The organism is Thermoplasmata archaeon (genome assembly GCA_035532555.1).
Lineage (GTDB): Archaea > Thermoplasmatota > Thermoplasmata > Lutacidiplasmatales > UBA184 > Lutacidiplasma.
The window spans coordinates 1-94,679 of the sequence record DATKQS010000017.1 but is presented as its reverse complement, the minus strand read 5'-3'; the positions used below and the strand labels follow the sequence as shown (position 1 = coordinate 94,679).

Genomic DNA, 94,679 nt, shown 5'->3' with positions numbered 1-94,679 from the left:
GCGCGGGGGAGCTCGGGGTGGGGGAGGAGGGAGAGGAATGTGCTGACGGTAGCGGAGGGCCTGAGCGCGGGCTCGGGCCCACTGGAGCTGGTCAGGAGTCGGGGCGAGGACAGGGGCTGGAACTAATTTCCGTACTCCAGATATCCTCAAAGGGGTGTTTTCGGGAGAGGACCGGTTCCGGGTCGACCCCTTCCTCGTCGGGATCGGGGCCGACGGCGGGGCGAGGAGTGCGGTGTGATAATCGCTTTCCACCGAGCGCGCTCCATCGGACGGCCGTCGAGTCTGCGATGCGAGCTCGGGAGTACATCTACCTCGTCGTGCTCAGCGCCATCTGGGGGCTCTCCTACGTCTTCATTCAGGTCGCCTCCCCCCTCCTCGGGCCGGCGTTGCTCATCGACCTTCGGGTCCTCGTCGCCGCCGGCGTGGTACTGGCCTACATCGCAGCGTCCGGCCAGCTGCGCACGCGGTTTCCCGATCTTCGAAGCCGCTGGAGGGCCTACTTCATCCTTGGAGCGCTGAACGCGGCGCTCCCGTTCACGCTGATCGCGATCAGCGAGCTCGAGCTGCCCGCGTCGTACGCCGCGCTGCTCAACTCCACCGCTCCGATCTTCTCGACCGTTCTCGCGGTCTCCTTCCTGAGCGCGGCGCTCTCTCGCCGCACCTCCCTCGGTCTTCTCCTGGGAATCGTCGGTGTGGGGATCGCGGTGGGCGTCGCTCCGTTCCCGCTGACGACCGGGATCCTGATCTCGGTCGCCCTCTCGCTCCTGGCGGCCGGCTCCTACGGGGTCGCGGCTCTCTATCTCCACCGCGAGTTCCGCAACGTTCCGCCGATCACCATCTCGATGGGCCAGCAGCTCGCGGCGGGAGCGATGCTCCTTCCCTTCGCCCTGGTCGAGGTCCCGAGCGCGCGGTTCACGCCGCTCGCGGTCGAAGCGATGCTCGGCCTCGCCCTGCTCTCGACGGTGCTGGCGTATCTGCTGTACTTCCACATCCTCCAGGTGGCCGGGCCGACCCAGGCGCTCAGCGTCACCTTCTTGATGCCGATCTTCGGGGTATTGTGGGGTCACCTGTTGCTCGGAGAGCCCATCGGCCTAGTGGGTCGTAACTGAAATGCGTATCGTTATATCCGGCCTCGCTATCCCTTCTTCATGCGAGTTGCGCCACCCATAGTGCTCGCTCCCGAGGAACGCCGAGAACTCGAACACTGGTCTCGGGGGAGATCCACCGAGCAACGCTTGGTCCTCCGCTCCCAGATCGTTCTTCGAGCTGCCGAAGGGAAGACCAACAAGGCCATCGTCGAGGAGTTAGGCACCAATCCCGTTACCGTAGGACTTTGGCGGTCGCGATTTGCGCTCCTCCGAGTCGAAGGGATCCGCCAAGATGCCCCCCGACCGGGCGCCCCGGCGCTTTCGGAGACGCTGGTGAACAAGATCGTGGAGACCACGCTCCACGAGACACCTTCCGGGGAGACTCACTGGTCGACTCGAACTCTGGCCGATCACCTGGGCGTCAGTCACATGACGGTCCACCGAGTTTGGAGGGCGCGTCACCTCCAACCCCACCGCGTCCAGTCGTTCGAGTTGAGTCCCGATCCCAAGTTCGAGGAGAAATTGGTCGACGTGGTCGGGCTCTACCTCAATCCACCCGAGAAGGCAATCGTCTTCAGCGTGGACGAGAAGCCCCAGATGCAGGCACTGGAACGGATCCAAACCGTCCTACCCATGGGCAAGGAATTCCCGGAGGGGCGTCCCCACGAATACAAGCGGAACGGCACCATCGATCTGTTCGCGGCTCTCGAGACCCTTACCGGCAGTGTGGTGGTGGAGTTCCACCGTCGGCATCGCCACCAGGAGTTCATCTCCTTCTTGGCCACCCTCGACCGAGAGGCGCCGAAGGGATACGAGGTCCACGCGATTGCAGACAACCACAGCGCGCACCTGACCGAGGAAGTACGACGATGGTTGCACAGCCATCCTCGGTTCCATCTCCACTTCACGCCGACCCACTCGTCGTGGCTGAACGCCGTGGAGGGATGGTTCTCCAAGCTGATGGCCAAGCGACTTCGTCGGGGGAGCTTCCGTAGCGTACCGGACCTCCGGCAGGCGGTTCGAGACTACGTGGGAGTCCACAATCAAACCGCGATGCCCTTCGTGTGGACCAAGAGTAGCAGCGAGATTCTGCGGAAGGTCCGCAAAATACAACGTCTGTCAGTTACAGCCCACTAGGGACCATCGCGGGCCTCGCCCTGATCTTGGTCGGAGTGCAGCTCGTGGTCGGGCTCGGTAGAAAGAGCCCCGGACCGCCGGGAGAGGCCCAGCTCGTCGCGGAAGCCGCGTCCGAGCCCGGGCGCATTGAGCCGACGGTTCGGCAGTGATCCGAGGGCCGCCCCCGGGTCCGCGCGATGCCGGCTCAGCGAGGAGCGGCGGAGGGGACGACCCACGGGAGGCGCGACTCGGCCGGACGGACGACCTTCGCCGTGGCGTGGCTCTCGGTCGCGACGGAGCGCTCGAGGTGCAGCGAGATCTCCCGGACGAACCGATCCATCCCGGCGCGGTCCTCCGGGGCGACGGCCCGAGGGGCCTCCCAGATCAGGGCGGCCCCGCCGCTCGTCGGATACAGTCGGAACATGAGGTCGCTCGCCGACGGCGGGATCGAAGGATTCTGCTTGTTCAGGTGGGCGGTGAGGTGGCTCTCCATCGGCTCGGTGGTCTCGGTGCGCTCGACCGTGTAGCCGAGGCTGCCCAGGTACTCGACGACGTATCCGGCGAAGCGTTCTCGGCCAATGCCGCGGGCCCGGAGCCAATCTACGTTCTCGGACATGCTACTTTCGGGGAAGCGACCGCTCAACCCCCTTGACGAACCCGAGCATCATGCGGAACTCCGCCTCGGTGGGGGTGGCTCGGCCGAAGACACGACGGAAGAGGAGGATTAAACCCCGTCGCTTGTGCCCGGGATAGCCCGTCCGCTCCATGAGCTCCCCGAGCCGCCGAAGGAGAAGCTCCTTCTCGGGGCCGTTGATCTCGAGCTCCTCGGGGGCGGGCGTGCTCTCGGAGGCCTGCCCGCGGCGCGCACGATGCATCGCGTAGAGCACGATCGCGGCCGCGTGGGAGAGGTTGAGGGTAGGGAACTCGCGGCCTGCGGGGATGTGGACGAGCAGATCGCATCTCAAGAGCTCGGTCCGGGAGAGGCCGTTGTCCTCGGGCCCGAAGACGATCGCGACGCGCCCCACGAGGGACTCGAGAACCTCCCCCAACCGCTCGGGACTCACCGAGCGGCGCAGGTAGCCGGTCGACCGACCGGTGGACAGGTCCGTCGTTCCGACCACGAGGTCCGCGCTGGCCACGGCCTTGTCGAGCGTGGAGTAGGTGTGCGCGGCTTTCAGGAGCGGGAGACCGGCCATCGACCGGCGACGGGCCTCGACTCCGAGCTTGGCGCGTGGGGCGACGAAGATGAGACGCTCCGCGCCGAAGTTCTTGGCGACCCGAGCCACCGCGCCGACGTTGCCGTCCTCTTTGGGTCGGACGAGGACCACATCGATCCGGGCCGTCACCCGGCTCCCTCCTCGGAGAACAGGCGCCGGACGAGCCAATCCGGGTCGAACGCGGCGAGGTCCGAGTAGCTCTGACCGACGCCCACGAACACGATCGGCTTGTGGACGACGTAGGCGACGCTGAGGGCCGCCCCGCCGCGGACATCGGCGTCCAGCTTGGTCAGGACGATCCCATCGATGCCGAGCGCCTCCTTGAACAGCTGGGCTTGCGTGGCCACATCGTTACCGCTGAGGGCGTCCCCGACGAACAGGGTGAGGTTCGGGTTCGCGATCCGGCGGATCTTCTTCGCCTCTTGGATCAGGTTGTCGTTGGTGTTCTGGCGACCGGCGGTATCGATGAGGACGACATCGACCTTCTTCGCGCGGGCATGCGCGATGGCGTCGAACGCGACCGCCGCCGGGTCGCTGCCCTCCTGCTGACGCACCACTCGGATGCCGAGGTTTTCGCCGTGGATGAGCAGCTGGTCGATCGCCCCGGCCCGGAAGGTGTCCCCGGCCGCGATCACGCTCGTGAGCCCGCGCTCGCGCAGCCAGCCCGCGATCTTCGCGACCGTGGTCGTCTTCCCGGTCCCGTTCACGCCCAAGAAGAGAATGACGTACGGCTTCGGGTCCTGAGCGCGGGCCGCGGCCGCCACGTCGATCACCGGCTGAGCAAGGATCGCCCGCGCGGAGCGTTCGAGACAACCCCGGACGGCCATCTCGGCGTCCACTCCCCAGCGCAGCTTGCGCCCGGTGAGCTCCTTGCGCAGATCGGCCTCCATGCGCTCGATCACGGGCAGCGCGACGTCCGCCTGCAATAGAACGAGCTCGAGGTCCTGGAAGATCTCGTCCAGCGTCGCCTCGCGCAGTCTCCGGCCGAGCATTCCCTCCGAGAACATCTCCTCCGCCGGAGGCGCCGAGGACGGAGTCGCTCCCGCGGGGGCCGGTGTGCCGGGGCCGATCGGAACAGCCAACGAGCCCGAGGGTTCGGGACCGGCGGGAGTCTCGGAGGTCGCAGGCTCGGACGAGGGGTCCGGGCCGGCGGAGCGTCGCAGGCGCGCCTTAAGCGCCGCCCACATCGGAGGCTCCCGCCCCACCCGCGGGGGGCGGTGCGCGAGAGAGCGAGTCCAGGCGTTGGGAGATCAGTTCGACGCGCTCCTCGAGCGTATGGATCTGCTCGCCCATCTCCTGGGCGGCCTGATCGATCCGGGTGAGTCGCTGGGCCAGGATCTCGACGACTTTAGGCCGTTCCATCTCGACGACCACCCCGCTACCGATGCCGAGGAGGACCTGGGTGCCACGTGCGGCGCTACCGCGCACGTAGGCATCCCCGCCGAGTGGAATGACGATCTCGCTGTCCGTGCTCAGCCGGTCGAGGGCCTCGAGCGTCTCACGGGCGCGGTCGTGCTCGATCCGCGAAGAGCCCAGCAGCTGGTGTTGCTGCAGGAGCGCGTTGAGCTGGTTGCGGTACGCCTCGAGGCGCATCAGCTCCTCTTGGACCTGCTCCTCGGTCACGACCTCGCGCGACCCGGCGCTCATTCCGGCAGTACCTCGGCGATCGTATCGATGCGGATGTTCCGCCGCTGGATCCCATGGCAGCCTCCGATCTCGCTGAGCGCCCACTCCCGTGCCTGGTCCGGTGTGGGGGCGTCGTGCTGCTTGTGGAACACTTGCCAGTCGTCCCGGCGCGCATAGAACCGGCCTGAAACGGTGTACATCGGCATGGAATGGGGGTGTCGAATCGACGACCCCCGGTGCCTATTAGGCTAGCCCATCGTGTTGCGGGAGTCCGAGGCGCACGCTCAGTCAACCTCGGGCGCCTCGGTTCGGGGCGGAAGATGGGCCGCTTCGAAACGCGCTCGCTCGATGGCCCATTGACGGCGGCGCTCCTCGAGCGCCGCGTCATCCACACCAGGAACCATCGACCCGGTGCTCCCGGGAGCGCTCGGGGCGGGAAGCGCTCCCTCCGCCGGAGGGGATTCCGTCGAGGGCGGATCCTTCGGCGGCGACCCGTCCAGACGATGCTGGCTCACGCGAGGAGTGCCGTGATCCGCTCCCATCGATCCGTCACCTCCCCTTCCGTCAATCCGACGGTCGGCGAGAACAGGACGCGCTCGCCCCAGCGCTCGCGGGCCAGGACGTACCCGGCGACATCGATCGGCAACACCACCCCATCGGCGTTCGATTCCTCAGCGAGCCGGGCGAGTGCCGGCTCCCAGGACTCCGGATCGGCGGCGGAGCGCTCGACGCGCAGGTGCGGATCGAAGACCCGGAGCACGCGCTCGACCGTTTCCGCGCCCGACGGGGTCTCCACGATCGCCGCTCGGCAGCCCCGCTTCATCAGAAGGTACGCTCCGAGCGCGCCTCGGGGACCGTCGACGAGCGCGACGATGTGGCCGGCAACGCCCAAGGGAAGTCCGCCCGGTCCGGATTCCCGTCCAAGGTACAGATAGGTCCGAGGTCCGCGCACCTCCACGAACAGCTCGAGTTCGGGGTGATCCAGGTTCACCTTGAGACCTCGGTCGCCGAACCGATCGATGATGTCGGCGCCCAGGTCCCGAGCGAGCTCCTGACTGGTGAACGGATGAGTTCCCGTCCGTCGCGCCCGCACGGCGAAGGAGATGCCCGGGGTCAGGAGCGGGTCGGCGAGCTCGAGGAGGCGGTCCCGGACGGCGGTGCGCTCGGTCGGTACCTCGTGTACCACGCTCGCGCTGGTGACTCCGAACACGCGACGGAGCACCCGGAGCGCACGCACCGGATCGTCGACCTCCACGTAGAGGTGCCCCCGGTCGGAGCGCAATCGCCCCGTGATCCCCTCCGCCACGAACTGGTCGAGCACGTTGCGGCGCAGCTGGCGCTCGAACTGGCGGCGTACCGGCGGAGATTTGAGGCCGAGCTCGCCGTACCGAACGAGCAGAAGCCCCGCCATGGAGAATCGTTAAAGCGGGCCTTCCGCTAAAGCGTTCTCCCCACGAGTGCGAAGCAATGTCACCGCCGACGAACGAACTCTCGCCCGACCCCTGGTCGGCGCTGCTCGACCGTATCGTGGACGGGCTCGTCCAAGGTTGCCGTGACGCTGGGGCCACTACCACTCCCGAGGCACTTCGGGCCATGCTCGATCTGGACGGGGGTGCGGAAGGCGACATCGCGCTTCCGACCCATCGCTTCGCGAAGACCCTCCGGCAGGCTCCCGAGCAGTTCGCGGGATCGCTCGTCGGGCACCTTTCTCCGATCCCGGGGGTCGCCTCGGTGTCCTCTACCGGCGCCTTCGTGAACCTCCGGGTGGACCCCGCGCTCCTGGCGACCGAGACGCTCTCCCGGGTGTTCGCGCGCGCCGAGCGTTACGGCCACGGAGAGCCGACCTCTACCATCACGTGCGTAGAGCACACGAGCGCGAATCCCACCGGCCCGCTGCACATTGGCCGCGTGCGCAACGGCATCGTCGGAGACACGCTCGCTCGGGTCTTGCGCGCCTCGGGCGCTCCGCTGACGACCCAGTACTACGTGGATGATCTCGGACGGCAGGCCGCGATGATCACGTGGATCTGGTCGAAGCCGCCGTCGGAGTGGCCGGTCGAGATCGCCGTCGGAGCCGCCGCGTCCCCCCCCGAGGGCATGAGCGAGGACGCGCGGTTGGGACGCCCGTATCCGTTCGTGAACGCGTACCTCAAGGAACATCCCGACGCCCAAACCGAGGTCGCGGCCCTCGTCCAGCAGATCGAATCCGGAGACCCGCCGCCGCTCCACCGCGAGCTGATCGAGAAGATCCTCGCTGGAATGCTGGCGGCGCTGGACCGGATCGGGATCCGGTTCGATGAGTTCGTCTGGGAGTCATCCTTCCTGCACGATCACTCGGTCGACGGGGTGATCGAGCGATTGGACCGAGCGCCCCACGCCGCACGCCAGCCGAACGGAGCCGGAGCGATCGATGTCTCGGCGTACGGGCTCCCGAAGGAGTCGTCGACCGTCGTGTACACCCGCGCCAACGGCACCAGCCTCTACGTCACCCGGGACATCGCCTACCACCTGTCCAAGTTTGCCCGCTTCGAGCGCGTGATCGACGTCCTCGGGCAGGATCACCAGCTCCACTCCAAGACCCTCGACGCGCTCCTCGCCGAGATCGGCGAGTCGCGACGCCCGACGTTCGTGATCTACCAGGACCTCACCGTGCCCGGAGGGGGTCGAATGTCGACCCGGGGCGGGACTGCGGTCTGGTTGCACGAGCTCATCGAGGAGGCCGTTCAGCGGGCTCGCGCCGAGGTCATCGCCCGCCGACCCGACCTCGGAAGGGCCGACCTCGAACGGATCGCGGAAGCGGTCGCCACGGGTGCCATTCGCTACCACATCGTCCGGGTCGCCCCGGAGAAACCCGTCATCTTCCAGTGGGAGGACGCGCTGTCCTTCGAGGGCCGGTCCGGCCCGTTCATCCAGTACGCGTTCGCGCGGGCGACGAGCATCCTCGAACGCTCGGAGGAGCAGCACCCCGGGAGCACCTACTCGGTCGAGCGGCTCCTCGGGGTCGAGGAGCAGGCGCTCATCCGGATCTTGGCCCGCTTCCCGCGGGTCGTCCGCGACGTCGCGCGCACCGGTCACGTCCACTCCATCGCGGGATACGCCCACGAGCTCGCCGATCAGTTCAACCGGTTCTACCACGCCGTGCCCGTGCTCACGTCGGGAGAGGATCGCCCGAGCCGGCTCGCGCTGGTCGCCGCCACCCGGCAGACGCTCGGGAACGCGCTCGAGCTCCTCGGCATCGCACGGCTCGACTCGATGTGATCGCGCCCGACGTCACAACCAAGGGTCTATAATCCGGCCCTCGGGTCCGGCGGAGGGGACGGCCCTTCCGAAGAATCCGATGGGGGTGTGGGCCGACTTCAAGAAATTCGCCAGCAACCCCTCGTTCGCCAACATGGCCGTGGGGATCGTCGTCGGCATCGCGGTCACGACCGTGGTGGGCGGGGTCACCGGCAGCGTGATCAGCCCCGCCGTGGGACTCGTCTTCCACGGGAATCTCAACAACGTCGGGAACGTCACGGTCGGCGGGAGCACCTTCACGTTCGGGGTTCTCTTCCAGGACCTGATCAACTTCCTGATCGTGCTCGGCGTGGTCTTCGTGATCATCGTCTATCCGATGTTGCGGGTGGAGCGTAGGCGGACCGCCCGGACCCCCGCGGCGAAGCCCACGACCCGGGAGTGCCCCGAGTGCTACTCCACGATCAACCGCAGAGCGAAGCGTTGCGCGTTCTGCGGATCCGAGGTCACGCCGCTCGACCCGTAGGGACGGTCGGGTCGCGCACCCCAGCCTCCCGGAACCCAAGGGCGCGCAGTCGGCAGGAGTCGCAGACCCCGCAGGGTTCCGCCCCGCCGGCGTAGCAGCTCCATGTGAGTCGCCACGGGACTCCGAGCCGTTCCCCCCAGCGAACGATGTCGGCCTTGGACTTTCGGAGCAGCGGCGCACGGATGTGGATCGACCGGTGCTCCTCCACGCCCACCCGGGTGGCGAGCCGGGCGAGACGCTCGAACGCGCGAAGGTACTCCGGCCGGCAGTCCGGGTAGCCCGAGTAGTCGATCGCGTTCACCCCGAGGTAGATCCGCGCGAGCCGGTGGCTCTCCGCATAACCGAGCGCCGCCGCGAGCAGCAACGTGTTCCGAGCGGGGACGTACGTCGAGGGGATGGCACTTCGGCCTCTCTTCCCGGCCCGGGGGAGCGGCCGGCGGCGATCGGTCAAGGAGGAGTCGAGGAGCGGCCCGATCGGGATGTCGAGCACGGAGTGCTTTTCGATCCCGTAGTGCCGGGCGAGAGCCCGAGCGCAGCGGATCTCGCGCATGTGGCGCTGACCGTAGACGACCGTGAGGGCGTGCACCGGAGGGGATTCCCGGGACGCCAGCGCGAGGCACGTCGCAGAGTCCATGCCCCCCGAGAGCAGGACGACGCTTCCGCGAAGAGGCCGCCGAGCACGCGTCAGAGGTGCCCTCCCGCGGCGACCAGGATGCCGCCGCCGATCAGCACGCTCGAGACCATCCCGAGTAGGTTCGTCGACCCCTTCGTGAGGTAGCCCCGGTTCTCGAGGGTCTCGCCGAGGACGGAATCAATCTGGCAGCCGACGAACCCGGCGAGCGCGGTACCGATCACGAACAGCGCCACCGGCGGCGTGGGAGCGGAAAAGAGGGAGAAGAGGAGGAACCCGATCGCGGCGGTGGTGGCGGCGCCCACGAGCGCCCAGGCCTCGCCGCGTGCCGAGACGCCTCCGTTCGTACCAGGAGTCACCGGGCGCAGCGAGAGGATGCTTCGGGCGTGGCCGGCCAGCACTCCGAACTCGCTCGCGAAGGTGTCGGCGGCACCGAAGGCGAGCGCCGCGGTGTACAGGAACGCGAGGGCCGAGGCGGGAAGCGCGCTCGGCGACAGTCCGTAGATCCCCACCAGGATCGTGGGGATGACGATGTGCGCGAGGACGTTGGAGATCCCTCGCTCGCCATGCTGCCCTTCCTGGAGGTGGTCCCGGGTCTTCTCTGCGATATGGTACCGAGTCGCGAGGGATCCGGCGAGGACGAAGAGGATCAGGAGCGCGAGGAAGGCAAACCCGCCGACGACGACGATGAAGGAGCCGAAGACGGCCGCGACCGCGCCGGCCGCCGGCGTCAGCGATCGGAGGAGCACCGCCGCGCACGATAGAGCGACCGTGGCGAGGATGCCGATGATTGCGGTAAGAGTGCCGAGCAACGCGACCGCCCGGGGCCTCGACGGGGCAGGGACCTTAACGGCTTCGCGATAGGGGTCGGAGCTCTCGAAGGAGGCGCTGGACCCGGGAGCCGTACTGGATCGCTCGCTTCGGGCGCGATGCGATCTCCGGAGCGAGCCCACGGGCGATCGCCCAGTCCCTCAGCCACTGCTTGGGAACGTCGCCCGGCATGCGCTCCGCGAGCGGGGTTTCGAGGGCCGCGCGCACCACGTCCGGCTCCAAGAACGGCGCGGCGAGGAGGTGGCCCGCGCGCTCCGCGATGCGCTGCGCCCGGGGCCATTCCGAGTCGACGAGGCGCCGCAGGTCTGCTTCCGCCCGTCGGGCCGCTTGCTCCTCGGTGAGATTGCGAAAATGCGCGTACCCCAGAAATAGCTCGTCGGCCCCCTGTCCGGCTAGCACGCGGGTCGTCGGGGCCCGATCCAGCGCCAGCGCGAATGCGACCGCCACGTCGAGCGGAGGGCCCTCGGCGCCCTGTAGTTCCACCGCGAAGCGCTCGAGCGCCGCCTCGACGTCGGCCCCGGTCAGCGTCGCGTGTTGCCAGGCCAATCCCATCACCTCAGCCGCCGAGCGGGCCGCTTCGAGGTCGGGACTCCCTTCCTGGCCCACGGACCACAGTACGGTCTCCTCGCGCTCGCGCAGCTCCCACGCGATGAGCGAGGAGTCGAGCCCGCCCGAGAACAGGACGGTGATCGGACCGTCCTCCGCGAGCTGCGCGACGGCTCGGGGGAACGCGGAGTCGAATCCGGTCGCGGCCGTTCGATCCACGAATGCGGCCGGCATGGGCGATGCCCGGCATCGCCACGACGGGATGAACCCTTATGGGCGGTCGAATTCCGCTCCCCGATGACGGTCCCGACGGTGGCGCAGCGCCCGGTCGAGCATCGACGGGCCCGGGCCCTCTTCGTCGATCGGGACGGCACGCTCGTTCCCGACTTTCACTATCTTGCGGACCCGGCGCGTCTCGAGGTGTACCGGGGGGTCGGGGAGGCGCTGCGGCTCGCCCGCGATCATGGCTACCAGATCCTGTGCGTCACCAACCAATCCGGGATCGAGCGGGGCCTGTACACGCGCGAGATCGTGGAGGCGATCCACCACCGGCTCAACGAGCTGCTCGCCCCATCGGGCGCGCGGATCGATGCATTCTACTACTGTCCCCACGCGCCCGAGACCGGGTGCCAGTGTCGGAAGCCGAGAACGGAGCTCTTCGAACGCGCTCGATCGGAGCGTAGCATCGATCTCGCCGCGAGCGCGATCGTTGGGGACCGCTGGCTGGACATCGAGGCGGGACGGCGGCTCGGGCTCTTGACCGCGCTGGTGCCGCCGATCGGACACGAGGCGGAAGTTCTTACCGAGATGGCGGAGCATCACCTCGAACCGGACATCCGCGCTTCCTCGTTCCTGGATGCGGTCATGCGGGTCCTCGCCCGCGGGTAGGGCGAGGGTGCGGGCGCCTACAGCGGGCGGTTGAGCACGTGTTCCACGGCGTGTACGCCGGAGGAGATCGAGCCCGCGACGTCGACTCCGAGATGGTCGAGCGCGAGCAACAGGCCAATGACCGCCAGAATGGCGAGCAGCCACGCCGTGAAGGTCGTCATGGTCCGTTCCGCCTCGAATCAACGGCCGGAACCGATACATAACGCAACGGCTCGATGGGCACGCCCCGCCCGCGGAATCTGGCCGGGCACGCGTTCGAGGCGCCGACGGTGGTAAGGTTCATAGCATGGTGCGAGTACGCCTCCTTGCTGCCCTGGTAGTCTAGTGGTCTAGGATCTAGGTCTGTCGAGCCTGGGACTCGGGTTCGAAGGCTCCGCGGGTGCGCCCCCGGTGCCGAAACTCCCGACCAGGGCGCTCCCCCCCGCGTCGGCGCTCCCAGCACCGTTATTCCTCGTGTCCCCTCCACCTAGCGTGACCGCGCCCGATCCCCCGACTTCGAAGTCCCTCTCCGGCCTCTTCGGGGAGGCCCTGCGAGAGGCGACCGAGCGGCGGCTCTTGGAGCTCATTCGGAAGAGCCCGGTCCCACGACATCTTGCGATCATCATGGATGGGAACCGCCGCTTCGCCTCCGCGCACGGGATGCTCACCGCCGAAGGTCACGTGAAGGGGAAGGACAAGATCGAAGAGCTGCTCGATTGGTGCCTCGAGGTGGGAATCCGGGTCCTCACGGTCTTCGCGCTCTCCACGGAGAACCTCTCCCGCTCCCCGGAAGAGGTCGACGACCTCATGGACCTGTTCGAGAGGAGCTTCCGCGACATCGCGGTGGACGAGCGCGTGCACCGCTACCGCATCCGGGTCCGATCGATCGGAGACCGGGAGATTCTACCTCGCCGGGTCCAAGCCGCGATTGAGGTGGCCGAGCGGGCGACCAAGGACTACGACAGCTACCGGTACAACGTGGCGATCGCCTACGGGGGCCGCGACGAGATCGTGGAGGCGATCCGGGTCCTGGCCCGGGAGGTTCGGGCCGGACGCCTGGATCCGGAAACCATCGATGCGAAGATGGTCTCCGATCATCTCTATACTTCGGACCTGCCCGATCCGGATCTCGTTCTGCGTACGAGCGGGGAGGAACGAATCTCCAACTTCCTGCTGTGGCAGTCCGCCTACAGCGAGCTGTACTTCTCCGACGTCATGTGGCCGGGCCTCACACGTCTCGATTTCCTCCGGGCGATCCGAACGTTCCAGACCCGTCAGCGACGCTACGGACACTGAGATCGGGTTCGTTCGAGCGAGAGCCCGGCCTTCCGCCGGTCGAGAGCGCGTTCCTCCTCGGCCCGAGGGCTGCTCGCTCGCCCAAGCTTCTCGGCGGGGAGCCCTCGAGCGAACGCCATCCAAACAAACGTTTAAGCCTCGGGAAGGATATGCCATTCGTCTGACAAAGGGAGCAATGGTGTCTGACGAACATGACCGATACGTCAGAACGGGTGACCGTCCGCATTCCTCAGGATCTCGTCGAGAAGCTCAAGCAGATCCAGAAGACGACCGGCACGGCCACGATCTCCGATACGATCCGCGAAGGTCTCGAGCGGTACGTAGAGATGCATCTCCCGCCACCGAACGTGCGCAAGGTGGTCGTTGAACTATCCCGCCAAGACAACCGCGAGCTCGAAGAGTTCGTGCGCGATGGGAACTCGGTGTCGGTCGACGACGCGGTGCGCTCCGCGGTCCGCGAGTACATCCGTCAGCGGCTCGAGCACCCTTCCGTTCCCGCGCGCGTCCCCCGCTCCGAAGCGCGCGCGACGGCCGGCGGAAGTTCGTCGACCTAGGCGCGAAGGCCCATGCTCGATAGCTCCCCGGACGCCTGGGCCGCCCTCCATGCCGACCCTTCCTTCGCGATCGTCGGGCTCGGAGGTGCCGGCGGCGACGCCGTCCGCGACCTCCTCAGCCTGGGACTGCCCGGAGTCCGATCGTTCGCGATCAACACCGACGCCCGCCACCTCGATGGGATGGACATCCCGCAACGGATCCTGATCGGGGCGCGCGAGCTCAAGGGCCGTGGCTCGGGAGGCAACCGGCTCGCGGCGAGGCGTGCGGTGGAGGACAATACGCCCGAGATCCTTCGGCGCGTCTCCGAGTTTGAGATCGTCTTTCTCCTCGCCGGGCTCGGCGGCGGCACCGGCAGCGCGCTGCTGCCCTACCTCGCCCAGGAACTGCGCAAGACCGGAGCGATGCCCGTCCCGGTCGCTTTCCTCCCCTTCCACCACGAGCTCGCGAGCCCGGGCCGGCGGGAGAACGTGGAGGAGAGCCTCGCGGAGCTCGAGGCGATGGGCGGGTTCCTCCTCGCGCTCTCCAACGAGAAGCTGCTGAGATTCCGCGGCCTACCGTTCCCGCGCGTGCTCCACCTGCGCAACGCCTACGTTCACGGCCTCGTCTCGAGCCTGGTGGACATGGTCGAGTACCCTTCCCAGATGAACGTCGACGTCGCCAGCATCAAGACCCACCTCGGAGCCGCCGGACTATCCACGCTCGTCTGGGGAGAACGCCACTACTCCGAGCCGGAGCGCCTGGTCGAGCAAGCGATGCGCGAGACCCTGCTCGATTACGAGCTGACGGATCGGCCCTCGGCGCTGATCCACATGGATGGGGGTTCCAACATGACCCTCGACACGTTCGAGCGGCTGCTGGAGAGCTTCCGACTGAGGCTCGGCAATCCGCGGGACATCGTCGTGGGCACCCGGACGCACGAGGAGCCTCGCGAAGTGATTCGGCTGACCGCGGTGGTCGGGGGCCTCAAACCGCAATCCGTCCGGGATGCCCTCGGCCGACCGCCCTCGGCCTCGAAGGCGCTTCCCGCGCACTAGGTCGGGGGCTCCCTGGCCGCTTCCCTCAGATCGAGCTCATTGTGGACAATATCCATCACCTGGGAGGACCGGAGCGAGCGCGGTCCGACGGAGACCGGAACCGCTCCGCTCGTGGCGAGCACTTCCCGCTCTCCGTCGGTCGGGTCGTACGGGTCGCAGAGCACCGCCGAGAATTCCGCGGGGTTCCCCTTCCACTCCCGCAGCGGTCCCCCTCCTTCGATGAGCCAGACCACGTTCGGGAGATCGAGGAAGCGTCGGAGCTCTTCGACCGGATCCGCCGCCGCAACGATCAGTCCCGGGGAGGACTCGAAGTCCGAAGGGAACGCGATCGATCGGACGAGCGCGTTCTTGAGCAGGGCGGCGGTGGATCGCTCGTCCGGATTGAGGTGGCGCAGGCGCGAGCCCACGAGCCGGATGCGCCGCGCCTCAGTAGGGGAGGCCGCCGGGAACACGATCGTCAGCTCCGTGTCCCTACGCAGGTCGTTCGACAGGGTGAATGCGGTAGACACCACGCGAGCGATCTCGTCGATCCGACCTCCTCCTCCGGCGAGGTCGTTGAGCGTGAACTCCCCGTGCACGGGAACGCGGTGGGTGAGGAGGAGGAAGCGTCGCATCACCGACCGGGACGCGACCCGGCGATTAACGATTGGCCGGGCCCGGGAGACGAAGACTCAGTCGGCGGCGAGGACCTTCTTGGAGCGACGTCGGGTGGGCGGGACCTCGACCTCCACCTCGGGGGCGACGGCCGGGCTCTGCCGGCGCTCCATCCAGATGTCGTCCGTGAGCTCGTGATAGACCGCATGGGCCGCGAGCCCGGTGCCCGTCTCCCCGTGGGGCAGCCGGAAGGCCATCGCGCGGTTCAGGTTCGTCGAATAGATCACGTCCTGCTCGCCCGCGGCGACCATGGCTTCGGTCTCCTCGCGGGCGAGGCCGAAGATCCGCTCCTTGCGGAACATCCAGTAATGGATGCGCCATTCCCGTCCGTCGTAGAGCGTGGTCTCGTCCCGCTCGGTCTCTAGGATCCCGCTGTCCTCGAGCATGTAGAACGTGTCGCGGTCGTCCGGCTCTAGGACGTTGTCGATGATGCGGGCGTTGAACCCGAAGAAGTTCAGCACGTGCGAAGCGATGGTCCGGGCGTCTTCCGGCCGCATCCCGTCGTGACCGATCGATCGGCGGATCGCCTTCGCGAGGGAATCGTGGTCGACCGGGCCGAAGAACGCGTCCATGACCGAGTTGAGCGCATCGTCCGTGGCCGTGGGTCCCGCGGCCCGAGGCGGGGCGACCGACCCGGTGGTCCGGGCGACCTTCGGGGTACGTGCCGCGCGCGTCGGCTTGGGATGAGGGGTGGAGTGGGCGCCCCCGCTGGATTTGGGACCCCTCGCAGAGCGAGCGGAGCGGCGGTGGCCGCGGTTGGACCGGCTCATCTATGATTACATCCCGTCGGACTCTATTAATACCTTCCAAGAAGGGTCGGCCGTGCCCGTCTCGGCTTCACCGGGCGCGCCCGACCTTTTGGAGGGCGGCGACCCCCGGTCGCCACTCTTCCTCCTCGATCCGGCGCTCCAGTTCCGCCAGCTGCGCGAGGCCGCGGGGGAGCGGAGCAACGGCCTTCACCACGTAGATGTGGGCTCGGCCGCCCCCGAGGGGACCGGCCCAGGGCACCCCCTTGCTTCGGGAGGCACATGCGTCATGATACTCGTCCTCGGGCATGAGGAACAGGATGCGGTCGTCCGTGCCCCGACCGAGCTGGGGACCGCGGACCCCGATCTCGATCTCGAGATGGCGCAGGAGGCTCGCGGGGACCGAGAACAGGAACTTCTCTCCCGGTCGGGTGGAGGCGACGAACCGATCGCGAACGACCTCGATCGCGAGGGCCTCTCGAAAGGACGCGGTCGCTAGGATCCGGGCGATGCCGGGGCCACGAGCGAGGAAGGAGATCGAGTGACCGGTGCCCTTACCGGGGCCGCCCGAGTCGAGGCCGATCATCTCCGCCACCTCCTGCGGCAGCTGCATCGTCAGCCGGGTCGGATGGACGGATCGCAGGAGGACGTAGGCCATGCGACCGGGAGTCGACCCCGGTGATATATCAACCCTCACGAGGGCGGGGAGCAGGTTTCACCCGCGGCCCAAGCCCGAGGATGCCCTCGGCAACGGGGCGGAAGTCCCGCACGTGGAACACGAGGTCCGCGGCGGCATCCACCACGGGGTAGGAGGAGTTGACCGCGACGCCTGCCCCGATGAGCGGGAAGAGCTCCGCATCCGACCATCCGTCCCCTACGTGAACGGTCTCCAACGGGGACACCCCGAACCGGGCGATGAGGCGCTCTAGCCCTCCCTTCTTGTCGGCATGGACGGGCCCGGGGAGAGGGATGGGACCGCCCGGGGCAGGCTCGGGCACGGGGGTACCCTCCAGGTCGTCGAATCCGAACTTCTGGGCGTACCAGCGGGCCACGTACGGTGGGTTGTGCGTGAGCAGGGCCACCCGGGAACCTGCTCGATGCAACTCATCGATCCCCTCTCCGATCCCCTCGAGCCGGGGCGTCGCCTCTAGCACCGACACGACCTCGGCGATCGTGTGTCCATGGGCGAGCCCCAATAGGTCCGTCAGATGAGGGTCCTCGCCGATCTCCTTGCGTTGGAAACGGGCGTTCGAGCTCCGATACTCCGACTCCCGGCCGAACCGCTCGGCGATCCTCCTCCAGCCATGGATGAGGGTCAGCGTGCCGTCGATATCGACCGTGACGAGACGCCAGGGGTTTCCGAACATGGTCCGGATCAAGGCGCGTTCGCGCGGCCGAGCAGGATCCCGCCGAGCCAGATCGCCAGGATGCCAGCGGCGGCGAGCGGGAGGGCGGTCGAGAGGGCCGAGGGGCCCGTCGGAAGGAGCGATACCAGGAACACGAGCCCGAGGAAGGTGAGCAGGAGGCCGATCCCGACCCGCGCGTTTTTGCTCAGTCGACGACGGGGCGTTCGACGGGCGGTCGGCGCGGACTCCATCGGGGCACCCACCAGCGGGCCGGAGAGATAACCGCGACGAGGAGGGGGCCAAATAGGCCCGACGACGTTGTACCCATCGATGGCTCGGGACGCATGGCCCCCTGCGCGCGCACCTCCTCCGCGCGATGACCGGGAGGACATGGCCGAGCGCCGAGCACGGGCCTTCGAAGAACCCCTGGACATCCGGCGGCACCCGGGCTCGTACTACCCCATGCTGGACGTCCGCAACCCGATGCACGACACCCACTACCTCGTGCTGCTACCGGAGTACCCCGATCGGTCGAGCGCGATGTGCACCTGCGCCGATTTTGCACGGCGCGGTCTCGGCACGTGCAAGCATGTCGAGGCGGGGCTCCGTTGGCTCCACTTCCATCCGAAGGAGGCGGTCCGGGGGCCCGAAGGGTCGCAGCGCTCCGACCCGCTCTGGCGCGAGATCGATCGCCGCCTACGCGCGGAGGCCACCGATCCGGCCCCGATCGCGCTCCGGCTGCGGGTGCCGGGAGCCGTGCTGTTCGAGCGGGGGCCCCCCGAGGATCTCCCCGCCGCTGGAAAATAGAGAAGGAAGAAGGGGTTGGACCGGTGAGCGCCGGGCGCCGACCTACGTCGACGACATCCCCGGGGCGCTCTTCAGCGCCCGGATCTTGTAGTACTCGGGGTCGACGATGACCTCGCCGTTGACTCCCATCGTCTCGATGGTCTTCAGCGTGGCACCCGACTGGGTCTTCGCGCGCTGCCAGTCTGGGATGGAGATCGAGAACTTCTTCTCGACCTCCGTCCGGTAGATCGGACCGGAGTTGTACGAGCAGAACGGAATGATCCGTCCATCGGGGACCGAGTAGTGGATATCGCAGCGCATCAGGCGCTGGATATCGTAGTCGTAGGCGTCCTGGAAGTGCATGTTCCCGATGTAGAGGGTCCGCCAGGTGAACTTCGCGACGGCCTCCTTGTTCCCCTCGGTGAAGATCGAGGCGATGACCTTCACGCAGTTCTTCTCGCTGAGGCCCTCCGGGGCCCGCGAGAAGTCGAAGAACTTCGCGACATCGTGGAGCAGGCGAGCGCCGGCGACGGCCGTGCGCACCCGCGAGAAGCGGGCGTCCCGGTACTTATCGATCATGCCCTCGACGCTCTCGAAGAAGCCGTCGACGTCCATGAAGCGCGGGAGCGGTGTGATCTTCTGACCGTCCTGCGAGATGAACGCGAACGTCGCGCACCCGCATCCGGGGTGCGTGGTCAGCGTCATCTTCTCCTCTCCATGGATGATCGAGACCAGTTCCGAGATTGGGGCGACCGACGGAACGGGGAAGAAGTCCGACTTCTCGAACGGCCCGTCCGTGCACAGGATCCGCACCAAGTCCGACTGCGTGAACCGCATCTGGAAGCGGTCCTTGTCGGGAATCCGCGCGGTGAGGGCCACCGGCTGGAAGTTGACTCCCCGGACGACGTCCAGGTTGTCGATCGCGAACTTGACGGTCGGCCAGATCTCCTTCTCGTTGAACCCGCCGACCAGCGTCGGGACGAGCACGACGGAGATGGGCTTGTCCGGCTTGCCCTGGGCCAGCTCCGCGGGGGAGGTGTGCGTCTCGCGCGCCGCCTGGATGACCTTCTGCTTGACCTTAAACAGCGGAACGCCGCGCACCTTCCGGTAGATCTCGTCGTCCAGGCCATCGAACTGGAGGTACAGAGTGTGGAGTCCCGCGTCGCGCGACGCCTGGGCGAACCCGGGCTCGTTCGCGTAGCGGATCCCATTCGTGGCGACCTGGATCTGCTTGAACCCGGCATCCCGGGCCATGGAAACGGCATCCAGGAACAGCGGGCTGAGCGTCGGCTCTCCACCACTGAACTGCACGGCGACCGCTCCCACGGGCTTCTGCTCCCGGAGGGTCTTCAGCATGAAGTGGATCTGCTCGCGGGTCGGTTCGTAGACGTACCCCGCGGCGTTCGCGTTCGCGAAACAGACCGGGCACTTCAGATTGCAGCGGTTGGTCAGGTCCATCAGGGCGAGACCGGTGTGGGACTTGTGGTGGCTGCACATACCGCAGGTGGTGGGGCAGCCCCGGAACTTGTCGTAGTAGGGGTTCTCGTAGCCGACCCCGTCGTGCGCATAGACTTCCATGCGCAGGTAGAAGTCGACGTCGTTGGAGATGATGTCCCAGAAGTACCCGTGCGAGCGGCACGTCTTCTCCATGATCACGCGGCCATCCTTCTCACGGACGACCGCCGGAATAACCTTGATACATTCCGGGCAGACCGACGCGGTCTTCCGGGGCAGACCTCGGGGCGCCTGGAACTCCTTCATCACACGTGCTGGCATGTTCGTTACCTCTTCCTTCGGTCCTAGGGTTTCCCCGCCGACCTAGGATGGGATGAAACCCCACCCTACTTAATCCAGTTGTCGTCAAAGTCGCTACAATAGTGGGCTCCCGTGACGTAGTTTCGCATGGCCTTCATCGCTACATTCCTCAATGTCAGGCTAGCCAGCCCGCCTCGGATGCCCCGGTCCCTTCCCAGGATCCCCCTACCTTTTACGTACCCCTGGCGGTTAGTGCCTTCCGGGGGGCAGCATCGAGTATGGTAGGGAAACGAAGGGCAAAGCCGGGACGCAAGGGGCCGAGGATCCCGCCCAAGAGCGCGCCTACCCGCACCCGAGCTCCTGCGAGCCCCAGGTTCGTGGGTCGCGACGCCTCCCTAGTTCTAGATAAGTACCCGGCCAAGGACCCCGCCACGCTCGTGAAAGGACCCCCGAGCAATGCGGCGATCCCGGCAGCCCCACCGGGCACCCCGCCCGCCAGCGCTCCATCGAAGCCGGGCGCGCCCGAAACTTCCGCCCCGATCTCCCTGATCAGTCTAGAGCGCCCCTTCGATGTCGACGAGTTCGCCCAGATGTTGGGGGAGACGTCGCTCCGGGTCACCGTGCCCCGGGAGGACCTCGTCGAGGTCCTGAGACGGATCGTCGAGTTCATGAGTTTCGGCATCTACATCTACCGCGTCTCGTTCTGGCCCGCGCGTTCCGACCTCCTCAAGGAGTTCGTGGTCGAGCTCCAACGGGTCGACTACTCCCCTGGGGCCGGGGACTGGATCGCGTTCGAGGAGCGCGGGCGCAGCGAGAGCCCGTTCGGCCCGGACGGCACACGATAGTCCGGCTTCCTACGCGGCCGCTATGTAGCGGTACGGAATCGCGCTCCCCGGAGCCACCGAAATGACAAGCCCCGCTTCCGACCCCGCGCGCTGGGAGGCCGAACTTCATGCCCTCCGACAGGAGCTCAACGATCTGCGGACGGAGCAGCGCGCGATGGCGCGGTCCGTGGCGGAGCTCGCGCAGACGTTCAAACAGCTAGCGACCCATCTCGGGATCGCGTCGGAGCCGTACGCCAAACGGGCCGCCGCGGCCGAGCGCGACCGGGACCTCCCCGGGTTCGGCTGAACCCCGTCCCCCGCGGCCGGTATCCTGAGGGAGCGAGCATGCAGATCCACTATAGCGTCCGACCCGACCCTTCGGGCGAGCACCGGGGAGAGTTTACCCTCGAACTGAGCGACGCAGCTGAGCCCCTCGTCGACCTCGTCTTTCCCTCTTGGGTCCCCGGATCCTACTGGATCGCCGAATACCAACGCTCGATCGGCCGCTTCACGGCCCACGCGGGGGACCCCGAGCTCCGACCGTTGCGCGTCGAGCGGGTCGACAAGGGGCGGTGGCGGATCCACACGGAAGGTGCTCGCACGGTCGTAGCGACCTACTCCGTCTACGGGTACCAGATGGTCGACGAGGCGCTCGACGTGACCGACGACCACCTCTTCTTGAACGCGGCCCTATGCCTCCCCTACATTGACGGGCACGCCGAAGTCTCCTCGGAACTCACCGTCCACGTCCCTCCCGACTGGCAGGTCATCTCCGAGCTCGAGCAGCTCGCCCGCGAGCCCGCGCGCTTCCGCGCCGCGAACTACGACGAGCTGGTCGACAGCCCGATCGATGCGGGCCACCCCCTCGTCCTTACCATCCGGCCGGGCGGGATCCCTCACCGGATCGTGCTGTGCGGCCGAGGCGGCAATTTCGAGGCCCACCGTCTCGAGGAGGACATCGGCAAGATCGTTCAGGCCACGATCGCCCTCGTCGGGGGATCGCCCCTCGAGCGGTATACGTTCTTCATCCATCTCACCGACACCCCGGACGGCGGTCTCGAGCACGCCACCTCGACCTCGTGCGTGGTCGCGCGAACGGCCTTCCGGCCCGCCGAGAGCTACCGGCGCTTCCTCTCCCTGATCGCGCATGAGTACTTTCACTTGTACAACGTCAAACGGATCCGGCCGCGGGTCCTCCAGAGGTTCGACTACACGCGGGAGAACTACACTCGGCTGCTCTGGTGGATGGAGGGAACGACGAGCTACTTCGACCGGCTGCTGCTCCGTCGGGCCGGCCTCGCCACCCCCGCTCAATTCCTGGAGAGCTTCACCCGGTGGATCGGTCCGTACCTGCAGACCCCGGGACGGCGCTGGCAGAGCCTAGAGGAGTCCTCCTTCGCGACCTGGATCGACCACTACAAACCGTTCGAAGAGAGCGCGAACCAGTCGATCGACTACTACGTCAAGGGGGGCCTCGTCTCCCTCTGCCTCGATCTCCACATCCGCCATGCGACCGAGAATCGGGCGTCGCTCGAGTCCGCCTTCCGTCGGATCTGGGCGGAGCACGGCAGCCCCGACCGGGGGATCGGCGAAGAGGAACTCCAGCCGATCCTACAACGCGCGACGGGCCTCGAGCTCGGCTCCTTCTTCGACCGGTACGTGCGCGGGACCGAGGAGATCGACTTCTCCGAGTTCGCTCGCTACGCGGGCCTCTCGTTGGGCCCCGCCCCTCGGCCCCCCGACGAGGAGGAGGAAGGAGGCTACCTCGGCATCCAGACGGTGAACTCCTCCGGGCTCGTGAAGGTCCGCACGGTGCTCGCGGGAGGTCCGGCGGGTCGCGCGGGATTGAGTCCCGGCGACGAGATCGTCGCGATCGATGGCGCAAAGGTCCTCTTCGAGGGATTCGACAAGATCATGAAGCGGTATCCTCCGGGCTCGAAGATCGAGCTCTCCGTCTTCCAGCGCGGTCTCCTGAACCAGCGCACGCTCGAGACCGGTCGCGCTCCTCCGGAGAAGTACGAGCTCCGTCCGGTCGATTCGCCCACGGATCTCGAGCGGGCGGTGTACCTCGCCTGGGTCGGAGCCCCCTGGGAAGCCGCCGCGCCGGCCCAGGAGACGAAGAAGCGCTAACGCCCCGTGGGGGCCATGGGCACCGCCTTACGGCCATAACGCCACTCGCCCTCCATGGCGTAGAGGCGCCGGAGCCGGGTCTCCACCCGATCGCCGATGTGGACGGTCCCCGGGAGCGCATCGGCGACCTGGAGCGTCACCCGGACCATCGGGGCGAGTTCCACGAGGACGACCCCGTACGGGCCGCTTTCGTCGACCTGGTGGTCGAACTCGGTCGGCTGTCCGCCTCGGGCAACGACCGTGCTGGCGAGCACCGTTCCCCCGTGGAGTGGGAGCTCGATCCGTTCGAGCAGGTCCGCTCGATGGCAGGCCCGGCAGCTCCCCCGGACCGGGAAGGTGATGCTCTGGCAGTGACCGCATCGCTCGGCGACGAAGCGCCATCGGCTGGGCAGGTTCTCCACGTATCGCGGCCGTGGAACGTAGGCGCCTTCGGACACCGCGAATAGGCGATCCATCCCGGTCGCCGCGCGTCGTGTGGCGTCGTACGGGAAGGAGGGTTCCGGTCCGCCCGCCCAGTCACCCGCCCATTCGATCGGCCCGGTTGCCCGGAACTCGATGCCGTCGAAGCGGACGGCCCCCGCGGCGCCCGGGTGGGCTTCCGTGGCCCGGGCGCCTGCGAACCTGGAGTGAAGCGCAAAGGCGGGTCCGGTCCGTTGGGGGACGCCGACGCCTCGCACCGAAGGGATCTCCGGTGCCAGGGAGGAGGACGCCGGTGACCCCGCGATCTCGATCCCGGTTCCGCTCCCGACCAAGAGCCCGACGGCGACCGCACCGGAGGGGGCGCCCGGTCCGCTCGCCGGGGTATCGACCGCGAGGATCGCGTGGGCGCCGAGGTGCTCGCCCAGGGCTGCCCGTACGGCCGCGACGAGCCCTTCGGGCTGGTCGTCGTGCCGAACGATCGTTACCGGGTGGCCCAGGAGCTCCGGGATCCACGGATCCACCGAAGCCGGGAAGCGACCGACGAGGTGAGCGGTCTCGACCGCACGGGCGGGGTCGGACCGCTCGAGGAGCCGTTCGAGCGCGGCGACGCCGATGGTGAACTCGTCCTCATCGGAAGCGAACCCGCGGAGCCCTTCCGACTCGGAGTGAGGGATGACGCACGATGCGCGCAGGATCGCCGGGATGGTCTCACCCCACCGAGAACAGCGTGACGGCGGCGCTCGCTCCGGAGCCCCCCACGTTGTGCGTGAGGGCGCGCTCGGCCCCGGGCACCTGGCGCGCGCCGGCCTGGCGGCGGAGCTGGACGAACACCTCGTAGGCCTGGCTCACTCCGGTGGCGCCGATCGGGTGGCCCTTGGCCTTCAAGCCTCCGTCCGGATTCACGGGAAGTCGACCGGTCCGGCGGGTCGCGCCCGACAGGGTCAGCGCCGCGGCCTCCCCGTCTCCGGCAAAGCCCAGGTCTTCGAGGGCGAGGAGCTCGGCGATCGTGAAGCAATCATGGACCTCGAGCAGCGAGATCCCCTTCCGCTCGGCCCGAGCCTCACGGAACGCCTCTTTGGCCGCCCGACGGGTCGCGTCGAGACGGGTGAATCGTTCGCGCTCTTGGACGGCAAGATAGTCGGATCCGGCGCCGGTACCGTCGACATAGACCGGCGTGTCCGTGAACCGAGAGGCGATGTCGCCCCTCGCGATCAACAGGGCCGCGGCACCGTCCGAAACGGGGCAGCAATCGTAGAGCCCGAGCGGCTCCGCGACGCGTGGGGCGCCCAGTACGTCCTCGCGGCGGAGGGCCTTGCGGAATTGAGCATTGGGATTGAGCCGCCCGTTCTCGTGGTTCTTGACCGCCACCTCCGCGAGGGCCTCGGGGCCGAGGTGGTGATCCGCGAGGTAGCGCGAGGCGAGTAACCCGTAGACTCCGGCGAAGGTGAGCCCCGCCAGTCGCTCCCATTCCGTATCCCCCGAGACGCCGAGCCAATATCGACGGCGGGCGTTCGGCACGTCCGTCATCTTCTCGAGACCCGCGACCAGGACCACCTCGCGGTCTCCCCGCTCCACCGCTCGGACCGCGGCGCGAATGGCGAACCCGCCCGAGGCGCATGCGTTCTCGATCCGGGTGACGGGGATCCCGACGAGCCCCGCCTCTTCCGCGAGGACCGTGGAGGCGTTCCCGATCTGCCATCCGCCGAACCCGAGGGTCGCGAGATACGCCTCCTCGACCTGGTTCCGCTCGAGATTGCGGTCGACGGAGGCGAAGGACTCGGCGACGGCCGTCGCGAGGAGCGCGCGCGGACCGGCCTCAAGGACGCCGAAACGGGTGTGTCCCGCCCCGATGATCGCCGCCCGATGCATGCCCGTCCACCTCCGAATCGTCTTATCGCCCGAGTCGTTCAAGAAGCTAGCCCCATAGGGGGGACCACCTCACGTGAACTCGGACGCACCCCTTGTCGTTGGCATCTCTGGCTCGAGCGGCGCACCGATCGCCGTCGCCGCGCTCCAGGCGCTGCACGCCGCGAAGGTCTCGGTCCTCCTGGTCGTCTCTCGGGGAGGGGAGGCGGTCCTGAAGGAGGAAGCCGGGCTTCGCGTCTCCGATCTCGCCCCGTACGTGACCGCCACGTACGACGAGTCGGACATCGCCGCTCCGATCGCGAGCGGCTCGCGACCGACACGCGGGATGGCGATCGTCCCCTGCTCGTCGAACACCGTGGCCCACATCGCCCTCGGCCTCGGCGACAATCTCCTGACCCGGGCGGCGCACGTGCACCTGAAGGAGCGACGTAAACTGGTCATCGTTCCACGGGAGACCCCGCTGTCCACGCTCGATCTGCGCCACCTGACGACCCTGAGCGAGCTTGGGGTGGTCATCCTGGACGCGGCGCCCCCGTACTACCTCGGCATCGAGCGGCTCAGCGAGGCCGCCGAGTATCTCGCGGGAAAGCTGCTGGATCAGTTCGGCGTGCCCCATCATTTGTATCGCGGCTGGAAGGAAGGCACGTGACGACCGCACGGGGCGCCCGGCGCTACTTCCCCATCCCGCTCGTCGGGGTCGCGGCAATCCTGCTCGTCCTGATCGTGCTCACTCCCGTCCTCATCGGCTCTGGGGTGCCGGCGGCGGGTACGATCTTCACTCAGGCGGAGGTGATCGTCGACTACCCGGGGCTCAACACGACCTCGTACCTCTACCTCCACGCGATCGGCAACATACGCTACGCGAGCCTGAGCATCGGCATCGCCGAGAACTACAACTGGAACGCTCCACTGCCGGTCGGATCGCTCGTCTGGGGGAACTGGACGAACGGGACGGATCTCGTCGCAATCAGTACCTCGTACTCCGGCAATCCGGTCGCGATCAACGTTTCCGCGTACTACACGACCGCGAAGGTGGGCAGCGCGTGGTACGTGGCGATCATCGCGTTCGAGGTCTCCGGTAACACCTTGTTCTTCCGTTCCTACACGGCCGGCGTGGACGTGCCCCGTTCCATCCAGCTCACCGGTTCCCAGCAACCCGTCGCCATCCTCCTCTCGGACGTCGGAGCCACGCGATGAAGGCGTCGCGCTGGGTGCTCATCTTCTGGGTCGGCGTGGTCGCGGTCCTGCTCGGCGTCGAGCTCGCGGAGATCACCCAGCTGTTCACGCTGCCGATCCAGTCGATCATCGCGAACCCGATCTCCTTGATCTCCGCGCTCGTCTTCACGACGATCCTCGCGCTCGTCGGAGCGATCTTCATCGGCCTGTACATCTCGGAGCGTTGGCTCGGCACCGGGCAGTTCTCCTCGTTCGAGGAGGAGATGCTCCAGATGCGGGGCGACGTGCGCGACCTCAAGGCGTCGGTGGAACGGCTCCACGAGCAGCTTCGACCGCCTCCCCCGCCTCCCGGGGATCCGGAGGATCGGCCGTGAGGATCCCGGTCATCGACAACGGCGGCCAGTGGACCCACCGGGAGTGGCGGGTGCTGCGCGAGCTCGGGGCGGAGAGCGAGATCGTCTCGAACACGACGTCGTTCGAGGAGTTGCGCGCGGATGGGATCGTGCTCTCGGGCGGAGCGCTGAGCCTGGAAGGAACGGACACGCCGCTCGGGAAGGTCGCCGAGTGGATCGACGGGGCGAACGTGCCGATCCTCGGGATCTGCGTCGGCCATCAGTTCCTCGGCCGTCACTTCGGAGGGCGTGTCGTGCGCGGGGCTCCGGAGTTCGGGCGGGTGGAGATCGAGGTCGACCGACCGGATCATCCGCTCCTCGCCGGCCTGCCTCCGAAGTTCCAGGCCTGGTCGAGCCACAACGACCACGTGGTGGAGGCCCCGCCGGGCTGGATCGCGATCGCCCACTCCTCGAGCTGCCCCATCCAGGCGATGGCCCACCCGAGCCGGACCATCTGGGGCGTACAGTTCCACCCCGAGGTCGAGCACACCGAGGGCGGTCGGGAGATCTTCCGCCACTTCCTGGATGCGTGCCGACGGTAAGTTAGGAGCCGGGGATAAGTAACCGGCCTCGCTCCGTAGGGCGGTGTTCCGGTGCGGATGCGTTACGGCTCGGGGGTACGCAAGGACGATCTGCTCGAGCGGGCGCGCAAGCTGCGGGAGTCGGTCGATCCGCTCCTCCCTCGGCTCGGCCCGGACTGCCCGACCGATCGCTTCGACCGGATGCGGGAGGACCTCGAGAAGGTGCGCGAGGCCCGGGACGAGGAGTCCCGCCTCGAGCGGATGTCCCACTGGGGCGATCCCCTGCCTCGCGCCTATGCCGGGCTTTTGAAGTTCTCCCACGATCCCCAGATGCCGGCGGTCGTGGCGTTCCCGGTCCCGGGGGGCGAGCAGGTCTCCTTCGCTCCGCTGAGCCGGGCGACCCGGGAGGCCGAGGTCGCCATCCAGCACTTCGAGGACCCCGAGCGGCTCCTCCTTGCCTACCAGGACTGGGCCCGCAAGGGATTCCACTTCTTCGCCGGCCCCACCCGGCTGTGGTGCATGGGCCGTTCGCCCGAGCCCCCGGCGGACTTCCGGACCGCGAAGCTCGCCGCGCTTCCGTACCGGTTCATCGCCGACGCGCAGAGCGGCCGGTACGACTGCACCCATCTCAACGCCGGCGAACCCCGCCCGTACCTGGAGGTCGGATGGCCGGGCGCGCATGCCACCTTCCGTCTGTGCCGACGCTGCGCGAAGGGCGAGCGGCAACTCTTCGCGACCCTCACGCAGGGGATTGTGACGCCCGATCTGGAGGGAGAGTTCCCCGTCGGGGCCGCCCTGAACGTCACATGCCACGGAGGGGAGGCGTGCGTTCATGCCGAGCTTCCCGGGCTCTCTCGGGGCGCTCGACGCGCGTACGAGACGGGGCGGCTCTCGGACGCGCAACTCATCGCCGCCTACCTCAGCGAGATCCGGCCCCGGATCGAGGCGACCCGGACCCCGACGTTCGTGGCCGGCGGGGTCTGCTACGGCTCCGATCGCGAGGCGTTCCTGAGCGCGCTCCACGCGACGCCGGTCGAGCGCCACGCCATCGAAGAGGCGCTCGGAGCGTCGAGCGGTCTGTTCGAGATCGAGGAGGCGACCGCGAGCAAAGCACTCGAGCACCTGTGGGCCGAGCACGCCGACACGATCGTCCATTCGATCGTCTCCGACCCCAAGGAAGCCCAGAAGTACCTGGAGGAGGGGCAGCGCGCCCCGGGCCGCATCGCGGAACTGTTGAAGCGGGCCCAGCGCCGCTCGGAGGAGCGGGAGGTGCTCGGAGCGCTTCCTCGATATTCGCGCCTCACCCGCGAGGCCGCCTACGTCGACTCGGTGGCGAGGGCCTTCCGCAGCCAGGGGGTTCCCTCGGCCGAGCGGGCGGCGGTCCAGTCCCTTCCCCACGAGGGCAAAGAGCGCGGCCTCGCCTACGGCATCCTGCTTGCGCTAGGGCGCGCGGCCGCGCACTCCTGGCAGTTCTCGAACACCGAGAAGGAGTTCGGCGCCTCGCTCGAGGCCCAGGCGCGCGACGTCCTCCACGCTTCGCCCGAAGATTACCACGCCGCGCTCGACCGCCTCTTCTCCACGGCGGGCGTCGCTCACTGGGGCGAGCGCGAAGCGGCGTGACCGGGCCCGGAGCTCCTACGAGCTAGCCGCGGCCGGGCGCCGGAACCGGGCGAGGGCCTCGTTCTCGGCGAAGTGGAGCTCGGGCGCCAGGATCACGAGGGCGTGCAGCGGTGGCCCGAACTCGGTCCGGGCCAACTCGAGCGCCGGCCCGACCCACGCGTCGGCCGTCTCGCTTCCCATTCTCGCGACGACCGCGATCTCTCGATCCGCAGCGATTCCCACGTGCTCGGGGTCGCGCTCGAGGAGGATGCGGATCGCTTCGCCCGCCGCGAGGAACCGTCCCTCCGATGGATGCAGATCCAGCAGCACCAGCGTGTGCGCGCCGATCGAGCGATTCTTGCCGATCTCGACCACCGGCGAGGTCGGCGCGAACCCCGGGGCCGGGAACGGCAGGGAGACCGTCCGGCCGAACCGGTAGGCCATGAGGCCGAGGAATCCCGAGGCCGCGGTGAAGATGGAGGCGTTGGGCACGTAGCGCCAGGTGTGGCCGGCGCGCTCCGCGGCGAGGCGCAGCGCGACGTGCGTCGTGGCGGCGAACGGATCGCCGGCCGTCACGAACCCGACCCGCTCGGAGCGGTCGAGGGCGTCCAGGATCGTGCGCTCGGATTCGACGTCCGTCCGCCCGAGGCGCTCGATCCGGCGGCCGATCTCCTTCGCGAGGCGATCGAGGGCTCCGGCTTCGAGGACCGCTGTGTACTCCTCCGCGAAGATGCGCTCGCACCGGCGCAGCGCTTCCTCGCCGCGACGCGAGAGGTCCCGCTCGTCCCCGAGGCCGAGGCCGACGAACCACAGCTCCGCCATCGCCGGGGACCCAGGAGGCTAGCCGCGGATGGCCACCACGGGGCACGGCGCCGACCGGAACAGCTCTTCCAGGAACGGTCGGGTCAGGAACGGGGCGTGGCTCACGCTGTGGGAATCCTCCCCCACGAGCAATAGGCCGTAGCGCTCTCGTGCGGCGCCCTGGAGGATCAGCTCGGCGGTGTGCTTGCGGCGTCCGAGGAGGGCCTCGCTGACGGTGGAGTGGCGGTGGAGGATCGGGACCCCTCGGGCCGTGTGGTCGCTCTCGCTCTCGTCGGATCGCGAGGACGAGCCGATGTCGAGCGTGACGATGGGCACGCCTCCGTTGTGGATCGAGATCTCCTCGGCGAGGCGCATCGCCTTGGGCGGAGTGCGCCCGACGAGCGTGGGTACGAGGATCCTCGGGAACTTGGGCGCGGCGAGGGCGAGCCGGTTGATCACGAGGATGTCGGCGGAGGCGTAGTGCAGGATCGCGCTCGCGGTGTGCCCCACAAACGGGTTGCGGCTGCGCCGGTCCCCGCCGAGGCTGAGCAGGATCGCGTCGGCGGAGTGCGCCTCGGCGCTCTCGAGGATCTCCGCCGGCACATCCACGCTCGCGCGGATCTCGGGCTCGACCCGGACGTCGAGCGAGGCCGCCGTCTCGTGGGCCGGGATGACGAGGTTGACCGAGGCCCGCCACTCCCGGGTCACCTGCGGCATCGTGGTCGTCGGGATGACGTGCAGCATGCGAATCTCTCCGTCCGCATCCAACAGCGAGGCCGCGAAGCGGATCATCGGCTCGACCTCGGGCGGGGAACGGACGGGGACGAGGATGTGCCGGTACATCGTTAGGGTCCCACGCCCGTCCAGGCGACGAGGGCGTAGTCGAGGTTCACGACGTTGACGTAGGCCGGACCGATGAATCCGAACAGCGGCTGGGTGATGTAGGAGTTGACGAACGCGGTCACGCTCGCGATCGACTCGCCGGTCGCGTTGGCGACGCGGGGGACCTGAACCAGGACCGCCTCGGGGGTCAGGTACGGGTCGACGCCCGAGTACGACGGGCTGACGAGCACGAGGGGGATCGACGCGTTCACGGTGAAGTTACCATACTTCTCCATGTAAGCAATAGTTTCGTTCAGCAAGGCGCGGAGCGCCGGGTCGGTCGGCCCGGGCGGGGTCTCGTACCCCAGGGTCGTAATGTAATCGTTCGTCGAAGGCCGGTCCCAGAACAGGTACGGGCGGCTGAAGTTCTGGCCGACGAGCGAGGAGCCGACGACGGTCCCGTTCGTGGCGTGCAGGAGCGATCCGCCCGCGGTCCCGGGGGAGATGAGGTCCGCGACCCCCGTCAACAGCGCCGGGTAGCCGAGGCCCACGACCACGACGGCGAGGACGACGATCACCACCGCCGCTCGAACGTGCGAGCGCATCCGCTGGGGAGCATCGGCCGGGGACGCATTCGCCCCGCGGCTCGGGGAGGCGGGTCCGCTCGGTCGTGCGGGCGGCGCGAGAGCTCCGGACATGATCTACAGACCTCCGAGTGGCAGGATGTGGGAGAGCGCGGCGCCGATCCCGCTGACGAGCGGGGTGGCGGCGGCCCAGATGAAGAGCTGGTAGACGAGCCAGATCCCCGCGAACGCGCTCACGAGGCCTCCGAGGCCGTAGATGAGCAGGTTCCGGCGCAGGAGATCGATGGCCGGGCGCGGCCGGAATCCCACGCCGAACAGCGCGAGCGGGATCAGCAAGGGGATCACGATCGCGTTGAAGAACAACGTCGCGATCACGGCGATGCCCGGGTTGGTGAGGCCGAGCACGTTGAGCGACGCCACTCCGGCGATCGCGGCGCCCGACGCGGTCACGAAGATCGCGGGCAGGATCGCGAAGTACTTCGCGACGTCGTTGGTGATCGTGAAGGTCGTCAGGGCGCCGCGGGTAATCAGGAGCTGTTTGCCGATCGACACGATCTCGATGAGCTTGGTCGGGTCGTTGTCGAGGTCGACCATGTTGCCGGCTTCCTTGGCCGCGCTCGTCCCGCTGTTCATCGCGAGGCCCACGTCGGCCCGCGCGAGCGCCGGAGCATCGTTCGAGCCGTCCCCACTCATCGCCACGAGGCGACCCTGGGCCTTCTCCCGCTCGATGATCTGCAGCTTCGTTTCGGGCTTCGCCTCGGCGATGAACTCATCGACCCCGCTCTCTCGGGCGATCGCCGCGGCGGTGATCCGGTTGTCTCCCGTGCACATGATCGTGCGGATCCCCATCGTCTTCAGCTCGTGGATGCGGTCCTTGATGCCGGGCTTGACGACGTCCTTGAGCGCGACGATCCCGAGCGGGCGACGGTTCTCGGAGATGACGAGCGGGGTCATCCCCAAGCGCGACTGCTCCCGGGCCGCCTCGCGCAGCTCCGGCGGCATCACCGCGCCGTAGGCCTCCATCGAATCGATCGAGCCCTTGAAGATCTCCTGGCCTCCCTTCAGGGTGAGCCCGCTCATGCGGCGTTCCGCCGTAAAGACCAATACCTGGTAGCTTCCGGGCTCGAGGCGAGGGGCCGTCGCCCCGCGCCGCGCGGCGAGGCGAACGATCGAGCGACCCTCCGGGGTGTCGTCGAGGCTCGAGGAGAGGAGCGCCGCGGAAGCCAGTTCGCTCGGGTCGACCCCGGGGGCGGGGATGAACTGGACCGCGAGTCGGTTTCCGACGGTGATCGTCCCGGTCTTGTCCAGGATCAGGACGTCGAGATCGCCGGCGGCCTCGATGGCCGTGCCCGACTTTGCGATCACGTTCGCCTTCGCGACCCGGTTGATCCCCGAGATCCCGATGGCTGGTAGGAGCGCTCCGATGGTCGTGGGCATCAGCGCGACGAACAGCGCGAGGATCGTCGCGACGCTGATCGTCACGACCCCGGACGACCCGGACAGGTCCGCGAACGTCACGATGACCACGAGCAGGACCGCGGTGAGCGAGGCGAGGAGGACGCCGAGCGCGAGTTCGTTCGGGGTCGGTTCGCGACCGGCGTTCTCGACCAGCCCGATCAAGCGGTCGAGGAACGAGTGCCCGACGCTGGCCGAGATGCGGACGGTCACCGTGCCCTGGATGATGCGGGTCCCCCCGAGCACGCTCGTCCGGTCGCCTCCGCTCTCTCGGATCGCGGGCGCCGATTCGCCCGTCATCATCGATTCGTCGATGAGCGCGGCGCCGTGGACGACGTCGCCGTCCAGGGGGACGACCTCGGAGGCCTCGATGACGACCAAGTCCCCGATGTGGAGCGCATCGGAGGGCACCCAGCGGGTCGTTTGGTCCGGGAGGAGCTGGCGCGCCCGCATCCCGCTGCGGATCTGGCGCAGGCTCTCCGCCTGGGCGCGGCCCCGCGCCTCGGCGATCGCCTCGGCGAGATGACCGAACCAGAGCGTGAGGAACAGGATGACGGTCAGGGCGAAGTAGTAGCCCGCGCTGTAGGTCGCCGCCACGTCCGGGAACGCTCGCGGGAAGGCCGTGAGGATCGCGAGGAAGACGAAGAATACCCAGACGACGAACATGACCGGGTGGCGGATCTCGCGTCGGGGATCGAAGTAACGGAACGAATCGCTCAGTACGCGGCGCCAGGAGGTATGAGGCGCTTTCCGGGCCACTGGGGCGGCCGTCGCGGCGGAGCTCGCCGCGATCTCCTCCAGCGTGGGCTCGATCATCCTAGCCTCCTATCTGGGAGAGAGGTCCGAGCGCGAGCACCGGCAGGAAGAGCAATCCGGCAATGATGATCAGCAGCAGCGTGAGGTACAGGGTGAACGTGAAGCTGTTCGTCTGGAGCGTCCCCGCCGAAGCGGGGATCGGCTCCTCGCGGGAGAACAGCGAACCGATCGCGAGCATCGCGATCATGGGGAAGAACCGGCCGACGAGCATGACCGCCGAGCCGGCGAGATTGAAGAAGACCGTGTTGTCGATGATCGGGCCCATCGCGCTACCGTTGTTCGAGCCCTCGCTCGTGAACTCGTAGAGCAGGACCGAGAACTGGTGGGCGTTCACCTGCAGATTGGGCCGGACCGCTCCCAGCGCCGGGATCGAGAGCCCGGCTAAGAACACGACGACGACGGGCACGAGGATCGCCGCCGGGTGACTGATGAGGAGGAACGCCGACCAGCGCATCTGGTCCTTGCCGACCCTCTTGCCGAGGTATTCCGGGGTCCGGCCGACCATCAGGCCGCCGATGAACACCGCGACCAGCGAGAAGACCAGGAGAACGCCGAATCCGGTCCCCACCCCACCGGGGGTGCTTTGCGTGAACATGCCGAAGAACGACACCATCTGGGCGCCGGGGGTGATCGACCCGAGGGCCATCTCCTGGGCGCCCACGTTGGCGTAGATCGAGGATACCTGGAAGAACGAGGTCTCCGGTAAGGTCCCCAGCGACTGCTGGCCGACCGGGTAGTTCCCCGAGGTCGTCAATCCCGGGATCGTGCCGAGCGCGGGATTCCCGAGGTATTGGAAGTACATGAACAGTCCGAGCGCGATCAGGAAAACGATCAGGATCGTCGCGATGTACGGGTTCGCCTCGCTCGGCTTGCGGACCATCTGGCCGAACATGAACGGGAGCGAGAACGGGATGAGGAGCATCAGCCCCGTCTGGAAGAGCATCGAGAGCACCGTCGGGTTGGCGAGCTGGTTCGCGGCATTGGCCGCGTACCATCCTCCGCCGTTCGAGCCCAGCATCTCGATCGACGTCCAGGATGCGACCGGACCGAGGTAGATGGTCTGGACGCCGCCCGTCATGGGATACGCGGTGACGGAGCTCGTGAACGTCTGGGGGAGTCCCATCGCGATCAGAACGATCGCACCGAGGATCGCCATCGGGAGCAGGACCCGAGTGACGGCGCGAACGAGATCGACGTAGAAATTGCCGAGCGTGCCGTCCTGGCGTGTGAACCCCCGGATGAACGCGACCACGACCGCGAGGCCGGTCCCGGCGGAGAGGAACAGCGCGATCTGAAGCCCCAGGATCGCACCGCCGAGGCTCAGTTGCGATTCGGCGACAAAGTGGGTGAAGTCGGTGTTGGTTGTGAAGGAGGAGGCCGTGTGAAGTGCGAGGTCCCACGACATCCCCGGGATCCCGTTGGGATTCCAAGGCAGGGAGGACTGGAGGATCATCAGCGCGAAGATCCACAGCACGATCGCCGCGCTCGTGACGAGGAGCGCGATCGTGTACTCCTTGAATCGCATCGAGTGCCGAGGATTCGTACCGATAAGCCGGAAGAGCTGATGCTCGATGGGATTCCAGAACCGGTCCCCGAAGGCGGGTCGGTCGGTGAACACCCGTCCGAGATAGCGCCCGAAGAAGGGCGCCATGAGGAGGACGACTACGAGTACAAGGACTACGTCAATCAGACCCCGCGGATCGAACACGGTACTCCGATCAGTCCGACTCTGGATGGATCATCCAGAGGACGAGATAGGCGATGAGCAGGAACGAGAGGCCCGTGAAGACCACCATACCGAGATTGGCGGTGATATCGCCGAGCAGGTCCATGAGCGCCAACCGGGACGAGGGACCCCGGGCGCGCGATATAAATTCAGCACTCGACCAGCCCCGGGCCCTAGCTTAAGAGGCAGGCGGCGTGCCCGCCCGCTTTCGGCGAGGGGCTCGGCGAGTGCGCGCCTGCTCGGCCAATCCTGCCGCGCCCCGCATCTTTGAGGCGGCGGAGAGCTTACGGACGATCCGGCGCATCGATCGTTCGCGGCGGACCTCCGCGGCTTGATGTCGGACATCTCGGGTGTCCCGCGTGAGGAGGACCACGACGCGCCCGGCCGAAGTGCGTCCCGTTCGCCCTCGGCGTTGGATCGCCCGGATCTCGCTCGGGACCGACTCGAAGAACACGACGAGATCGACGTCGGGGACGTCCAGTCCCTCTTCCGCGACACTGCTCGCGACCATGATCGGGAACGCTCCGGCCCGGAACGCGCCCAGGATCTGGGCCTGCTCGACCTGGTTCATCCCCGGGTCTGCGGCATCCCGCGTGGCCTGGCCCACGAACCGGCCCACCTTCCAGCTCTGGGCCTCCAGGATCGACTGCACCCCTTGGATCGTGTCGCGGTATTGGGCGAAGATGAGGATGCGGGGCCGGTGCTCCTGAGGACGAGCGAGTTGTTCGCGGACGAGCTCGACGAGCGCGTCGAGCTTGGGGTGGGACACTTCGCGCCCGCTACGCAGGTAGCTCTCGGCCTCCCGGCGGGCCTTCTCGATGCCGGGGAGCGCCAGCACCGCACGGTCGCCTCGGCTCGGCTTCTCTTTCGCCGCGAGGCGCTCGAGGTACTGAAGGAACGGCCCCACGCCCTGGGTCTCGAGTCGCTCTTCGGCGTGAAAGAGGTGGAGCAGGATGAGCTGGTGATAGAGCGGGCCGAACTTGCGCACCATCGGCCCCGGGCGGGCGAAGATCTCGGCCCGCAGGGCGATTAGATCCTTGACGGTCAACGAAGCGATCGGCTTCTGGCGCAGGTACCCGAGACGCTGCAGTCGTCGCGCCGTCTCGTGGGAGGCGTCCCGGAGGCGATCCCGGATCTCGCGAACCTCCGGCGTCAGGTCGACCCAACGGTACTCGACGTCGATCTCCTGCACGTACTCGCGGACCCCGTCGTCCTCCCGGCTGCGGGCCTCGATCCTCGCGACCCCGAGGGCTGCGACGACCTCCTCGATCCGCTCGTCCTTGCCCCCGGGGGACGCGGTCAGACCGAGGACGCGGCCCTCCTTCGGGCGTTCCGTCCGGTACCGCTTCGCGATCGGGACGTAGACGTACTTGCCGACCGCGTGGTGGGCTTCGTCGAAGATGAGCAGCTGGACGTCCGAGAGATCGTACCGGCCGGCCGCAAGATCGTTCTGGATGATCTCGGGTGTCGCGAAGACCAGGTCGCTATTCTCCCACGCCCCTTCGCGGATGGGCCGCTTGACCGTACCCGTGAATCGGGCGCGACGGGTCTCGCCCAGCCACCGCCCAAAGGAGTCCGCGTGCTGTTGGACGAGCGGACGGGTCGGGGCGAGCAAGAGAACCTTGCCGTCCGTCCGGCGAAGAACCTCGGCGGCGATCAAGGCGGCGATCACGGTCTTGCCGAGCCCGGTCGGAAGCACGACCAGGAGGTCTTCCTCGAGACCGATCCGGGCGAGATCGATCTGGAAGGGCAGCGCGCGAAGCGTGCCGGATCGGACGAAGGGGTGGACGATGTTCCCGTTCTCGACTCGCCAGATCTCCGGATACCCGTCGTACTTGGGCCGCCGCACCACCACCGGAGGAACGAGCGGCCCGGGCCCGCTGCTGAACTCCTCCAGCGATCGTTGGCGGCTCACGCGTGGAACCCAGCGATCGTTACCGGTCCCATTCAGATAGCGGTGGTGCCTCTCGCGACCGGCACCTTCGTTCCGGCCGAGACCCGAGATCGGGGCCGTAGCGGTGCGAGCGCATCGTCCGGCGGGAGCCGACGACAACCGTTAATCGCTCCGGGGCTCACGGGGGTGGAACCGATGTACCCGATGGCCTACGTCCGCGAACACCCGGACCTACTGCGCGCCGGTTTGGTGGCCCGGGGCCGAGACCCCGGCGAGATCGACCGCCTGCTTGAGCTCGACCGCGAGCGGCGATCGCTCGGAGAGGACATCAACCGGCTCCGCGCGCAGCGGAACGCGGCGGCCCGCCGACCGGATCCCGCGGCCCCCGCGAGCGTCGCGGAAGCCGGACGCGCCGAGTTCGGGCAGCTGCGGGAACGGATCCGGGAACTCGAAACGAAGAGCGAGTCGATGGAAGAGAGCCTTCGAGCCGGCCTGCTCGGACTCCCTCAGATCCCCCACTCCTCCGTCCCACCGGGCCGGGACGCGAAGGAGAACGTCGTCGTCGCGGAGCATGCGATGCGTCGTGCGGCTCCCGCGGCCCCGCGCCCGCACTTCGATGTGGGCCACGAGCTCAACCTCCTGGACGAGGAGCGGGGTGTCAAGGTCGCCGGGGAAGGGTTCTACGTCCTCTGGGGCGATCTCGCGCGCCTCGAACACGCCCTCATCCGCTACATGCGTCGGCTCCATCTCTCCCACGGATACGTCGAGGTCGTCCCGCCCATCCTGATCAACTCGACCTCGATGCAGGGGACGGGGCAGCTTCCGAAGTTCGCCGAGGACTCCTATCAGGTCCGGCTCGATGACCTGTGGTTGGCCCCGACCGCGGAAGTCCCCGTCACGAACCTGTTCCGGGACGAGGTGCTGCTCCCGGAGGATCTACCGTACAAGGTCATGGCGTATACACCGTGCTTCCGCCGAGAAGCGGGGGGCCACGGGGTCGAGACCCGAGGGATCGCTCGCGTCCATCAGTTCGACAAGGTCGAGCTCGTCAACTTCAGCGCGCCCGAGGATTCCTACGCGCAGCTCGAGACGCTCCGGGGCGAGGCGGAGGCGGTCCTCCAGGGGCTCGACCTTCCGTACCGCGTACTCGACCTGTGCGCGGGCGACCTCCCCGAGAAGGCCGCCAAGTGCTACGATCTCGAGCTCTGGGCCCCGGGGGTCTCCCGCTGGCTCGAGGTCAGCTCGGTCTCCAACTTCGAAGCGTACCAATCCGTCCGGACGAACATCCGCCTTCGTCGGGCCCAGGCTCAGAAGCCGGAGTACCTGCACACCCTGAACGGCTCCGGAGTGGCGCTCCCCCGGCTGATGATCGCGATCCTCGAGAACTACCAAGGGCCCGACGGCCGCATCGAGATCCCGGAGGCGCTCCGCGAGGAGATGGGAGGAGAACGCCATCTGCGGCCGTTGCCGTTCATCGGGGAAAAGGCGCTCTCGCAGGGCAAGCACCCCAAACGGACCCGAACCGAGCCCTCTCCGCGTTGACGTTCCGGGGTCGTCCGGGTACCCTTAAAGACCCGGGCCGTGTCGGCTGGATCGAGGGACGCAAACATGGCGGCGAGGGCTCCGGAATACGGACTCTTCATCGGCGGGAAGTGGGTCTCTCCCGCGGGACGGACCCGATTCCAGACGATCAACCCGGCCACCCGAGAGCCAGTCGGTTCGTTCATCTCGGGAACCCCGCAGGATGTCACGGCGGCGATCGACGCCGCGCACGCGGCGTTCCCGAAGTGGCGCGACACTCCCGCTCCGCATCGCGGGGATCTTCTGCTCCGGGTCGCCGAGATCCTCAAGCGACGCAAGGAGGAGCTCGGTCGGATCGTGACCCAGGAGATGGGGAAGGTCATCGCGGAGGGCCGGGGCGACGTGCAGGAGTCGATCGACTTCGTGGAGTACATGGCGGGCGAGGGCCGTCGGCTGGCCGGCGAGACCGTCCCGTCCGAGCTGCGCTCGAAGTTCTGCATGACGATCCGCCAGCCGAAGGGAATCGTCGCATGCATCACGCCGTGGAACTTCCCGACCGCGATCCCGAACTGGAAGATCGCGGCGGCCCTGATCTCGGGCAATACGATCGTCTTCAAGCCGGCCTCGAACACCGCCGGCTGCGCGGCGGAGGTCGTGAAGGCCTACGAGGAGGCGGGGCTCCCCTCGGGAGTCCTCAATCTCGTCACGGGATCCGGCGGGGTCGTCGGCAACGCGCTCGTGACCGAGCCTCGGATTCGCGCGATCTCCTTCACCGGCGGGGTCGATGCCGGTCGCGATGTCTATGTCAAGGGCGCGCAGGGCCTGAAGATGGTCCACCTTGAGCTCGGGGGAAAGAACCCGGTCATCCTGATGGAGGACGCGGACCTCCGCCTCGCGCTCGACGGCGTCCTCTTCGGCGCGTTCGGCACTTCCGGACAGCGCTGCACCGCCACGAGCCGGCTCATCCTGCACGAGAAGATCTACGACGAGTTCCTCGGCATGCTGCTCGAACGACTGAAGCACTTCCCCGTCGGCAACCCGCTCGATGCGAAGATCGAGATGGGTCCGGTCGCCTCCGAGGACCAGGAACGCAAGATCCTCGAGTTCATTGAGATCGGCAAGAAGGAGGCGAAGCTCCGGATCGGGGGCCGGAAGCTCCAGGGCGGTGAGTACGATCGCGGGTTCTTCATCGAGCCGACGATCTTCGAGACCGCCCATGGGACCCGGATCTCCAAGGAGGAGATCTTCGGGCCGGTCCTGTCCGTCCTAGGGGTGCGCGACTACGAGGAGGCGGTGCGCGTGGCGAACGATGTCAGCTACGGGCTCTCCTCGTCGATCTACACGCGGGACGTGAACCGCGCCTTCCGGGCAATGCAGGAGCTCGAGGCCGGGATCACCTACATCAACGCCCCGACGATCGGCGCCGAGGTTCAGCTCCCGTTCGGGGGAGTGAAGAACACGGGCAACGGCGGGCGCGAAGCCGGCAGCGTCGCGATCGAGGAGTTCACCGAGATCAAGACGGTCTTCGTCGACTTCTCCTCCAAGCTCCAGAAGGCCCAGATCGACGTCGGCCCGTCCCCATGAGCCGCTACCGGGCCTCGGACGACACGCTCGACCGGGAGATCGCCACGCTCGAGGCGATCTCGCATGTGCGCCTGCGCCGCTACGCCCGGGAGATGCGAGATCTCGACCGGGACCTCTCCGAGATGCGGCGGGAGCGCGCGCGGCGTCGCGCGAACGCGGGCGAGCTCGCGAGCGAGGCCGAACGGACGGCGGTTGAGTCGACTCAGTAAGGGGTCGTCCGCGCCGGGTTGTCGAAGTTCGTCAGCAGCAGCTGCCCGCGGTTGCGGGGTCGGCCGAGCGGGGCGAGTAGCGGGTCCTCTTCGAGGGCGGGGAGGGTCTCGGCGATCGGCACATCGACGATGATCTCCCGGGTCCGTCCACCGCGGCCCCGCGAGACGATCGTGGCGCGGATTAGCCCGAGCGCCTCGAGGTCCGAGAGATGGTTCGATACGCTTCGGGCGTGCAACGGCTGCAGGCCGAGCTTCTGAGCGAGCTTCGCGTACCCCTCGTAGACGTCCCCGGTGAGCACGCCCGTCCTGCGTCGCTCGTAGGCCTGTAGGATCGCATAGAGGAGGATCTTGCAGTGCGTCGGGAGCGTCCGGCAGCAATCGATGATGACGTCCTGCTCGAGTCGGTTCTTCGCCTTGACGATATGGTCCGGCGTGATCCGCTTCGCGCGATCGCGCTCAGACATCTCGGCGCCGAGGCGCAGGAGCGCGAGCGCCCGGCGAGCGTCCCCGTGCTCGAGGGCCGCGTATGCCGCGCACCGCTCGATGACCCCCGGATCGACGACCCCGTCGCGGAACGCCTCCTTGGCGCGTTCGCGCAGGATGTCCTGGAGCTGGAGGGCGTCGTACGGTGGGAAGAGGATCTTCTCCTCGTTGAGGCGGCTGCGGACGCGGGCGTCGAGGTTGTTGGTGAACTTGAGATCGTTGGAGATCCCCACGATCACGAGGCGCGCGTTCGCGAGCTCCGTGTTGATCTGGCTCAACGTGTAGAGGACGCCGTCCCCGCTCCGGACGACGAGCCGGTCGATCTCGTCCAGCACGAGGATCACCGTGCGCGCCTTAGTGTCCATGAGGCGGCGCATCCCCGCCTGCACCCGGTCGAGGGACCAGCCGGTCGGGATCCGATCGGACTCCTTGACGGCGAAGGTGTTGCCGGCCATCTGCAGCAGGCTGTAGGGAGTGTCGATGTTCCCGCAGTTGATGTAGATGAACTTGATGTGATCGGAGATCTCGTCGCGCCGCTCGATATCCCGACGGACCTGGGCCACGACGGCCGTCTTGCCCGTACCGATCTTGCCGTAGATCAACAGGTTGGACGGGAGATCGCCGCGCAACGCCGGGGCGAGCACCTCGGCGACCTGGTGGATCTGGTGCTCGCGGTGCGGTAGCCGGCTCGGGACGTAGGAATCCCGCAGGACCTCTCGCCGGCCCTTGAAGAGCTCGCCCTTGACCTCGAGCAGCGAATCGAAGACGGCCGACGCATCGCTGGTTGGTCGGGGGGCCTCCCTCTCGGCCGCGGGGGCCGACGCAGCGGTTCCGCCTCGAGGCGGGTCTCGGACCTGCGAGACCGCCTCGTTGGCGATATGGCTACTGGAGGGTCGGCTCGGCGTTTCCGCCGGCCGACTGTCGGGTGTGAGTGATGGCACCGTTCACGCCTACCCGGACCTCGGGCAGGGCGTCGGAGGGTAGCGAGCCATATCTACCTTTTCCCTCCGCCGGGAAACTTCTCGTTGTTTGGGCGATCCCGCGGCCCACTCCCATCGGGGCGGCCCGCCTCCCTCGGCCCGCCCGCCTCGACCGCGCAAGGCGAGGGCCGCGTCGAGACGGTTCTTCCACGGCCGGGCCCTCGCGCTTCGCACCGAACCGATTTAGAGGGGGACATCGTGCCGGTCTCGATGTCGGGCACCGGGCACGAGCATCTAGGGGAAGGGAGCGAGCTCTCCACCGCGGAGACCTCGCACGTCTCCGTCCCGTGGGTGGTACTCGCGGCGGTGCTGTGCGGCATCGGCATCTTTCTGCTCATCTACTGGCTCATCTACTTTGACTGGCCGGCATTCTCCGGAGTGGCCTTCGTGCTCGCGGGAGCGTTCCTGCTGTTCAACCGTCGGACGGGGCTCGACCGCGCCTAAGGTGGTCGAGCGATGGCCGTCCGGCCCCCAGAGACCGCAGCGCTGCTGCCGATCGTCGTCGTGAAACTGGGCGGGAGCGTCATCACGCGCAAGCGCGAAATCGAGAAGCTGCGAGCGAAGGTGCTGGCCCGGCTCGCCGGCGAACTCGCGTCGATCACCGACCGGCGCCTGATCGTCTTGCACGGAGCCGGAGGGTTCGGCCACCGGACCGCCGCGCGCTTCGGGCTGAACCGGCCGCCGGCCCCCGGCGTCGCGCCCCGGGAACGGGCGCGCGGAGCTGCCATCGTGAGCGCCGAGGTACGCCGCCTCCACCTCGCCGTCCTCCGAGCGCTCGTGGAGGCGGGCGCGTCCCCGTGGTCGATCCCGATCGCCCACCACGTGCTGCAGCATGAGGGTCGCGTGGAGCGGGTCGACCTCGCCCCATTCGCGGCCACCCTCGCCCGGGGTCACATGCCCGTCTCGTTCGGAGACGTCGTACCCGATTCGGCGTGGGGGTTCTCCATCCTGTCGGCCGACACGATCGCCCTCGAGATCGCGCGCGCGATCCACCCGGAGCGGGTGGTCTTCGTCAGCGACGTCGAAGGGATCCTCGGCCCGATCGACGGGGGACGACGGGCGGTCCTCCCGGCCATCACCGCCGAGTCGATCGCGACCCTCGCTCCTCCCTCGGGAGCTCCGGATGTCACCGGGGGGATCCGGGCCAAATCGAACGTTGCGCTCCAAATCGCCGAGGCGGGATCCGACGCAGGGATTATTAGCGGACTCCGGGATGGGGCGCTTTCGGGAGCGATCCACACGAATGTCTACTACGGGAGCTGGGCGCGAGCCGCGGGACGCTAAGGACCCCGGCGCGGATGGGCTGGACTTGAGCCACCGCAAGGCCGAGCACGTCAAGGTCGTCCTCGGCCGGGAGGTCGAGGGGCGGTACCGCTACTGGAACGACATCCAGCTCGTCCACAACGCCCTGCCCGAGATCGACTTCGAGGAGGTCGATGCGTCGACGACCCTGTTCGGCAAGAAGCTCCGGGCCCCGCTCATGATCACGGGGATGACTGGGGGGTTCCCGGACGCGGCCAAGATCAACGAGAATCTCGCGCATGCCGCCGCCGACGTCGGGGTCGCGATGGGCGTCGGGAGCGAGCGCGCCGCGATCCTCAAGGGCCAGTACCCCGACAGCTACTCGGTCGTCGCGCGGCACCCCGTTCCGCTCAAGTTCGCGAACATCGGCGCCCCGCAGATCATCGCGCAGTCCCCCGGCGATAGGATCATCACGTCCGACGACGCCCGGGCGGCGATGGAGCTGATCGGGGCCGATGCCCTCGCGATCCATCTGAACTTCCTCCAGGAGATGGTCCAGCCCGAAGGCGATCGGCGGGCCCGAGGCGCCCTCGCTCGCATCGGAGAGCTCGCGGCCACCTTCCCGGTGCTCGTGAAGGAGACAGGGGCCGGACTCTCGCGCTCGGTCGCCGAGCGGCTGCGCGACCATGGGGTGCGGGCACTGGATGTGAGCGGGACCGGTGGGACCTCGTTCGCCGCCGTCGAGCACTGGAGGGCCGTCGACCAGGGCGCCGAGCGCGAGGCTCGGCTGGGACGGACCTTCTGGGACTGGGGGATCCCATCGCCCGCGGCCGTTCGAGAGGTCCTCCCGGTCGGTCTGCCCGTGGTCGCGAGCGGCGGAGTCCGCTCAGGACTCGACGTCGCGCGTGCCGTTGCGTTGGGGGCGACCGCCGCGGGGATCGCCGGCGGCGTGCTGCGGGTCGCCGCCTCGAGCTACGAGGAGACGCGGCGCGAGCTCGAACAGATCATCCACGAGGTCCGGGTCGCGATGTTCCTGACAGGTTCGCGCACGATCGCGGACCTGCAGAGGGCCCCGTACGTGGTGACGGGAGAGACCCGGGCGTGGCTCCAGCGCTGAGAGCGACGGCGGCTCCCGGCCCCATGGGGCCGGAGGATATCCACCGGATCAAGCTCAAGCAGGTGCGGGCCAGTGGCGCCCGCACCCTTCCTTCGAACGTCGACTGGCTCGCCAGCCTACCTCCCGAGGAGCGGGCGCGCTTTGACGGAGCGATCCTGCGAAGGCCTTCCCGAACCCTCTCGGGGGTCGCGGTGGTCGCCGTGATGACCGCGCCGGCGCGCTGCCCGCACGGCCGGTGCACGTACTGCCCCGGCGGGGTCGAGAACAACAGCCCTCAGAGTTACACGGGGGAGGAGCCCTCCGCTCTGCGGGGGGCCCAGTTTCATTGGGACTCCCGCCGGATCGCTGCCGAGCGCCTGGCCTCACTCGAGGAGACCGGGCACCCGACCTCCAAGGTGGAAGTGATCGTGATGGGGGGGACGTTCCCGTCGCGGCCGGTGTCGTACCAGGAGAGCGTGCTCCGCGGGGTGTACGAGGGTCTCAACGGCGCGCCGGCAACTTCGCTCGCGGAGGCGCAGCTCGCGAATGAATCGGCGGCACGGCGAATGGTCGGGCTCACGGTCGAAACTCGACCGGATTGGTGCGACGCGCGCGTCCTTCCCTTCCTCCTCGGCGCAGGGGTCACGCGCATCGAGATCGGCGTCGAATGCCTGCACGAGGAGGTTCTGCAAGCGGTCGGGCGGGCCCACGGAACGGAGGACGTCCGCCGGGCCACTACCGCCGCTCGCGGCCAGGGCCTGAAGATCTGCTACCATCTGATGCTCGGGCTTCCGGGGATGACCCCCGAGGAGGACTACCGCGATGCCCTCCGCGTGCTCGACGATCCTGCGTTGCGGCCGGACATGCTGAAGATCTACCCCACCCTCGTGATCCCCGGGACCCCGCTCTACGACGACTGGAAGGCCGGTCGGTTCGTTCCCTACGACACTCCCACCGCGATCGAGGTGCTGGCGCGCATCAAGGGCTCTCTGCCTCCCTGGGTCCGGATCCAGCGCATCCAGCGCGACATCCCGGCGCGGCTGATCGCAGGCGGCGTCCGGGTCAGCAACTTGAGAGAACGCGCGCTCGCTCGGCTGGCGGAGAGCGGGGCCCATTGCCGCTGCCTGCGCTGCCGCGAGGTGGGCCGGCGGGCGAGCCCGCCGATCGACGACCTCGCCCTCACCGAGACGGAGTACCCCACGGTCGGAGGGAGGGAACTGTTCCTGTCGTGGGAGGACGCACGCTCCGATGCCGTCGCCGGGTTCCTGAGGCTCCGCATCCCTTCCGAGTCACTCGAGGGGACGCTCACCGAACCGGTGATACGGGAGTTGAAGGTCTTGGGAACGGAGGTGGCGATCGGGACGCCCGGTGGAGGCCGATCCGACTACCAGCACCGAGGGCTCGGCCACGCGCTGCTCGAGCGCGCGGAAGCGAGAGCCGAGGAAGCCGGGTTCCGCGGTATCTACGTCACCAGCGCCGTCGGGACCCGCCCCTACTACCGCGCCCGGGGGTACGTTCCCGCCGGTTCCCACCTGAGGAAGGCCCTTTTCGCCGGACGCAACGCCTAGCGTCGGCCCTAAGCGTCGCAACCCTTAAACCGACCCCCGACTCCGCCGGCCCCGAGTGAACCCCCATGGCCCGGAACATCCAGGTGGAACCGCTGCGGACGATGCATATCGAGGACCAGACCGTCGAGCTGGTCGAGCGCAAGGGTCTCGGCCACCCCGACTCGATGGCCGATGGGATCTCCGAGTCCGTCAGTCAAGCGCTCTCCCGGATGTACCTCGATGAGTACAACCGCATCCTCCACCACAACACTGACGAGACCCAGATCGTCGGCGGGGGGTCCGAACCGAAGTTCGGCGGAGGGCGGGTCACGAGCCCGATCTACATCCTCCTGGTCGGGCGCGCCACGACCGAGGTCAACGGAGAGAAGCTCCCGTTCCGCCAGACCGCAATCGATGCCGGGAAGAAGTACGTCGGCTCGATCGCCGCGCACCTCGATGTCGACAAGAACGTCGAGTTCGACTGCAAGATCGGGCAGGGGTCGATCGACCTGAGGGGCGTCTTCGACCAGAAGTCGGTCCTCTCCAACGATACCAGCTTCGGGGTCGGCTTCGCTCCGTTCTCCGACACCGAGAAGCTCGTCCTCGAAAGCGAGAAGTTCCTCACGCTCAAGCTCAAGCGGAAGCTCCCGGCGCTCGGCGAGGACGTCAAGGTGATGGGATTCCGCTCCGGCGACAAGATCCGGCTCACGGTCGCGGCCGCGCTCGTCGACTCGGAGATCGAGGACGCGGACGAGTACGCGAACGTCTGCGCACAGATCCGTGACAAGCTCGCGGACCAGGCCACGAAGCTGACCCGCCGCGAGGTCGTCATCGACGTCAACACGGCCGACGATCCCGAGCTCGGTCGGTTCTACCTCACCTGCACGGGCCTATCGATGGAAGCCGGGGATGACGGATCCGTCGGACGCGGCAACCGCGCGAACGGCCTCATCACGCCGTGCCGGCCGATGAGCCTCGAGGCGTCCGCCGGGAAGAACCCGATCAACCACGTCGGGAAGATCTACAACATCGTCGGCAATCAGATCGCGAACGACATCATCAAGGAGACCGGCGGCAACGTCAAGGAGGTCCACGTGCGGATCCTCTCCCAGATCGGCAAGCCGGTCGACGAGCCGCAGGTCGCGAGCCTGCAGATCCTGCCGGCGGATGGGGTCAAGCTCGCCCAGGTCAAGGGCAAGGCCGAGGCGGTCGCGCAGCATTGGTTCGACGAGATCCCGTCGATCCCCCAGAAGCTCCTGACCGGGAAGATCACCGTTTTCTAGACGGCCTTCCGCAAGGACCCTGCGCTCGCGACGTTTCACGACGCCGCGCGGTCGAACTCCTCGAGCCGACGCTGGGTCCGCACGTCGTGGAGCACCGCGCTCTGCCGCAGCCAGCGCTCGATCGGGATGGCGAAGGTCTCGACCATCCGTGCGGTGAGTTCGGCGAGGGAGGCGAGACGCTCGGGAGGCCGGGCGAGCGCCTCTCGGACGTGCTCGCGGACGTTCCAGACACCCAGCGGTAGGATCTCTCCGGGGTGGACCTCCCGGAACACGAGCACTCCGGCCTGGCGCTGCAGACGAAGCAACGCCTCCGAGGTCGCGAGCCGGGCCGCGTAGTAGCAGCCCCCGATCGATGCGTACGTCGTGCGGCCGTGGAAACCCTCGTGGTCCCCCATCATGACGACCCGCTCGGTGTTGGGATTCCACAGTGTGTTCGGGTACCATGTCTCGATGGATTCGTACCGGTAGGTTCCCGGAAGGAAGGCGAGGAACCAACGGTTGTCGAGGGCCGTGTACCGGTAGAGGAGGATCTCCGAGAGCTCGGGGAGATGGCGAATCTTCGCGAGATTGCCTTTCGAGAGAAGGTCGTCCACCGCGGTGATGCTCCATCGCGTCGGCACGAGCTTGCGGCGGCCCCGGCGGCCTAGAGTGCCGACGCTGAACGCGCGCTGGATCCGACTGACCCGCACGCCCCGGTGGTACAGCTCGTCGACGGCGGTTCGGGCGTTGGCGTCGGTATCGGATGCGAGCCGGTCCAGATGCTGGTCGACCCGGCGGACGTCGAGTCGGAATCCCTCGATCGCGGCGGTGGGGCCGAACGGAGGAGAAGAGTCCGACAGCGCAAGATGCCCCCGGGGCGGGCGGCGGAACGTCGCCTCGGCCTCGGGCGATTCGGCCGAGAGCGACAGAAGCTGGAGATCCTCGAGGAGGCCCGCGGGACGGTCCGCTTCGGTGACCCGCATCGATCGGGTCCCGCGGACGAGACCCGTTCGGAAGCCGACGACCTCCTGGACCGAACGTCCGACCCAGTCCTCCGGGGTGTCGTAGAGCATCGTGTCCCCGTGGATCGGACTGAGGAGTGGCCCCACCGATACCTTCGGGTAGCCGAACCGGCCCACGAAGACTCCCGGGGGCGAGGAACCCGAGAGTTCGATACCTTGCACCATCGGCAGGGTCCGAGAGAGGCCTCCGTACCGCACGAGGATGGGACAGACCGGCTTGCCGCAGAGCAGCTGGGCCGAGCGGCACCGCAGGCACAACGTAGGGTCGTCCCGCAGCCCGGGGATGGTGTAGGTAAGGGAGCCGGGAGCGGGGCCTCCCGGCAAGGGAAAGGGCGGAGGCTCTCCCAAGGCAGGCATGGGATAGGAAAGGGGGGTGGGGATTAGAAAGAGGAGGGAGGGATCACGAAACGCTCACGAGGGAGCGCCCCGAGCCGGGTACACGGATCCCCTCGCCCTCCCTCTCATATATCGCGCGCTCGTGGCCGCCTCGCAACCCGTCAACGTGGGACTGTGGGGTAGCTTGGTCCATCCTTCGGGGTTCGGGACTCCGAGACGCCAGTTCAAATCTGGCCAGTCCCACTCGGCCTCGGTTTCCCGGCCCGGAAGGACGCCTCGCCGGATCAGTCGAGCCGGGCGAACTTGCGGAGCGCGCTCGCGCCGTTCTTCAGCACGGGCCCCCCGTGATAGGAGAGGACTGACTCCACCGAGAGTTGGGACATCCGATGCGCGGAGATCCGTGCGGTCGGTGTGTGGTGGGTATAGTCCGGCACCGTGAGGATGAGCCCGTCCTTTTCGCCGAAGAACAGATCCCCGCTGAACAGTAGCTTGCGCTCGGGCTGGTAGTAGGCCATGTGTCCTGGGGTGTGTCCCGGGGTGTGGTAGGCGACGAGGCCGCCTGCGGCGTCGACCGAGTCGCCATCCTTGAGCACTTCGTCGATGACCACGGGCTCGGCCGGAGGCGCGCCGGGTCCGTCATAGGCGGGCTTGCAATTGATGTAGGCCGCCTCGATCCAATGGGAGAACGTCCGGGCCCTCGTCCGTTCGATCATTCGCGCGAGACCGCCGACGTGATCGCGGTGAAGATGGGTGATGAGGATCTTCTTGACGGAGGTCGGCGGGATCTTCATGTGGGCCAGGTAGGCGCCGATCGCCACGTCCGAGCCCGGGAGCCCGGAATCGATCAGGGTCCAGGTGTTCCCGCGGTCCTTCAAGAGGTAGACGTGGGTGGTGAAGTCCGGGGAGGGGTCGATGCCGTCCACGAGGTGCACTCCGGGTAGTATCTCGACCATGGGCGTTCTCCGGGGTCCTGCAGACCTCGCGGGATAAAGCTCGTCGCGCCTGAGCCCGGGCCCGATCCAGACCCCGCCCTCAGGAACGACGGCGAGCGGACACGGCCGTTCGACTCTTCGGGAAGAGGGCCTCGAAGGCCAGGAACTCGTTGCCGTCCGGATCCGCGAAGCGGATCGTGCTCCCTCCCCACGGCTCCTCCCGCACGGACTGCGTGACGGTGGCGTGGGCGTTGAGCAACCGCAGCTCGAGGGCCCGAACGCTATCGGTTTGGAAGACGATCCCCGTCGCGGCCCCGATGCGGCCGAGGGCCTCGGAGAAGTACGGTTCCCCCCAATCGGCGCGGGGCGCGATGAGCGAGATCGCGCTCGTGCCCAGACCGAGCGCGAGCTCGACGTACCCGGTGTCCGGGTCCTGGGTTCGGATCGCGAGACCGAGGACGTCCTGGTACCATGCGATGGCCCGCTTCTGGTCCCGGACCACGACCGCCACCCGCTGCAAGGACGTCAGGCGGCCGGAGCCCCGCGGCGGTGGCGGGTCGAGATTGACCCCGCTTCCCCGCTCGGCCGGGGACCATTCGAGGAACTCGTAGGACGTCCGGTGGATCCCCGCGAAAGGGTCGGTGCGCAGCACGCGTCGGGCCTCGGCGACGTCCGTCGCGCGAAAAACAAGCAGATCGCCCTTGGGGGTTCGCAGCGGACCGTGGGCCACGAGGCGGCCCACGTGTTCGAGGTGCTCGAGGAACGGGCGAACGATTCCCGGCGTCGGAAAGTCGACCTCGCCCTCGCTCCCGGCGCGCACGACCCGGACGTAGAGATGTTTCGGCTTCGGCCCAGGTCGCCGTCCGACCTTCATCGGCCATCCATGATTCCGGTTCTACATAGGGCTGCAGGGAGGAGCTCCGAGCGCCCTACGCCGTCGCGAACGGCGCCCGCGCGCTTCCCAGGGCCCGAGCGGAAGACTGCGCTTCTCTCGCCTCCAGTCCACCGAAGTCGAAGATCCCGAGGACCTCATCGACTCCGATCCCGCGGAACCGTTCGAGCCCTTCGGCGACTTCCCCCGGGGTGCCGAAGAGGGCGAACCCGCTGCGCTCGATCGACTCCGCGCTCGCGTGCTCCGGATGGTTTCGGACCTTCTCCACGTAGAACGTGCTCTGGGTCGCGAGTCGGCCATCGAGATAGCGCTGCAGGGCCGCGCGCGCGAGATCGGGCCGATCGCCGGCATAGAGGTGGAGGCCCACCGATACCCCGGCGCGGCTCCCCGGCGGGAGGTGGGAGCGGTACTCGGCGATTTGGGTCCGGAGCTCCTCGATCCCTCCGACCGTCGCGTAGGGGATCAACGCCGCCGACACTCCACGCGCCGCGACGAACGGCAGGGCCTCCCGGCGCTGGACCGCGATCCAAATGGGAGGATGGGGATGCTGGATGGGTCGTACGCTGAGCCGCACCGGTCGCGACCCGGGGCGGTCCACGCTCACCTCTTCGCCCGCGAAGGCTCGGAGCAGGGTGTCGAGCGCACGGTCGAACCGTTCGCGCTTGCCCGCCGGGTCGATGCCGAAGCCTTCGAACTCGCTCGCGAGGTAGCCGCTGCCCACACCGAGGTTCAGGCGACCGCCGCTGAGACGGTCGAGGAGCGCGTACTCCTCCGCGAGGGCGACCGGCTCGTGGAACGGCAGAACGCTGACCATCGATCCGAGCCGGAGGCGACGCGTCCGCTCGGCGCACGCCGCGAGGAGGATCGGCGGAGAGGGACACATGCCGCCTCCCTGGAAGTGGTGCTCGGCGATCCAGATCGCGTCCAGCCCACCCGCTTCCGCCGCCTCCGCGAGCGCGACCACCTCGCGGTGGCGATCCCGACCCTCGCTCTGGAACGGGCCGAAGCCGTCGACAATCGAGAACGCGCTCAGCCGCATGCGACTCGGGGTGGGCGTCAGGAGTAGATTTCCTTATCCCGGCCCGGCGCGCGCTCCAGACGAAAGGCTATGAATCCGGAGCGCCCCTCAAGGGCCGAGGGCTGGTAGATCAGCTCGGAAGATCGCCGGTTTTGCAAACCGGAGGCCTCGGGTTCAAATCCCGACCAGTCCACTTCCGCCCTCGGGTCGGGCCGATCCCGATCGGGCCTAGCGCGGATTGTACGGGGGCACCATCGGCTCGACCGGCCCGCTGGCACCGTCCGGGCCGGGAGTCGAGACCGGCCGACGCGGCCGTCGGACGGCCACGAGCGCTATCAGCGCGATGACCATCACCGCAACGAGCGCGAGGATCGCGTAGATCTCCCACCCACCGGGGATGTACGCGTAGGCGCAATTGAGTCCCGTGCAGGAAGCCGCGAAGGAGAGCACGACGTACGACAAGTTCCCGAGCACGGTCACGCTCCCCGATCCGGGCGAAGGGTTCGAGCCGGCGACCGATGGGACGGAGAAGGCATAGGTCCCGTTGAGCATCTCGAAGGTGATCGTCGTGGCCGACGAGCTCTCGGTGATCCCGCCGAGCGTCACCGACCAGACCGCTCCGCTCCCGAGCCCGGTCTCGTTGAACACCACGGCGAACGTGACCAGCTGGAAGTTGACGGGGTTGCCCGCGTCGGCGGTCGAATACACGAAGAATCCCTGATCGACGCTCCCGCTCACGACCGAGGCCTCCCAGCTCCCGCCGGACGGAGTCCATCGGAGGTTCTGGGCAGATTCCGGCGCCTGGGCGATCGGGGTGCGGACGACCCCGCCTCCGACGGGGGCCACGTAGGCGCTTCCACCCGTGGGGAGATACGTCGGAGTGACGGCCGCGGAGGTGGGTGCGGCGAAGACGCCCGCGCTGCCGGACGGACCTCCCAGAAGCCCGAACTGGGGCGCGAGACCGCTCGGGACGGCGGTGTTCGGATACGGGCCGTCCGTGTATTCGATTCCCTGCCAGAAGTACCGATATCCCGAGCCACCGATGATGAACTCGGCCCCGGGGACGGGCGTCGAGACCGCCCGCCCGTTCACATCGAATACGATCTCCGGAGAGGAACCGGTCGGTCGCACGAGGCTCGTGGTGATCGTCCAGGTGGTCGGAAGCGTGGCGGATCCGCCGCTCGAGGTCCGGTAAACCCAGATCGTCTGGCCCGGGTACAGCCCGTAGAACGGGTAGTAGATGGAACCCGTCTCGGTGACCTGCCACGCGGACGACGAGGTGCGCTGGAGGGAAACCGCGTTCTGGACCCAGTAGATCGGGGACCCGAGACTGTTGGCGAGGAAGAGCGTTTGCTCGATCGACGCGTTGTACTGCGTGTTCACCGTGGAGTTCTGGAACACGGAGGTCGCCGTGAGCGCGCTCAGGTTCACCACGTCCTTCACCCCATCGAGCGCGAAGGAGGAACCCGCGTAGTTGAAGGAGAGGACGAACGCCGTGAAGTTGTAGTCGTTGAGCGAACCCCAGCCCGTTACGAGGTCGTAGCCGGGCAGCGCTGGGTACACGTAGTTCCCGCCCCGCGTCACGTCGTAGAGTGGGAGCATCGGGAGCGACGAGTCGTACGTGCCGTACACGACCGATCCGTTCTCCGAGCCGGCCGGAGGCGGTTGGACCATCCGGTCGGCCCATGCGTACATCGCGGGGTTTAGGAATCCCAGGTTCGGCTGGTGGTATCGCACGAGGACCGCATCGGCCTCTGCGACGAGTCCCGCGACCACGGGCGTCGCCACCGAGGTCCCGAAGTCGCGGTACGTCAGTTGGGTCCCCGAGGTCGTCGCGAGCACGAACATGTCCTGCGCGATGGCCGCAACGTCCGGTACTCCCCGCCCGCTCGAGCCCGTAGCCGCGATCACCGCGTTCGCCTCGGAGGTGCGCTGCCACGACGGCTCGGCGAAGTACTTGCTCACTCCTCCGGAACTACCGATGGGACCGCTCCCCGACTGGGGCTCGTACCATGCCGGCTGGGAGATGATCGATAGGAATGCGGAAGAGCTCGGGTCGGCGTTCAGGGTGAGGGCCGTGCCTCCCACCGCCGTCACTCCGAAGGAGTTGTAGGCCATCACGGATGGGAATTCGACCTGCGAGCCCACCGAGTAGTTGCTGGAGGGGTTGCTCCCGGCGTCCCCGGTCGCGGCGAGGACCGTGATCCCCCGTGCTTGGGCCTCTTGCAGCATCGGGACCCACGACGAGTCGTTCGAGTCCAGCGAGCCCCAGGAGTTGGAGATCACGCTGACGTTCGCGAGGCCGGGGTATCCGGTCGGGCTCAGGATGAAGGCGAGCGCTCCGTCGGTCTCGGCGCTCCCCGGACCGTTCCCGTAGACATTGTAGATCGACGCTCCGGGCGCGGTGCTCCCGACCATCTCGAGGTCGAGCGTGTTCTCCCCGGTCGACCCTGTCGTGTCGTTGCTCGCGGAGATCCCGGGCATCGGAGCGCCGTCGTAGGGAACGGGAACCACCGTCGAGTGAGGCTCCCCCGCCGGTAGCGTGAGGTTGAAGTAATCGTAGATGTCGTTCGGGACGTACGGGCCTACGGGCTGCCCTTGGCTGTTCTGCCCGGCCCAGAGGATCGTCGCGACCACCTCGTGGGTCGGGTACGTGATCGACAGCAGGGACTGCTCGTTGTAGGCGACCTGGAGATCCGAGCCCCAGACGCACTGCTCCCCACTCGACCCGCACGGAGTAGGCGCCGGATAGCCCGCCGCCTTCGCGTTCGGAGCCGCGGCCGGTCCGCTCGCGATCGTACGGATCGTCGCCGGGGTCGCCGTTCCGTAGCTCGAAAGACCGTCTACCGATCCGATCTCTGCGACGAGGCGCGCCGGCAGGGTCGGTGTGCCCACCGGAGAATAGTACGAGCTCGTCGACGCGCCGCCGCGCGCGAACGATACTCCGAACAGCGCGCCGACCGCCGGTCCGGGGCCCTCGAGCAGGAGGCCGATGCGATTCGGGTAGGACGTCAAGCGGACTCCCGAGGCTCCGCTGAGGTAGGTGATCGCGAGCTGGTAGGCCGATGCGGAAGGCGAGAACTCCGCCGTGAACTCGCGGGCGGACAGGTACTGGTGGTACTCCGGGCTCGATGGGTTGGAAAGACCGGTGAGGAGCGCCGCGAGCCGGCTCTGATTCTGCAGGCTCAGCGTAACGAAGACGGAGACCGAGCCCACGTACGGTATGCCCGACACGGGGGCTGGCGGCAGTTTCCCCGCGAGGGGGACGGCGACGCGCGGACCGAGTGCCAGATCGGAGAGCGTAGGCGTCGAGAGCGGGGCGACCGGGGATCCGTGCGCGGTCGCCGCGGGGACGACGAACGCGGCGCCGAGCAGCACGAGCAGGAGGACGATCCCGATGGCGAGCGCGCGTCGGGGTCCGAGGTTCGTCGATCCATGCTGCACGGCGTGGCCATGGGGCCCACGGGAATATATGGCTAGAACGGGCGAGCCGTCGGTGCGTCTCCCCATCGATGCGGAACGACCACCGCGGAACTGCGCAAACCCTTTACGCGCCGATGCGAACCGTGCCCCATGGTCGAGGAAGCGCTGGACCCGATCCTGATCCAGGTCACCATCCCGCTTCCGATTCCCATGGTCTTTTCGGCGCTGCTGGAGCCCAAGGCGCTGGAGAGCTGGCTGTGCGATTCCGCGCGCGTCACGCCCGAGGTCGGGGGCGAGTACGTGCTCACGTGGAAGGACCCCAAGGGATTCACCAGCGCCGGGGTGATCGAGACGATCCACCCCGACGTCGATCTGCAGTTCTCGTGGACCGGACCGCCCGAGTTCGGCCGCTGGATGAACGAGCCCAAAGCGCGCACCTCCGTCTACATCCGCCTGCAAGAATCCCCCGAAGGGATCGACGTGACCCTCGAGCACACCGGCTGGGGAGCCGGGGAAGCGTGGGAGGCGGCCCGGTCCTGGCACTTCCACTTCTGGGACGAGCGCCTGCGCCAGTTCAAGGAATACCTCCTGCGCACGGCCTACGGCTGAGCTCGCGGCCGGCTCACGCGGTCCCCGGCGAGAACTTCCGGCAGATCCCTTCTCCGCAGAGGGCGCAGGGCCCCGTCGGCTCGAGACGGAAGCTGGCCGAGCCCGGAATCCCCTCGACCTGCATGTGGTTCGTGAGCAGGTGGCCGCAGCGGCAGCGGAACCGGCGCGGCGAGCGGGAAGCGTGGGTCGACGCCGGCATCGCGGAGCGAGGGACTCGACCCGCGAAAAAGGTTCCGTCTCGGGGACCCCACGAAGCGGTAAAGGGCCGGGGACCGCTCCCCTCCACGTGGATCTCGAAGGCTGCCCTCTGCCCGAGGATCGGCTCTATGACCTCGAGAACAACGTCTGGATGCTCGTCGAGCCGGGCGGCGCCTCGGCGAAGATCGGGATCATCTCGGCCTTCGCCGCATTCATCGGGCCCGTCACCGCCGTGACCTACCGGCCCCTCCCGGGCGCGATCGCCGCGGGCCGGAGCGTCGGGATGATCGAAACCGTCCGCTACACCGGGGCCGTTCGCCTGCCCGTCGATGGGACCGTCACGGAGCGCAACCCGGCGCTCTTCCAACGGCCGCGGCTCGTCAACGACTCCCCGTACGACGCGGGGTGGATCGTGCGCTTCCGTCCCGATCGGGTCGATGGACCCCCCCTGGAGGGCGCGCACGCGATCCGGGAGCGGCTCCTCGAGCGGATCCACGCCCAGCGCATCCACTGCTGGCCGGCGACACCGGATCTCGAGATGTTCGAGATCGGGATCGAATGCTCGGCGATCCTGACCAAGCTCAACGAAGAGCTCGCCGCCCGGCCGCCGGGCACGGCGATCCTCCTTGTGACGGACGATCCGACGAGCCCGATCGAGATGGAGCGCTGGTCCGATCAGGCGGGCCATGGACTGCTCGCCCGCCGACGCGAGGGCGATCTCCACCAGTTCCTCGTCCGGAAGGAGGAGCACCCGGTCCCCCGGGTGCCCCGACGCGGCTAGCGCATTACGGCTTCTCGATCGGCGTTCGGATGAGATTGCCCCACTCGGTCCACGAGCCGTCGTAGTTCCGCACGTTCGGGTACCCGAGCAGGTAGGTCAGGACGAACCAGGTGTGGCTCGACCGCTCGCCGATCCGGCAGTACGTGACCACGGGGGTCTCGGACTTGACGCCCTTCGAGCCGTAGAGCTCCTCGAGCTGCTCGCGGGACTTGAACGTGCCGTCCTCGTTGACCGCCTGGGCCCACGGGATGTTCTTCGCGCCGGGGATGTGGCCCCCGCGCTGCGCGTGCTCCGTCGGGTACTCCGGCGGCGCGGTGATCTCCCCGGAGAACTCCTTCGGTCCGCGCACGTCGATGAGGATGAACTTCCCCGCCTTGACCTCGGGCAGCGACGTGCGCACATCGTCCATGTAGGCACGCAGCTTCGGGTTGGGCGCCGCCGCCGTGAAGTGACCCGCGGGGTGCTTCGGGGGGTCCTTGCTGAGCGGTTTGTCCTCGGCGATCCACTTCTTGCGGCCACCGTTCAGGATCTTGACGTGCTTCGTCCCGTAGTAGGCGAACACCCAGAAGGCAAACGCGGCGAACCAGTTGTTGAAGTCCCCGTACAGGACGACCGTCGTGTCGTCGTCGATCCCCGCCCGACGGAACAGCTCCGTCAGGGCCTGCTGGGAGAGGATGTCGCGCGCTACGGGGTCATTGATGTCCTTGCGCCAGTCGAAGAGGACCGCGCCGGGGACGTGCCCCTGTTCGTAGTTCGCCGAAGGGTCGTAATCGACCTCCGCGACGCGGACCTTCGGGTCCTTGTGGTGCGCGAGCACCCATTCCGTGTCGACCAAGACGTCAGGGTGTGCATAGTTCGCCATACGAGCTCCTCCCAGCCGAGCGCGGGGGGATATTAGGGCAAGCGGTTGCCCCGGGCGGGGGCGATCCGCGGCCGGATCGGCCCCGCCATCGCCCCCGGGCGGGACTCCCCGGGCCTAGCCGCGCCGTCCGCGTTTCGGCAGAGCGGCGTCCGAAATCTCGATCGTCTCCGGATCGAAGCCGAGGCGGGCCAGCTCGTCCCGGATCCGTGCTCGGTGGTCCCCCTGCAGGTAGACCTCCCCATCGACGACGCTCCCCCCCGTGGCCAGCCGGTTCTTCAGGGCCCGCGTCGTCTCGGCGAGGTCCACCCCTGGGGGGAACCCCGAGATCACGGTCGCGGGTTTGTTGTAGCGTCGCGGCTCGGCTCGCACGCGTATCCGGGCCGTCTCGCGATCGAGCGCGGAGAGAATCTCGTCGAACTCGTCGGGACTCATCGATCGGTGCTCCTACCTTCCATACCCCCGAGGGGAACGGAGAGGAAACGGCCGGCCGAGCCGTCGGGAGCGTCGGAGCGAAAGATGTCGGAGGTGTTGCTGCTCGGGACGCACCGCAGGGTGCATGGCGCGCGGGGGCATGAACATTTGGGTTCCACGGCTCACTCCGTCCCCCACTTGTACATCCTCAGCGCGAGCACGATCCCCACGGTCGCGCTCAGGAGCAACAGGCCGGCGTAGAGGGCCATCTCCGGGGGCGTCGCCGGGGTGATGCCGAAGGCCCCCTGGACCAGGAGCGCCGCGTAGGTGGTGGGCAGGAACCGCGCCATGTCCTGCCAAACCGGCGGCAGCGAAGTGAGCGGGTAGTACAAGGGGGAGAGCATCCCGAGGATCGTGAACGTGAGATTCCCCACGGGGTAGATGGCGCGCTGGGTCTTGACGCGGCTCGACACGCTGATGCCGACCGCGCTGAACAATGCCCACATCACCGCGAGCGCGCCCACTAGGACGAGGCCGGCGAACGGGGTGAACGCCATCCCGTTGCGGCCGAGCTCGAAGTAGAGGAGGGCCACGAGCACGACGAGCGCCGGGACCATCGCGATCAGGTTCGAGAACGCAATCCCGAACAGGTAGCGGATCCGGCCCAGCGGACTCGCCACGAACATGTCCTGAAGCGAGCACTCGATCCGCCAGATCGCGCTGTCCCCGAGGACCCAGCTGCCGATGTTCTGCATCGTGAACAGCATCGCCCCCACAATCTCGAGGGGGAGGAGGGACGGAGGGGAGATCAGGCTCAGGAAGTACAGGAAGATGAACGGGAGGAGGATCGGCGCGATGGCGACCGCCGGGCTCCGGCCGATCCACCTCCAGCCGATGATGGCGAACGCGGGCAGCGCGCGGCCTCGCTGGGCGACGACCGGCTCCCCCGTCGCGGTGGCCATGCCTAGTCCTCCCGGACCTTGCGGCGGGCCCAGTAGATCGTGAACAGGAACATCGCGAGCGTTTCCGCAACGAGCGCGCTCGCGGCGAGGGCGATCGCGCCGGTCGAGAGGCTCGTGACGCCGATCGAGACTTGGAGGAGTGCGGTCGCGGCGCTCGGGGGGAGCATCAGAGCGATGGGCTGCAACGCCACCGGGAAGTAAGACAGCGGGTAGAAGACGGGCGGCAGCACGCCGAACCCGTTGAAAATGAGGCTCGCGTACGCCCAGATTGCGCGGTTATCGCGGAAGAACGTCGAGATGACGTATCCGAACGATGCCGAGAACAGCCAGACGAGGGCGCCGGTGCCGGCCAGCAGGAGGACCGTCGGCACGGAGTAGCCGACGACGATCTCGGCGAAGACGAACAGGAGGATGACCGGAGTGAGATAGACGAGCATCACGCCCGCCGCCATCCCCAGGAAGAACGCCTCGGGGGTCAGGGGGGAGGCGAGGTAGAGATCGGTGGCCTTGTGGTCGATCCGCACGTAGGCGGCCTCGTTGAGGAGGCGCTGGCCCATCGTGAACATCGAGAAGATGATCGCGCCGAGGAAAGCGACGGGAAGGAGGCTGCGATCGAGGATGAAGACGAAGACGAGGAGCACTCCCTGGACGACCATCGAGGTCGCCATCGCGGTCGATTCGTGCGACTGGACCCGCACCTCCGTCCAGAAGAACGCGGACAGCCCCCGGAAGGCCCGGTACGGGGCGGGGGACTCACTCGTCCTCATTGATCGAGCGCCCCACCGCGCGCATGAACGCCTCTTCCAGGGTCACGGGCCCGACGGTCGTCGTCAGGCGCTCCCGGACCGCGATCGCCATCAGTTCGCCGAGGGAATCCGGCTGAACGATGACCGTAAGGGAGGTGCCGTCCGTCATCACCGTGCCGAAGGAACGGAACAGGTCCATATGCTGGGTCTGCCCGGCGATCGTGACCTTCAGGGTCCCACCGACCGAGCGTTTGAGCTCCTCGGCGGTCCCTTCCATCAGCACCCGTCCCCGCTCGATGATGTACAGGCGATCGCTGAGCGCGTCCGCCTCGTCGAGGTAGTGGGTCGTCAGCAGCATCGTCGAGCCCATCCGCGTCAGTTCGCGTAGCGCGGCCCAGACGGCCCGGCGCGCGAAGGGATCCATCCCGATCGTCGGCTCGTCCAGGAAGAGCAGCGGCGCGTGCGTGGCGATCACGGTCGCCACCATCGTCCTCTGGCGCTGTCCGCCCGAGAGCGTGATCGCGAGGCGGTCCTGGACCTCCTCGAGCCCCATCTGGTCCAGCGCGGTCGCGGTGCGCGTCTGGGCCACCTCCCGGCTCAGCCCCCGGGTCCGCAGGTACGTGTAGATCTGCTCGCGCGGGGTGAGGTGGAAGAACGGCTTACCCTCCTGCGGGACGACCGCGATCAGCGGCCGGGCGCGGTCCGGATTGCGGTCGGCGTCGTGCCCGAAGATCTCGATCGTGCCCGAGGTCGGACGGAGGAGCGTGGAGGCGATCTTCAGGAACGTCGTCTTCCCGGCCCCGTTCCTTCCGAGGAGCGCGATCCGTTCGCGGGCTCGGACCTCGATAGAGACTCCCGAGAGCGCCTCGACCGGCGGCGAGCCGCGGGTCGTGTAGACCTTGCGGAGATCGCGTGCTACGAGCGGTTCGGCGCTCACATCGGCCGCCGGGCCGGGCATCCGCCCGTGGTTCGATATCGAGGGACCCTACCGTTCCCCGCGAGGGGCGCGCTTCGGGTGCGGGTCGGACCGCTTCCGCTCGTCAGGGTTCCGTTCAGCCGCAGCCGCACCCGCCACCGTTGGCAGAGTTCGATCCGCAGGACCCGCATCCGCCCGCCTCGCCCGCCGCGTCGGCATCGGGGAGGCTGGGGTTGGTGATCTTGAAACCGGATTCGTTGAGATTCTCGACGTAGTCGATGACCGCTCCGTTGACGTACTTGACGGACGACGGGTCGATGATCACTCGAAGATCGCCGAGGGTGATGACCTCGTCATCGGCGCGGGGCTTGGCGAACGCCATCCCGAACTGCACGTGCGATCCACCCCCGCATCCCCCACCGCCGGGCTGGGCGTAGACCCGCACGGCAATCTCGGGCTTCTGTCCACGGATCAGTTGCTTGACCTGGTCGGCGGCTGCCGGCTTCATCTCGATCGCGATCACGGTCGTTGTCTCCACGGGTAATCACCACGCCTCATGGTTTAAGCTCTGCGAAGCCGCGGTAGCGACAGTAACCGGCCCGCGGCGGGGCCGGACCGCGAGCTCCTCGATAGTTTGTACCCACGCCCATAAAGCCCAGATAGCTGGGCCCTTTGGGCCCCGTGCCCCGAGGTCGTAGTGCCGTCGAGCTCTCGGTCAGTTGGAACGCGGAATCGCGGAGATGAACCTCCCCGCACCGCACCCGCGGAGGGCCACCCCGCCCTGTCCGAGCACGAGGGACCGCCCCTGAATGTGGCGGTGCTCGGGATGAGCCTGGGCCGGGCATCGATCGACGAACTCGAGACCGTCGCCCGGGCGATCACCTGGGAGTGGGTCGAGGGCGCCTGGGCGTCGATCCCCGGCACCGAGGAGATCGGAGTACTGCGCACCTGCCACCGCGTCGAGCTCATCGTGTTGGTACGAACGCCCGAGGCCACTCGACGTTGGCAGGAACTCCTCCCCGGTCCGCCGGCCGCCTGGACCGTCCGGGTCGGCCCGGAGGCGGTGAACCACGTCTACCGGGTCAGCGCGGGGCTCGAGTCGCTCGCGGTCGGCGAGCGCGAGGTGCGCGAGCAGGTGCGCCGGGCCGCTCACAGCGTCCGGAGCCGCTACCCGCGGCCGGTGTTGCGTGGGGTGCTGAACTCCGCGGTCGAGGCCGCGGAGTCGATCGCGCCGGACGTTCCGTCCCATCGATCGATCGCCGCCGTGGCGGCCACCCGGCTGCTGGAGGAGGTCGCGCGACCGTTCCCCCGAGTGGTGGTGGTCGGGGCGGGGGTTGTCGGCCGCCAGCTGGCCGAGGCGCTCGCCTCGTACGCCCGGGTGACCTTGCTGTACCGCTCCGCACCTCCTTCCGAGGACTTCCTTCGGGCCACGGGGGCGCGCGCGGCGAGCGTCTCCCATCTCTCCCAGGAGATCCATCTCTCCGATGCGGTCGTGACGGCCGCGAAGTCCGGTGGACGGATCATCGGCCTCGCGGACCTCGGAGATCCGACCGGTCCGCTCCTCCTCATCGATCTGGGCGTCCCACGCAACGTGGATCCCCAGGTCCGCGCCGATCCGCGGATCCGGCTCCTCGACCTCGAAGACCTCCGCGTCGGTGCGGTGGGAGGCGGAGAGACCGACACGCTCGAACGGCACGTCGCCGATCGCGCTCGGGCCTCGTGGATCGAACTGGAGCGCACGCTGCTCGAGCCTTGGATCGACGCCGTGTGGCGGCACGGGGAGGCGATCCGTACCGCCGAGCTCGAGACCGCCGATAGGTTCCTCGGCGCGCTGACCCCGGAGCAGCGGATGGCCGTCGATCGGATGACCCGCCGGCTGGTCGCACAACTGCTCCGCGAGCCGACCGAACGCGTGCGCGAGCTTCCCCCGGGAGCCGAGGCCGATCGGCTGCGTCGTTTCGCGCTCGCCCTGTACCGAATCGATCCCGACGGACTGTGAGCGACCCGATCCGGGTCGGAACGCGCCGAAGCCCGCTCGCGCGCGCACAGACCGAACTCGTGGTGCGTCGCCTGCGTCGGGCAGATCCAAGCGCCACCTTCGAGGTGGTCGCGGTCGAGAGCGCGGGAGACCGGGACCGCTCCGGAGGTTCCTCCCCGGACTTCACGGGCATCTTCGAACGGATGCTCAATCGTCATCGGATCGATCTCGCCGTTCACAGCGCGAAGGACCTCCCCGCACGAACCCTACTCCCGTTCACGATCGTGGCCTATCCGCCCCGGGCCGATGCCCGCGACTGCCTCGTCGCACGCAAGGGCCTGAACGCGATGCGGCTCCCACCGCGAGCCCGGGTCGGATCGAGCAGCCTACGACGGAGAGCTCAGCTGCTCCGATGGCGTCCCGATCTCCGCGTCCAAGAGGTACGAGGCAATGTCGACACACGCATCGGCCTCGTCCGCACCCGAAGGATCGACGCCATCCTCGTCGCGGTGGCGGGGATCGCCCGGCTGGGTCGGCAATCGGAGATCTCCGGCATCCTCCCGAGCACCCGTTTCCTTCCGGCCCCCGGACAAGGGGCCCTCGCGCTCGAGGCGAGACGGGGGGACCGGCGGGTCGCCCGAATCGCCGCCCGACTCGACGCTCCCGCGGTCCGTGCGGCGGTGACCGCCGAGAGGGAACTCGCCGCCGCGGTGGGCGGCGACTGCAACCTGCCTCTCGGGGCACTGGCCACGGTTCGCTCCGGTGGACTGGTTCTGAGGGCGGAGGTCCTGTCTCCCGATGGAACGATCACACTCGCCGCGCGTGGGAGTGACTCTCTCGGCCGGGCCGCAAGCCTCGGGCGACGCGTAGGGAAGGCGCTGAACGATGCGGGGGCGCGGGAGCTCCTCGCGCAGGTGGCCCGGTAGGAAGATCGTGCCCGACCGACGGCCGCCTGCGGTACTGCTCCTTTCCTCTCGAACGACCCTGCCCACTCTCGGTGCTGAACTGGCCCGCAACGGCATTCGGCTCCAGAGGGTCGAGACCGTAGTCCCGTCCCCGGCCGCCCGCGCGAACATCGCCCGACGGCTCGAGCGGTTCGGCCCGTTCGATACCGTGGCGGTCTCCAGCAAGGCAGCGGTCGAGGCGTTCGTGCGCCCCCTGCTGCGACACGCCGGGTTCCGATCCGCATCCGTAGAGTTCTGGGCCGTCGGGACCGAGACCGAACGGGCGCTGAAAAAGGCCGGGGTAGCTCGGGTCCGGCGTGCGAACGGGGAAGGCGCCGAGCCCGTGCGCCGCGCGCTCGCCGGGCGTCGGCGACGCATCGTCCTTCCACGATCGGATCGAGCGGGACCCCGCTTCGGCCGAGAACTCGCGGCAAGCGGGCACGCGGTGCTGGATTTGCTGGTGTATCGGACCCGCCCGGGTCCCCGGCTCGACGCGGATGCGCAACGGTCGGCGCGTGCGGCACGGGTCGTGGTCGCCGCGAGCCCCTCGGCGATCTCGCACTTCCGCCGGATGGTGGGTCTCGGCACCTTTCGCCATCTGGCCCGGTCGGCCCGCTGGGTCGTGCTCGGTCCCCGCACCGCGAAGGCGGCGCGGGGTCACGGTCTTCGCGAAGTGGGTGTCGCTCCGTCCGCCTCGGTACAACGCTTTACCCCCTACCTTCTTGGAGTGCTCGCCCATGCAACGGACTGACTCTTCCCGCATCGGATCCCGATCGGGCGCGACCTCCTCCGAACGCATGCGACGACTTCGTACGACCCCGGCGATCCGCGAGCTCTTCGCCGAGGTCCGCGCCGCTCCCTCCCGCCTCGTGTATCCCGTGTTCCTACGCCCTTCGGAGGGACGCCCCGAGGCGATCCCGTCGCTCCCCGGGGTCCTGCGCTACGGTACGGACACGGTGGGAACGCTCGCCCGGGACCTCCTCCGCGAAAGGATACCGGCGGTGCTCCTCTTTGGCCTGCCGAAGCGAAAAGAGATCGATGGCCACGAGGCGTGGAGCTCGAACTCAAGCGTCGTCCGTGCGATCCGCTCGATCCGGCGCGCGGCTCCGGATCTGGTGATCTGGACGGACGTCTGCTTGTGCTCGTACACTCGGCACGGGCATTGCGGGATCCTCCGAGGCTCGGAGATCGACAACGACGCCACCGTCGATCGACTCGGTCGGATCGCGGTCGCCCACGCGCGCGCGGGAGCCCACTTCGTCGCTCCGAGCGCCATGATGGACCACCAGGTCGCCGGCATCCGGGCCGCGCTGGATGGGGCCGGATTCGAAACCACGGGCATCGTCGCGTACGCGGCGAAGTTCGCCTCGTCGTTCTACGGACCGTTCCGCGACGCTGCCGATTCGACCCCCTCGTTCGGGGACCGCCGCTCCTACCAGATGGACCCTCGGAACGGACGGGAAGCGCTCCGCGAGCTCGCGCTGGACGCTGCCGAGGGAGCGGACGTCCTCATGGTCAAGCCCGCTCTCCCTTCCCTGGATGTGATCGCGCGCGCCCGGGCGCAGTTCCCCCACCCGATCGCCGCCTACCAGGTCAGCGGGGAGTACGCCATGATCCGTGCCGCGGCCGAGCGCGGGTGGCTCGACGAACGTGCTGCGGTAATCGAGGCGACGAATGCGATGCACCGCGCCGGCGCCGACCTCGTGATCTCCTACTTCGCCCGCGATCTGGCCCGGTGGTCTCAGGAGGGACGATGACCGAGCCGGCAGCCGAGGGAGACTCCGAGCCGCGCGATTTCGTCAAGTATACCCTCCTGCGCCTGAGCCCAAAGTGGCGGCGACGGGCCACGCACCTGCGCCACCGCGGGAGCGCGCAGCTCGAGCGGGTCCTCGAATCCCCGCCCGCCGGAGCGATCGTTCGAACGTTCTCTCTGGTCGGCACGAAGGCCGATGTCGAGATGCTCCTGTGGATGATCTCCCCGGACCTCGAGCAGATCCAGCAGTGGCACGCCCGGCTCTTCGGAACCGAGATGGGGGGCTATCTCGAAACACGGTACTCCTACCTCGGGATGGCCCGCCGTTCCGAGTACCTGGGCGAGCACGCGCACGCGGGGCAAGAGGGCGGATCGTCCCAGCGTCGGCCCGCCGATCTTCCCTACCTGTTCCTCTATCCATTCGTCAAGCGACGGGACTGGTACGGCCTCCCGTTCGAGGAACGCCGACGCATCATGGGCGAGCACTTCCGGATCGGCCACAAGTATCCGAACGTGCTGATCCACACCGCCTACTCCTTCGGCCTCGATGACATGGAGTTCATCCTCTCCTTCGAAGCCGAATCCCCCGCGGAGTTCCTGGACCTCGTGTCCGATCTCCGCCCGACCGAGGCGAGCCGTTACACGCAGCTCGAGACGCCGATCTTCACCGCGCTCCGGGTCCGCCCGAAGCGGATGATCGAGCTCGCCGAGGGAATCCCGTGAGCCCCGCGCCCGGGCCGCGTTCCCGGGCCCTGTTCCGGCGGGCCCAGCGGACCCTCGTCGGAGGGGTCGATAGCCCGGTCCGCGCGTTCACCTCGGTCGGAGGCACCCCGGTCTTCTACGCCCGGGGCCGGGGCGCATGGCTGACGGACGTGGACGGAGCTCGCTACCTCGACCTCGTCGGCTCGTGGGGAGCCAACATCCTCGGTGCGTCTCCCCCCTCGGTCGTTCGATCGGTCCGCGAGACCGCTGCGCGGGGCCTCTCCTTCGGGGCCCCATCGCCCCTCGAGCACGAGCTCGGCGAGCGGATCCGGCGTGCGGCCCCGGCGATCGAGCGCATCCGGTTCGTCTCCTCGGGAACCGAGGCCACCATGAGCGCCTTGCGGGTCGCCCGTGGATTCACGGGTCGCAACCGCATCGTGAAGTTCGAGGGCGGGTACCACGGCCACTCCGATGGTCTGCTCGCCCGGGCCGGCTCCGGTCTCGCAAGCGCGGCCCAGCCGGATTCGGCGGGAGTTCCTCGATCGATCGTCGCGGAAACCCACGTGCTCCCGTACAACGACGTGCCGGCGCTCCACGCCTGGTTCGAACGCTGGGGGACCCAAACCGCCGCCGTCATCGTCGAGCCGGTCGCCGCCAACATGGGAGTCGTACCCCCCGAACCGGGGTTCCTCGCCGCGATCGGTCGTCATTGCCATCGGTCGGGCGCGCTGTCGATCGCGGACGAGGTAATCACCGGCTTCCGGTTGCGCCGAGGGCTGGCGGCCCCCACCCTCGGACTCACCCCGGACCTCGTCACGCTCGGCAAGATCATCGGCGGAGGGATGCCGGTCGGAGCGTACGGGGGCCGACGCGACGTCATGGAAGCGGTCGCCCCCCTCGGCCCGGTCTACCAGGCCGGGACCCTCGCGGGTAACCCCGTCGCCATGGCCGCCGGGATCGCCACGCTCGACGCACTGACCGCATCCACCTACCGCTCGCTCGAACGGTCCGGTCGCGCCCTGGAGCGGGCGCTTCGGGAGACCGCGGACGGCGCCGGCGTCGCCCCGTTCACGATCCAACGGGTCGGCTCGATGCTGGGCCTCTCCTTCGGACCGGGTCCGATCCGGAACTTCGCCGACACCCGCGGGCTCGACCGGAAACGCTACGCCCGGTTCTTCCACGCCGCCCTGGACCGGAGGATCGCGCTCCCTCCGTCCGCCTTCGAGACGACCTTCCTCTCCACCGCGGTCGGTGCTCGCGAGATCGCCTGGGCCCGGCCCCGCTTCGCCGAGGCGTTCGCCCGCGTCGCACGGAGCGGAGGCTGATGCGCGATCGGGTCCTTCGCGCCCTCCGAGGGGAGGAGGTCGACCGGCGACCGATCTGGCTGATGCGCCAAGCCGGCCGGTACCTGCCCGGCTACCGGGCCCTTCGCGAGCGCCACCCGATCCTCGAGCTCGCGCGGACGCCCGAACTCGCGGTCGAGGTGACGCTGGAGCCGCTGCGGCGATTCGACCTGGATGCGGCGATCGTCTACGCCGACATCACGCTGCCGTACGCCGGCCTCGGGATCGATTTCTCGATCGACCCGGGGGTGGGGCCGGTGATCCCGAAGCCGATCCGGACCCGCGCCCAGGTCGAGGGGCTCACCGCGTTCGATGCCGAGAAGAGCGTGGGGTTCGTGGGAGGAACGATCCGACGGTACCGGGAGCTCGAGACCGAACGGCCGATCATCGGATTCGCCGGCGGCCCCTTCACGCTCGCCTCCTATCTCATCGAAGGAGGAGCCTCGCGGGAGTACGCCGAGACCAAGCGCTTCCTCTACCGGGACCCCGCGGGATTCGATCTCCTTCTCGACCGCCTCACCGACATGACCGTGGAGTACCTGCGGATGCAGGCTCGGGCCGGGGCCGCGGCCCTCCAGCTGTTCGACACCTGGGTCGGGACGGTGAGCGATCGGGTCTTCGCCGAGCACCTCGCCGACCGCCTCAAGCGACTGTTCGAGGCGCTCCAGCCGTTGAAGCTCCCCACGATCTACTTCTCGACGGGCTCCTCGCACCTGCTCGAACAGCTCGCCGATCTCGGCGCGACGGCGCTGGGGGTCGATTGGCGCGAATCGCTCGGCCGGGTGCGACGTCGGATCGGCGCGGATCTCGCCCTCCAGGGCAACCTCGATCCCGGTGCCCTCCTCGGCGACGCGGGGACGCTGAGGGCGGCCGCTCGGCGGGTCCTGAACGAGATCCCGGACGGCCGTTCGCACGTCTTCAATCTGGGCCATGGGGTCCTTCCCACCACCGATCCTGCCCGAGTGGAGGAGCTCGTCGAGTTCGTCCACCACCCGGAGCCGCTCGGATCGTCTCCATGAGCGCGAAGAGCCGATCGGCGTCCTCCTCACGGCCCACGGCAGCCCGAGCGGTCCGCAGGATCTGAAGGAGTACCTCGCGGAGATGATGCATGGGGCCACGCCGAGCCCGGCGCTCGCGCGCACCGAGCTTTCGGCACCCGTTCGCCCCTAGGAGAGCGGAGGGCCGCCTTCGGAGGCGACCTCTTCCTCGCGTTCCATCTCGGGGATATCTCCACTCGTGAATCCGAGTCCCCGGCCGGGTCGTACGGGCTCGAGACGGGGGGTGAGGGGGCGCCAGCACATCCGGGAGAGCGGGCCGAGAAGGCGATCCGGTAGACCGATCGATCGGCCCACTCGGAGCACATCCTCCTTGGTGAGCTCGCCGACGAGCGCGAGCACGATGAAGTACACCGCGAATCCGAGGAGGACCCCCACGGCGAGCTCGTAGTAGCGGCTGATCGCCAGCACGCTGTTGAGCCGACCCACGGCGACGAACGCGAGGAGCGCGCTCAACGCGATCATGCCGATCGCCTTGGGGTGGACCTGGACGTCCATGAGACGGTGCATGGCGATCGCGTTCCAGATGAACGCCGCGACGGAGCTCGCGAGCACCGCGAGGGATGCGGCGATGAGCCCATCGCTCGCCGGAAGGATGCCGTACGGGGGGAGGAGCACGAACGCGATCGCGAACATCGCGAGGACCTGGAAGGCGGTCAGGTACAGCTCGAGTCGACGCCAACCGATGGCGCTGAGCCCGGCAGCGATGAGCCCGGTGATCGCCGCCGGGATCGTGCTCGCTACGAGGATGGCGAGCGGCGTCGCTGCGGTCTGGGCGTAGAGCGAATTGGTCAGGATGTTGAGTACGTTCACCCGGTAGATGACGAGCGCAAGGACCGCCGGGACGACGAGCATCGACGTGTAGCGGATCGCCTGCCACGTCCCCTCGCGGATCGCCTCGTACTGCTCTCGTTTGTGCAGCTTCGCTAAGTACGGGAAGAGGGGAGCGGCCACCGCCGAGGGAAGCGCGAGCACGAGGATGCGGAAGCCGTTCGCGACGAGGAAGTTGTTGACGGCCTGCAGGCCGAGGGTCGCGTTGACGACGAATGGCATCGCGTTCGAGGCGACGTACGACAGGCCGAGCGCGCCGAGCAGCGGCCAGGAGAACTTCAGCAGGAGAACCGCTTCGGACTTTTTGTACCGTCGGACGAAGGCCCGAAGGAACGGCAGGCAATAGATCGCAGACGCGATGGCCCCGACGAAGTAGGCGATCGTCAGACCGAAGAGCGTCGGGGAAAGGAACGCCGCCACGATGATCAGCGGCGTGCGCACGAGCACTTCGACCAGGTACGGGTACTGCGCCTTGACGGAGTTGCCGACCCCGATGTAGTAGCTCTGGTAGATCTGCTCGCCTGTCCAGATAATCGGGAGCAGGAGGAAGAGCCCGAGCGCGATGAGTTCGGGACCGTTCGAGGCGAGCGTCGCTCCCGCGAAGGAGATCGGCGCGAGCGTGAGCATCAGCGCGGCCGCGAGACCGCAGACCAAGAGGCGGATGAGGAGGTACGTCCCGGTGTTGTCGGTGGCGCTCTTCCCCCGAGCGATGAAGAACCGATACCCACCCCCGAGACCGAAGTCGCCGAGGCTGTTGATCGCGGAGCCGATCCCGAGGAATAGCTGGACCAGCCCGAGGAGCGCCTGGAGAGACGCCGTAATCCCGACGTACTTGTACAGCACCAGGCTCCCGATGAACCCGATGAACTGGATCGCGATTGCCGCCAGGAAGACGCCGGCGGAATTGACCGTCAGCGAGTAGGCCCGAGGCGGGAGTTCTTCCGAGACGGGGACCTGCCCGGAGAAGGGCACGCCCGGAGGATTCGCCATCAGCCTTGGAGGTGGCCACTCGGGCCCCCGCTCATATGTGCGTCGCTCGACTCTCCAATCGGGATCCGGAGCGAGAGTTCGAGCGTAAGCGTCGACCGGCACGGGGCGCGAACGCGCCGTCGCGCGTATGGGTGTGTGACTCTACCTGGTCGGCAAGTTCCTCGATCGCCCGGGCGAGCGAACGCCATTCCTCTCGGGAAAGTGAGGCCGACAGGTCCCGGTCCCACCGCTCTCCCTCCATGTGGACCCGCTCGAGGGTCGCTCGGCCTTTCGCTGTGAGGGAGAACACCACCCGGCGGCGATCGCGGGTGGAGGGCATGCGCCGCAGGAGCCCCGACGTTTCGAGCTCCCGAGTCACGTAGGTGATCGCGGGCGCGGTTCGATCGGACCGTCGTGCGAGCTCGGTCGCGGTGACGGAGCCCTGCTCGCACGCCTTCAGCATGGCGAGTTGCGGAAGGGTGATACCCACAGAGTGAGCGATCCGCCGGAGCTCCGGCCCGAAGGCTCGGAAGAGACCCCACAAGGCTCGCCACACTTCGCCCGCGGCCGGATCGGATGGCGAGTTCGATCGGGAGGCCGGCATCGCTACTAGCTCTCCGTGGAGATCGAGGCGACCGCGGGCGACGCCGGGTCCCTCGAGTCGGTCGTGAGGACATGGGAGACGTTCCTCCGGCGCCCGAGCATCTCCCGGGCGAAGATAGCGAGGACGGCGATAAGGACAAAGCTCGCCGCCGCGATCGCAAAGATGATCTCGTAGGCGAGCGGGGACGGCACCAAGATCGAGCCGCCGGGCGTCGCCACCGAGATCGCATAGGTGGTCATGATCGTGCCGGCGATCGGGGCGCCCACGCTGGAACCGACCAGGCGGAACACGGTGTTGAGCGCGGTGGCGAGGCTGAGGTCCTTCGGTTCCACGGTGAGCACCATGAGATTGATGATCGACGCGATCGCGATGGCGAGCCCTGCGCTCGCCACGAACTCGCTCACCATCAGTGAGGCCGGGCTGTTGGAAAGCGCGGCGAGCACGAAGCCGATGCAGCCGATGGTCGAGCCGAGGAAGACCATCGGCCGGATCCCCGTCCGCGAGACGAAGTGGCCGGCGAGCGGTGCGAAGATCAGCTGGGCGATCGCGAACGGCACGAGCGCGACCCCCGTGCTGAAGATCGAATAGGAGAACCCGGATCCCGGAGGGCTCTGGAATCGGAACGTCATCGCCTGAAGGGCCAGGAAGTAGCCGAGCCCGGTGAGCGTCACGACGAGGTTCGTGACCATCAGGTTCCGTTCCTTCAGCATCCGGTAGTTGAGGATCGGCTCGGTGGCCCAGCGCTCGTACAGGCCGACCGGGATGAGGATGGAGATCCCCAGCCCCATCAAGGTCCAGGTGCCGACCGCGGCCCATCCCCAACTCGGAGCGAGGGAGAGACCGAGAACGATGAGGGCGAGCGAACAGCCGAGGCCGGTCGCGCCGATGTAATCGACCTTCGCCTGGGGGCGCCGGTAACGGGATTCCCGGAGGACGATGGCCGAGAGGACCGTCAAGAGAACGACGAACGGGATTGCGGTGTGGTACGTCACCTGCCAGCCGTACCCGTTCGAGATGAACGCCCCGAGCGGCAGGCTGATCGCCAGGCCCACCCCGAACATCCCGCTGAGGAGACCTTGGGATCGGGGTACGAGTTCGCGTGGGAACTCCTCCCGCACGAGGGTCATGGCGAGCGGAAAGATCCCGAGGCCGATCCCCTGCACCGTACGCGCGGCGACGAGGAACGCGAAGTTCGGGGAGAACCCCGTGACCGAGACCGAGGCCGCGTAGATGATCAGAACGTAGACCAGGACCCGCTTCTTCCCATAGATGTCACCGAGCTTTCCGATGATCGGGGCGAGCGCACACCCGGATACGAGGTAGACAGCGAGTACCAGGCTCACCTGGGCCTCGCTGACGTTGAACTGGGCTGCGATGGAGGGGAGGGACGGCGTGAGCATCGCCTCGATGTAGAGGACCACGATCACGAGCCCGGCCAGGAGGAGCATAGCCCGGTTGGCGTAGCGTCGATCGAACCGCCCGATCTCCAGCGGCGCGGGTGGATCGGAGGAGGCGGCGACCGCAGGGATCGATGCGGGAGCGGAGGGCTCGGACATGTGCGTCGCAGGTTCGGAGTCGGTCGGACTCTCGACCGCAACCCGAAATTACTTCGATACTTAAATTATTCAAGTCCCAAACCACTTGGATCGGTGGATCTTGGGCCGGGAGCACGCGGGCGGGCGATGCGGAGAGCCCAGGGGATGGGAGCACGGGGATTTGAACCCCGATATGCGGGTCTCTCCGCGCGCTCCAGTCACTCGTCATCGGGATGCGTTCGCATCCCTCCGCAGACCCAACTTCACAGGAGGACCGATGGTTCCCCCTGACTGGAGCCCGCTGGTCTACCAGATTAGCCTATGCTCCCTCCGAGCGCCCGGGACGGCGGGGAGAGATATCCTTTGTCGGTCGGAACCCCGGCCGGCTCCGGGGGATCTTCCCGGGGCAACCCTTATGTTAAAGAGTGTTTGCCCACAATCCAATGTCGTTGAATGGGTCCTCCGCGGTTCCCCCGCGTCGCATGGTCCCCCTGACCTGGCTCGTGGTCGTGATCCTGGTCGTCAGTGGCATCGGCATCGCGAGTGCCGCCGTCTACTTCGCCACGACCGCGAGCGGTACCACCTCGGGGAACCTTACGATCACAGACGATCTGGGGCACCGCGTGACCCTTCCGTACGACCCGGCTCGGGTCGTCGTTCTCGGGCCCAACATCATGGACTCGATGTATCGGCTGGGCCTGCGATCCCACGTCGTCGGGGTCGATTGCTATGCACCGGCATTCGGCGGGCTCTCCGCGGATTACTCTCCCGACCAGATCGCGCTGTGGAATCTCTCCTCGTCAATGTGCATTCAAGCCGAACCGACGTTCGACTTCGAGGCGTTGCTGGCGGCCACGCCTCAGGTCGTTCTCGCTGCTACGTTCGTGCCGGCCGCGGCACTCCAGGAGATCACGGACACCTTCCATATCCCGGTCGTGGTGTTGCAGCCCCCGACCCTGAGCGGGATCGAGATCGACGTCTCGCTCCTCGCTCGGATCTTCGGGGTCACGGCGGGTGCGAACGCGCTGAACACCCAGCTCGCGACCGAGCTATACAACGCGACCGCCGTGGTGGCGAACGCATCGAGCTTCCCGACCGTCCTGGTCACCTACTACGTGGACTCGAATGGGTACTGGACCTTTGGGCCGGGCACGTTCGGACAGTCCTTGATCGAGCTTGCGGGTGGGAGTAGCATCGCCGCGAATGCGACCTTCGAGTATCCCGAGCTGTCCGGCGAGCAGGTACTGGTCGCCAACCCGCACTACCTCGTCTACGCGACCGGCTTCGGTCTGAATGAGAGCGCCTACACGAGCGCGCCGTTCTGGGGCCAGCTCTCCGCGGTGCAAAGTGGGAACCTGACGGGGATGGATTCGAACTGGCTGACCGAGGCCGATCCCACGATGATCCTCTCCGGGTTGCCCGCGCTCCTCGCATTCTTCCATCCTTCGAGCCTTTCCTAGGCCCGTGGAGGAGCGCGCTCCGCCGGCGGTAGGCGAGGCGACTCCCTCGGGGGCGATGCGCCTACGCCGTTCGAGTCCCTGGGCCCTTCTCGGCGCCATCGTAGCGATCGTCGCGGTGGCCGTGGCGCTTTCCTCGCTTCTCGGCACCGTCTTCATCCCACCCCTCACCACCCTTCGACTGCTGTTCGGGTTGCCGAACGCCTGCGCGGGAACCTCTGTGTCGCCGGATCTCTGCACGAGATGGGGCGAGATCATCTGGCAGGCTCGGCTCCCCGAGATCGTCCTCGCCGTGATCGCGGGCGCAGCCCTCGGAATCTCGGGCGCGACCCTCCAGGGGACGTTCCGCAACCCGCTCGCGGACCCGTTCCTGCTCGGCATCTCGAGCGGCGGGACCATCGGCGCTGCGATCGTCTTCGACTTCCACGTCGGCCAGGTCGCGCCGGACCTGTTTCTGCCTCTGTTCGCCTTCATCGGTGCGATCGCGACCGGAGTCGCGATCCTCGCGGTGGCGGTGAGCCGCTACGGCACGGTCGAAACACTTCTATTGACGGGGGTCGCTCTCGCGAGCCTGCTCTCGGCGGTTCTCGCCCTGTTGCTCCTGTACAACCCATCCGGAAGCCAGCAGGTCTCCTACTGGCTCCTCGGTAGCCTCGGCAACGCATCCTGGCCGGTCGATGGGATCGCCTTGGGAGTGCTCCTGATCACCGGCACTCTCCTCAGCCTCTTCGGGCGAGAGCTCAACCTGATGCAACTCGGGGGCGACGTCGCGCGGAGCGCCGGAGTCGACGTACGCCGGGTTCGGATACGGCTGATCCTCCTCGCGTCGTTGACGACGGGCGTCGCGGTCGCGTTCACCGGGATCATCGGGTTCGTCGGTCTCGTCTCGCCGCACGTGGTCCGTCGTATCGCCGGGACCGACTATCGGTACGTCCTGCCCGGCTCGGCCCTCGTCGGAGCGGTGTTCCTGCTGGGCGCCCGGGACTTCGCCCTCCTCGTGTACCCCACCTCCTTGCTGCCGATCGGGATCTTCACCGCGTTCTTCGGAGCCCCGTTCTTCATCTACCTGCTCTTCCGCCGGCGGGTCGGCAGTCCGATGGGGAGCCTGTGAGCGGGACCCCGGCGACCGCTCCGCCCCTCCGGCTCGTGGGCGTCAGCGTCAGCTACGGTGCGCGCACGGCCCTCCGCAAGATCGATCTCTCCGTACGGTCGGGGGAGTTTGTCGCGCTGGCCGGTCCGAATGGCTCGGGGAAAACGACCCTGTTACGCACCGTCCTAGGATTCGTAACCCCGAGCGCCGGTCGCGTGGAACTCTTCGGCGACGCCTTGGAGTCGCTCTCGATACTCGAGCGGGCGCGTCGAGTGGCGTGGCTCCCTCAGGAGGAGAGCCCGCGAGACGATGTTCGACTCATCGATTACGTCCTCTACGGTCGATACGCCTTCCACGGCCTGTTGGAGGGCGACTCGGAGGAAGACTACCGACTCGGGCATTCGATTCTCGAGCAGGTCGGGCTCGCCGATCGAGCCGACGATGGCCTCCTATCGATCAGCGGTGGAGAGCGTCAGCGGGCGGTGCTCGCACGAGCCCTCGCCCAGACGACCCCGCTGCTGCTCCTGGACGAGCCGACTTCCCATCTCGATATCGGTCACCAGCTGGACCTGCTCGCCCGCGTCCGGGACCTCGCGCACCGCCGAGGGGTCACCGTCGTTGCCGCCCTCCACGACCTCAACCTCGCCGCCAGGTTCGCAGACCGCATCGTGGTCCTATCTCGGGGTCGATGCGTCGCGGATGGGCCCCCGGCCGAGATCCTTTCCGAGGGGTTGCTCGCCCAGGTATGGGGCGTGGTAGCGGACCTCCGCCGGGAGCCTCGGACCGGCATGCCCTACCTCATAGCGCACCACCTGACCACGGCCCCGAGGGGGCCCGGATCCGGGACGGGCTTCGGCCCGGTGCACGTGGTGGGCGGGGGCGGAGCGGCGGCCCCATACCTGCGGACCTTCGCGGACGATGGCTACTCCCTGAGCGTCGGGGCGCTCCACCTGCTCGACACCGATGCCGAGGTAGCCGAAGCTCTCCTGATCCGCGGGCCAATCGAAGCTCCGTTCGCTCCTCTCGGCCCCGAGGTCCGCGAGCGGCACCGGGCGCTGCTCGCCGCGGCGAGAGCAATCGTGGTCGCCCCGTTCGTGGTGGGACCGTCGAATCTCGCAAACCTCGAGGACCTGCGCCCCTACGTCCGGACCACTCCGAGCTTCCTGGTGAGTCGCCCGTCCATCACCGAGCGAGACTTCACGGGAGGGCGCGCCACCCAGGTCTATCAGCAGCTTCGCGAGGCCGGTGCCCGCGAGGTGACGGGCATGGAGGAGATCGTTCGGGAGCTTCGGGCGCTCAGCTCAGGCCCGCCGACGCCCTCCGCGTAGGCGGTGCGCGGCCTTCGGAAGCGGCAGCACATCGAGCGGTGGAGGGTCTTGCCCCGAGAACTCTGCCAGGAGTCGGGGTAGGTCACGGTCCATGACGACGATGGTCCCGGGTACTCCGAGCCGCGCCGCCTCCCGAGCTGCGGCGCCGACCGCAAATCGGTGGACGCGGTGGCCGGTCGCTCGACGCAGCGCCTCGAACGCCTCGAGCCCTTCGGCCGCGAGATACTCATCCTCCGTGCCGACGAGCGCGCGAAGCCGGTCCGGTAAGTGAGGATCCGACAGATCGGACTCCGCCAGGGTGCGGATCGAGACCGTCGATGGCTCGAGGGTGACGATGCCCTCGAGATTCGCGACCTCGACGATCCGGCCCTTGGCGGCTCCGCGCGAGACGCGACCCCGGGAGGTCCCCGAAGAACCCGGGCGGGCGGAGAGGAGCCCGTCTCGGATCTCGAGGGAGACGGGGTCGTTCGTGCGAAGATCGGCGAGCGCGATGGCGCGCGTGGAGCGGATCACGTGCAGATGCGCCAGCCTTCGCCGGACATCGTCCTCGAGACGGCCGAGGGTCTCGTGCAGCCACGCGACCCCCTCGAACGTCGGGCGGTAGCGACCATCGCGCAAGGCGACCAGTCCGCGTCGTGCGAGCTGGCGGTAGGTGTGGGAGGCCGCCTGGACCGTCAGTCCGAGGCGTTCGGCGACCGGGCGGAGCTGGGTCGGATGAAGCGTCTCGCATTCGTAGAGGAACAACAGCTCGGTCATCGAACCCCCGCGACGCAGGCCGGCCAGCCCTCCGGCCCGAACCTCGCCGGGTGCGGTCGGCATGGGAGAGACCAGTCGGCCCTCCTAAAACACCCTTTCGCCCCGGGGCAAACAGGGTTTATTTGGCGGGAACGCGGGAGCCCCGGCGCTTCGGGTCTCGCGCCTCCCGCTGGAGGGTCCGCAGGCGGTCGCGGATGCGGGCCGCTTCCTCAAAGTCGAGCCGTTCCGCGGAGAGGCGCATCTCCTCCTCCAAGTTGGCCAGCAGGAGCGGCAGTTGTTCCTTCCACTTTTTGCCGAGACCCGAGATCGACAGCTCTCCGGACGGAGCTTCCTCGTCCGTGGCGAGGAGCGCGCGGACCTCCTTACGGATCGACTCGGGCACGATGCCGTGCTCGCGGTTGTAGGCGACCTGCGTCTCCCTCCGGCGCTTCATCTCGGAGATCGCGCGTGCCATCGAGCCCGTCACTCGATCGGCGTAGAGGACCACACGACCGTCGACGTTGCGGCTCGCGCGGCCGGCCGTCTGGATGAGCGAGGTCTCGCTTCGGAGGTAACCTTCCTTGTCCGCGTCCAGGATCGCGACGAAGCTAACCTCGGGGAGATCGAGACCCTCCCGCAGGAGGTTGATCCCGACCAGTACGTCGAATCGTCCCAGGCGAAGATCGCGCAGGATCTCGATGCGCTTGAGCGTCTCGATCTCCGAGTGCAGATAGCGGACCTTCATTCCGCGGTTCGCGAGATAGCTCGCGAGCTCCTCGGAGGTCGCCTTGGTCAAGGTCGTGACGAGGGCGCGGTCCCCGCGCGCGACCGTAGCCTCGAGCTCGCGCACGAGATCCGCGATGTGGCCCTCGATGGGGCGGACCTCGATGGGGGGGTCGACCAGGCCGGTCGGCCGGATGATCTGCTCCACGATGCCGCTCGAGGCCTTCCGCTCGAACGGTCCGGGGGTGGCCGAGACGAAGACGAGCTGCGGCACATGCGTCAGGAACTCCGGGAACTTCAAGGGGCGATTGTCCCGGCACGAGGGAAGCCTCCATCCGAACTCGACGAGATTGTCCTTGCGACTGCGGTCTCCCTTGTACATCCCTTGGAGCTGGGGGACCGAAACGTGGGACTCGTCCATGAACACGAGGAAGTTCTCGGGGAAGAAGTCGAGCAGCGTGTACGGCGGATCCCCGGCTTTCCGGCCGGAGAAGTACCGCGAGTAGTTCTCGACCCCGGAGCAGTAGCCGGTCTCCCGGATCATCTCGAGATCGTAGTCGGTCCGTCCTTTCAGGCGCTGCGCCTCCACGATCTTCTCGGCCCGGACGAACTCCTGTACGCGCGCGTCCTTCTCAACGTTGATCTCCTCGAGGATGCCCCGCAGGCGCTCGTCGACCGTCATGAAGTGCGTGGCGGGGAAGATCGCGAGGTTCGAGATCTCCCGGACCTCTTCCTGGGTCACGGGATCGAGCTCGGCGATCGATCCCACCGTGCGTCCCTCGAGCGATATCCGGTGGATGGTCTCGCCGGCACCCATCACGTCGATCGTACCTCCCCGCACGCGGAAGCGGCCGCGCTTGAGCTCGTAGTCGTTGCGGGCATACTTCATCCGGACGAGATGCTCGAGCAGGTCCTGCCGTCCAATCTCCTGCCCAACGGTCAGATCGACCACGGACGCTCGGTAGTCCTCCGGCGAACCCAATCCGTAGATGCAGCTAACCGACGCCACGATGAGGACGTCCCGACGGGTCAGGAGCGCCTGGGTCGCCCGGTGCCGCAGCCGGTCGATCTCCTCGTTGATCGACGCGTCCTTCTCGACGAACAGATCGATCTGGGGAACGTAGGCCTCGGGCTGGTAGTAGTCGTAGTAGCTGACGAAGTACTCGACGGCGTTGTGCGGAAAGAGCGCCCGGAACTCGCTAACGAGCTGGGCCGCGAGCGTCTTGTTGGGGGAGATGACGAGGGTCGGCCGCTGGAGGCGTTGGACCACGTGGGCCATCGTGAACGTCTTGCCGCTGCCCGTGACTCCGAGGAGCGTGACGTACTTCTCCTTCCGCTCGATCCGCTCGACGAGCTCGGCGATCGCGGCCGGCTGATCGCCCTGAGGGACCAGCTCGGTCTCCAGTTGGAACTGCCCCGTGAGCTCGGGGTGTGTCGGGGGAGCGGTGCTCATCGCGCGCCGACGGGGGGGAGGAGCCCGTGATACCCCGCAGGGTCGATCGTCACCTGGGCGAATCCGAGCCGGGTCAACCGCTCGGTCAGCGGGATCGTGACGCTCGGGACCGAGAGCCGCCCGACGCCCTCCGGCTCGACCTCGATCCGGGCGGCTCCGGCACGGACCCGAACGCGCACCTGCCGAAAGCCGAGCGCGCGGACGATCTCCTCCGCGCGCTCGATGCGGGAGAGCAGTTCCCGATCGATCGGCTCACCGTGCGCGATCCTCGAGGCGAGGCAGGCGTCCGACGGCTCGTCCCAGTTGGGGAGCGCGCGACGGCGGGCCTCGAGGCGGACGTCCGCCTTGCGCCACCCCGCATCGGCGAGGGGGTGGCGGAACCCCGCCCGCTCCATCGCCGCGATGCCGGGGCGATCCTCCCCGAGATCGTCCCGGTGGATCCCGTCGACGTATTGGCGAGCTCCGCGCTTCACACCCTCGGCCGTCAGGGCTTCGGCCTCGATCGAACGGCAGAAGAAGCAGCGGTTCGATGGATTCTCGCGGTACGACGCGACCGCGAGAGGATCGACCGAGATCGGTCGATGTTCGATGCCGATCGCCCGGGCGACCTGCGCGGCCCGTTCGACCTCCCGACGCGCGACGGCGGGCCCGGTCAGGGTCACCGCGACCGCTTGCTCTCCGAGGGCCTCGAACGCGAGCGCCGCCACCACCGAGGAGTCGACCCCGCCGGACATCGCGATCACGATCGGACCGCCGCCGTCGGCGATGCGTCGGACCACCTCTTCGGTACGCGCGGTAAGGAAGTCATCTGCGCCAAGTTCGGACATCGAAGGAGGAGGCGGAAGCCGCCGACCGCAAAAACGGTTGCCAGGCCCGACGCTCCGGTCCCCCCGCCACGCCTTTCCCCGTACGCCTCCTTCGATCCCAATCGGCTATGAACGCCTCCGAGATCCTCTCCACGCTGGACCTTCTCGACCCCCGCTTGGTCGAGGCCGCCGCGCGGCGGGGCATTCGGGAACTCACCGAGATCCAGCGCCTCGCCCTGCCGCTACTGCACACCGACTCCGACGCCCTCCTCCTCTCTCCGACCGGGAGCGGCAAGACCGAGGCGGCGTTGCTGCCTCTGCTCTCGCTCCAGCTTCGCGATCCGTCCCCTCCGGTGAGCCTGTTGTACGTCACGCCGCTGCGCGCCCTCAACCGGGACCTCGAGCACCGGCTCGTGGGGCTCGCGGGGGATGTCGGCCTGCGCGCCGCCGTGCGTCACGGCGACACGTCGACCTCGCAACGCACGGCCCAATCCCACAAGCCGCCGGACCTACTGCTCACGACCCCCGAGACGCTCCAGCTCCTGTTGGTCGGCAGCCGACTGCGCCAGACCCTGAAGCAGGTTCGCACGGTCGTCATCGACGAGGTCCACGAGCTCGCTCCATCCGATCGAGGGGCGCAACTGGCCTTGACGCTCGAACGGCTCGACGCCTGGGTCGGTCGCCCCGTTCGACGGGTCGGCCTCTCCGCTACGATCGGCAATCCGGAGGAGGTCGCGCGGTTCCTCTCCCCCGCCCCGCGCCGGGTCGAGGTGCGGTCCGCGGGGCGTCCACGCGAGCTCGTGCTCGAGGCCCGACGTCCGCGCACGGATCTCCCTCCGCTCGATGCGGCGCTGGTCGAGGAGTTGAAGGCCGACGACGTGCTCCTGCCCGCGCTACGAGCCCTGGAAGAGGAGATCCGGGCGCACCGGACCACGCTCGTCTTCGTCAACACGCGCCCGACCGCGGAGGGGCTCGGGGCTCGGTTGAACCGCCTCGCCCCGGACCTCGCCATCTCCGTGCACCACGGCTCGCTCTCGCGCGAGGTCCGCGAGGAGGCGGAGCGCCAGTTCCGCGCCGGCGAGCTTCGCGCGCTCGTCGCCACCTCTTCCCTCGAGCTCGGCATCGATGTCGGCGAGGTCGACCATGTGGTCCAGTTCGGCTCGCCCCACCAGGCCGGCCGGCTCGTTCAGCGGGTCGGTCGCTCGGGCCATCGGCTCGATCGGACGATCCATGGAACCGTCCTGTGCCTGGATCTCGACGATCTGGAGGAGGCCGCGATCCTCGCACGCCGGGCACGGGCGGGGATGGTCGAACCGACCCGATGGCGAACCCGCAACCGCCTGGCCGTCGCGCAACAGCTGGTCGCTGCACTTCGGGCCGACGGAGCGGTCGACAAGGCCCAACTGATCGCGCTCCTACGCCGGGCCGCTCCGGCCTCCGAACTCTCGGACGTCGAATGGGAGACGCTCATCGTCTACCTGGAGGGCCTCGGCCTCGCCCGCGAGGCCGGCACGCAGCTCCGGCCCGGCCGCGGCACCCTCGATCGGTTCTACTCCACCCTCTCCCTGATCCCGGACGAGCGGACGTACCGCCTCCGCGACCTCGCGACCCGCAAGCTCATCGGTACGCTCGACGAGCGGTTCGTCCTGACCCAGATCCTGGCTCAGCCGGCGGAGATATTCCTGCTCCACGGCCGAACGTGGAAGGTCGTCGAGCACCGCGAAGGAGAGCTGCTCGTGGAGTCCGTCAACGAGATCGGTCAGGAGCCCCGCTGGGCGGGAGAGGACATCCCCGTACCGTTCGACGTGGCCCAGGAGATCGGTCGCCTGCGGCGCGTCGGCAACTTCGAGGAGTACCCGATATCCCCGCGAGACCGGGTGGGGCTCGCCGTTCGTCGGGAAGGCGCCGCCGCGCTCGATGCGATCCCGGACGATACGCGCGTGACGGTGACCTCCCGGGCCCGTGTCGCGCTGTTCGGCGCGTGCTTTGGTACGCGCACGAACGAGACCCTCGCCGTCGCGACGGCCGCAACGCTGACCGACCGGCTCGGAGCTCGGGTCGAGGTCGCATCGGTCGAACCGACGTGGTTCGTCCTGGAGATGCCGGTCGCCGTCGATCCGGCAACCCTGCGGGATGCCTTCGCGCTACCGCCCGAGGCGCTCGCGCCGTTGATCGAGCGGATCGTTCCCTCGGGACTCGACTACCGCTGGGTGTTCGTCACGGTCGCGCGCAAGTTCGGCGTCATCCCCCGGTCGGCCGATCCGCGCAACCTCCGGACCCTCGACCCGCTGCTCGAAGCGTCGCGCACGAACCCGCTGGGAGAGGAGACGCTGGAGAAGACGCTGCACGATCGGTACGACATCGAGCACGCACGGACGATCCTCGAGGGGGTCCGAGATGGGAAGATCCGGATCGAGGCCGCGCCGTCCTCGCCGTTCTCGGACGGGCCGATCGCGCGGCTGCGCTGGCGGGTGATGAGCGACACTCCGCCCCCAACGCTGCTCAAGGCGTTGCGTCAACGCCTCGATCAGGAACCCCTCACCCTCGTCTGCCTGCGTTGCGGATTCATCCGCACGACCACGCCGGCGCGCTACCGTACGGAGGGAGGGAGCATTTGCCGACTGTGCAAGGGCGCGCTCTCCGCGGTGCTCTCCCCACGCCGGACGGAGGATATCGATCGCCTGGTGCGATACGCGAAGCGCAAGTGGCGCGCGACCGGCGAGGGTTCGCCGCGCGCGCGGGGAAAGGGCGGAGTGAAGGCGACTCCGCACGACACGGAGGTCCTCGTTCGCGCCGCCTACACCTCGGCGGAACTCGTCGCCCACTACGGGCAGCGCGCGCTCTGGGCGCTCGCCGCTCGGGGGGTCGGGCCGGACACAGCCCGCCGGCTGCTCCTGCGGCTGTACCGCAGCGACGACGAGTTCATCACCGAGCTCGTCCGAGCGGAACGGAACTACGCGCGGACCCGGACGTTCTGGGATTAGTCGCTCGGCCCGGGAGGACGCGCGCCGGCCTCGGCCGCGACACGCTCGACGAGGGCGCGCGGAGCATCGGATCGGAACGCGCCCGAGCGCGCATGCGTCCGCGCACACCGCGCGCCCGCCTCGATGAGACCGTCGCGCATCGCAGCGTACGACGGTGGCCGCGCGAGGCCCAACGCTCGAGCGAGCTCGTTGCACTCGTAGTAGAACGGACGGTCAACCTCGGCCTCTTCGGCGAGCCGGGCGAGGAACGCGGCGATCTCCCGAGGCCGCTCGGCGTGGGCGGGCGCTCTCAATGAGCGCACGAGCGCGGCGTCGAAGAGCGGGCCCACCCACATCGGACCGACCGGCCCGGAGCTCCCGAGCGAAGGACCCGCCCACGAGGCCGGATCGATCATCGAGATGGGGTCCGGGCCCGTCGTGGGAAGTTGCGGAGCGATCTCGACGTACGCACGGACGTGGTGGTCGTGAAGATAGCCGAGCAGCGGCCGGAGCACACGGCCCCGGGCCCGGGCCACTTCTGCGACGTGCTTGATCAGGATCCGCAGACCGCCCTCGGGGCCGAGCCGGCCACGGACCGGCCGCGCGCCGTATCGGAGCGCGCAGACCTTGGGTTGCACTCCCGCGAGCACCATCATGTCGGTGGCGGTCACCGCCAGGATCCCCCCCGGGGCGAGCGCTCCGAGCGCGGTCGCGAGGAAGGGCACCGGGGTTCCGTACGGGTCGAGATCGACGTAGTCGAACGGCGCTTCTGGGGGGACCTCCCGGGCGTCGCCGGCCCGCGCGAGCACGCCCCGGGCGCGGAAGCGCTCCGCGTTGACCTCGAGAACGGCCGCTGCCTCGGGGTGAGCCTCGGTCTGAAGCAAGAAGGAAAAGAGCCCGGATTCGTTGGCCATTCGCAGCCCCCGCACCCCGGTCGCCGAGAGCATCTCCCAGCCCCGTATCGGTGCGCCTCGCCGATCGGCGAGCGCGTTCGCGAAGGCGACCCCGATGTCTCGATCGAGCGCCATCGCGGGGTTGTAGAAGACCGCCTGACGCGGCGCGGGACCGCGGTGCGGCTCCGTTCGGGGAAGCGCGAGCTCGGTCCCCCCTTCGCGCGACGGGACCGTCCCGAACTCTTCCGCCATGCTTCCGCCGAGCCGACCGTGCGGGAGGACGCGCCGGATCAGTGCGCGCGTCCGGTCAGGAGATGGACGACCTTGAACGCGAGCAGGTTCTTGTTCACGGGGGTCACCTCGAGCAGGCGGAGCTCGTCGCGCCGCCGAATGTCCTGGAGGAGCGGGTTGCGCGACTTCTTGTGCAGGGTCATCACGATCGATTTGTTCGTCCCGAGCGTATCGACGATCGCCTGGGTGAACACTTCGCTCTCGACCTCCATTTTGCCGACCTCGTCGATGACGATGACGTCCGCCGATTCGCGCGCCTCGGCGAGGGCCCGGGTGCCCAGCCCCTCGAGTGCCGCGACGTTGATGCCGTAGCGGCCGGAGCGGACGCGGGATTTCAGGTCCTCGTGCGCGAAGACCTCGTGGTCCTTCGTCATCCAGTCCGTGATCTGGAAGCCTCTGCGGCGGTTCTTCTCCACGATCGGCTCGGTCACGACGCCGCCGACCTTGATCCCCTCCTGCTCGAGCAGCTGGATGATCCGCAATAGGGTCTGGGTCTTCCCCGAACCCGGTAGTCCGGTAATACCGATTTTTACGGGAGCAGCGAGACGCCGAGGCACGGACAATAACTCCACAAACACCCCGGTACCAGTCAATCGGATAATAAGCCATCGTGGGCCGTCACACAGCGACACGCGCTCGGAGAACATGGACGTGGCCGCTTCCGACCGCATCTACCCTCCTCGGGAGGACTCCGGGCTCCTTCTACCCTACGCCCGGGTCTCCCGCGGCACATCCGTTCTAGAGATTGGGACGGGGAGCGGGGTCGCCGCGCTGACCGCGGCCCGGTGCGGAGCCCGGGTCGTCGCGACCGATCGGAATCCGCACGCCCTCTGGCGTCTACGACGATCGGCGAAGGTCGAGCATCTCGATCTGGAGCCGGTCCGCACGGACCTCGCGCGCGGACTCGGCCGATTCGACCGCATCCTCGCGAATCCGCCCTACCTCCCCACGCGCGCCGAGGATCGGGATCCCGACCCGTGGCAGAACCTCGCCCTGGACGGGGGGCCGGACGGAACGAGCACGACCGAACGGATCCTCGCTGAACTGCCCGAGCACCTCGCGCCGCAGGGAAGTGCGTACCTCGTGGGGTCCTCGCTCCAGAGCCCCGCGAGCATGCGCCGGCTCCTCGATCGGTGGCGCGCGCGTGGGGGGCGCGAGGAGCTCCTCGTCTCCCACCGCATGGAGGGAGAAACCCTCGAGGTGCGACGGTTCTCCATCCCTTCGGAGCCACGCCGCGAGCTCGGACGCTAGCGGCTCGTGCGTCGTGGTTCCGGCCGGCTCAGCCGTGGCGATCCGCGTAATCGACCACGGCCTCGAGGAATCGGTGGCCGTCCCCAAATCCCTCGGCGCCCTCGCTGCGAGTCCAATCGGGAGCTTGCGCGCGGAAGAAGGCCCGCTCCGGGTGGGGCATCAGTCCGAACACGTTGCCTCGAGGGCTCACGAGGCCGGCCACGTTGCCTTCCGAACCGTTCGGATTCCACGGGTAGCTCGCCGTGCGGCCGTCCGGCGCGACCCAGCGGAACAGGACCTGCCCCGCCTCTTCCAGGGCCCGTAGGCGTTCCCCGGGCCGGCCCGCGAGCACGAGCTTACCTTCGCCGTGACCGGACGGAAAGAGGAATCGTTCCCCTCGCGGGGTGTCCCGCAGCGGGGGGAATGCGCCCCCCTCCCAGGCCACGAAGGTCGGACGACACTCGTAATGACCGGAGTCGTTCGTGATGAGCGCCGCCTCGGGGGTCCCGAGCTTTCCGGAAGGGCGACCGGGAAGGACTCCGAGCTCCGTCAGGATCTGGAAGCCGTTGCAGATCCCGCCCACGATCCGGCCGCTCTGCGTGAACGCTTCGAGGTCGCTTCCGATCGATGCGCGGATCCGGGCTGCGAAGATCGCGCCGGCCCGAACGTAGTCTCCTGCGGAGAATCCTCCGGGGAACAGGACCATCTGGAAGTCGGAGAGCGTGCGGCGTTCGGAGGCTTCCACGTCACGGCGTTCGAGCTGCTTGAGATGGACGATCTCGGGGGAGGCGCCGAGATGTTCGAACGCCACCCGGAGCTCGTGATCGCAATTGGTTCCCTCGATGGATACGAGAGCGATCCGAAGGTCCTTCCGGGACACGATCCCCCGAGCGGACGGCGGGGCATAACCGTTCGCGCCGGTGGCCGGGGACGTAGGAACGTCCCTACGCCGGGCCTAGGGGCGGGAGCAGTCGGTGGGCGCCGACGATGGATCCGCGCCGCAAGGGAGCGCCTCCCGGCGGCACGATCGCGAAGGCGCCGACCCCCGAGAGGCTCGTGATCGCGTGGGAGTCGTGGAACGTGGGGTAGCCGAGCCCGCCTTCGAGGCGCAGAGGCACGACCGTGGTCAGGTCGGGGCTCGGGCGGTCCGGGGACCCGGCCAGCTTCACCCGGATCTCCTCCCACCCTGGGCCCGGGAGTCTCGCGAGCCGTCGGAGCATCGGCAGCAACAGCCAGTAGGCATTCGACAGGCAGGAAGTGGGATGGCCGGGCATGGCAACGACGAGCTTACCGCCCCGAACGGCAGCGAGGGTGGGCTTGCCCGGACGCACGGCGATGCCACGGAACAACACGCGCCCCACTCGCGGAAGGATCTGGGGAAGGTAATCACGCTCGCCGACCGAGCTGCCGCCGGTGACGAGAACGAGATCGCTACGGCGGAGCGCCGACCGGATGGCTCGCTCGATGGCTCGGGGATCATCGGCGACGGGAAGCTCGGAGCGCGGGACCCCACCGGTGGCGTGGATGACCGCGCTCAGCGTCGCATTGTTGCAGTCGTAGATCCCGCCGTCCTTCCAGGGCTCTCCCGGGGCGAGGAGCTCGTTGCCGTTGGGAACGATCGTGACGACCGGTCGGGCGTACACTTCGGCCCGGTCTCGCCCGATCGCGGCGATCCCGCCGATCGCGGCGGGGGTCAGCACTTCTCCGGCCCCCACGACCTGCGCTCCGAGGGCGATGTCCTCCCCCCGGTCGGCGATCCGCGATCCCGCGGCCACGGGGTGGTTCACGACGATATTCGCACCGGCACGGCGGACCCGTTCGAAGATCTCGATAGAGTCGGCGCCCGTGGGAAGGCGACCGCCGGTGGCGATCGCGACGCACTCTCCGGCCTTCACGCGGCGGCCGAACCGTCCCTCCGCGAACACCTCTCCCACGATGGACAAGCGTACCGGGCTCGCCCGGCTCGCTCGTGCCACATCGGCACTTCGAAAGGCGTAGCCGTCCCAGGTGGCGCGCGGGAACGCGGGGATCGGTCGTGGGGCACGAACCGTTCGAGCCGCCACCCGCCCGATCGCCGCGGCCAATGGGACTCGCTCCGTTCGATCGATCGGGCGCGCCTCGCGTAGGAGACGACTCTGGGCGACCCCGATCGGGAGCAAGTGCCGGAACGCGCGCATCTCCACCGCCGCGTCCTCCCTAGTCGTGTCGCCGGTGCGACCCGTCCGTCCAGCTTCCCTCGATCCAGCGAGCCGCCGCCCGAGTGCCGGCCCCGACGCACCGACCGAGATCGGCCCCCGCGAACCACGCCGTGTAGAATCCCCCGCGGAATGCGTCCCCGGCACCCACGAGCGTAACCCTGCGGTGCGGGCGGGCAGCGGCGACGTGGACGCGTCCCGCGCGGGAGAACGCGCTCGCCCCCTTGCGGCCCTCGGTCCGGATCACGAGCGGGACGAATTCGATCAGACGCTCGACCCGGGAGAGCCCCAAGATCCTTCCGGCCCGCTCGATCTCGGAGACGTTCCCGAAGAGGATCTCGCTTTGCTTGAGGAGGGCGCGCAGCCTTCGGCGATCCCATCGGTAATGGATCTCCTGGGCGGGATCGAAGGAGATGCGGACGTGGGCCGCTCGTGCGGCCGAGGCGATCCGCAGATACCAATCCGGCTCGCCGGTCGTCAGGTGCATCCAGGTGTGCCGGGCGATCGCGGAAGAGGGGACCTTGGCCCTCGCCGCCTCGGCTCCCATCACGCCCTGCTCGATGAAGGTCCGCTGACCGTGGTGGGAATCCTCCACGATGTAGCACGCCGGGGTCGGAGCGCCTCGGATCCGCTCCGTCATCGACAGATCGATCCCATCCGTACGGAGGCGGTTCCAGAAGTCGACGGGAAAGCCGTCCCCGAGCCGGCTCCACAGGCTCGTTCGCACCCCATAGCTCGCGGCGACACGGGCGATGTTGCTCGCCGTACCTCCCAGTCGGATCTGGCTCGCAAGTACGGGTACGGTGCGATCGCGGTCGGGGAACGCACTCACGGAGAGGATACGGTCCACGTTGACGTGGCCCACGACGAGGAGGTCTCGGTCGATCGGGCGGTGTTGGACGGCCATGCGCGCTCGGCCGGGGGAAAGCGCTCGGGCCAAAGCCGTTTGCCCCGAGGAGGGCTTCATATCACGCGGCTCCGTGGCGCGAACATGTCCCTGATCGTGGAGGGTTCGATCTTCGACGTCGACGGCGCGCGCGCCGCATACGTTCGGTTCGAGGGGGAACGGATCGCCGAGATCGGCCAGATCGGGACGGACTCGACGCGTGGGCGGGTCCGTCGGATCCGGGGGATCGTGGCCCCTCCTCCCGTCAACTCCCACACGCATCTCGGGGACGCCGTCTCCTCTCGCGAACCGCCTGCCATCTCGTTCCGGGAGATGGTGGGACCTCCGAACGGGTTCAAGTTCCGCCTGCTCGCGGCGGCCGGCCCGAGGGAGAAGCGCGAGGCGGTGCGCCTCGCGCTCGGTCGGATGGTCGAGGAAGGGATCCGGGCGGTCGTCGACTTCCGCGAGGAGGGCGTGGCCGGGGTGCGGATGCTTCGTCGCGCCGCTCAGGGCCTCGGGATCCGGGTCGTCGCGCTGGGTCGACCGCTCGCGCGCCCGATCGAGCGCGCCGAACTCTCCGAGTTGCTCGCGATCGCCGACGGAGTGGGCCTCGCCTCGGCACGGGAGGAAGCGACCGAGACCCGACGCACGGTAGCTCGTGCCTGCCGCGTCGCGAAGAAGCGCTATGCCCTGCACGCCAGCGAGGAGCGGCGCGAGCGGGTCGACGCCTACCTCGATCCGAGACCCGACCTGCTGGTTCACATGACCTACGCTACGCGGGGGGATTTCGAGACCGTTCGGGACGCGGGAACGAGCGTCGCGGTCTGCCCACGCTCCAACGCCTTGTTCGGTCGGCGGCCGGCGCTCGCGACGATGGAGAAGCTCGGGCTCTCCGTCCTGCTCGGGACGGACAATGCGATGCTCCATGCCCCCTCAATCTGGCGGGAGCTCGAGTTCGCCTACGTGTCGAGCCGGCTCTCCGGGGAGCGAGTGTCGAGCGGCTTCCTCGCGCGCGCCGCTCTGGTCGAACCGTGGAACTGGCTCGGTATGCCGCGCGCGGCCCGCATCGATCTCGAGGGCGCGGTTCCGCCGCTCGTATTGCGCCTGCCCGCGGACGATCCCGCCTACCAGATCGTGACCCGGGTGACCGAACAGGTTATCCTCCGGTCGGGGAGACGAGGGCGCGGGGCATGAAGAGCGACGAGCTGTTCGCGCTGTTGCGCCGTCGAGGGGTGCTCTGGCCCTCCGCCGAGATCTACGGCGGGGCCCAGGGACTCTACGACTATGGTCCCCTCGGGACCGCGCTCAAGCGTCGTATCGAGGACACCTGGAGCGCATGGTTCCTGGGTCTCTCCGAGGACTACCATCTCATCGAACCGGCCGAGATCCTCCCGGAAGCGGTGGTGCGCGCCTCGGGACACCTCGAGAACTTCACCGATCCCGAGGTGAGCTGCGACTCCTGCCACTCGGTCTTCCGGGCCGACACGCTTCTCGAAAAGGTCCGCCCCGAAGGTGTGGACGGTCTCTCCGCCGCCCAGATCGGAACGATCCTGGCGGAGTCCGCGGTCTCCTGCCCGAGCTGCGGGAAGCGCACGCTCAGCGTGCCGCGTCCGTTCAACATGATGTTCGGGCTCGACTTCGGTGTCACCGGCGACGAGCGGGCCTACCTACAGCCGGAGACCGCCCAGGGAAGCTACCTCGCTTTCGCCCGGATGTGGGACGTGGGACGCCACGCGCTCCCCCTCGGGATCGCCGTCATCGGCAAGGCCTACCGCAACGAGATCGCCCCCCGGCAGGTCCTGTTCCGTATGCGAGCGTTCACGCAAGCGGAGCTCCAGATCTTCTTCGACCCGGCGGCGTTCCCGGTCCCATTTGACCGCGTCCGCCAAGAGGAGCTCCCCGTGCTCCGCGTCCCGGCCCGAGAACGGGGGGAGGAGTCTCCCGAACGGGTGAGCGCAGAGAAGCTCGTCGAATCGGGGTTGCCCGAGTTCTACGTCTACCACATGGTGCAATCCTACTGGTTCTACCGGGACGTACTGAAGTATCCGGCCGATCGCATCCGGCTGTTCGAGAAGTCCGACGCCGAGCGAGCGTTCTACAATCGGATCCAGTTCGACATCGAGGTCCACCTGGAGAGCCTGGGCGGCTACAAGGAGCTCGGGGCCGTTCATTACCGTGGAGATTACGATCTGACCCGGCACGGGAAGGGCTCGACCAAGGACCTGAGCGTGACGACCAAGGATGGGCACCGCGTGCTTCCCCACGTGCTCGAGCTGACGTTCGGGGTCGACCGTAACCTTTGGGCGCTCGCCGACACCCATCTCGTCCACGACGGGGATCGCTCCGTCTGGAAGCTGCCTCCCTACCTCGCTCCGGTCGCGGTGGGCGTCTTCCCGCTGCTCCGCAAGGAGCACACCGCGTACGCCCGCGCGCTTACCGACGAGCTCGCGCGCGACGGAATATCGGTCGAGTTCGACGACGCGGGCACGATCGGGAAGCGCTACGCTCGGATGGACGAAGCGGGCACGCCGTACTGCGTGACGGTCGACGGGGGGACCGTCGCGTCGGAAGGGCCCGAGCAGGACACCGTTACCGTCCGCCTCCGGGACACGAAGGCCCAGGAGCGCGTCGCCCGCAACGGCCTCGCTTCCCGCATTCGGCCCTCGCTCCACCCACCGCGACCCTCGGGTTGAGCGCCGGTTCGCTCGCTCCGCAGCCTTTCCATCGAAGGTGCCAGGGTTTTCCGCTCGACGCCCGTCCCACCTGGGAGGATCCCGATGAAGGTCTGCCTATCCTGCGGTCAGGTCGCGGAGAACACCGATGCGTTCTGCCCCCGCTGTGGTAAGCCGTTGCCGGTCTCTGCCGCGGCGTCGCCCGCCGCCGTTTACGTCTACCAGATGCCCTCGTCGCCGCCCCCCTCTGCGGACGAACTGCCGTCGATGGAACGGTTTGGCACGGCCTCGCTCCTCGGCCTGCTCGCCTTCCTGGCCTCGACCGCCTCCGGAGTGGTGATGATCGTCTACCTGCGCGGAGCGATCCTCATCAACACTGCGAACAACACCGTGACGATCAGCTCGAACATCATCCCGCTGCTCTGGTTCTCGGCGGGCGTCGAGGCGGTCTCCCTCGCGATCCTGATCGGGAGCCTCTACTACTACCGCCAGGTGTTCGTCGGCCTTCGCGATCGCGCCCCTACGTTCTCGACCCCCGCGGCCCTCGCAGTGCTCGCGATGGTCGGCGCCGCGCTTCTCATCGTGGGCTCGTTCGTCGAGGTACAGTACACGGTCGGGCTCATCCACTGCCTGAACCAGCCGGGAGCTACCACGGGGAGCTGTGCCGGCGGAGGGGCGGTCGTGGCCTCCCTCGGTCTCGTTGGGGTCGCGGCGATCGTGTTCTTCATCGGGCTCGTCGGGGTCCTCATCGGGGTCTGGCGGGTCGGCGTCCGCTACCGGACCGATCTTCCCCGGATCGGAGCCGTCCTATCGATCTTCCCGTACATCAACTGGATCGGGATGCTCCTGAACTACCTGGGGGCCGCCCAGATCCGCAGCCGCCTGCGAGGCGGTAGTGGCCCGGGCTCCGGTGGAGCTGGGTAGGGACGAGCTCGCGAGTGCTACACAACGGATATATGGCGAATCCGGGTCCACCGGTCGATGGCAAGCGGCGGGGCTCCCCCTCCCTCGGGTGATCGGGCCCAGACGGTTGCCGCGACCCGCCAAGCGCGCTGGAACTCCCAGGAGTACGGCGACGAGACCAAGCTCAGGGAGATTTCCGCGAAGCACGCCCGCATCTCCGCTCGCGCCGGCCAGCGGGCCGCCCGCTACAACACGCACGTCGACAAGCTGCGCCACCAGGCGGCGACGCTGAGGGAGAAGGCGCTCGACATCCGCACGCCCATCCCGAAGCTCCATGCCGACATCGACTCTCTGCGTCTCCAGGTCAAGACCGCGACCTCAGGCGACCCGAAGGCCGCTCACGGAACCGATGTGACGAAGCTGCAGTACCGCGCACGCAAGCTCGAGCAGAAGGTCGCCAACCGCGAGGCCCGTGCTTCCCGGATGGAGGCCCGCGCCGCGGCCAAGTCCCAGAAAGCGGCCGAGCTCCGGGTCAAGGCCGACAAGTTCACCGAGACCCAGCGGGCCGCCGGTGCGGAAGCGACGAGCTACCAGCAACGCGCCGATCAACTTCAACTCACGAGGCAAGGGACCTCGGGCGACGCGCCCCGCCTACCATGATCCTGGTCGTGACCGTCGGCATGCCCGGGTCGGGCAAGGACGAGCTAGTGGAGGTCGCGCACTCGGTCGGGCTCGCCACGCTGAAGATGGGAGACCTCGTGCGCGACGAGACGCGCCGGCGCGGCCTCGCCCTCAACAACGCGAACGTCGGCCGGATCGCTTCGGAGGAGCGCGACAAGCACGGACCCGGAGTATGGGCCCAGCGGGCCCTCCCGAAGCTCACCGAGACCCGGATGCTCGTGGACGGCTGCCGGTCGGACGCCGAGGTCACCGTCTTCCGCCACCATTTCGGGGACCTCTTCGTCCTCGGGATCTACTCCTCCCCCGAGACCCGGTACGACCGTCTGGAGCGGCGCGGGCGCAAGGACGACGGCGCGGACCTGCAGGAGTTCTACGACCGGGACCGTCGCGAGATGAAGTGGGGGATCGGCAACGCCTTCGTCCTGGCGGATGGGATGCTGGTGAACGAAGGATCGCTCGACGAGTTCCGCCGCGCCGCTCGCGCGACCCTCGAGCATATCCTCCGACGCGAGGACGACGGCTGAGCCGCCCGGCCTAGCGCGACGGACGCGCTTCGTCCGCGCCCATTCCCCGGGCGACGAGCGCGAACCGCTCCCGGTCGACGACGATGCCGACCCGATCGTGCGTCCCCGCGAGCTCGAGAGCCGCGGCCGCGAGGAAGGTATCGCGCTCGGCGAGGAACGCGCGGGAACCTCGTCCGGAGGAGAGGGTTCGGTCCCACGCGAGCGCGTACTCGTCCGGTCCGTCGGCGGGCGGTGGAGAGCGGCCGAGCCGATGCTCGCGCAGCGTCCGCCGCACGAGCTCGATGTAGCCTATGTGCCGCGTGAACATGTCCGCCGCGCCGATGTCGGACGCATCGAGGGGCGCCACGGGGATCTTCCGCGCCTGGGCCCATTCGAGGATCGCGATGAACGCCGGGCTCGGCACCCGGACCTCTCCGTAGCGCGTGAGCCCCGCGACCTCCTGGCGCTCGACCTGGGTCAGCGGGACGACCTCCTCGGCATCGGCACTGGCAAAGTACTCGACGAGACCCTGGAGTTCCTCCTCGGACAACCCGACTCCGATCACATCCGGCCCGAACCGGTCCAGAGCGGCGAGCACGTCCGGGACCTCGGGCGCGTACCCGCGGACCGTTCCGACCAGCAGGATCTCCGGCCGGCCCGGGATCCCGGTGGCGATCACGATCGTTCCCGCTCGGTGATCGCGTCGATCAGGTCGTCGCGGTCGCGGTGCCGCTTGAGTTCGGAGACCGAGAGGATGGGGAGGCCCCCGATCGAGTTGCGGTGGATGGACTCCCGGACGACGAACATCGCGTGGCCTTCGGCCACGCGCGCGAGCTGGTGCAGGACCTCGGCTCGGTGGATCGCGGTACGCAAGCTCCCGATGGCGGTCAGGATGATCTCGCGTTCGGCGTCGCTGGGCGGCGTGCGCGTGAACGCATCGAAGGGAGCACGGGTCGTCGGCGCGACCTCCCAACCCATGCCATCGAGCTGGCGGAAGACGCCGTCCCGCAGCGGGTCGCCGGTTCGGGCGCGGGTCGGCTCCGGGACGTTCGGCTCCCCTCGTCCCTCTTCAGCCGCGGAGGTCCGTCGCGCCTCGTTCGACCCGACTCGGGCGCCTCTCGGCACCATCGGAATATCGAACACCGCGATCGGCACCGCGATCGGTTCGCCGAAGTACTCCTCGATCCGCGCGACCACGCTCATCTCGGCGCCGGATCCGTCCTCGTAGAGCTGGACGGAATGGCGCGAGACCCCCGCGATCGCGGCCATCGCGCCGAGCGACAGCGCTCGGGCCTCGCGCAGCTCCCGGAGATGGCCTCCATCGATGCGTGCGAACACTCCGCCCGGGCTCGACAGGAGGAAGGGGGAGAGGGCCTTCTCCACGTACTCCTGCAGCGTTTCCTCCCGGATGATGGGAGCCTCGTAGCGCGTGTAGACGACCCCGGGCTCGAGTTCCGAGGCCCCGGAGGTCTCCCCGACCACGACCGCCACGGCCGGGAACAGTCGGCCGAGCTCGAGCAGTCGGGTGGCTTCGTTGCGGTTGAGGGTGTCGATGTTCTTGAGTACCTTGACGAGGAGGAGCAGCGAGTCTCGCCGGGCGGCAAGATCGAAGCTGGAGGGGCGGACCCCGTGGGCATCCGAGACGAAGAACCCGGCACGCTCGAGCATCTCACGGATGCGCCGGATCGATCGTTCGCGGGTCCTCTCCATCGGTGGCTCGGTTAAAAAAGTGAGTTCTTGTATATAAAAGAGGCCTACGTGCTTCTGGGTTCTGTAACCTAATCGTCCGGTCCGACCCCCTCCGCGACGGGTGTAACAATTCGGCTGGTGGCAAGGTCGAGGAGGGTCCGCCACCGGAACGTCCCCAGGTCGGGAAGTCCCGCCGCGATCCCGGGGGTGGTCCCGAGTGTCAGGTGGGTTTTCACCATGTCGTAGTGAACCCGCCACCCCTCGGATAGCGCCTCCGCGCCACCGTCGTTGTCGTAGGCCCTCATGGTCTTGGTCCGGTCCTTCTGGCTCCCGTGCATCCGCTCGATTCGGTTGTTCGAGTCCTTGGCCCTAATCGACGGAACCCTCCGGTGAATCCCCTCCCCGAACTCGACCTTGACCGCCCAAGGGTAGGCGTTCATCCCATCCGAGCGGACCTCGGTGGGCCGGACCGGCGTCGCCAGCTTTGCCTTCTCGAATGGAAGGCGAGTCTCGCTGAAACTCCGCGCCTTCGAGACCGCCGTCGCAAGGAGGAAC

At 68.2% G+C, this 94,679-nt stretch carries 96 protein-coding genes, 4 tRNA genes and 1 pseudogene; 47 read left to right on the top strand and 54 right to left on the bottom strand.

Going from position 1 to position 94,679, the window contains the following annotated elements:
- The first annotated feature begins 287 nt into the window (after positions 1-287).
- Positions 288-1,109, top strand: coding sequence for a DMT family transporter (locus tag VMV28_04785; protein ID HUZ79912.1), 822 nt, complete (start codon positions 288-290; stop codon positions 1,107-1,109).
- 39 nt (positions 1,110-1,148) lie between these two features.
- Positions 1,149-2,225, top strand: a complete 1,077-nt coding sequence (locus VMV28_04780; GenBank protein HUZ79911.1) for an IS630 family transposase — start codon at positions 1,149-1,151, stop codon at positions 2,223-2,225.
- 184 nt (positions 2,226-2,409) lie between these two features.
- On the opposite strand, the gene VMV28_04775 is transcribed toward VMV28_04780, so the two are convergent.
- The 7 genes from VMV28_04775 to VMV28_04745 all read right to left on the bottom strand — a co-directional run bounded on the left by VMV28_04775 (position 2,410) and on the right by VMV28_04745 (position 6,458).
- On the bottom strand, positions 2,410-2,820 hold the full coding sequence (locus VMV28_04775) for a hypothetical protein (protein ID HUZ79910.1): 411 nt from the start codon (positions 2,818-2,820) through the stop codon (positions 2,410-2,412).
- A 1-nt stretch (position 2,821) separates the two neighbouring features.
- Positions 2,822-3,550, bottom strand: coding sequence for a TrmJ/YjtD family RNA methyltransferase (locus tag VMV28_04770; protein HUZ79909.1), 729 nt, complete (start codon positions 3,548-3,550; stop codon positions 2,822-2,824).
- Positions 3,547-4,428 carry a signal recognition particle-docking protein FtsY gene (ftsY, locus tag VMV28_04765; protein HUZ79908.1) on the bottom strand — a complete coding sequence of 294 codons (882 nt, stop codon included), beginning with the start codon at positions 4,426-4,428 and terminating at the stop codon, positions 3,547-3,549. Before ftsY ends, VMV28_04770 begins: the two co-directional genes overlap by 4 nt.
- Positions 4,429-4,591: 163 nt before the next feature.
- Entirely contained in the window at positions 4,592-5,068 is a 477-nt protein-coding gene (pfdA, locus tag VMV28_04760) for a prefoldin subunit alpha (protein HUZ79907.1), read from the bottom strand.
- Positions 5,065-5,253: a 50S ribosomal protein L18Ae gene (gene rpl18a, locus VMV28_04755; protein ID HUZ79906.1), complete on the bottom strand. Its 189-nt coding sequence runs from the start codon at positions 5,251-5,253 to the stop codon at positions 5,065-5,067. The genes pfdA and rpl18a overlap by 4 nt, the downstream gene beginning before the upstream one ends.
- A gap of 78 nt (positions 5,254-5,331) precedes the next feature.
- The gene (locus tag VMV28_04750; protein HUZ79905.1) at positions 5,332-5,589 is read right to left on the bottom strand and encodes a hypothetical protein; all 258 of its coding nucleotides are present in this window, start codon (positions 5,587-5,589) and stop codon (positions 5,332-5,334) included.
- Complete coding sequence (locus VMV28_04745) at positions 5,559-6,458, bottom strand: THUMP domain-containing protein (protein HUZ79904.1); 900 nt, start codon at positions 6,456-6,458, stop codon at positions 5,559-5,561. The genes VMV28_04750 and VMV28_04745 overlap by 31 nt, the downstream gene beginning before the upstream one ends.
- 56 nt (positions 6,459-6,514) lie before the next feature.
- On the opposite strand from VMV28_04745, the gene argS reads away from it, so the two are divergent.
- Both argS and VMV28_04735 read left to right on the top strand, forming a co-directional pair.
- Positions 6,515-8,305: an arginine--tRNA ligase gene (gene argS, locus VMV28_04740; GenBank protein ID HUZ79903.1), complete on the top strand. Its 1,791-nt coding sequence runs from the start codon at positions 6,515-6,517 to the stop codon at positions 8,303-8,305.
- Positions 8,306-8,384: 79 nt separating this feature from the next.
- A complete protein-coding gene (locus VMV28_04735) occupies positions 8,385-8,807 on the top strand; it encodes an MscL family protein (protein ID HUZ79902.1) in 423 nt (140 codons plus the stop codon).
- Here VMV28_04735 and queC read toward each other — a convergent pair.
- Genes queC through VMV28_04720 form a run of 3 tightly spaced genes read right to left on the bottom strand, consistent with a single transcriptional unit; the run spans position 8,788 to position 11,049 of the window.
- On the bottom strand, positions 8,788-9,495 hold the full coding sequence (gene queC / locus VMV28_04730) for a 7-cyano-7-deazaguanine synthase QueC (protein HUZ79901.1): 708 nt from the start codon (positions 9,493-9,495) through the stop codon (positions 8,788-8,790). The genes VMV28_04735 and queC overlap by 20 nt on opposite strands.
- Positions 9,492-10,250 (bottom strand): DUF92 domain-containing protein, encoded by a 759-nt coding sequence (locus tag VMV28_04725; GenBank protein HUZ79900.1) that lies wholly within the window; start codon positions 10,248-10,250, stop codon positions 9,492-9,494. The genes queC and VMV28_04725 overlap by 4 nt, the downstream gene beginning before the upstream one ends.
- Positions 10,251-10,284: 34 nt before the next feature.
- Positions 10,285-11,049 (bottom strand): asparagine synthase-related protein, encoded by a 765-nt coding sequence (locus VMV28_04720; GenBank protein ID HUZ79899.1) that lies wholly within the window; start codon positions 11,047-11,049, stop codon positions 10,285-10,287.
- Positions 11,050-11,112: 63 nt separating this feature from the next.
- On the opposite strand from VMV28_04720, the gene VMV28_04715 reads away from it, so the two are divergent.
- Positions 11,113-11,703 (top strand): HAD family hydrolase, encoded by a 591-nt coding sequence (locus VMV28_04715; protein HUZ79898.1) that lies wholly within the window; start codon positions 11,113-11,115, stop codon positions 11,701-11,703.
- A 17-nt stretch (positions 11,704-11,720) separates the two neighbouring features.
- On the opposite strand, the gene VMV28_04710 is transcribed toward VMV28_04715, so the two are convergent.
- The gene (locus VMV28_04710) at positions 11,721-11,864 is read right to left on the bottom strand and encodes a hypothetical protein (protein HUZ79897.1); all 144 of its coding nucleotides are present in this window, start codon (positions 11,862-11,864) and stop codon (positions 11,721-11,723) included.
- Between the two features lie 149 nt (positions 11,865-12,013).
- Here VMV28_04710 and VMV28_04705 point away from each other — a divergent pair.
- From VMV28_04705 to VMV28_04690, 4 genes are all read left to right on the top strand, one after another.
- A tRNA-Asp gene (locus VMV28_04705) sits at positions 12,014-12,117 on the top strand.
- A 57-nt stretch (positions 12,118-12,174) separates the two neighbouring features.
- Complete coding sequence (gene uppS / locus VMV28_04700) at positions 12,175-12,978, top strand: polyprenyl diphosphate synthase (protein ID HUZ79896.1); 804 nt, start codon at positions 12,175-12,177, stop codon at positions 12,976-12,978.
- Between the two features lie 191 nt (positions 12,979-13,169).
- Entirely contained in the window at positions 13,170-13,532 is a 363-nt protein-coding gene (locus VMV28_04695) for a ribbon-helix-helix domain-containing protein (GenBank protein HUZ79895.1), read from the top strand.
- A gap of 12 nt (positions 13,533-13,544) precedes the next feature.
- Entirely contained in the window at positions 13,545-14,567 is a 1,023-nt protein-coding gene (locus tag VMV28_04690) for a hypothetical protein (protein ID HUZ79894.1), read from the top strand.
- Here VMV28_04690 and VMV28_04685 read toward each other — a convergent pair.
- From VMV28_04685 to VMV28_04665, 5 genes and pseudogenes are all read right to left on the bottom strand, one after another.
- A complete protein-coding gene (locus tag VMV28_04685) occupies positions 14,564-15,181 on the bottom strand; it encodes a tRNA (pseudouridine(54)-N(1))-methyltransferase TrmY (protein HUZ79893.1) in 618 nt (205 codons plus the stop codon). The genes VMV28_04690 and VMV28_04685 overlap by 4 nt on opposite strands.
- Before the next feature lie 321 nt (positions 15,182-15,502).
- Positions 15,503-15,793: pseudogene (locus VMV28_04680) on the bottom strand (DUF6015 family protein).
- Between the two features lie 265 nt (positions 15,794-16,058).
- A complete protein-coding gene (locus VMV28_04675; GenBank protein HUZ79892.1) occupies positions 16,059-16,625 on the bottom strand; it encodes a hypothetical protein in 567 nt (188 codons plus the stop codon).
- Between the two features lie 28 nt (positions 16,626-16,653).
- Entirely contained in the window at positions 16,654-17,334 is a 681-nt protein-coding gene (locus VMV28_04670) for an HAD family hydrolase (GenBank protein ID HUZ79891.1), read from the bottom strand.
- 8 nt (positions 17,335-17,342) lie between these two features.
- Positions 17,343-17,564, bottom strand: a complete 222-nt coding sequence (locus VMV28_04665; GenBank protein HUZ79890.1) for a hypothetical protein — start codon at positions 17,562-17,564, stop codon at positions 17,343-17,345.
- A gap of 139 nt (positions 17,565-17,703) precedes the next feature.
- Between VMV28_04665 and VMV28_04660 the strand changes: the two genes are divergently transcribed.
- Positions 17,704-18,120, top strand: a complete 417-nt coding sequence (locus tag VMV28_04660) for a hypothetical protein (GenBank protein ID HUZ79889.1) — start codon at positions 17,704-17,706, stop codon at positions 18,118-18,120.
- Between the two features lie 42 nt (positions 18,121-18,162).
- On the opposite strand, the gene VMV28_04655 is transcribed toward VMV28_04660, so the two are convergent.
- Positions 18,163-19,875 carry a radical SAM protein gene (locus tag VMV28_04655; protein HUZ79888.1) on the bottom strand — a complete coding sequence of 571 codons (1,713 nt, stop codon included), beginning with the start codon at positions 19,873-19,875 and terminating at the stop codon, positions 18,163-18,165.
- A gap of 416 nt (positions 19,876-20,291) precedes the next feature.
- On the opposite strand from VMV28_04655, the gene VMV28_04650 reads away from it, so the two are divergent.
- From VMV28_04650 to VMV28_04640, 3 genes are all read left to right on the top strand, one after another.
- Entirely contained in the window at positions 20,292-20,699 is a 408-nt protein-coding gene (locus VMV28_04650; GenBank protein ID HUZ79887.1) for a hypothetical protein, read from the top strand.
- Positions 20,700-20,760: 61 nt separating this feature from the next.
- Positions 20,761-20,985: a hypothetical protein gene (locus tag VMV28_04645; protein HUZ79886.1), complete on the top strand. Its 225-nt coding sequence runs from the start codon at positions 20,761-20,763 to the stop codon at positions 20,983-20,985.
- Positions 20,986-21,023: 38 nt separating this feature from the next.
- Positions 21,024-22,808 carry a PDZ domain-containing protein gene (locus VMV28_04640; GenBank protein ID HUZ79885.1) on the top strand — a complete coding sequence of 595 codons (1,785 nt, stop codon included), beginning with the start codon at positions 21,024-21,026 and terminating at the stop codon, positions 22,806-22,808.
- On the opposite strand, the gene VMV28_04635 is transcribed toward VMV28_04640, so the two are convergent.
- Both VMV28_04635 and VMV28_04630 read right to left on the bottom strand, forming a co-directional pair.
- Positions 22,805-23,749 carry an OB-fold domain-containing protein gene (locus tag VMV28_04635; protein HUZ79884.1) on the bottom strand — a complete coding sequence of 315 codons (945 nt, stop codon included), beginning with the start codon at positions 23,747-23,749 and terminating at the stop codon, positions 22,805-22,807. The genes VMV28_04640 and VMV28_04635 overlap by 4 nt on opposite strands.
- Positions 23,750-23,936: 187 nt before the next feature.
- Positions 23,937-25,097 (bottom strand): thiolase domain-containing protein, encoded by a 1,161-nt coding sequence (locus VMV28_04630; protein HUZ79883.1) that lies wholly within the window; start codon positions 25,095-25,097, stop codon positions 23,937-23,939.
- A 73-nt stretch (positions 25,098-25,170) separates the two neighbouring features.
- Between VMV28_04630 and VMV28_04625 the strand changes: the two genes are divergently transcribed.
- The 5 genes from VMV28_04625 to VMV28_04605 are packed head-to-tail and all read left to right on the top strand — an operon-like array spanning position 25,171 to position 28,803.
- Positions 25,171-25,743, top strand: coding sequence for a UbiX family flavin prenyltransferase (locus tag VMV28_04625; protein ID HUZ79882.1), 573 nt, complete (start codon positions 25,171-25,173; stop codon positions 25,741-25,743).
- A complete protein-coding gene (locus VMV28_04620) occupies positions 25,740-26,291 on the top strand; it encodes a hypothetical protein (GenBank protein ID HUZ79881.1) in 552 nt (183 codons plus the stop codon). The genes VMV28_04625 and VMV28_04620 overlap by 4 nt, the downstream gene beginning before the upstream one ends.
- Positions 26,288-26,644, top strand: a complete 357-nt coding sequence (locus VMV28_04615) for a hypothetical protein (protein ID HUZ79880.1) — start codon at positions 26,288-26,290, stop codon at positions 26,642-26,644. The genes VMV28_04620 and VMV28_04615 overlap by 4 nt, the downstream gene beginning before the upstream one ends.
- On the top strand, positions 26,641-27,204 hold the full coding sequence (locus tag VMV28_04610; GenBank protein HUZ79879.1) for a GMP synthase subunit A: 564 nt from the start codon (positions 26,641-26,643) through the stop codon (positions 27,202-27,204). The genes VMV28_04615 and VMV28_04610 overlap by 4 nt, the downstream gene beginning before the upstream one ends.
- Before the next feature lie 51 nt (positions 27,205-27,255).
- Complete coding sequence (locus VMV28_04605) at positions 27,256-28,803, top strand: hypothetical protein (protein ID HUZ79878.1); 1,548 nt, start codon at positions 27,256-27,258, stop codon at positions 28,801-28,803.
- A 15-nt stretch (positions 28,804-28,818) separates the two neighbouring features.
- Here the strand turns inward: VMV28_04605 and dph5 are convergent, their stop codons facing one another.
- The 7 genes from dph5 to VMV28_04570 all read right to left on the bottom strand — a co-directional run bounded on the left by dph5 (position 28,819) and on the right by VMV28_04570 (position 36,901).
- Positions 28,819-29,604, bottom strand: a complete 786-nt coding sequence (dph5, locus tag VMV28_04600; GenBank protein ID HUZ79877.1) for a diphthine synthase — start codon at positions 29,602-29,604, stop codon at positions 28,819-28,821.
- Between the two features lie 18 nt (positions 29,605-29,622).
- Entirely contained in the window at positions 29,623-30,426 is an 804-nt protein-coding gene (locus VMV28_04595) for a universal stress protein (protein ID HUZ79876.1), read from the bottom strand.
- Positions 30,427-30,428: 2 nt separating this feature from the next.
- Positions 30,429-31,103 (bottom strand): potassium-transporting ATPase subunit C, encoded by a 675-nt coding sequence (locus VMV28_04590; protein HUZ79875.1) that lies wholly within the window; start codon positions 31,101-31,103, stop codon positions 30,429-30,431.
- Positions 31,104-31,106: 3 nt separating this feature from the next.
- Entirely contained in the window at positions 31,107-33,260 is a 2,154-nt protein-coding gene (kdpB, locus tag VMV28_04585; GenBank protein ID HUZ79874.1) for a potassium-transporting ATPase subunit KdpB, read from the bottom strand.
- A 1-nt stretch (position 33,261) separates the two neighbouring features.
- On the bottom strand, positions 33,262-34,968 hold the full coding sequence (kdpA, locus tag VMV28_04580; protein ID HUZ79873.1) for a potassium-transporting ATPase subunit KdpA: 1,707 nt from the start codon (positions 34,966-34,968) through the stop codon (positions 33,262-33,264).
- 10 nt (positions 34,969-34,978) lie between these two features.
- Positions 34,979-35,101 carry a hypothetical protein gene (locus VMV28_04575; GenBank protein ID HUZ79872.1) on the bottom strand — a complete coding sequence of 41 codons (123 nt, stop codon included), beginning with the start codon at positions 35,099-35,101 and terminating at the stop codon, positions 34,979-34,981.
- A gap of 63 nt (positions 35,102-35,164) precedes the next feature.
- On the bottom strand, positions 35,165-36,901 hold the full coding sequence (locus tag VMV28_04570; protein ID HUZ79871.1) for a DEAD/DEAH box helicase: 1,737 nt from the start codon (positions 36,899-36,901) through the stop codon (positions 35,165-35,167).
- Positions 36,902-37,075: 174 nt separating this feature from the next.
- On the opposite strand from VMV28_04570, the gene serS reads away from it, so the two are divergent.
- The 3 genes from serS to VMV28_04555 all read left to right on the top strand — a co-directional run bounded on the left by serS (position 37,076) and on the right by VMV28_04555 (position 40,194).
- Positions 37,076-38,422 (top strand): serine--tRNA ligase, encoded by a 1,347-nt coding sequence (gene serS / locus VMV28_04565; GenBank protein ID HUZ79870.1) that lies wholly within the window; start codon positions 37,076-37,078, stop codon positions 38,420-38,422.
- A 66-nt stretch (positions 38,423-38,488) separates the two neighbouring features.
- Positions 38,489-39,985: an aldehyde dehydrogenase family protein gene (locus VMV28_04560; protein ID HUZ79869.1), complete on the top strand. Its 1,497-nt coding sequence runs from the start codon at positions 38,489-38,491 to the stop codon at positions 39,983-39,985.
- Positions 39,982-40,194 (top strand): hypothetical protein, encoded by a 213-nt coding sequence (locus VMV28_04555; protein HUZ79868.1) that lies wholly within the window; start codon positions 39,982-39,984, stop codon positions 40,192-40,194. Before VMV28_04560 ends, VMV28_04555 begins: the two co-directional genes overlap by 4 nt.
- On the opposite strand, the gene VMV28_04550 is transcribed toward VMV28_04555, so the two are convergent.
- Positions 40,188-41,618 (bottom strand): AAA family ATPase, encoded by a 1,431-nt coding sequence (locus VMV28_04550; protein ID HUZ79867.1) that lies wholly within the window; start codon positions 41,616-41,618, stop codon positions 40,188-40,190. The two genes, VMV28_04555 and VMV28_04550, sit on opposite strands and share 7 nt — an antisense overlap.
- A 249-nt stretch (positions 41,619-41,867) precedes the next feature.
- Between VMV28_04550 and VMV28_04545 the strand changes: the two genes are divergently transcribed.
- From VMV28_04545 to VMV28_04525, 5 genes are all read left to right on the top strand, one after another.
- The gene (locus VMV28_04545; protein HUZ79866.1) at positions 41,868-42,101 is read left to right on the top strand and encodes a hypothetical protein; all 234 of its coding nucleotides are present in this window, start codon (positions 41,868-41,870) and stop codon (positions 42,099-42,101) included.
- A gap of 12 nt (positions 42,102-42,113) precedes the next feature.
- Entirely contained in the window at positions 42,114-42,941 is an 828-nt protein-coding gene (locus tag VMV28_04540; protein HUZ79865.1) for an isopentenyl phosphate kinase, read from the top strand.
- A gap of 25 nt (positions 42,942-42,966) precedes the next feature.
- Positions 42,967-44,016, top strand: a complete 1,050-nt coding sequence (gene fni / locus VMV28_04535; GenBank protein HUZ79864.1) for a type 2 isopentenyl-diphosphate Delta-isomerase — start codon at positions 42,967-42,969, stop codon at positions 44,014-44,016.
- Complete coding sequence (locus tag VMV28_04530; GenBank protein HUZ79863.1) at positions 44,001-45,563, top strand: elongator complex protein 3; 1,563 nt, start codon at positions 44,001-44,003, stop codon at positions 45,561-45,563. The genes fni and VMV28_04530 overlap by 16 nt, the downstream gene beginning before the upstream one ends.
- A 65-nt stretch (positions 45,564-45,628) precedes the next feature.
- Positions 45,629-46,825, top strand: coding sequence for a methionine adenosyltransferase (locus tag VMV28_04525; GenBank protein HUZ79862.1), 1,197 nt, complete (start codon positions 45,629-45,631; stop codon positions 46,823-46,825).
- 35 nt (positions 46,826-46,860) lie between these two features.
- Here VMV28_04525 and VMV28_04520 read toward each other — a convergent pair whose 3' ends face one another.
- A complete protein-coding gene (locus VMV28_04520; GenBank protein ID HUZ79861.1) occupies positions 46,861-48,183 on the bottom strand; it encodes a hypothetical protein in 1,323 nt (440 codons plus the stop codon).
- Between the two features lie 147 nt (positions 48,184-48,330).
- On the opposite strand from VMV28_04520, the gene VMV28_04515 reads away from it, so the two are divergent.
- A tRNA-Pro gene (locus VMV28_04515) sits at positions 48,331-48,405 on the top strand.
- A 41-nt stretch (positions 48,406-48,446) separates the two neighbouring features.
- Here VMV28_04515 and VMV28_04510 read toward each other — a convergent pair.
- The 3 genes from VMV28_04510 to VMV28_04500 all read right to left on the bottom strand — a co-directional run bounded on the left by VMV28_04510 (position 48,447) and on the right by VMV28_04500 (position 51,025).
- Positions 48,447-49,115, bottom strand: coding sequence for an MBL fold metallo-hydrolase (locus tag VMV28_04510; GenBank protein ID HUZ79860.1), 669 nt, complete (start codon positions 49,113-49,115; stop codon positions 48,447-48,449).
- Positions 49,116-49,194: 79 nt separating this feature from the next.
- The gene (locus tag VMV28_04505) at positions 49,195-49,968 is read right to left on the bottom strand and encodes a VOC family protein (protein HUZ79859.1); all 774 of its coding nucleotides are present in this window, start codon (positions 49,966-49,968) and stop codon (positions 49,195-49,197) included.
- A gap of 55 nt (positions 49,969-50,023) precedes the next feature.
- A complete protein-coding gene (locus VMV28_04500; protein HUZ79858.1) occupies positions 50,024-51,025 on the bottom strand; it encodes an LLM class flavin-dependent oxidoreductase in 1,002 nt (333 codons plus the stop codon).
- Positions 51,026-51,123: 98 nt separating this feature from the next.
- Here VMV28_04500 and VMV28_04495 point away from each other — a divergent pair.
- A tRNA-Ala gene (locus tag VMV28_04495) sits at positions 51,124-51,197 on the top strand.
- Between the two features lie 35 nt (positions 51,198-51,232).
- Here VMV28_04495 and VMV28_04490 read toward each other — a convergent pair.
- Entirely contained in the window at positions 51,233-54,448 is a 3,216-nt protein-coding gene (locus VMV28_04490) for a protease pro-enzyme activation domain-containing protein (GenBank protein ID HUZ79857.1), read from the bottom strand.
- Positions 54,449-54,577: 129 nt separating this feature from the next.
- Between VMV28_04490 and VMV28_04485 the strand changes: the two genes are divergently transcribed.
- On the top strand, positions 54,578-55,036 hold the full coding sequence (locus VMV28_04485; GenBank protein HUZ79856.1) for an SRPBCC domain-containing protein: 459 nt from the start codon (positions 54,578-54,580) through the stop codon (positions 55,034-55,036).
- 13 nt (positions 55,037-55,049) lie between these two features.
- On the opposite strand, the gene VMV28_04480 is transcribed toward VMV28_04485, so the two are convergent.
- On the bottom strand, positions 55,050-55,235 hold the full coding sequence (locus VMV28_04480; protein ID HUZ79855.1) for a hypothetical protein: 186 nt from the start codon (positions 55,233-55,235) through the stop codon (positions 55,050-55,052).
- 87 nt (positions 55,236-55,322) lie between these two features.
- On the opposite strand from VMV28_04480, the gene VMV28_04475 reads away from it, so the two are divergent.
- The gene (locus VMV28_04475; GenBank protein HUZ79854.1) at positions 55,323-56,015 is read left to right on the top strand and encodes a hypothetical protein; all 693 of its coding nucleotides are present in this window, start codon (positions 55,323-55,325) and stop codon (positions 56,013-56,015) included.
- 4 nt (positions 56,016-56,019) lie between these two features.
- On the opposite strand, the gene VMV28_04470 is transcribed toward VMV28_04475, so the two are convergent.
- The 6 genes from VMV28_04470 to VMV28_04445 form a co-directional block, all read right to left on the bottom strand.
- A complete protein-coding gene (locus VMV28_04470; GenBank protein ID HUZ79853.1) occupies positions 56,020-56,877 on the bottom strand; it encodes a sulfurtransferase in 858 nt (285 codons plus the stop codon).
- 114 nt (positions 56,878-56,991) lie between these two features.
- Entirely contained in the window at positions 56,992-57,309 is a 318-nt protein-coding gene (locus VMV28_04465; GenBank protein HUZ79852.1) for a hypothetical protein, read from the bottom strand.
- 161 nt (positions 57,310-57,470) lie between these two features.
- Complete coding sequence (locus tag VMV28_04460; GenBank protein ID HUZ79851.1) at positions 57,471-58,250, bottom strand: ABC transporter permease; 780 nt, start codon at positions 58,248-58,250, stop codon at positions 57,471-57,473.
- A 2-nt stretch (positions 58,251-58,252) separates the two neighbouring features.
- Positions 58,253-59,017: an ABC transporter permease gene (locus VMV28_04455; protein ID HUZ79850.1), complete on the bottom strand. Its 765-nt coding sequence runs from the start codon at positions 59,015-59,017 to the stop codon at positions 58,253-58,255.
- Entirely contained in the window at positions 59,004-59,933 is a 930-nt protein-coding gene (locus tag VMV28_04450; protein HUZ79849.1) for an ABC transporter ATP-binding protein, read from the bottom strand. The genes VMV28_04455 and VMV28_04450 overlap by 14 nt, the downstream gene beginning before the upstream one ends.
- Positions 59,934-60,048: 115 nt before the next feature.
- A complete protein-coding gene (locus tag VMV28_04445) occupies positions 60,049-60,450 on the bottom strand; it encodes an iron-sulfur cluster assembly accessory protein (protein HUZ79848.1) in 402 nt (133 codons plus the stop codon).
- A 288-nt stretch (positions 60,451-60,738) separates the two neighbouring features.
- On the opposite strand from VMV28_04445, the gene VMV28_04440 reads away from it, so the two are divergent.
- Genes VMV28_04440 through hemE form a run of 7 tightly spaced genes read left to right on the top strand, consistent with a single transcriptional unit; the run spans position 60,739 to position 67,651 of the window.
- Positions 60,739-61,911, top strand: a complete 1,173-nt coding sequence (locus VMV28_04440; GenBank protein ID HUZ79847.1) for a hypothetical protein — start codon at positions 60,739-60,741, stop codon at positions 61,909-61,911.
- Positions 61,908-62,816, top strand: a complete 909-nt coding sequence (gene hemC / locus VMV28_04435; protein HUZ79846.1) for a hydroxymethylbilane synthase — start codon at positions 61,908-61,910, stop codon at positions 62,814-62,816. The genes VMV28_04440 and hemC overlap by 4 nt, the downstream gene beginning before the upstream one ends.
- A 7-nt stretch (positions 62,817-62,823) precedes the next feature.
- A complete protein-coding gene (locus VMV28_04430; GenBank protein HUZ79845.1) occupies positions 62,824-63,585 on the top strand; it encodes a uroporphyrinogen-III synthase in 762 nt (253 codons plus the stop codon).
- Positions 63,572-64,591: a porphobilinogen synthase gene (gene hemB, locus VMV28_04425; protein ID HUZ79844.1), complete on the top strand. Its 1,020-nt coding sequence runs from the start codon at positions 63,572-63,574 to the stop codon at positions 64,589-64,591. The genes VMV28_04430 and hemB overlap by 14 nt, the downstream gene beginning before the upstream one ends.
- Positions 64,588-65,310, top strand: coding sequence for a chlorite dismutase family protein (locus VMV28_04420; GenBank protein ID HUZ79843.1), 723 nt, complete (start codon positions 64,588-64,590; stop codon positions 65,308-65,310). Before hemB ends, VMV28_04420 begins: the two co-directional genes overlap by 4 nt.
- The gene (locus VMV28_04415; GenBank protein HUZ79842.1) at positions 65,307-66,614 is read left to right on the top strand and encodes a glutamate-1-semialdehyde 2,1-aminomutase; all 1,308 of its coding nucleotides are present in this window, start codon (positions 65,307-65,309) and stop codon (positions 66,612-66,614) included. Before VMV28_04420 ends, VMV28_04415 begins: the two co-directional genes overlap by 4 nt.
- Positions 66,614-67,651, top strand: a complete 1,038-nt coding sequence (gene hemE, locus VMV28_04410; GenBank protein ID HUZ79841.1) for a uroporphyrinogen decarboxylase — start codon at positions 66,614-66,616, stop codon at positions 67,649-67,651. Before VMV28_04415 ends, hemE begins: the two co-directional genes overlap by 1 nt.
- Positions 67,652-67,798: 147 nt before the next feature.
- Here the strand turns inward: hemE and VMV28_04405 are convergent, their stop codons facing one another.
- From VMV28_04405 to VMV28_04390, 4 genes are all read right to left on the bottom strand, one after another.
- The gene (locus VMV28_04405; protein HUZ79840.1) at positions 67,799-69,508 is read right to left on the bottom strand and encodes a lipopolysaccharide biosynthesis protein; all 1,710 of its coding nucleotides are present in this window, start codon (positions 69,506-69,508) and stop codon (positions 67,799-67,801) included.
- Between the two features lie 31 nt (positions 69,509-69,539).
- Positions 69,540-70,091, bottom strand: a complete 552-nt coding sequence (locus VMV28_04400; protein ID HUZ79839.1) for a MarR family transcriptional regulator — start codon at positions 70,089-70,091, stop codon at positions 69,540-69,542.
- Between the two features lie 5 nt (positions 70,092-70,096).
- Positions 70,097-71,647, bottom strand: a complete 1,551-nt coding sequence (locus VMV28_04395) for an MFS transporter (GenBank protein ID HUZ79838.1) — start codon at positions 71,645-71,647, stop codon at positions 70,097-70,099.
- A 145-nt stretch (positions 71,648-71,792) separates the two neighbouring features.
- Positions 71,793-71,955: transfer RNA gene (locus VMV28_04390), tRNA-Trp, on the bottom strand.
- Positions 71,956-72,108: 153 nt separating this feature from the next.
- On the opposite strand from VMV28_04390, the gene VMV28_04385 reads away from it, so the two are divergent.
- From VMV28_04385 to VMV28_04375, 3 genes are read left to right on the top strand one after another with little or no spacing between them, the layout of a single operon-like run.
- The gene (locus VMV28_04385) at positions 72,109-73,086 is read left to right on the top strand and encodes an ABC transporter substrate-binding protein (protein HUZ79837.1); all 978 of its coding nucleotides are present in this window, start codon (positions 72,109-72,111) and stop codon (positions 73,084-73,086) included.
- Between the two features lie 4 nt (positions 73,087-73,090).
- Positions 73,091-74,194 carry an iron ABC transporter permease gene (locus VMV28_04380; protein ID HUZ79836.1) on the top strand — a complete coding sequence of 368 codons (1,104 nt, stop codon included), beginning with the start codon at positions 73,091-73,093 and terminating at the stop codon, positions 74,192-74,194.
- A complete protein-coding gene (locus tag VMV28_04375; GenBank protein HUZ79835.1) occupies positions 74,191-75,501 on the top strand; it encodes an ABC transporter ATP-binding protein in 1,311 nt (436 codons plus the stop codon). The genes VMV28_04380 and VMV28_04375 overlap by 4 nt, the downstream gene beginning before the upstream one ends.
- On the opposite strand, the gene VMV28_04370 is transcribed toward VMV28_04375, so the two are convergent.
- Genes VMV28_04370 through larE form a run of 3 tightly spaced genes read right to left on the bottom strand, consistent with a single transcriptional unit; the run spans position 75,475 to position 79,239 of the window.
- Entirely contained in the window at positions 75,475-76,320 is an 846-nt protein-coding gene (locus VMV28_04370; GenBank protein HUZ79834.1) for a hypothetical protein, read from the bottom strand. The genes VMV28_04375 and VMV28_04370 overlap by 27 nt on opposite strands.
- 55 nt (positions 76,321-76,375) lie before the next feature.
- A complete protein-coding gene (gene uvrB, locus VMV28_04365) occupies positions 76,376-78,412 on the bottom strand; it encodes an excinuclease ABC subunit UvrB (protein ID HUZ79833.1) in 2,037 nt (678 codons plus the stop codon).
- Positions 78,409-79,239, bottom strand: coding sequence for an ATP-dependent sacrificial sulfur transferase LarE (gene larE, locus VMV28_04360; protein ID HUZ79832.1), 831 nt, complete (start codon positions 79,237-79,239; stop codon positions 78,409-78,411). Before larE ends, uvrB begins: the two co-directional genes overlap by 4 nt.
- Positions 79,240-79,346: 107 nt before the next feature.
- Between larE and VMV28_04355 the strand changes: the two genes are divergently transcribed.
- Positions 79,347-82,202 carry a DEAD/DEAH box helicase gene (locus tag VMV28_04355; protein HUZ79831.1) on the top strand — a complete coding sequence of 952 codons (2,856 nt, stop codon included), beginning with the start codon at positions 79,347-79,349 and terminating at the stop codon, positions 82,200-82,202.
- Here the strand turns inward: VMV28_04355 and VMV28_04350 are convergent.
- Together VMV28_04350 and VMV28_04345 are read right to left on the bottom strand one after the other, a co-directional pair.
- Complete coding sequence (locus tag VMV28_04350; protein HUZ79830.1) at positions 82,199-83,326, bottom strand: hypothetical protein; 1,128 nt, start codon at positions 83,324-83,326, stop codon at positions 82,199-82,201. The two genes, VMV28_04355 and VMV28_04350, sit on opposite strands and share 4 nt — an antisense overlap.
- 38 nt (positions 83,327-83,364) lie before the next feature.
- Complete coding sequence (locus VMV28_04345) at positions 83,365-83,937, bottom strand: NTPase (GenBank protein HUZ79829.1); 573 nt, start codon at positions 83,935-83,937, stop codon at positions 83,365-83,367.
- A 79-nt stretch (positions 83,938-84,016) separates the two neighbouring features.
- On the opposite strand from VMV28_04345, the gene VMV28_04340 reads away from it, so the two are divergent.
- The gene (locus tag VMV28_04340) at positions 84,017-84,616 is read left to right on the top strand and encodes a HemK2/MTQ2 family protein methyltransferase (protein ID HUZ79828.1); all 600 of its coding nucleotides are present in this window, start codon (positions 84,017-84,019) and stop codon (positions 84,614-84,616) included.
- Between the two features lie 28 nt (positions 84,617-84,644).
- Here VMV28_04340 and purQ read toward each other — a convergent pair whose 3' ends face one another.
- From purQ to VMV28_04325, 3 genes are all read right to left on the bottom strand, one after another.
- Positions 84,645-85,475: a phosphoribosylformylglycinamidine synthase I gene (gene purQ / locus VMV28_04335; GenBank protein HUZ79827.1), complete on the bottom strand. Its 831-nt coding sequence runs from the start codon at positions 85,473-85,475 to the stop codon at positions 84,645-84,647.
- A gap of 64 nt (positions 85,476-85,539) precedes the next feature.
- On the bottom strand, positions 85,540-86,772 hold the full coding sequence (locus tag VMV28_04330) for a molybdopterin molybdotransferase MoeA (GenBank protein ID HUZ79826.1): 1,233 nt from the start codon (positions 86,770-86,772) through the stop codon (positions 85,540-85,542).
- Between the two features lie 19 nt (positions 86,773-86,791).
- Positions 86,792-87,697: a PfkB family carbohydrate kinase gene (locus VMV28_04325; protein ID HUZ79825.1), complete on the bottom strand. Its 906-nt coding sequence runs from the start codon at positions 87,695-87,697 to the stop codon at positions 86,792-86,794.
- Between the two features lie 84 nt (positions 87,698-87,781).
- On the opposite strand from VMV28_04325, the gene VMV28_04320 reads away from it, so the two are divergent.
- The 5 genes from VMV28_04320 (at position 87,782) to VMV28_04300 (ending at position 92,456) form a co-directional block, all read left to right on the top strand.
- Positions 87,782-88,870 (top strand): amidohydrolase family protein, encoded by a 1,089-nt coding sequence (locus VMV28_04320; protein HUZ79824.1) that lies wholly within the window; start codon positions 87,782-87,784, stop codon positions 88,868-88,870.
- The gene (locus VMV28_04315) at positions 88,867-90,369 is read left to right on the top strand and encodes a glycine--tRNA ligase (GenBank protein HUZ79823.1); all 1,503 of its coding nucleotides are present in this window, start codon (positions 88,867-88,869) and stop codon (positions 90,367-90,369) included. Before VMV28_04320 ends, VMV28_04315 begins: the two co-directional genes overlap by 4 nt.
- Positions 90,370-90,453: 84 nt before the next feature.
- The gene (locus tag VMV28_04310) at positions 90,454-91,272 is read left to right on the top strand and encodes a DUF973 family protein (GenBank protein ID HUZ79822.1); all 819 of its coding nucleotides are present in this window, start codon (positions 90,454-90,456) and stop codon (positions 91,270-91,272) included.
- 57 nt (positions 91,273-91,329) lie between these two features.
- A complete protein-coding gene (locus VMV28_04305; protein ID HUZ79821.1) occupies positions 91,330-91,911 on the top strand; it encodes a hypothetical protein in 582 nt (193 codons plus the stop codon).
- On the top strand, positions 91,908-92,456 hold the full coding sequence (locus VMV28_04300) for an AAA family ATPase (protein HUZ79820.1): 549 nt from the start codon (positions 91,908-91,910) through the stop codon (positions 92,454-92,456). The genes VMV28_04305 and VMV28_04300 overlap by 4 nt, the downstream gene beginning before the upstream one ends.
- A gap of 10 nt (positions 92,457-92,466) precedes the next feature.
- Here the strand turns inward: VMV28_04300 and VMV28_04295 are convergent, their stop codons facing one another.
- The 3 genes from VMV28_04295 to VMV28_04285 form a co-directional block, all read right to left on the bottom strand.
- On the bottom strand, positions 92,467-93,114 hold the full coding sequence (locus VMV28_04295) for a hypothetical protein (protein ID HUZ79819.1): 648 nt from the start codon (positions 93,112-93,114) through the stop codon (positions 92,467-92,469).
- A complete protein-coding gene (locus VMV28_04290) occupies positions 93,111-94,145 on the bottom strand; it encodes a transcriptional regulator (protein HUZ79818.1) in 1,035 nt (344 codons plus the stop codon). The genes VMV28_04295 and VMV28_04290 overlap by 4 nt, the downstream gene beginning before the upstream one ends.
- A 68-nt stretch (positions 94,146-94,213) precedes the next feature.
- A partial coding sequence (locus VMV28_04285; protein ID HUZ79817.1) for a DDE-type integrase/transposase/recombinase occupies positions 94,214-94,679 on the bottom strand: 466 nt, incomplete at its 5' end.

Excerpts from the sequence above, each read along its gene's own strand:
- VMV28_04385 (HUZ79837.1), top strand. The coding sequence starts at position 72,109 with ATGGTCCCCCTGACCTGGCTCGTGGTCGTGATCCTGGTCGTCAGTGGC.
- VMV28_04640 (HUZ79885.1), top strand. The coding sequence starts at position 21,024 with ATGCAGATCCACTATAGCGTCCGACCCGACCCTTCGGGCGAGCACCGG.
- VMV28_04710 (HUZ79897.1), bottom strand. The coding sequence starts at position 11,864 with ATGACGACCTTCACGGCGTGGCTGCTCGCCATTCTGGCGGTCATTGGC.
- VMV28_04775 (HUZ79910.1), bottom strand. The coding sequence starts at position 2,820 with ATGTCCGAGAACGTAGATTGGCTCCGGGCCCGCGGCATTGGCCGAGAA.
- VMV28_04670 (HUZ79891.1), bottom strand. The coding sequence starts at position 17,334 with ATGTTCGGAAACCCCTGGCGTCTCGTCACGGTCGATATCGACGGCACG.
- VMV28_04370 (HUZ79834.1), bottom strand. The coding sequence starts at position 76,320 with ATGCCGACCGCACCCGGCGAGGTTCGGGCCGGAGGGCTGGCCGGCCTG.
- VMV28_04510 (HUZ79860.1), bottom strand. The coding sequence starts at position 49,115 with ATGGTCGAGATACTACCCGGAGTGCACCTCGTGGACGGCATCGACCCC.
- VMV28_04300 (HUZ79820.1), top strand. The coding sequence starts at position 91,908 with ATGATCCTGGTCGTGACCGTCGGCATGCCCGGGTCGGGCAAGGACGAG.
- VMV28_04595 (HUZ79876.1), bottom strand. The coding sequence starts at position 30,426 with ATGTACCGGCACATCCTCGTCCCCGTCCGTTCCCCGCCCGAGGTCGAG.
- VMV28_04560 (HUZ79869.1), top strand. The coding sequence starts at position 38,489 with ATGGCGGCGAGGGCTCCGGAATACGGACTCTTCATCGGCGGGAAGTGG.
- rpl18a (HUZ79906.1), bottom strand. The coding sequence starts at position 5,253 with ATGCCGATGTACACCGTTTCAGGCCGGTTCTATGCGCGCCGGGACGAC.
- VMV28_04290 (HUZ79818.1), bottom strand. The coding sequence starts at position 94,145 with ATGGAGAGGACCCGCGAACGATCGATCCGGCGCATCCGTGAGATGCTC.
- VMV28_04735 (HUZ79902.1), top strand. The coding sequence starts at position 8,385 with ATGGGGGTGTGGGCCGACTTCAAGAAATTCGCCAGCAACCCCTCGTTC.
- VMV28_04395 (HUZ79838.1), bottom strand. The coding sequence starts at position 71,647 with ATGTCCGAGCCCTCCGCTCCCGCATCGATCCCTGCGGTCGCCGCCTCC.
- uvrB (HUZ79833.1), bottom strand. The coding sequence starts at position 78,412 with ATGAGCACCGCTCCCCCGACACACCCCGAGCTCACGGGGCAGTTCCAA.
- VMV28_04715 (HUZ79898.1), top strand. The coding sequence starts at position 11,113 with ATGACGGTCCCGACGGTGGCGCAGCGCCCGGTCGAGCATCGACGGGCC.
- hemE (HUZ79841.1), top strand. The coding sequence starts at position 66,614 with ATGCGCGATCGGGTCCTTCGCGCCCTCCGAGGGGAGGAGGTCGACCGG.
- VMV28_04480 (HUZ79855.1), bottom strand. The coding sequence starts at position 55,235 with ATGCCGGCGTCGACCCACGCTTCCCGCTCGCCGCGCCGGTTCCGCTGC.
- VMV28_04785 (HUZ79912.1), top strand. The coding sequence starts at position 288 with ATGCGAGCTCGGGAGTACATCTACCTCGTCGTGCTCAGCGCCATCTGG.
- VMV28_04500 (HUZ79858.1), bottom strand. The coding sequence starts at position 51,025 with ATGCGGCTGAGCGCGTTCTCGATTGTCGACGGCTTCGGCCCGTTCCAG.
- serS (HUZ79870.1), top strand. The coding sequence starts at position 37,076 with ATGTACCCGATGGCCTACGTCCGCGAACACCCGGACCTACTGCGCGCC.
- VMV28_04615 (HUZ79880.1), top strand. The coding sequence starts at position 26,288 with ATGAAGGCGTCGCGCTGGGTGCTCATCTTCTGGGTCGGCGTGGTCGCG.
- VMV28_04520 (HUZ79861.1), bottom strand. The coding sequence starts at position 48,183 with ATGCCTGCCTTGGGAGAGCCTCCGCCCTTTCCCTTGCCGGGAGGCCCC.
- VMV28_04665 (HUZ79890.1), bottom strand. The coding sequence starts at position 17,564 with ATGGAGTCCGCGCCGACCGCCCGTCGAACGCCCCGTCGTCGACTGAGC.
- VMV28_04310 (HUZ79822.1), top strand. The coding sequence starts at position 90,454 with ATGAAGGTCTGCCTATCCTGCGGTCAGGTCGCGGAGAACACCGATGCG.
- VMV28_04545 (HUZ79866.1), top strand. The coding sequence starts at position 41,868 with ATGTCGGGCACCGGGCACGAGCATCTAGGGGAAGGGAGCGAGCTCTCC.
- VMV28_04350 (HUZ79830.1), bottom strand. The coding sequence starts at position 83,326 with ATGGCGGAAGAGTTCGGGACGGTCCCGTCGCGCGAAGGGGGGACCGAG.
- VMV28_04315 (HUZ79823.1), top strand. The coding sequence starts at position 88,867 with ATGAAGAGCGACGAGCTGTTCGCGCTGTTGCGCCGTCGAGGGGTGCTC.
- ftsY (HUZ79908.1), bottom strand. The coding sequence starts at position 4,428 with ATGTTCTCGGAGGGAATGCTCGGCCGGAGACTGCGCGAGGCGACGCTG.
- VMV28_04720 (HUZ79899.1), bottom strand. The coding sequence starts at position 11,049 with ATGCCGGCCGCATTCGTGGATCGAACGGCCGCGACCGGATTCGACTCC.
- VMV28_04455 (HUZ79850.1), bottom strand. The coding sequence starts at position 59,017 with ATGAGGACGAGTGAGTCCCCCGCCCCGTACCGGGCCTTCCGGGGGCTG.
- pfdA (HUZ79907.1), bottom strand. The coding sequence starts at position 5,068 with ATGAGCGCCGGGTCGCGCGAGGTCGTGACCGAGGAGCAGGTCCAAGAG.
- VMV28_04485 (HUZ79856.1), top strand. The coding sequence starts at position 54,578 with ATGGTCGAGGAAGCGCTGGACCCGATCCTGATCCAGGTCACCATCCCG.
- VMV28_04630 (HUZ79883.1), bottom strand. The coding sequence starts at position 25,097 with ATGCATCGGGCGGCGATCATCGGGGCGGGACACACCCGTTTCGGCGTC.
- VMV28_04320 (HUZ79824.1), top strand. The coding sequence starts at position 87,782 with ATGTCCCTGATCGTGGAGGGTTCGATCTTCGACGTCGACGGCGCGCGC.
- VMV28_04645 (HUZ79886.1), top strand. The coding sequence starts at position 20,761 with ATGACAAGCCCCGCTTCCGACCCCGCGCGCTGGGAGGCCGAACTTCAT.
- VMV28_04590 (HUZ79875.1), bottom strand. The coding sequence starts at position 31,103 with ATGTCCGGAGCTCTCGCGCCGCCCGCACGACCGAGCGGACCCGCCTCC.
- VMV28_04690 (HUZ79894.1), top strand. The coding sequence starts at position 13,545 with ATGCTCGATAGCTCCCCGGACGCCTGGGCCGCCCTCCATGCCGACCCT.
- VMV28_04780 (HUZ79911.1), top strand. The coding sequence starts at position 1,149 with ATGCGAGTTGCGCCACCCATAGTGCTCGCTCCCGAGGAACGCCGAGAA.
- hemB (HUZ79844.1), top strand. The coding sequence starts at position 63,572 with ATGCAACGGACTGACTCTTCCCGCATCGGATCCCGATCGGGCGCGACC.
- VMV28_04405 (HUZ79840.1), bottom strand. The coding sequence starts at position 69,508 with ATGGCGAATCCTCCGGGCGTGCCCTTCTCCGGGCAGGTCCCCGTCTCG.
- VMV28_04540 (HUZ79865.1), top strand. The coding sequence starts at position 42,114 with ATGGCCGTCCGGCCCCCAGAGACCGCAGCGCTGCTGCCGATCGTCGTC.
- VMV28_04400 (HUZ79839.1), bottom strand. The coding sequence starts at position 70,091 with ATGCCGGCCTCCCGATCGAACTCGCCATCCGATCCGGCCGCGGGCGAA.
- VMV28_04685 (HUZ79893.1), bottom strand. The coding sequence starts at position 15,181 with ATGCGACGCTTCCTCCTCCTCACCCACCGCGTTCCCGTGCACGGGGAG.
- VMV28_04525 (HUZ79862.1), top strand. The coding sequence starts at position 45,629 with ATGGCCCGGAACATCCAGGTGGAACCGCTGCGGACGATGCATATCGAG.
- kdpB (HUZ79874.1), bottom strand. The coding sequence starts at position 33,260 with ATGATCGAGCCCACGCTGGAGGAGATCGCGGCGAGCTCCGCCGCGACG.
- VMV28_04465 (HUZ79852.1), bottom strand. The coding sequence starts at position 57,309 with ATGAGTCCCGACGAGTTCGACGAGATTCTCTCCGCGCTCGATCGCGAG.
- VMV28_04505 (HUZ79859.1), bottom strand. The coding sequence starts at position 49,968 with ATGAAGGTCGGACGGCGACCTGGGCCGAAGCCGAAACATCTCTACGTC.
- VMV28_04470 (HUZ79853.1), bottom strand. The coding sequence starts at position 56,877 with ATGGCGAACTATGCACACCCTGACGTCTTGGTCGACACGGAATGGGTG.
- VMV28_04460 (HUZ79851.1), bottom strand. The coding sequence starts at position 58,250 with ATGGCCACCGCGACGGGGGAGCCGGTCGTCGCCCAGCGAGGCCGCGCG.
- VMV28_04555 (HUZ79868.1), top strand. The coding sequence starts at position 39,982 with ATGAGCCGCTACCGGGCCTCGGACGACACGCTCGACCGGGAGATCGCC.
- VMV28_04750 (HUZ79905.1), bottom strand. The coding sequence starts at position 5,589 with ATGGGAGCGGATCACGGCACTCCTCGCGTGAGCCAGCATCGTCTGGAC.
- VMV28_04695 (HUZ79895.1), top strand. The coding sequence starts at position 13,170 with ATGACCGATACGTCAGAACGGGTGACCGTCCGCATTCCTCAGGATCTC.
- VMV28_04675 (HUZ79892.1), bottom strand. The coding sequence starts at position 16,625 with ATGGCCTACGTCCTCCTGCGATCCGTCCATCCGACCCGGCTGACGATG.
- VMV28_04305 (HUZ79821.1), top strand. The coding sequence starts at position 91,330 with ATGGCAAGCGGCGGGGCTCCCCCTCCCTCGGGTGATCGGGCCCAGACG.
- VMV28_04420 (HUZ79843.1), top strand. The coding sequence starts at position 64,588 with ATGACCGAGCCGGCAGCCGAGGGAGACTCCGAGCCGCGCGATTTCGTC.
- VMV28_04330 (HUZ79826.1), bottom strand. The coding sequence starts at position 86,772 with ATGCGCGCGTTCCGGCACTTGCTCCCGATCGGGGTCGCCCAGAGTCGT.
- VMV28_04660 (HUZ79889.1), top strand. The coding sequence starts at position 17,704 with ATGGCCGAGCGCCGAGCACGGGCCTTCGAAGAACCCCTGGACATCCGG.
- argS (HUZ79903.1), top strand. The coding sequence starts at position 6,515 with ATGTCACCGCCGACGAACGAACTCTCGCCCGACCCCTGGTCGGCGCTG.
- VMV28_04355 (HUZ79831.1), top strand. The coding sequence starts at position 79,347 with ATGAACGCCTCCGAGATCCTCTCCACGCTGGACCTTCTCGACCCCCGC.
- VMV28_04440 (HUZ79847.1), top strand. The coding sequence starts at position 60,739 with ATGAGCCTGGGCCGGGCATCGATCGACGAACTCGAGACCGTCGCCCGG.
- VMV28_04325 (HUZ79825.1), bottom strand. The coding sequence starts at position 87,697 with ATGGCCGTCCAACACCGCCCGATCGACCGAGACCTCCTCGTCGTGGGC.
- VMV28_04745 (HUZ79904.1), bottom strand. The coding sequence starts at position 6,458 with ATGGCGGGGCTTCTGCTCGTTCGGTACGGCGAGCTCGGCCTCAAATCT.
- VMV28_04655 (HUZ79888.1), bottom strand. The coding sequence starts at position 19,875 with ATGCCAGCACGTGTGATGAAGGAGTTCCAGGCGCCCCGAGGTCTGCCC.
- larE (HUZ79832.1), bottom strand. The coding sequence starts at position 79,239 with ATGTCCGAACTTGGCGCAGATGACTTCCTTACCGCGCGTACCGAAGAG.
- dph5 (HUZ79877.1), bottom strand. The coding sequence starts at position 29,604 with ATGGCGGAGCTGTGGTTCGTCGGCCTCGGCCTCGGGGACGAGCGGGAC.